The sequence below is a fragment of the Lactovum odontotermitis genome, assembly GCF_054658595.1.
Genome location: NZ_BAAGGQ010000004.1, coordinates 1 through 113473 on the forward strand (window position 1 = coordinate 1; position 113473 = coordinate 113473).

Below are 113473 nucleotides of genomic sequence, written 5' to 3' on the forward strand. Positions count from 1 at the left end.
GTAAAGAATAATACAATGTCATAATTAACGGCTTTTTTAAGGAAAACGAAAATATCTTATATCAGCTATGTAAAGAGTAAATCTCTATCTAGCGGTAACGCTTTTGCTACCATAAAAAAGAACTTGCAAATATGAAAAAGGAGGAAACAAAAATGTCAAGAGTGTCTAAAAATTCTAACAAGCCAGATCCTAATTTTGATAACTCTGCTAAAAATTATTTACCTTTCGGTAGGGTGTTTAGAAGTTTAAGAAGATCAAAAAAATTTTCTTTAAATGAAGCTGCTGAAGGTGTTCTTTCTGTTTCTCAGCTTTCAAAGTTTGAAAATGGGCAATCTTTGGTAAATGTCGAACGATTCTTCGAAGCACTAGATAATATCAACGTCAATGTTCTTGAGTTTCAAAATGCCTATAATCATTCTCGTGATTCAGCTGATGTAGTGCCTCTCAATTTTGAAATTACAAGAGCCTATTTAAACAAAAGTACGATGAAGTTAGAACTAATACTGGATAAGATTCAAAAAGAGCTGTCTCTTCATCCTAATAGTAAAAAATATCGTTTAAACAAGATTCATTTGGAAGCAGTTCTCCACTTCCTTGGTTTGCCTCGCCAACTCTCTCTTACTGATATTGACTATTTGAAGAAATATTTATTGAATTTAAAGGAGTGGGGAAGATGTGACCTGCTTCTATTTGCGCATACTATGGCAGTTTTTGATTCTGTTTCTCTAGTGAAAATTGCTGGAAATATGATTTCTCCCTTACAGATTAATGCAAAGTTTAATAATAACACACGCCCTTTTGTTCTGGCATTACTCAACCTTATCACAAACTTTATTGAACGTGATCTTCTCGATCTTGCTGACCGTTATACCTTTTACTTCAAACAACTGGATGTCAATGAAATGTATATGTATGAAAAAACTATGTTCCGGTATCATCAGGAGGTTCTGGCTTATAAACGAAAGAAAAGTCAATCTATACTGAAAAACATGAAAGATTATTGCGATATATTTGAAAAATGCGGCTGTCAGATGACCGCGAAAGCTTTGACAAAGGAGATTGAGGCTTTCGAAAATGGGAAAAATCCAAGACTGCACTGATTTTTATAACACATAGCTCCAGAATCTAGTATTACACGTTCTGATGGCTCTGTGTTTTTCTTCGCACTTTGAGTTTAATCCTTGAAATTATATATCATTTGTATTATAATGAGCAATACAAAAAGAAAGGAGCGGCTTGTCTATGATGGAAATAGATTTTTCAAGCAGTACGCCGATTTATCAGCAGATTCGAGACCAGGTTATTCTGGCGCTGGCCGACGGTGAGCTGAGTTTGGGCGAAGAGCTGCCGAGTGTCCGCAGTATGAGCGACGAAATAGGTGTCAATATGATGACGGTCTCAAAGAGCTACCAGCTGCTGAAGGACGAGGGGATTGTCGAGAGTGACCGGCGGCGCGGGACAAAAATTGTGGACGAAATTGTCACTGATGTGCAGAAAGAAGCGCAGATTGATGAGGCTTTAACCTTGCTGATTGCAGAAAGTGCCGTTCGTCACTTGTCTAGTCAGAAACTGAAAGATTTAATCGATAATGTGTTTGCAAATGTGAAAGGATAAAAAAGATGAATTTTATTTTAATTATTGTCTACTGGGCCGTCGGTCTGATTATGGCCGGCACGCAGTACAAAATTAACTTTTCGATAAAAAATATTGTGCTGGAAAATACGCTGCCGTCTGAGGCTGTGAGTGACCCTGCGGTCAAGAAGCTCCTCGTGAGTTTTCTCAAACGGCTGCTGCTCTCGACGGTTATTTTCGGGCTGCTGCTGTTCAGTATTTTATTTATTCCTTATGATTCAATTGTGATGCTGCTGTTCTTTGTCTGTATGTTCGGCAACATGAGCTGTCAGTTTGTCATTAATATTAAGGCAATTGAAGAGATGCACGAGCTGAAGCTGGAGAGGGGCTGGGTGACAGAAAACAGTAAGGTTATCGTGGATTTGAAGACGATGAGGCTGAAAAATCGCAGGCTCTTTCCTGTCTGGTGGTTTATTTTCCCGCTTGCGGCCTTTATTGTCATTGTCTTAATCGGCCTGAAAATGGGCAATGGCTCTAATTCTACTGTTTTCAGCCAGATTTTCATGATGAATCTGCTGATATTTATTCCTTTCATGCTGATTGGGCTCTGGATTTACTATCTGGTGCGGAAAATTCCTGTTCATGCGGTGACAAGAGATAGTCTGGTGAATCAAAAGGTCAATGATGTCCAAAAATCTTTTTACGGGCGAATGATTCTGGCGATGCTGGTTTTCGCGGTGATAATGTCTGGAATAACGATGTGGAGCGCTCTCAACAACTCTGTGTTTCTTCTGATTTTTCTGCTTGCACTTGTCATTCTCTTTATCGGCTACACTTTTCATCTGGTGTTTGGCTACCGGCGCGAGACGAATCAGCTTTTGGCAAGCGTTCAGCCTTTGGCTTATGACAATGAGGACCAGTACTGGCGCTACGGAATTTATATGAATCCGGATGACCACCGGCTGTTTGTGCCGAGCCGCAACACGATGCAGCTGAGCTTTAACCTGGGGCGTCCTGCCGGCAAAGCAATTCTGGGCGTGATTGGCGTCTTGATTCTGGGCCTGATGATTGGGCTGAGCGCTTTTCTGGGCTATAATGATTTTACGCCGCATCCGTTTCAGGCAGAGGTGATTCGTTCTACCCGGACGCTTGAGCTTAAGCATGCCTTTGTGATTAAAAAAATCTCGCTGAATGACATCCAATCGGTTGAACTGGTGAACAATGAGGTTAAAAATGCTGATAAAATCAGTGGTACCAACACGGAGAATTACTACACTGGGACATTTTCCTACAAAAATCAGAAAATGTATCTGCTGATTTTCCGCAAAACTCCGGAAGTTGTCTATATTAAGGCGAAATCGGACAATTACTACATCAATGAGCGAACCGTGAAGGACACTCGGAAGATGTTTGAAAATTTAAAGGAGGAAATTCAAAATGGCGGGCATTGATACGAAAATGTGGCTGCTGCTTGCCCCGGTGGCTGTGATTGAGCTAGGGCTGATTATTTTCAGCCTGGTCAAGCTGATACGCAGCCGGCAGACGAAATATCTCAATAAGGGCGTCTGGGCAGTCATCGTCGTGCTTGGCGGCTTTATCGGTAGCATAATCTATCTGGTTTTAGAAAGTGGACAAAATGACAGCGATTGAATTTAAAAACGTTAAAAAGAGCTTCGGAAAACAGACAGTTATTGATGATTTGTCTTTTACGATTGAAGAAAATACCATCTGCGGTTTTCTAGGGCTCAATGGGGCAGGCAAAACGACGACTTTCAGGCTGTTGAACGGTTTGATTGCGGCGGATTCTGGGGAGATTAACATCCTGGATGAAAAGGTGGTCAGCGGGCAGCCGAACGCGCAGATTAAGTTTCTGCAAGATGTGCCGGAATTCTATGCTTATATGACGGCACGTGAGTATCTGAAATTTATCTGTGACTTGAATGCGCTGGAAAATGCGCAGCAGAAAATTTCTGAGACGCTGGAACTTGTCGGCTTGACAGATGCAGGGAAAAAGCGCATCGGCAAGTTCTCCCGCGGGATGAAACAGCGGATTGGTATTGCCGCGAATATCATTGCCGAGCCGAAAGTGCTGCTCTTGGACGAGCCTGTGTCGGCGCTTGACCCAGTCGGGCGAAAGGCCGTTTTTGACCTGATTGAAAGCCTGAAAGGCCGGATGACAATTCTCTTTTCCACGCACATCATTGACGACGTGGAGCGTGTGTCCGACAAGATTATCATGATTCATCACGGAAAAAAGATTTTGGACGGCTCTGTCGAAGAGATGAAAGAGCATTTCAAGAGTGAAAATCTGGAAATTGATTTCATTAATGTGGGAGATTTGGACCATTTTGTTGAGAAGTTCTCTGATTTTCGGCCGGAGCGCCAAAAGAATAAATTGACAGTGAAGCTGTTTTCGTCCGATTTAGTGAAGCTTCAGCAGCAGGTGTTCAACTTTTTAAGTGCGGAGCAGATGATGGTTGACTCAGTAAGGATTGCGCGTCCGAGTCTGGAAGAAATTTTTGTCACGGAGGTAAATGAAGCATGAGAAAGTTCACGATTTTACTCAAAAAAGACCTGATGGAGCTTTGGCGCACGAAGAAAATTCTGATTCTCGCGCTGGTTTTCGTTCTCTTTGCCTTATCCAGTCCTGTTCTGGCTTATTATACACCTGAAATTCTTAAGCTGGCCGGCGCCGGCGGCATGAAGATTGAAATTCCTAAAGCGACGATTTTGGACAGTTACAGTCAGTTTTACAAAAATATTGGACAAATTGGTCTGTTTGTACTGATTATCCTTTTCAGCGGTCTGATTGTCAATGAGCGCCGCCGCGGCCAGTTTACCAGTCTGCTCAATAACGGAGTGAATAAGCTGCAGTTCGTCTTGTCAAAAGTTATCAGCCAGATTTTAGTTTTCAGTCTCGTTTATGTGCTGTCAGTCGGCTGTTTTGCTGTCTACAACATCGTTCTCTTCGATAAAACCTGGATTTCGCACAGTTTTCTCTCCATTGTCCTGACTTATGTCTATTTTATCTTTGCCATTTGTTTGACGGATTTCTTTAGCAGTTGGACAAAGAGTATGATGTTGTCCATAGTCCTCAGTCTTGCGGTGACTATTTTGCTCAGTGTGCTTAATATCTTTGAGTTCGGTAAATATTTGCCGAGTTACCTGTCCACGCTGTCGCTGAGTGTGCTGCAGCGCCAAGACTTGACCAATGCCTACCAGACGATGGGAATCAGCCTGCTGGTTTCACTGCTGCTCGTCGTGCTGGCTGTGCAGCTTTGTAGTAATAAAGAATAAGAAAAGCCCGGATTGGGCTTTTTTGCTCTTAGAACTTAGTTTATAGACACTAAATACAATTATATTGCCAAATCAAACTTCAGCTGCGGCTTAACCGGCTCGTAATCAACGAGCTCAAAATCGTCTGCCTTGATTGAGAAGAAATCCGTGCCGTCAGGAACATTTAAAATAAGATACGGTTCCTTCTCAGACGGCACCCGGCTCAAGAGCTCCTGAGCCTGCTCAAACTGATTGTCATAAATATGCAGATTATTTACAAAATAGAAAAATTTGCCCGGCTGCCAGCTGAAGTGCTTGCAGAGCATGAGCTGCAGCGCCACATACTGCATGGCGTTGATATGATGCGCCACCAGCATATCATTGCTGCGCTGCGTCAATGTGGCGTCCAGATAAATCTGGCCGTCTTCCTCACGGCGCACATCAAACATGGTCTGAAAAGCACATGGCAGCAGGCCCTCCGTCTCGTCAAAATCTTCATACTGCCAGAGATTAATGATATTGCGACGGTTCCAGGGATTCTTTTCGAGCCCGTCAAGCAGGCGGCCGATGATATTATATTTCTTAACAGTCGCCCCATAACGCTGACCAATCGTGCCGGTGCCAGCGACCTCCCATTCGTCCCAGTATTTGACGCCGTATTTGTCGCGAAGCACACTCAGCTCGCTGGTCTGGTCCTGGTAAATCCAGAGCAGTTCTTTGACGGCGGATTTGATGGGAATCGGGCGGAGAGTGGTGATGGGAAACTGCCCATTTTTCAAATCATATGTGGCGAAGGCACCTGTAATATACTTGGAATTTGCGATTCGCCCATCGCCGTAGTGCGGACGCGCATTTTCACTCATCACGCCATTTGACATAATATTATTTATGTTATTCAAGAAAATTTCATCTGCATAAGTCATTTTTCATCTACACTTTCTATAAAGTTAATCACCGCCTCATCAAATAGAGACGCGTCTTCCAGGTGGGGAATATGTCCGCAGCCCGTAAAAGTCAGACACTGCGACATCTTATTGTGCGTCAGCGCAAGCGCTGCCTGGGCATGTTCGGGCGGAAAAACTGGCGACTCGCTCCCAGCCAGAAACAGATGCGGCACAGCCTCCTTTTCCAGCACAGGACGCCAGTCCTGGGTTATTACATTCTGCAGCAAAGGCCTGCCCAGCTGAAAATCAAAGGGCAGGAGATTTTTCCCAATCTCTCGTTTGAGCGCGTCAGACAAGGGCTTTTTCGTCAAATGCGTGCGCGGAAAGTCATCCATAAATTCCGCCAAATCTGCGAAGTTTTTTCCGCTCCCATTCAACCAGTCCGGGCTTTTCAGAAAGAGCGGCGACTGGTCTTCCGTAACCACAGCCGACAAATTCGCATCCGTGAACATCTGCTCATAAGCCAAAATCACCGCTGCGCCCATGGAATGCCCGACCAGCACCACCTTCTCCAGCTGCAGATAGTCAATCAATTCCTTTAAATCCATAGCCAGACGCTGAGCTGACAGGCCGTAATTGACCTTGTCAGAGCGGCCGTGACTGCGGTGGTCATAAGTAATCACATGGAATTTTTCCTTGGAAAATGCTCCAATCTGCAGCATCCATGTCGCCTCGCTGGCCGAATAACCATTGACAAAGATAACTGCTTGTCCTGTTTTAAGACCGTATTCATGGAAATTAATCGCCACTTTATCATTTGTTGTAAAATTGGACATATACTATATTTTACCAAAAAAACAGCCCCGAAGAGCTATTTTTAAACTATTTCTAAAACTCAAATTACAAGTTTTCAATTCCATGCGGCTGACCATTGTGACAGACCGCTTCAATCCTGTAACCGTCCGGGTCAATGATAAAAGCCGCGTAATAATTTTTATGGTAATTCTTGCGATAGCCAGGCGCGCCATTATCCGTGCCGCCATTGGCAATTGCTGCTGCATACCAGCCGTCTACTGCTTCATTTGTCGCAGCTTGAAAGGCAATGTGAAAAGGAAAGGGCTTGCCCTCAAAGACACAGAAGTCGCCGAAAGGGTCATGACTGATGCCGTCTGTGAAATTTGCGCCTTCTGCCCAGGAATGATGGACTTTGTAGCCGAGCGGCGCCAGAGCGGCTGTGTAAAACTTGATAGACTTTGCAGCATCTTCTACCGCAATTGAAAAATGGTTAATCATTTCATACCTCCTGGATAGATTTTAACACTCGGACTTAGGAGATGTCAAAAATAAAAATCTGTCTCTCCGGATTGCCGGAAAAGCAGATTTTTAGCATTGTATTAGTAATCAATCAAACGTGAATCGGCATGCCGTCCGCCAGCTCAGCCGTATCCATAATCGCTTCGCCAAGCGTTGGATGGGGCTGAATCGTCAGTGACAAGTCATGCGCCGTCAGGCCGTTTTCAATCGCCAGTGAAAAGTCTGAAATCAAGTCTGAAGCGCCAGGCCCTGCGATTTGCGCACCGATAACAGCCCCTTCCTTAGTCTCAGTAATCAAGCGGATAAAGCCTTCCGCATCATCCATCGACAAGGCACGCCCGTTGGCAGCAAACGGGAACTTGGAAATCTTGACGTCTTTACGGTCAGCCACGTCAGCCGGTGTCACACCCACGGTCGCAAGCTCAGTCGAAGTATAAGCCACAGCCGGCAGGGCTACGTGCATGTCAACCGCATCTGGTTCTCCAGAAATCGCACCTGCCGCAATTTTCCCCTGGAAGCTGGCTTTATGCGCCAGCATTGGACCAGGCACGATGTCGCCAATCGCATAAATGTGGTCAACTGAGGTTTTATAGCTGTCATCTACCTCAATCAGGCCCTTATCCAGCAGCTTGACGTCTGTATTGTTCAGACCAATCGTGTCCGTGTTCGGACGACGGCCGACTGAAACCAGCAGATAATCACCTGTGACAGTCTGCTCTTTTCCGTCCACTTCAAAGGTCAATGTCACGTCTTTGTCTGTCTGAACAGCAGAAACAGCCTTAGCAGAGGTAAAAATATTCGAGCCGGCATTTTTGACACGTTTAAAGATAATGTCCGACATTTCCTTGTCAAAGCCGTTCAAAATGTGGTCAAGTCCCTCGACAATCGTGATTTGCGCACCCAGCAGACGGTAAGCACCACCCAGCTCAGAGCCGATGACACCGCCGCCGACAATAATCAGATGCTTAGGGATTTCGGGCAGGCTCAAGGCCGCCGTTGAGTCCAGAATACGCCCGCCGAATGGGAAAGGCGGAATTTCAATCGGACGCGAACCCGTCGCAATGATACAATTATTGAACTGCAGCAGCTGGTGCCCATCTTCCTGCTCGACATTAATTGTCTCATTGTCCACAAACTCAGCCGTGCCTTTGATGACATTGATTTTGTGCTTTTTCAGCAGCATGGAAACGCCGCCGACAAGCTGATTGACAACCTTTTCCTGCTTCCACTTCTGGGCAGCCGTCCAGTCAAGCTCAACGCCCTTATTCGTCAGGCCGAAAGGACTCTTTCCGTCCGCTTCACGCCGGGCTTCAGCATAGTGATGCCCCACATTAATCAGCGCTTTCGACGGAATACAGCCGATATTCAGACAAACACCGCCCACACTGTCTTTCTCGATAACCGTTACCTTTTGGCCGAGCTCTGCCGCACGAATTGCGGCAACATATCCGCCGGGACCAGAGCCGATGACGACTGTATCTACTTCTGTTGCTTGTGCACCTACAACCATAATTTCCTCCTATAATTGAGCTCAACACGCCTGAAGCTAGAGAATTAGATAAATCGGAACCTGCCTGCGGCAGAACCACGATTTCCTAAATTCTTACGCTTCAAAGCGGGCGTGTTTCGCATCTTAAATTTCCATTAACATAAAGCTTGGGTCCGAAATCAAACGCTTAAAGTAATTCAGCGCGGTCTGCCCCAGCATGCCGTCAATCAAACGATGGTCATAAGTCATTGACAGCTTCATATTCTGACCGACAACAATTTCACCAGCTTCATTTACGACGGGTTCTTTGACAATAGAACCAAGACCAAGGATGACAACATCCGAGCCGTTGATGATAGGAGTAAACCAAGTCCCCCGAGCAGAGCCCAGATTTGAAATCGTAATCGTCGAGCCCTGCATCTGCGCAGGCTTCAAAGTGCCTTCCCGCGCAGCCGTCGCAAGCTCTGCAATTTCCTTGGCAATGTCGAAAATTGATTTATTCTCAGCTTCGTGAATCACAGGAACGTAGAGACCCGTAGGCGCATTGACCGCAATGCCCAGTCCGACATGCTCATGATAGACAATTTCCTGTTTTTCGTAGTCAACCGATGCGTTGATGTCAGGGAATTTGTGGGCTGTGACTGCCAGCGCTTTTGCGACATAGGCCAGATAGGTCAGCTTGATGTCCTGCTTGGCCGCGATTTCCTTGTACTTCGTACGATGTGCCACAAGTTTTGAAACTTCAACTTGGTCGAAATTCGTAACCGGCGGTATAACCGTGTGCTGGCGGGTCATGACTTTGGAGACGACCTTGCGGGTCGGGTTCATCGGCTCACGATGGTCACCCGCTTGAGGCGCAACAGGAGGCGCTGTTACAGCTACTGCTGCGGCTGGAGCCGCCGCCTCTGCTTTAGGCGCTGAAACTGTCACATTACCTGAAATGAAATTATTCACATCGTCCATGGTTGTATGGCCGTGACGGCCTGTTGCAGGAACTTCTGCCAGGTTAACCCCTTTGACACGTGCATAGTGGCGCACTGACGGCATCGCCAGAATGCGTCCCTCAGCTGTTGTCTTAGTCAGTTCAGGAGCGGCTGCGGGAGTCGCTGGAACTGGAGCTGAGGCAGCGACTGGTGCTGGTGCTGGAGCCGGAGCACTAGTATTCTCTACAGCTGCAGGTGCAGGCGAAGCTTCAGCCGCACCTGCCCCTGTACCGTCCCCATCATATTCAATCAGCGGTTCACCAACAGCCACCGTCGTCCCAGCCTCCACAAACAGCTTCGTGACCTTGCCGGAATAAGGCGACAAAATTTCCTGCATCAGCTTATCATTCTGAACCTCAGCCACCGGATCGTCTTCCTTGACCGTGTCACCGACCTTGACCAGCCAGTTGGCAATATCGCCTTCAGCCATGCCCTCGCCAATGTCAGGCATCTTAAAAATTTCAGTCATAGTTCACTACCTCCTTCACCTTGTTCACAATATCTGTATCTTTGATATTCCAGTCATTTTCAGCCTGCGCAAACGGGAAAATCGAATCCGGCGCTGCCACACGGCCAATCGGCGCCTCCAGACTCAAGACAAAACGCTCCGCGATTTCTGCCATCACATCAGCCGAAATCCCAGCCGTACGCTGTGCTTCCTGGACCACCACCACGCGGCCCGTCTTCTCCACCGTTTTACCGATGGCTTCAATGTCCAGCGGCGCAACCGTGCGCAAATCCAGTACTTCCGCATTGATACCCTCTTTAGCCAGCTCATCTGCGGCCTTGAGCGCCAGCGGCACCGTCCCGCCATAAGCGATGATTGAGACGTCTGTGCCTTCCTTGGCCACAGCTGCTTTGTCCAGCGGCGTCGTGTAATAGCCCTCAGACACCTCACCCTTCATCGAGCGGTAAAGATGCAGGTTTTCCAGGAACATGACCGGGTCATTCGATTCTATCGCCGCAAGCAGTAAGCCCTTCGCATCAGCCGGATTCGAAGGCATGACCACACGCAGTCCGGGAATTTTAGCCAGAAAGCCCTCGATAGAGTCAGCATGCATCTCCGGCGTCTTCGTCCCGATGCCGTAAGGCGTGCGCAGGACAATCCCGTTGTGACGAGTATTATTGAAACGATAACGGGTGCGGCTCATCTGACCTGCGATACTGTCAAATGCCTCGTAAATGAAAGTTCCGAACTGGATTTCCATAATCGGCTTGAAACCTTGCGAGGCCAGACCAATCGCCAGTCCTCCAATCCCTGATTCTGCCAGCGGTGTATTGAAAACTCTGTCTTCGCCGTATTTTGCCTGAAGTCCGTCCGTCGCACGGAAAACTCCCCCGTTCTGGCCGACATCTTCCCCGAAAATCAAGGCCTTGTCATTCTTTTCCAAAGCCAAATCAAGCGCCTCTGTGATTGCTGCAATGTATGTTTTAACTGCCATTTTTATTTGCCCTCACTTTCAAATTTTGCGATTTGCTCGGTCATTGCCTGACCTGGGACTTCGAGCGTGTTCTTGATGAAGCTGGAAATCTTCTGCTTCTCGACCGCGTTGGCCTTCTTGACATCCTCATCAATGCGCGCGTCCAGCTCAGCGATATAGGCCTCTTCCTGCTTCTCGTCCCAGAGCTTCTTGTCCGTCAGGAACTTGCGCATGCGAATCAGCGGCTCTTTCTTCCACCAGCTGTCAATGTCCTCCTGCGTCCGGTAGCGCAGAGGGTCATCCCCCGCTGTTGAATGCGGCTCCAGCCGGTTGGTAATTGTTTCAATCACAACAGGCCCATTGCCGGCCACTGCCCAGGCGCGTGCTTCCTTGGCTGCCAGATACATGGCGATGGCGTCATTGCCGTCAACCACGATGGATGGCGCACCTGCAGCCCAGCCTTTTGCAGCCAGATGCTGCGCCGCCGTCTGCAATTTCCGCGGCGTCGAAATCGCAAAACCATTGTTCTGAATGAACGCAACCAACGGTGCCTTGTAAGCAGAGGCAAAGTTGATGCCCTCATAAGTATCGCCCTGTGACGAACCGCCGTCACCCGTGTAGACAAAGGCTACCGCGTCCTGCTTTTTCTTCTTGAGACCAAGCGCCACACCGGCCGCCTCCACATACTGCGCCCCGATAATAATCTGCGGGAACCATGAATTCACTGGCTTGCCGTCATCCGTCGTATACTCATTGCCGAGCTGATGCCCGCGCGACCAGAGCAGCCCCTTCCAAATCGGCCAGCCCTTGCTGTAAATCTGCGGCAAATCACGATAGCCCGGGAAGAGCCAGTCCTGCTCGCCGAAAGCAAAAGCTGAAGCCATCTGAGACGCTTCCTGACCCGCCGTAGGGCCGAAAAAGCCCATACGACCCTGCTTGGCCAGCTTCATACAGCGAATGTCAATCTGACGCGACAAGAGCATGTTCTTGAACAAGTCCACCAGCTCCGCATCCGAAAGCCCAGCCCGCTTCAAGCCTTCCTCATCGACGATTTTACCGTCTTCATTGAGCACCTGCAGCATCGGAAACGCACTGTCCTGAAGCTCAATCTGCTTTTCAAAATCCAAAATCTGCTTTGAATTAGACATATTTTTTACCTCCGTCTTACATAAATTAATTTTTGTAACTTGCCTGCTTTAGGCATGAAACAAGTCTGCCAGTTCCTGATTTTCAATCGTGCCGAAGTATTGGCCCTCTTTATTCTTATCAAGCACTTTCAGGACCTCTGCGGGTTCAAATGGGAGACCGATGAACTGTGACTTAATGTCACGCCAGTCCCGCACGCCCAAGAAATCCCCGACAAAGTCAATATCCGTGATCAGACCTTTTTCGACATTGACATTGACATCAATCCCGCCGCCTGCAAACTTGCCGTGGTTACTAAAGCCGAATTTCGGCGATTCGCCGTAGTTCCAGTCCCAGGTTGAAAAGCGATTGTCGCGCCAGTCTTTGATTCCAGCCCATTGCTCCGGCGTCAAGACCAGCTCGCCGTCTTTGCCCTTATCCGTCAGATAGTACTGCAGCGCGTCCATGAATTTCTGCAAATCCAAATCCGGCGCGTATTCCTTAATCATGCCGACTCGTGAGCGCACTGATTTTGCGGCCTTTGAGACAAACTTCTCATCCGAGACATTGAGCGAGCGAATCATTGCCTCAACGTCCGAATCCCAGAGCAAAGTCCCGTGGTGCATTAGATAGCCGCCCGCATAGCGTTGCGCATTGCCGGAAATCTTCTTTCCGTCAATTTCCAAATCATTCCGCCCGGTGATTTTGGCGTCCAGGCCGACCGACTGAAGCGCGTCGTGCATCGGCTTGACAAACTGCTCAAAATTAACGCCGGCTGAACTTGCGACCGGGACGAAGAAAGTAAAGCAGATATTTCCCATGTCGTGATAAACCGCGCCGCCGCCTGAGACACGACGCACAACCTGCACATCATGTGCGTCAATGTAGTCCTGATTGACCTCCGCAAAGGTATTCTGGTTGCGGCCGACGATTACAGCACGCTTGTTCTGCCAGAGCGCGAAAACTGGTTTTTCCGGTTTTAAATTGTAGAGCAGCCAGGAATCCATCGCGATGTTCTGATAGGCATCATTGCCCTCATACTTGATAAACTGCAAGATTTGTTTCCCTTCCATATCTTAACCGCTTTTTCAACAAAACGGCTAGATTGCACAAAAACTTGATAAACTTCCTGTCAAAGTTCTTTTACATTTTTATTTTAACAAAGTTCACAAGGTCAATCAAATTTCTGGTTCGGAGAATCAAAAAAAGTGCAGATTTCTGCACTAATTTCAAACTTTTGTCAAATTTTTATTACTTTTTCGCCACTTTTCTGAGCGCCTGCTCGATTTGGCCGCCGCAATATGAATCGCCGTATTTATCCCATGAATCCTGAGCAAATGCAGATAATTCCTGAGTCCAGAGCTTCTGCGACTGTTCAAAAGTTTTCGGCGCAGCTTCTTTTAAAATTCTCTGAATGGCCGAAAACCGTTCCGTCATGGTCATCCAAAGCGTCGCCGTCACAATTTCGGCCACCTTTATTTTCCCAGAAAAAAGGATGCCGCGCTCAATTTCACTTTCCCAGAACTTCATCCAGCGTTTTAGACGCGGAACATATGCATTCCAGCTGTCCTGGGTCCACATTTCCATGCCGCCCTGCAGCGTAATTTCATCAATCACATCGTTGGAGTCACATATGATTTTTAATGCTAGAGCACGGTCTTCCGGACTCACAGGCAGCAGATTCAGTGTTTCACCGAGGTACATGGCAATGGCCGGCATTTCTGAGGTCACAAAGCCATTGGCATTATTACGCAGAACTGGCGGACCCATGAAGGGAATCAGCTGAGCATCCGGCTCTGCGCTCATTTGCTGAATCAAATCGTCAGGCTCATCCCAGGACTTGCCTGCAAAGCTTAGAATGGCACGGATGAAATGCCCGCGAAAGGGAGCCGGCCAGTAATACAGTGTGTAATCTGTTTTCATCGTTTTTTCCTTCTTTCTGTATAAAAAATAATATTTTATTCAACTATCTCGCTTAAATACTCCCAGCGCTCATATTTTTCGCTTAACTCCTGGTTTTTCTCGTCTAAGACTTGTTGCAGCTCAGCGAGTTTTACTGCATCTGAGGCATTTTTGTTCATTTGCTCGGAAATGACTGAAATCTGGCTTTCTAGTTGAGCGATTTCATTTTCTATGGTTGCCCATTCTTGTTTCTCTGCATAACTTAGCCGAGGTTTTTCAGTTTTGACGCGCTGCTCTGGTCTGGCTGAAATTTTGTTTTCGGCAGCTTTTCCCGCCGCTTCTGCACTTGCCTTATCACTCAAATAATCGCTGTAGGCTTCGAAGCAATGCTTAATTTCGCCATTTTCAAAGGCTAGCAGCTCGTTGGACACTTTGTCCTGGAAATATCGGTCGTGCGAAACGGTCAAAACCGCACCAGGGAAAGTTTGCAAGAAATTTTCCAGAACAGTCAGTGTTGTAATGTCTAAATCGTTCGTTGGCTCGTCTAGTAACAGAACGTTCGGGCCGGTCAGCAGAATTTTCAGCAGGTAAAGCCGCTTCTTTTCACCGCCTGAAAGCTTGCGTATCAGCTCACCGTGGCGCGCCCGCGGAAAGAGGAACTCCTCCAGCAGGTCGACCACGGATGTCGTCTGGCCATCTGATGTCCGGCTGGCCGAAGCTGCTTCTTCCAGAAAACTAATGATGCGCTTGTCTTCGTCTTTTTCTGAGAGGCCGCGGATTTCCTGAGAAAAATAGCCGATTCGTACGGTTTCGCCGATTTCCAGCCGGCCAGAAGTCAGTGCCAGCTCGCCATTGATGATATTGAGCAGGGTCGACTTACCCACGCCATTGTCGCCTACGATGCCGATGCGTGAGTTCGCCTGGACAATCAGATTGAAATCGTCAAAAATCTGTTTGTCAGGATAGGAAAATCCTGCCTTCTCAAATTCAATCACTTTCTTACCCAAGCGCTGCGCCGTCAGATTAATCTGCAAATCTTCAGACCTTGCGCCCGTCTTCAGCGAGGCCGACAAGTCATCAAAACGGTCAATCCGCGCCTGCTGCTTGGTCGCACGGGCCTGCGGCGATTTGCGAATCCAGACCAGCTCAGACTTGAAAAGCTGCTCCGCCTTATGACGACTGGCCGCATTCTGCTCCATCCGAACCGCTTTCTGCTCGAGATAATCCTGGTAATTGCCCTTATATTCATGCAGCTGGGCATCTTCAAGTTCAAATACACGTGTTGCCACATTGTCCAGAAAATAACGGTCATGCGTCACAAAAAGCAGAGTTTTTTTACTTGATGTCAAATAATTCTGCAGCCAGTCAATCACCGCGATATCCAGATGATTGGTCGGCTCGTCCAATAGCAGCAAATCAGCTGGATTAATCAAAGCCTGCGCCAGCTGGACACGTCGCTTCTGTCCTCCGGACAATACCGCGATTTTTGTCTTTTCATCCGGCAGTCCCAGCTTCGTCAAAATCGTCTTGACTTCGGCCTCGGCATTCCAGGCTTCCAGCTGTGTCATCTCAGCTTCTGCCTGAGACAAATTCTCCTGAAGCCCACGCTCAGCCGGGGACTCAGCCAATTCTGACAGGCAAGTTTCATATTTTTTAATGGCGCGCGCTTGTGGCAATGAGTCGTCCAGGATGGCATCAAGAATGCTGTCGGAATCTGAAAAATTTGGTTCCTGTGTCAAATAATTTATCTTGAAATTTGCCGGCAGCTCGCCAAAAGGCGAAATATCACCTTCAAAACCGCTTTTTCCTGCAATCACATCCAGCAGTGTCGTTTTCCCCGCGCCGTTCACGCCCAAAAGACCAATCCTGTCCAGCGGATGAATGATAAAGCTCACGCCGTTAAACAGGGTCTTGTCGCCTGCGGTTTTTGTCAAGTTTGTTGCAATGAAATCTGTCATGGGTTAATTATAGCACAGACTTCGGGTTGAAAATTAATATTAAAGAGCATGCCCAAAAATTCTGGCAGCTTTTTTTCTTTAACTTCATTCAGTCCCCAGCAGACGTGCCTCTTTTAGTGCCAGTGTCAACACGACACTATATTCCTTTACCGGGAGAGCTAAAAAGGGTTCAGTCATTTGATTCTCCTAGTTCTTTTTACTCAGTGTTAATCTAGTCCAGTTTTACCGCACGATTAATAAAAACAATGTACTAAGAGGTAGTGGAAAAAAAGCAATCCGCTCACGCAAGATTGCCCCGTTAATAGTGTTTACACAAACGCTCTGACCATTCACTCGCCAGAATTCCGTACTGGTAAGTATCCTGCCAGATGCAGGCGCCGCTTTTGTCTCTCTTGAAGAAAATGTTGTTGCGCAGAAGCCCTTCACGACGCATACCCAAGCGCACCAGCAATTTCCACGAGGCCACATTCATCGGATTGCAGTTTGCAATGACCCGGTGGGCATGATGCTGGCGAAAGACATGGTCAACAATAGCTGCCGCTGCTTCTGTCGCATAACCCTTTCCTCGATAGTTCTTGTTGAAAACGTAACCCAGTTCCCAAGTGTCAAATCCCTGACTAGATAGGGAAACATTTCCGATTAATTTATCAGAATCCTTCAGACAAACCGCCCAAAAGTCCCAGTCCGTCGAGCGTTTAATCGCCTCTGCTTTACTTTCAGACACTGTGAACGGCTCATAAGGCTCATAATGAACGGTTACTTCCTGAGATAAATACTCGTATAAATCCTGCCAGTCCTCAGGGCAAAAGCGTCTGATACGTAATCGACCCGTCAGCATCGGCCGCCAGCAATGCAAATTCTTATCCTTATTATCTTCCTTTACTTTTTTCATTTGTTCATATCTCGTTTTAAATTTTCAATTAAATTATAATCCTATCTTACCATTCATTTTCCAAAATGTAAAGGCTTTATTCTGTTAAAATTTATCCTTTTTGCTCTTTAGAAACACTTTAGAATTACATGATAAATGATTTAAAACTTTCAGTTAAGATAGTTTTAAGAAATTGAACACAGACAAATCAAAAGTTCAGTTTTTAAACTGGAAATCGGGCACGCGCTCGAAACAATTACAAGGAGTTAACATGGAAACAGTACTCAAAGTCAACAACATCAGCAAACGCTATGGTCAGCAGTTTGCCCTGCACAACCTGTCTTTAACCATCCAGAAAGGTGATATTTACGGGCTAATCGGGCGTAACGGCGCGGGCAAAACGACTTTGCTGAAGCTAATCACGCGCCTAATCTTCGCAAGTGACGGCAGCATTGCACTATTCGGCTCAGAGTCAGATTCTGAATGGACGAAGTCGCTGAGCCGCACGGGGGCGGTCATTGAAACACCTGTCGCTTATGACAATCTGACGGCTGTGCAGAATCTGGAATACTACTGCAAACTGCGCGGCATCCCAGACTCAAAGCACATTATCAAAGAAACGCTGGAGCTGGTGGACTTAACAGATACAGGGAAGAAAAAATTCAAGACATTTTCACTCGGTATGAAGCAAAAAATGGGCATCGCCATTGCCATTCTGTCACGTCCCGACTTCCTGATTCTGGATGAGCCAATCAACGGCCTCGACCCGATTGCGATTTCTGAGTTCAGAAAGCTGATTCTACGTTTGAATCATGAACAGAAAATGACGATTATCATTTCAAGTCATATTTTGTCTGAGCTTTATCAGGTGGCCACGCATTTCGGCATTATCAATCAGGGTGAGCTGGTCAAGGAAATTTCCAAAGAAGAGTTCGACGCACTTTCCGAGGAGTACATCGTTTTAAAGACTGGGGAAATAGAACAGGCCAGTCAAATTCTCCGTGAAAAACTGTCATACCCTTTCAAAGTCGTTTCCCAAGACCAAATCAACGTTTTCGGTAAGAATCACCAAATCGCAGAAATTAACATGGCACTAGCAAGAGAAGGCATCGCAATCAATGAAATTTATTATTTCAAGCAGGATTTGGAGACTTACTTCACACATTTAATCGCCGGCGATAAGCCCGCTCAGGAAGGAGAGCAACATGATTAATGCAATTCGTGCAGATATTTACCGCCTTTTTCACTCAAAAGGCTTCTGGATTACACAAGCCGTCATGCTGATTGTCGTGATTAGTATTGTCGCGCAGAAAGTAGGAAGTGTGGGCGTGTCCATGACCTCTTCTTCGGATGCACCGGCAAAGACAGCGGCTGCTCAAGCGCCTCTTTGGACACCACCTTACGCGCTTTTGAACTTCCAAACCATGTCTCCGCTTCTGATTTATTTTCTGCTTTCTCTCTTTGTCATTATCATTGGTTATGATCTCAAAATGAAAACACTGAAGAATCTTTTCAGCTCAGGAATGTCACGTCCGCATTTCTTCTTCTCGAAATTCCTGATTTTCAATGTCATTATTCTGATACAGTTTATCTTCTATTTTGGCTTGACCTTTATCACAGCGGCGATTCTTCACGGGATAGGACATTATCCTTCAGATTTCTTCAGCATCTTTTTCGGAGCATGGCTGCTGCAGCTCTTATTTGTCCAGGCAATCTTCGCTATCGGCATCCTGGTTCTCTACCTGACATTTTCAACGGTCTGGGCAGTTCTGGCAATTATCTTCTTCCCAATCGCGATAAGCCTGGCGAGTGTCATCACCAAATTAAACTGGCTCAACTACTTTGACTTTCAGTCCGCAATGGGAGCAGCAAACAACCTGCCGCATGGTCAGATTTATAAACTTATCCTCTCAGCCCTTGCCGCAATTATCGTCCTGGTCGGCGCTTCCTACTTCTATTTTCAGAAGAAAGACTTGTAATTAGAAAGGTAATTCACACATGACTAATGCTATTCGCGCAGATGTTTACCGGCTTTTTCGCGCCAAAGGTTTCTGGATTACTCAGCTGCTGCTGATTCTCCTTGTGACTGCTTCAGTCTTCATGAAGGCCAAAAATACTTTAGGAGTCGGCCACTATCAGGGGGCTTGGAACGGAGCCGAAACACTTTTAATCTCTCAAACTTGAGCTTCTTACTTGTCTATTTCTTGCTTTCACTTTTTGTCATTACCATCGGTTATGACCTTTCACAAAATGCACTGAGGAATTTGTTAAGTTCCGGCGTTTCACGGGCGCAGTTCTTCTTCACAAAATATTTAATCTTTAATGTCGTTGTTCTTGTACAATTTGTTTTCTATTACGGCTTCGGCTTTATCACCGCCAGTCTTGTCAACGGCATTGGAAATTTTCCGGCCGACTATTGGAGCCGCTTCATTGCTGGCTTTGCACTGCAGATTCTATTCACGCAGGCAGAGTTTTCCATCGGAATCGTAGTGCTTTATCTGACACGGCGCACGGTCTGGGCAGTGCTTGCGCTTATCTTTGTCCCCTATGTGTTGGGTATAATTGTGGTTCAGCAGGCAAATTGGCTTAGATTCGCTGTTTTTCAAGACGCGATTGGTTATGCCCACTGGATGCCTCATGCGGATATTCCGATTTATATAGCCGTCAGTTCGGCGACGATTCTTTTACTTGTTGGTCTGGCATTATTTCGTTTTCAAAGACAAGACCTGTGATTCTGCACTTAAAAAACGGCGATCAACATCAAAACCGCCGTTTTTTGTTTGATAAAAATGTTCTAAACCGTCCAAATGACCGCGGCAGTGAAAACCGGCTGCTCATAATTGAGCTCCAAACGGCCGTTCAGCAAGGCTGCCAGTTCCTGCACAATATAAAGACCGAGCCCGGAGCTAGCCTCGATTTCCGACAGGTTCTCCGAGTAAAAACGGCTGGTCAATTTTGATAAATTCTTGATTGCCTGCTGGCTCTCATTTTCTACAATCAGTCTAATCTGTCCATTTTCTGTGGTCAACTGAACTTTAAGATGCTTTTTCCCGTGCTTGAGCACATTGCCGAACAAATTCTGCAAAACACGCGCCAACAGCTCTTCGTCAGCCTCAATTATGACATTTTCCGCCAGCTGTAAATCAACCTCAAAGCCGGCGGACTCAAAGCGTTCATAGAATTTCAGTAATTGTTCCTTGACGCTTTCTGTCAGATTGAGCAGGGCAAATTTCGGCTCAATCTTGACTTCCAGCAGGTTCTGATAGTCCAGGAGCACTTCAAGTCGTTTTGCGACAGTATCCAGATTTTGTTTAATTTTATGCAGACTATCCTGGTCTGACTGTCCATTTTTAAGCAGAGCTTGCGTGTAGCCGCTGGCAATGGTTAGCGGTGTGCGAATGTCGTGGGTAATATTGTGCAGGGCCAGCCTGAAGCTGTCCTTCTCCTGCTGCTCTGACACTTCCAGCCGGCGCAGGTCAGCAAACAGGTCATTGATTTCCCTTGTGACATCGGCTAAAGTCCGATTCTTTTCCGACAAGGTCAGTAAAAGATTTGAGTCATTTTTCTTTTTTTGTAGAATATCCTGATACAACTTTTTAATCGTTTTGTTCAAATTAAAATACAGAAAAATAAAGACGACCGCCAGCAGCGCCAGCAACACAATCAATAAAATAAGAATAGAAACAGTCATTTCGACATCCTCACGCCCAGTCCCCAAATGGTCTCAATATAATCATTCTCTGCGTCAAGCGAAGCAATTTTTTTACGCAGATTACTCAAATGTGTGTTGAGCGTATTGTCACCGGGCAAATACATCTCGTGCCAGACACTTTCGTAAAGCCGTTCTTTAGTGAAAATCTGCTTCGGATTTTTCATCAAAGTGGACAGAATCTCAAACTCTGTCCTGCTTAACTGAACCTGTTGTTCGCCCGAGCTGATACTGTAAGCCTCCATATCCAGCTGAATATTTTTAAAAGACAAACTTTTAGAAACTGGCGCAGAATTTCCGCGAAGCTGAACTTTCACCCGCGCCGCCAGCTCGTCCAAATCAAAAGGCTTGGTGATATAGTCATTCGCGCCAGCCAGTAAATACTCACTGATTCGTTTCTTCTCGCTCAGAGCCGTCATGATGATGACCGGAATCTGACTCGTTTGGCGGATTTCCTGTAGGACCTGGTCTCCGGTCTTCCCGGGCAGCATGATGTCCAGCAGGACGAGACTGATTTCCTGCTCGGAAAAAACTAGGAGTCCTTCTGTACCGGAAAAGGCTGAGACGACTTGGTAATCAGCATTTAAGAGGCCGGTGAGAATGTTCTGAATTTCGCTGTTGTCTTCGATGATGAGAATTTTTTGCATGCTCTAATTATAATATATTTTCTGCCTGCATGCTGGAACCAAGAAAAAGGAAAAGCTCCGTGAAGTGCTTTTCTTTTAAATATCTTCCGCTCAGGAAGAGTTCGGCCATTTTGTGCCAAATTAACTAACTAGATTTAACTTATTTTTTGCACACTGCGATTATAAAGATTATTTGACACAAGTGCTGCAACAACAATGACCGCGCCGAAAATCTCGAACATTCCGAATTTGTAGCCGAGAAAACCGTTAATAATAAAAGCAGTAATCGGCACAAGATTCATAAAAAGTATCCCGTTAAGCGTTGTAAGCTGCCGATTTCCGAGATTCCATGTAAAGAGCGCAATAATTCCCGCAGGAATAATCATATAGAGCAAGGCGAAAGGGATATGCGAAACTTGTGACATCGTCGGAAAAGACAACCAGCCCGACAATGTTGCCGCCAGCAGGATGACGATAACCGAAATCATTCCGAGAATTGTTGTAATCGTGGAATAACGCAGGATTGACCAGTCAGGAAAACTGCCGATGCCTGTCGAATAAATGACCCAGCAAAGTGCCCCCAGCAAAATCAGAATGGTTGGAGAAGCTGCAGAGAAGAGCACAGAGAAATCTCCTTTTGTCACAACCAGTACGACACCGACAAGCGCTGCAAGCATACAGACGAAAGCAAATTTTGTCGGCTTCTGCCGCTTCCAGGCCCAGGCAACAAGCACTGCAAGCAGAGGCTGCACGGCCATCATCACACTGGCAATGACCGAGCCGGAATTTCCCGCCAGCTTTTGACCAAGGAAAACAAGAAAGGAAAAGCCGGCAAAGGCTGACGTCCCAAGCAGCCAGAGCATCAGTAAATGCCCTTCAAGCTTGAAAGCACTCCTGCCTTCCACAAAGAAAAGGATAACTGCCAGCAGGACTGCAACTGTGCCATAGCGCAGGAGCGTAAAGTAGAATGGGTCAATGATTTTCAGCGCCGGCGCCATGACAGGAAACATCCCTCCCCAAAAGACAACTGCTGTGAGACACATCAATGTTCCCGTAAAATAATTCTTATTCATTTTTTATTCCCTTCCTTGAGCTGCTCCCACGCAGCTGCTCTGCTTTTTCTTCAGTTTGAAATACTTTACTTTTCCAGAAAGGCTGTAATTGATTTGACTTCTCTCTTCAAGCGTGAAGCTTATCGAAGCGTCAAGGGCACCGCTAATATACTCTGAAACAGCATGACGAACGATTTTCTTACTCAATTCACTCGCATTTTTCTCAAAAGTTACAAAGATATTCACTTTCTTATTTTTTGTCAACACAGCGACATCTCTGATTTGCCGGAAAAGACGGATATTATTTTCCAGCTCAAAGGCATCAATCGTCTGATTGCAGTCTTCTAAAATTTCTCTTTGTGTAACAGAGAGATAACCGTCCTCCATCTTCCCGAAATCAGAGGTTATGATAAAATCTTTCCCATCAATCATAGTCCTCTCTAGCTCGCTGTGAAGGTAGCCGGCGGCATTTTGAAAACTGGAAACTGCAATGCGGCCGATTTTGCCGTCTTTTAGTTTTTGATAATCATTATCCACAATCAGAAGTTCAGAGCCCTCCATTGCTTTACCTGAGCTTTCTGTTTTTTTCAGATATTCCGGCGAAGAAATGAGGGCGTTGATGCCTGTCTCCGATGAACCGTAATATTCATGGATAATAGGACCAAATGTCGTAATTGCCTCTTCTTTAAGAGATACCGGAAATGTTTTGCCGCCGACCATGATAAATCTTAAATCTGTCTTGTCCCGATTCTTTTTTGCAATATCAACAATTTTTCTCAATACAGGCGGTGTAAACAAACTAGTTGTCACCTTATAATCGATAAGTTTGGCATAGACATCTTTTGAGTCCTCAATATCCGCAACAACGACCGCACCGCCATTCATCAGCGAGAGCCGTATCCATCCCGTCACTGACACATGTGAAAACGGAAGAGTAGCAAGGAAAATATCCTCTCTATTAAAATGATAGAGCTTTGTCAAAATTGGAATCCTAATCCCATCAAAACCCGAAGTCCGGTAGATGACCTTTGGAATACCTGAAGTTCCGGACGTGAATGAAAAACTGGAAATTTCATGACTTCTATTTTTCTTGAAATTTTTGAGCAATTCTTCTACAGCTTCATTGCCGGACTTTACATTGAGCTGAATAAGTGAGTTTATGTCATGAAAATAGATGTGATTTTTCTGCAAAAGCTCCTCAAAAGCTTTACTGGGTGCATGGGCCGCCGAGTAAAGCACGAGATTACTGCCGCTATTTTTAATATTTGCCAGCTTAATTTCCTCTGATTGCGAATAATCGATGCCGGAAAACGGAATTCCCAAACTGGAAATAACAGAATATAAAATAAAGGTCTGCCAATTATTTTCCGAAATCACAATAATTCGCTCAATATCAGATGAAATAACTTCATTGTTAAGTATTTCGGACAAATTGTTGGCGACTAAATTGCTGTAATCACCCCAGTTAAAACTGAATTCATCGGAAAAGAATGCCGGCCTGAGCTCATTTCCTTTCTTCCGCTCATTAATTTGTGTTAGATTTAGCATGAATTCTCTCCTTTTTTCTTATGTGAAATAGCTGCACGCCGTTACTTTCTAGTTTTTTCATTTCTTCTATTTTTGCGCCGGATACGACATCACCCGGAAAAATCAGCGGAACCCCCGGCGGATAAGGCACAATATATTCATCAGAAATTTTCTGATGATGATTGGCTGTTGTCTGCGAAGCACGATGATTGATTTCGATTAAGGCAGCTTCTAACGCGGTTAATGCTTCATCATTTACACCGATATGGAAATTCAATAAAAACGAACTCTCCGTAAAGCGATTGACAAAGAGATGGTGCTTTTTGAATAGCTCTTTAATTTGAGCGGCTGTCTTTTTAGTTGACTGGAAGTTGACAGAAATCTTCAATGGGTCTGTTATCCAAAAGCTTTGCTTAATATCAGCATTGACAGATAAGTTCTGAAGCTTTCCGATAATATTTTTTGTTTTTTTCGCTCGTCTATATGCCTCGCTCACAAGAAACTCTCCATTCTGACACATTTCTGCACAGGCTAAATCAATAGACGCCAAAATAGAGTAACTCGGGGAAGTGGTATGGATTTTAAACTTTGCTTCTGCCACTTTTCTGATAATTTCTTCACTTCCTATGACATGGATGATGCTTGACTGCCTTAAGCAAGGGAGGGATTTATGCAGAGACTGGGTCACAACAATATTCAAGTCAGGGTATTTTGACCTTAAACTATTTGCATATGATAAAATACTATATTTACTGAATTCCTTATGGAATTTTGCGAAGGCAAACCAGGCTTCATCTATTAAAATGGTGATGTCTGAATCAATTTCTATCAGCTTTTCAATAATGTATGGGATGTTGTTAATCACTCCCTCATAAGAGCTGGCGTTGAGAATAACTTTTTTGAAAGGACTGCCCTGTTCAAATGCAGTCTTAAAATCATTCATCATCTTCTCAAAATTCGAAAACTTTCTGCCGCTTTGTTTATCAGAATACTGCATGCCGATGTAATGGATATCCAGATTTCTTTGATTTAATGCAAAATGAATGGATTTATGCGCGCTTTTCTCCACGAGAACTCTGTCATCATCCTCCAGAATAGCGTCCAGCACAATCTGGTTTGAGACACTTGTTCCCGAAGTAATATAGAAACTCTTATCCGCTTCAAATATATCAGAGGTTTGATTTTCCGCCTCTTTCAGAACGCTCTGAGGAAACAGCGGACTGTCTATCCATGCTTCGTCCAATGTAATTTCAAATTTCAAGAAATCTTTTTCATACATTTTCTGAAATTTTTCTTTGTAAAATAAACTTTGAATAATATGACCGCAATTCAAAGGCAGTGCGTGAAATGAATAAACATTTTCCGTAGACAACTTACTTATTGCATCATAAAATGGTGCGCTAATGTTTTTCACTAAAAATTATAACCTCCATGGAAATATTATAGTATGCTATAATTATTTTTTGAATAGTTTCTTTCACATGAGAGCCATGCAGTAGATGCATGATTAGAACCCGAGGTATTGTATGAATTATCAAAGTTTATCTGTAAATATGTTCAAGACTTTTGTTATTATCAGCGAGAGCGGTAGTATTACGAAAGCAAGTGAGAAATTATACACTGACCAGTCAAGTATCAGCCGTCGTCTCCGCCAGTTGGAAAATGAACTGAATGTCACGCTTTTCGTAAGGAGCAGCAAAGGGGTGAAGCTGACAAGAGCCGGAAAAATCTTCTATAAATTCTCTCAGAAATTTCTGCAGGAGCTCTCTCTTCTCTCAGAACAGCTATGCCCTGTTACAGATAGTCTAGAAACAATACGTATCGGCACTTTCGACAGCATCACTTCCATGATTTATCCGCATTTTTTCGGAAAAGAAATACAGCGTCTGAAAAAAGTGATGATTTCAAATGATACTTCACAGCTCATCAGCAGTTATAATAATCAGGCATTGGACGCAATCATTATTGACAGTGATTTTAAGAATGAAATTTCTGAACCTGCTGAACAGCTCAGCCTATTTTCCGAGCCCTATTATGTGATTTATTCTCTGGATAATACAAATAAATACCTGGCTGAAAACAGCACCATCAGTGCTGACATGCTGAAAACAATGGAGATGTTTCTTTATCCAAGCACCTGCCCGATACACCGCAAAATCGTAAGCGCCTATGAAAACGATACTTTACCAGTTATCCATCAGCTTGAATTTTCCTCGTCTGCCGTTAGTTTCGTGATGCAGAGCGAAATGGTCACTGTTTTGCCGAAATCTATCGCCGCCAATTACGTCACGAAATGCGTCGCAAAGTTAGGCATGCGCCAGTTAGAAGCGAAATTCGACCGTCATATTTCTTTATTTGCAAGGAATGAAAACATTTATAATTTATTGCTGGAAGCTGGTCTTGTAATGAAATAAGGCAATTTTAAATCACAAAAAATCCGAACAATCAGCATGAATATTTGCTTGTTGTTCGGATTTTGTTTTTTCACTGACACAGAAAAGCTCAGCTGAATTCAGGTTCGTTTTCACTTCAGATTAACTGAAACAGCTTCTCTTCATAGTTTTTTACATAGTAGCGAATGTTCGTCCTCCCTCTCACAACGATTTCGTGACCTTCGGCCTCCAGTTTCGACTTCTGCAGCTCAATTCCCTCTGGGTACTTGGGATTCAGCTCACCGTTTGCCTTCAGCGTGCGCCAGTAGGGCGTCTCATCCTCATCCGGCTCGCGCTGATAGCTTGCCCAAGCCGCAATAGACACAAAAATTCCAGCAGTAATCGGGTCAGTGAAATCTGCTTGATTCATTCTAGCAAAATAATCACGTATTTCTCCAATCGTAATGAGCTTTCCGCGAGGAACGGTCTTCATCACTCTATCGTAGTCAACCGGCGGGGCAAAATACATTCTATCGCCGCCATATTTTTTAATACTGGCAGAATCAGTGATAATCTGTGTTTTCGGCATTCCCTTAGATTCATGCAGCATAGCGTTAAAGTCTTTGATGTTTTCATTTGTCATAGATAAAACAACCTCCTGCCGTCAGTATATCGCTTTGTCCAATCTTGTCAATGAGGCTGTTTTATTTTTCAATCAAAACTTGCGTTCCTACGTCAATTTCTGACGTCATCGAGATTTGAAGCTCCAGCTTGTCGAGAATAAGTTTTGTCAGGTAAAGCCCTAGACCAGTGGATTTCTGATTGGCACGGCCGTTGAAGCCTGTAAAGCCATGGTCAAACAGTCGCGGCAGGTCTTCGGCTAGGATGCCGATACCTGTATCGGTCAGTGTCAGCGCATTCTCCTCGAGCTTAAAGCTGATAACACCGCTTTTCGTGTATTTCACGGCATTGTTCACCAGCTGCTCTATTGCCAGACTCAGCCAGCGGCGGTCGGTGGTCAAAATCCAGCTGCCTTCAATGTTGACGGATAAGTCTTTACTGATGAAAAAGCTGGAATATTTTTTGACCAAATCCTTGCAGATATCTGCCACTTCAACCTTTTCAAAGCGAAAATCACTGGACAGATTTTTTAGACGCAGTGTCTCAAGTAGTATGCTCAAATAATTTTCAAGATTGAAGGTCTGCTTCTTGAGCTCGCCCGCTTCAATTTTTCCGTCTGTTTGTGTCATCAGGTCAATGGCCGACAGCGGGACTTTCATTTGGTGGCTCCAAACTCGGATGAGGTCGAAAAATTCTTTCTGCGCCAGCTTCTCCGCTTTCATTTCTTGCAGCAGATGCGCATTTTCAGAGCGCATTTCTGCAATTTCCCGCTGCACGTTGCGCCAGCGGAAATACGAAGAAAACAGATAAACAATAAAGACTATCAGGGCAAATAAAGTTGAATTTGCCAGTGCCATGAGCGGCAGATGCCACATGATAAAGGTTGCCAGATAGAGTCCTAGCATGAAAAGGAAAACAAATATCTGCGGAATTTTCGTCTTGAGGAAATTAAACCAGCGCATAGCCTTCTCCTCTTTTGGTCACAATATGCGCGTCAAACTGAATCGGTGCGAGTTTTTTCTTTAATCGCGACATTTTTACGGCGAGTGTATTGGCATCAATGAACTCATCTGTCTGCCAGAGCAGGTGCAGCAGCGCTTCTTTTGTCACCACCTTGCCCTGCGCTTTGAAAAGGGCCGTTAAAATGCGATTTTCAGAGGCTGACAGCTCGATTTCATTCAGCTTGGAATCTTCCAGCACAAAGCCCGAAAACTCGTGTCTGGAAGCCGCAGTTCGTCTGAGGAGGGCCCGAATTTTGGCTTTCAGGATTTCCAGTGAAAAAGGCTTCACGACAAAGTCATCCGCCCCGTTTTCCATCGCCGAAACCTGATTGAGCTCGTCAGCGGTGCTGGAGATGAAAATCACCGGAATATCAGAGTTCCTGCGTAATTCTCGCGTCCAGTAAAGACCGTTGTAATAAGGGAGCCCCAAATCCATCAAGACTAAATCTGCCTCAAATTCTTCGACTTCCTGCTTCACCGCGCGGAAATTCATAGCACTCGCTACTCGAAATTCTTGCCGCAAGGCGCTTTTCAAGCTCTCTACAATGGACGAATCGTCTTCGACAATAAAAATTTTCTGCATGCTTTATTATAACATCAAAATATCAGCAAACTATCATTCCAGCTTAACGATTACCTGCAATTAACGGACATTATTGCCCATTTTGTCAGGAAAGTCCGGCAAATTTGTGATAAAATGCAGGGATAAAGAGATTCGGGGGCGACAAAAATGCATACTTTTTCAATTCAGTTTTTACCGCAACTGGAATGGCTGCTGCGCTTAGTCGTAGCAGGAATTTGCGGTTATGCCATCGGCTATGAAAGAAACAATCGTTTGAAGGAGGCAGGTGTGCGGACGCATTTGATTGTGGCGCTGGCGGCTGCGTTGATGATGATTGTCTCCAAATACGGATTTAGCGATGTGCTGCAGCTGCCCAATATTGCGCTTGACCCTTCACGTATCGCGGCGCAAATTGTCACTGGCATCGGTTTTTTGGGCGCTGGCATGATTTTTGTCCATAATCAGTCGGTCAATGGACTGACGACGGCTGCTGGTATCTGGGCAACGGCTGGTATCGGTATGGCCATTGGCTCGGGACTTTATTTTATCGGGATTGCTGCTACAATTCTGATTCTGGTTTTCCAGACGATTCTTCATAAGAATCTGAAATGGCTGCAGGTGCCAGTTTCAGACAAAGTGACACTGATTGTCCAGCGAAGTGATGAAATCATTACAGCGATTCAGAAGACTTTTTCTGAGTATCACATCGAAATCTACGGCCTCAAAGTCACGCGGAAAGACCGCGAAAGTCTGATTGTTGAGCTGCATATCAAGGCGCCGGAAGATTATAAATTATCTGATATCTGGAGTCTTTTTTCAGACGATGAGCGGATTTTATCGATTGAATACTAAGGACAACGAATATAAAAAGTACATAATTAAATTTATGTACTTTTGCTTTATTCCTCTTCAATTTTAGCTCGTCCCAGAATCTGAAGAATTCGCCGTTCAGCCCAAACAATCAAGGCCAGCAGGATTCCCCAGCCCAGCAGCAATGTTCCCACAGTAGCTTCACCTTGCGCCGTACTTCTCATAAAAACACGCTGGGGCCGATTTGTCTGAACATAAATTTTGACCTTGTCGCCGAGTTTTCCATAATTATGTAAAATCTTATCCGCCGGGTCACCATAGTATGTCTTACCGTTAAACTCGAACTTCAGAAGCTGGTCATCCGAATCATCTAAATCCTTGACAATAAGCGCAGTCACCGTCGTTTTATCCGCAGCCCGGTCCTGAAAATAATTCTTCAAATTATAAATGCCGGCGACAATCAAAGAAATCGAGACCAGAACAATCACGATGCGCAAGATTATTTGCCAATTCGCCAGAATTTTCTTCACGACTTCATTATAACAGAACTTTCCTTATTCTGCCAAACTTTCTGTTATAATTAAGTCATTATGAGCTTTGACGGACTTTTTTTACACTACATGACAGCCGAGCTGGCCGAAAATTTGACTGGCGGCCGGATTCAGAAACTGGCCCAGCCTTTTGAGCTGGAGCTGGTTTTGAGCATCCGAGCGGGGCGCAAAACGCAGAAACTCCTGCTGTCTGCCCATCCGCAGTTCGGCCGCGTTCAGCTGACTCAGACGGACTTCATCAATCCGCAGCAGGCCTCGACCCTAGTCATGATTCTGCGCAAGTACCTGCTCGGCGCAAAGATTGAAAAAATCGAGCAGGTAGGCAACGACCGCCAGCTCTGGTTTCACATTTCTTCAAAGGACGAAATCGGCGACAGTATGAAAATCGCGCTAGTCGTTGAAATCATGGGCAAACACAGCAACATCATCCTGCTGGACAAAACTTCGGGCAAAATCCTTGAGGCGATTAAACACATCGGTTTTTCGCAAAATCATTTCCGGACAATCCTGCCTGGCTCGGAGTATCTCGCACCGCCCGCTTCAACTCTAACGAATCCATTTACTGCTTCTGATGAGAAAATCTTTGAACTGCTGCAAAACGGCGGCAGATTTGAAGGATTTTCTAAAGAGACTGCTGACGCATTCGCTGGTTTGACAGTCCAGGGTTTTCATGAAAAGCTGGAAACTTGCGTCCCTTCGCTCTATCCCAACGATAAGTTCTCGTCCATTTTGCTGACTGATGATTTTGTCAGGTTTGACAGCCTTTCAGCTCTGCTCGATTTTTATTACCAAAACAAAGCCGAGCGTGACCGGGTCAAACAGGTTGCCTCTGAAGTCATCCGCCGTGTGGAAAACGAACTCAAAAAAGCCCGGCAGAAACTCAAAAAGCAGGAAAAAGAGCTGGCTGCCACTGAGAATGCTGAGGATTTCCGCCAAAAGGGAGAGCTCCTGACGACTTTTCTGCACGAGGTGCCAAACGATAAAAACAGTGTGATTTTGGACAATTATTATACGAATCAGCCTCTGGAAATCGCGCTTGACCCTGCCTATACACCCAGTCAGAACGCCCAGCGTTATTTTCACCGCTATCAGAAACTTAAACAGGCTGTCAAATTTCTGGGCGATGAGATTGAGAAAACCAAGCAAAGCATCTCCTATCTCGAATCTGTTGATGCAGAGCTGGCAAATGCGGATGTTGCTGAAGTTGCGGATATCAAAGAGGAACTTGTTCAGACCGGATTTTTTAAACAAAAGCACCAGGAACGTAATAAAAAGCATAAACAGCTGCCTCCGGAAAAATATCAGGCACCTGACGGCTCGGTCATTCTAGTCGGCAAGAATAATCTGCAGAACGAGCTAGTCAGCTTTAAGCTGAGCAAAAAAGGCGACCTCTGGTTTCATGTCAAAGACCTGCCCAGTGCGCATGTATTGCTGACAGGCAATGCTCATCCGTCAGACGACGACATCACATTTGCCGGCGAACTCGCGGCTTATTTCAGTAAACAGCGCAATTCCAACCTTGTCCAAGTTGATGTTCTTGAAGCTAAAAAGCTACACAAACCTACAGGGACTCCGCCGGGATTTGTCACCTACAACCGTGAGAAAACAATCCGCGTCACGCCTGACGAAGCCCGGATAAAAGCCGCCAGACTTGCCTGATACGGCACTTTAAGCAACAGAAAAGAAAAAAGCTTCACAAAGTGCTATAATTAATCATTGTTTAATTTAACATTTATTAACGAAATGGAGAGATATAAGTGTCAACTAATCAAAGAAAAAAGGTTATTTTAATAGGTGACGGGGCTGTCGGCTCCTCTTATGCTTTTGCTCTAGTCAACCAGGGAATTGCCCAGGAATTAGGAATTGTCGAAATTCCGCAGCTTCGCGCTAAAGCCGAAGGCGATGCGGAAGATTTAAGTGATGCACTGGCTTTCACTTCACCCAAGAAAATCTATGCGGCCGATTATAAAGACTGCACAGATGCTGACTTAGTTGTCATCACAGCCGGTCTGCCTCAAAAGGCGGGTGAAACGCGTCTTGACCTGGTCAGCAAGAACCTCAGAATTAATAAAGATATTGTCACTCAGGTCGTTGCTTCTGGCTTCAAGGGTATCTTCCTTGTGGCTGCAAATCCTGTTGACATCCTGACTTACGCCACTTGGAAGTTTTCCGGATTTCCTAAAGAGCGCGTCATCGGCTCAGGCACATCGCTTGATTCTGCCCGCTTCCGTCAGGCTCTGGCTGAGCGCATCGGCATTGATGCACGTTCTGTTCACGCCTACATCATGGGCGAACACGGCGACAGCGAATTTGCCGTCTGGTCGCATGCCAATGTTGCCGGTGTTAAACTTGACCAATGGCTGCAGGACAATCGCGATGTAGATGCACAAGGTCTGGTTGAGCTCTTCTTGTCCATTCGTAACGCGGCTTACAGCATTATCGAAAAGAAAGGCGCGACATTCTACGGCATCGCCGTGGCTCTAGCGCGTATTACCAAGGCTATCCTGGACGATGAGAACTCTGTTCTTCCATTGTCAGTCTTCCAGGACAATCATTATGAGGGCGTTGAGGGGCTCTTCATCGGCCAGCCGGCCATCGTCGGCGCCAACGGTATTGTCCGCAATATCAACATTCCTTTGAATGACGCTGAACTACAGAACATGCAGGCTTCAGCACATCAGCTCAAGTCCACGATTGATGAGGCTTTCGCAGACCCTGATATTGCTGCGGCTGTAAAAAATTAATTGACAAAAGCGAGGTTCAAATTTGACCTCGTTTTTTTTTATTATTCAGTCCTTTAACCAAGTGAAAGATTTTTTCTTGACTAATTTAGTCAAGAATGATAAACTATATTGACAGCAGGGAGGTAAAAATGGCCGATTATAATAAAATTCCTGAAAATGCCCAAATAGCCGAAGTCAAAGAAAATCTTTCAAGCTATATCGCAAAAGTACAGGAAGGAAAAACCATCACAATTCTCAAAGGAAAAAAGCATGAGCCCGTAGCACAGCTTGTTCCCGTCCAGAAACCGGAAAAACGGAAAATTCTCTGGGGCGCACTAAGAGGCGATAAACCATCCGAAATGCTTGATTTTACTGAAGATGAATTAAACCATATTCTCAATGAACCGGTTTTTCCAGAGTAAAAGAATCCTTATAGGTAGAAAGCAGACAATTGAAAAAATACTTATTTGACACGCAAATACTTCTTTGGATTTTCCAGGAACCAGAAAAACTCTCCCCAACTGTAAAATCAATCATTGAAAATGATAGAGATTATTTCGCTTACTCAATTACCAGTCTAGAAGAAATTTCCATAAAAAGCAGTATTGGGAAACTCGACTTACACGGCTACAGTCCCGAAGATGTCCGGCTTTGCGCCGTCAAGAGTGATTTCGACGAACTGATTACAAGCGGCGATTTGGTCAGCAGCCTCTATCGTTTACCGAAAAAAAGCGACCACCGGGACCCATTTGACAGACTTTTAATCTGGCAAGCGATTAAAGAAGGCCTCGTTCTGATAAGTGGGGATAAGAAATTCAAGCAATACGAATCCGACGGACTCCGACTACTGCAAAATAAATAAGTCTCAAGCTGCTGAAGCTTGTAAGTCAGTCTGTTTATCGGATTTCAGTTGATTTTTGGGCCTGACTCTTTTGGAGCAAGCAAAAAAAACTTCTCCCAATTATAAACTGGGAGAAGTAAAGAATTATGGTGCTATAATAAATCGTGTTGATAGAAATCAACGCGATTTTTAGGACACAAAAAGACATGAATTTCTGTTACTGTTAAGTAGCACACCCACAGAAAGGAAGAAATCATGTCCTACTCAGATTCTATCAAATTGTTACTCCATATTCAAGACCCGAATATCGAAATTCAAGAACTTTCAACCGAGTTCAAAAGAAAACAGGAAGTCTCAATTGTTCATGCCTGCCTTACTTACGCGCCGCCTCCCTGTCCTGACTGCCGTGCAAAAGCGGTTAAAAACGGGTTTACCTCCTCGGATGTTTTGATGCCAAAGGTGGCCAACTTTAAAACCTGTCTCCGCCTGAAAAAGCAGCGTTTTAAATGTTCTAGTCCTGACTGCGGCCGGTCTTTCCTGGCTGAAACTGCTTTGGTCAAACGTTATCATCAGATTTCTCAGCCTGTCCACCTGGCCATGCTTGACCTTTTAATGCGGCGGCGCTCAATGACTGAGATTGCTTTTGACCTTGGCGTCTCCATTCCTACTGTCGCCCGCCGCCTCCAAAAGATCCATTTTGACCGGCCGACCGAACTTCCAGCCGTCCTCTCTTTCGATGAACTGAGATTTGTTGGAACCCAAATGGTTTTTCACCTCCTTGATGCACAAACCCATCAAATCATTGATATTCTCCCGAGTCGACGATTAAATGACTTGAAAAACTATTTCTATCACTTCTCGCGAGAGGTCAGAAACAGGGTCAAAGTGATTGTCATTGACATGTATATGCCTTATATCCGGCTGATTCAAGAACTCTTCCCAAAGGCCCTAATTACCATTGACCGCTTCCATATTGTCCAGCATCTCAATCGTGCCTTTAACCAGACAAGAATCAAGGTCATGAAACAGTTCAGGAAGGATTCTAAGCAGTATCGCAGACTCAAACGACTTTGGAAACTCCTGCAGATGGATGAGACGCGTTTGAACTACCATTATCATTACAACAAAACCTTCCGCTATCTGACCTCCCAAAGAGACATGGTTCATGAGCTATTGAGCTATGACGACAACTTGAAGTTTTACTACCAGCTCTACCAGGAGGGGTTAAGAGCTGTGACTTTACAAAAACCTCTGGCCTTCAGGCAGATGATTCAGCGCGAACTCAAAGTCAGAAAGTCACTCAATGAGAACTTTCAAACGGTCTTTAAGACCTTTAAGAGGTTCGAAAACTTCATAGACAACAGCTTAACCCTTTCCTACAGCAACGGACCCATCGAAGGGATGAATAATCAAATCAAATGTCTCAAGAGAATAGCTTTTGGCTATCGCAGCTTTGACAATTTCAGAAACCGAATCTTTCTGGTACTTCTCACTTCTAAGGCAATCCAGAAAAACAAAAATATCATTCTCAAACACAACAAGGCCGCTTAACACAACTGAAAAGCCTGAGAATTTTCAGTTCTCAAGCTTCTCTGATTCTTGGACTTGGTCCATCAACACGATTTGACAAAGTACCAGAATTATTTACTTTGTCAATTCGTCAATAATTGTCTGAACAGTATCTTCCGTACCGTCAGGAAGCGCGTGATAACCCTCCATCTCGGTCTTTTTGCTGAGAATAAAGTCTAAACGGTTCTGCATGCGGCGCTGCAGTTTCTCCAGATAATCTTTCTGAGTGAAGTCCGGCTCGTAGCCTTCAATGGCCTGATATTTCATGCCTGGAATCGTACCGAAGTCCTGCCACTCTGCTTCTTCATCCACCACGCGCTCAATGGCGTCCAGTGTCACTCTAGGTGTGATTTTCTTATCTGCAAAGTCGCCAGTGTTGAGAATGTAGCAGTCGGTCTTTCCGCCGGCAAAGAGGTTCTTGAAGTCCTCGAAGTCTTCACCCAGAGCATAGGAGCGGAATGGATTGGCAAAAGGCTCAATGACCAGTGCGTCCATGTCGACGTTTCCGACGACATTTTCTGCCGTGGAGCGCTTTGTGGCCAATGTCAGCCCAAAGACAGCAGCCAGGGTAGAATCTTCAATCTTGACAATCGGCGGCAGAGAATCATCCTTCATTATCCAGTAAACCGCGTTTACTGCTTCGTTCAGATGGTCCACGCGGTTCGGTGTCACGTAACGCGACTTCACACAGCGGCCGTTTCCGTTTCTGATGTCTTCATTAACCAGAACTTTACGCTTGTCCATATCTCGCGTCACACCTACATTCATGCAGGTGAGGAAGAATTTCAGCGTTTCGTCGTCCGATGGATAATCCTGCGTCTTATCAAAGTAAGCTGGCTCCAGTGCTGTGGACGAGCCGTGCTCCTTATTTATGACAAAAGCGTCATCATGTAAAACTGTTACTTTATACTTACTTTCGTTCTTTGATAGAGTAATGGTGGATTTTCCAGAGCCTGAAAGGCCGTAGGCCGCCATTGTATAGGTAGAGCCGTCTGAGCGCTCGTACTGCTTCATTCCTCCGTGCGAAGCAATGAAACCGTTGCGGTGAGCTGCCGCCCAGGCCAGGGTTAACGTTCCCTTTTTCAATTCTCCGAAATAACGCAGGCCTAATACCACTGCAGTATCATGCAGCGGGTCGAAAAGCACCAGCCCATAAGGAAAGTCAGGGTGCGTCCAGTCAGGGTCAGCCACGATAAAGATATCACCGAAATTGTAAGGCACCGACTTTTTATAAATCGCCCTGTATTCACTGGTAATCGGCTGGAAATTCATCATGTAGCTGAAAACGTTGGTTTCATAGCCTTTTGGAATCAGCAGGTGGCTCTTCATCATGAATTCCGGGTCAAGTCCCACATAAACGTGCGCTTTCAGCGTATCCTTGCGGCCAATCTGGTAAATGGCTTCGCGGACAATTTTTTCATAGTAAGCCGTATTTACGCCGGGCTGACCAATAATCACGCGCGCTGCCGAAGTACGTCCCACAATTTCGCCGTCATTAAAAACAAGCACCTTGGCGCCATCCGGCAAGCCCAAATCCTCTGTATGCGTAATGCGCAAATCCGTCCGAATCACACCGCGCGCATTTTCCGCTAAACGATAAGCCTCTGCTGCATTTTGCACCGTCTGCACCGTATTGGTGTAAAAAGCACTTTCGACAATCGTCTTAATGGCCGAAAAATTGGGGTTCGACTTGGTGATTTCCTGCAAATCATATCTCTCAATTGATGTCATGAGTGTTCCTCCGATTTTTGTAATATAAATATTATACCATAAATTAACTAAAACGTTTTCATAATTTTAGAAAAATTTTCGAAAATACAAGAAAAACTCACTTCATTTGTCAGTCGCCAAGCCCGTCTGTCTGCCAAGGCAAATCCGTTGATAAGCTCGCAGCAAAGCGCTTGAAAGCATCACGCTCATTCAGCCGCGCCAAGCGCCGTTTTTCATAGCCGGAGCAGACCATTTTTTCTTCGTCTGTTTCAGGCAAAACGGCCGGAACTGTGAAGTCGGTTTCTTCATTCATTTGAGACGGAACAGCTACAAATGTCGTAAAACATGTGGCGGCGAGGTAGCGCTCACCTGTGGCGAGATTTTCTCCGATGACTTTGACGAAGACTTCCATCGAATGATGATGGGCGCCTGAAACGTAGGATTTCACACAGACGGAATGGTTTTCGTGCAGCGGCTTCAGGAAATTCAGATTGTCCAGCGAAGCGGTGACGGCACCGCGGCGGCAGTGTCTTGAAACGGAAATTGACGCGGTGTCGTCAATCAGTGTCATGAGACATCCGCCGAACATGAAGCCGAATGGGTTCAAATCGGGCGGAAAGACGCGGTGTGTCTGAATTACTAAAGATTCACGACAGGGTTTTGATTTTTCTTTCATGTTTTACTCTTTTACATAATTAATTTTATGTCGAATCACAAATTTTCAGCTGAGATTATTTCATCAAGCTCACTGAGCGCCCGTTCTGCTACCTGTGCATAACGCTCTTTCTTGTCGCGGATTCTTTCCGGCAATTCGGCAATCAGTCCGAAAGTGACGTTCATGGGCTGAAAATGCTTTGACTCGGCATGCGTAATGTAGTAGGGCAAGGCGCCAATCGCAGTTGTCTGCGGAAATATCAGTTCTTCTTCGCTCTTAAACAGACGCACGGCATTGAGCCCGGCGACTAAACCTGAAGCTGCGGACTCGACATAGCCCTCAACACCCGTCATCTGGCCGGCAAAGAAAATGTTGTCTTGCTTCTTCGAGCGGAAGGTCTGCGTCAGGAGCTTGGGCGCGTCCATGTAGGAGTTGCGGTGCATGACGCCGTAGCGGACGAACTCGGCATGCTCGAGTCCTGGAATCATGCTGAAGACGCGTTTCTGCTCGCCCCATTTGAGGTGGGTCTGGAAGCCGACGATGTTGTACATAGAAGCTGCGGCATTGTCCTGGCGGAGCTGAACGACGGCGTAGGGTGTTTTGAAATCGCCGTCACGCGGGCCTGTGTAGTCGTCAGGATATGGGAGGCCGACTGGTTTCATCGGGCCGTAGAGCATGGTTTTATAGCCGCGCTTAGCCATTTCTTCTATCGGCATGCAGCCTTCAAAGACTTTCATGTCCTCAAAGCTGTTCAATGGGGCTTCTTCCGCGCTGATTAATGCTTCCTGGAAGGCCTGGAACTCTTCTTTGGTCATGGGACAGTTCAGGTAATCGCCCTCGCTGCCTTCTTCAAGTCCTTTGTCATAGCGGGATTTGCGGTAGACTTTGGATAAGTCAATGGATTCGGCGGCTACAATCGGTGCGGCTGCGTCGTAAAAATAAAAACCGTCGCCGCCGTTCAGTTCGTGAATCTTGGCAGCAAGTGCATCGCTTGTCAATGGACCGGTGGCAATTACTGTGATGGCATCCTCAGGAATTTCAGTTATTTCCTCACGAATGACTGTAATCAGAGGATTCTCCGTTAACGCGCGCGTCACAGTCTCAGAGAAGGACTCTCTGTCCACGGCCATTGCGCCCCCGGCGGGAACAGACGTTGCATCGCCTGACTTGATAATCAAAGAATCCAGACGACGCATCTCTTCTTTCAGCAGGCCGACTGCATTGGTCAGAGCCGCGCCGCGAAAGGAGTTCGAGCAGACTAGCTCGGCAAAATCGTCCGTTTTATGCTGCGGGGTTGACTTACCGGTCTCTTGACTGCGCAGTTCGTAGAGATGCACTGGAATCCCGCGTTTGGCTATCTGGTAAGCCGCTTCAGAGCCGGCTAGGCCTGCACCGACGACATTGATGTAAGATTTATTCATAAAGCCTATTATAGCGTATTTGCGCGTTTTAGTCACGTCATCCTCATCAAATTTTCTTCAAATTTTAAGACGAATTTTAGGAATTCACTCTGGCAATATGCTATAATAGTAAAAAGGATTTTACATATCATGACAGAGAATTTTGAAGCAACATTACAGGCGCTGCGCGAGCGTTTTATTGAAAATTTTCCGCAGGACGAAGCTGAAAACACTCAGCTGGCGGTTTTTTCTGCATTGTCAGCTGATGAAAAGCTGGAAAAAGTTTCCAGTGCGCTTGATAGTTTGGACCGGGAAATCTCTTCTTTGACAGAAAAGATGGCGGCTCTGTCTTCTGATAAAGCGTCCGATGATAAAACAGCCGGAGAAATTGCCGAAATCCAGCAGCAGCTCAAGGCGCTCAACTTCAAGCATGAGGTCCTTGAGCACAGAATTGAACTCATGAAAAACGGCGAACTCCCTGCCAAGCGCGACAAAATGAAGCGTCAGCTCACTCAGCTCGAGATTAAGCGCTGCAAAAACTTACTCGATAAGAAAAGCTGCCGTAAAATCGATGCTAAAATTGCCCATAAAAAAGAAATTTTCAAAAAAGTTTTCGGTTAATACAGGATAAATTCTTCCACATTTTATCTCTCATTTGTCATTCACTTGAGCGACCAACTGACCGATAAGAAAGGACGATATGCTAAACAGCGTTCTATATGTGATTGTTTTCCTCTTAGCCCTCATCATATCAAATGTTATTAATAAAGTTTTCCCGAAAATCCCCCTGCCGCTGATTCAAGTCCTAATGGGGCTGATTTTGGGTTTTTTTGGTGCTTCAAAAATTATTCATGTTGAGCCGGAGGTTTTCCTGGCTTTCATCATTGCGCCTCTGCTTTTTCGCGAAGCTGAGGAAGCCGATGTTCTCGCGACTTTCAAGTTTACCCGGCTGATTGTTGTCCTTATCTTCCCGCTGGTCTTTATTACGGCGCTTGGAATCGGTTATCTGACACACAGCTTATATGCGGAGATTCCGCTGGCAGCTGCTTTTGCTCTGGGCGGCGCGCTGGCACCGACGGACGCGATTGCGGTTTCGAGTTTGTCTGAGCGCTTTGCCTTTCCCAAGTCAATTACAAGCATTTTAAAAGGCGAGGGCATGCTCAATGACGCCTCGGGTATCATTGCCTTCCAGATTGCCCTGACTGCGCTGACAACGGGTTATTTCTCAATCGTGGATGCTTCGCGGGATTTGCTGATTTCTGCTGTGGGCGGTTTTCTGGTCGGTGTTATTCTGGTCTGGATAAAAAATCTGCTGCTGAAAATTCTCGAAGACGTGGATGTACAGGACGTTCCAGGCTATTTGATGATAGAACTTCTGCTTCCGTTAGTGGCTTTTCTGCTGGCCGATATTATTCATGTTTCGGGAATTATTGCGGTGGTGGTGACGGGGATTCTCTCAGCCAACGGCGTCAAGCGTACCAGCTTGTTTGACGCGCAAATCACCCAAGTCAAAAATACCATCTGGTCCACTCTGACCTTTATCCTCAACTCTGTGGTTTTTTTATTCCTGGGAATTGAGCTTTACCAGCTGGTTCTGCCGCTCATTAAGTCGCCGGTCTACTCGACAACCTGGCTGCTTCTTATCTCGCTGGCACTGACCGTCGCCCTTTTTGCCATCCGCTTTCTCGTCATCTCTATCGGCTTCATTTTCAGAGGAATCCGGCGTCATCACGGCTATCTCAAGTCTTTTAACGACCTGCTGATTCTGACTTTTGCGGGCTCCAAAGGAACTGTTTCAATTGCCGCTATTCTGCTGATTCCTGCTTCTGCAACCAAGACCCATTCTTTGCTGGTCTTCTTCTGTACGGCTGTGACAACTCTGAGTTTCCTGGCCGGCATGTTTTTACTGCCGTTGTTTACCAAAAGAAAAGTGACCAGTAAAAATAATCTGACGCGGATTTCAATTTTAACCGATGTTGTCTCAGAACTTGAACAAGATATGAAAAATTGTCCAAAAGATAAAAACTGGGGCTACGTGATGACGATAGATTCCTATCAGGAGCGCATTAAAACGCTGATTATCGACCAGGAAAGCTATTCGAACGACTACAACGACTTGAAACTTCTCGTCGTGCAGGTTGAAAATGAGGGGCTTGAGGTCGCCCTTCAAGAGGGTAGAATTTCAGAATCCGCTTATCGCCTTTATCAGCGCTATCTTCGGTTTCTCGAGCAAAGTGTTGTGCACCATCTGGTCTCATCTGTCCAATTTATGTTCTTCCTTTTCGGAAAAATGGTGAACAGCCTGATTCACCGTCTGCTTAGAATTGACACTATTTTTCATAAGAAAAACCCGGATTTTACCGAAGCGACTAAGAACGAAAGAAATGAAATCAATGCGCTCTACCTTGAAAACACGGAACTTATTCTCCAGGCGCTGGAAAATCTGCAGGATATTTATGATGAGCGCCTGATTAACTTTCTGCAGCTTGACCGCCTCCGCTCCGCCAAAGTTGTCCATCTCACTGGTCTGCGGCGCCTGAGATTGTCCTCCAATTTGACAGAACTCATGCGCGGCTACTATCTGGAGCGAAAAATCATCTTCGAATATGAAAGCGGCGGAAAACTGAATTCTGAAGAAGCCATGCTGCTGCGTAAGAATGTCAATATCATGGAAGATTATTCGATTCGGACCTCTCAGGACACGAACTTTCTGGTCTCTTTTGTCCTCAAAAGTCTCAAAAAATAAGCCCAGGTCAGGCTAACTGAGCTTAACGCGCCTGAAGCTAGTAAAAATAGAGGAACTTGGAACCTGCTTGCGGCAGAACCCAATTTCCTCTATTTTTACACTTCAAAGCGGGCGCGTTTCACATCTTGATTATTTTTGTTTCTCTTCTTGATAATCACAGTCGGCATTCGAGCAGACGACCTGCTTCCCGCCGCCGCGCAGCTTCTTCTCAACCAGGAAGTCGCCGGATTTCGGACAATCGCGCCCGACCGGTTTGTCCCAGCTGGTGAAGTCACAGTCCGGATAACGTGAACAGCCGTAGAAAATACGCTGGCGCTTGGTTTTGCGCTCAATCACTTGTCCTTCATGACATTTCGGACACACCACGCCAATTTCTTTGACAATCGGCTTGGTATTGCGGCATTCCGGGAAATTGGAACAGGCATAGAATTTGCCGTAGCGTCCCAGCTTGATAACCATCGGATGTCCGCAGACATCACAGTCGAAACCGGCCGGCTCATCCTTGATGACGACTTTTTCCATCTCGACCTCGGCCTTGTCAAGCTCTTTCTCAAAAGGCTTGTAGAACTGGTCAACGACCTTCTGCCACTGCATCTGGCCCTCTTCGACCTTATCCAGGTCTGTTTCCATCTCAGCCGTAAATTCAGTATTGACAATATTCGGGAAGAACTCAACCACCAGACCATTGACAATTTCGCCCAGCTCGGTCGGCTCGAATCGCTTCGTCACGAGCCGCACATAGTAGCGCTTCTGGATTGTCTCCAGAGTCGGCGCATAGGTTGACGGACGCCCGACACCATTTTCCTCGAGTGTCTTAATCAGTGTTGCTTCAGAAAAACGGGCAGGCGGCTGCGTGAAATGCTGCTCAGGCTTGACAGAAACTTTCTTGACTGTCTCACCCTCAACCAGCTCCGGCAGCGTCTTATCCTTGTCATTATCATTGTAAACGGCCAGATAGCCCTTGAATTTCACCTGAGAGCCATTTGCAGTGAATGTGACGCCATTCTGCACAATATTGGCCTTGACTGTGTCAAACACAGCTGCGCTCATCTGTGAGGCCACAAAACGATTCCAGATGAAAGTATAGAGCTTCAGCTGGTCTTTATCCAGATATTTGGCGATTGACTCAGGCGTATTGAAAACATTTGACGGACGAATCGCTTCATGGGCATCCTGTGCGCCTGCACGATTGACCGTCTTTGAGCCGTGCTTGCTGTAGCTTGCGCCGAAACGCTCCGTAATCAGCTGAGCCGCAGCATTCTGCGCCACAGGCGAAATACGCGTTGAATCCGTACGCATATAGGTAATCAGACCCTGATGGCCCTGTGCACCAAGCGTAATACCCTCATAGAGCTGCTGGGCGACCATCATCGTCTTGCGCGTCCGGAAATTCAGCTTGTTAGAAGCGTCCTGCTGCAGGCTTGAAGTCGTATAAGGCAATGGAGCATTGCGCCGGCGCTCTTTCTTTTCAACCTTGTCAATTGTGAAATCAGCGCCTTTTAAACGAGCCAGCACTTCCTGAACTTCGTCGTTATTTTTCAGCTCGCGTTTTTTACCGTCAATCCCCCAGAAATTCGCCTGGAACTTCTTCGTGCCCTTCTTGAAATTGCCGTCAATCGTCCAGTATTCCTCAGGAATAAAAGCCTTAATCTCATTTTCACGGTCGATAATCAGCTTCAGCGCGATTGACTGAACACGGCCGGCCGACAAGCCTTTCTTGACCTTCTTCCAGAGAATCGGCGAAATCGAGTAGCCCACCAGACGGTCCAGCACACGGCGCGCCTGCTGCGCATCTACCAAGTCCTGGTCAATTACACGCGGCGTCTTAAATGCCTCTTTGACCGCATCTTTCGTAATTTCGTGGAACTCGACCCTGTCCTTCGCATCCAGCGGCAAATCCAGAATATGCGCCAAATGCCAGGAAATGGCTTCCCCCTCGCGGTCCGGGTCACTCGCGAGATAAACAGCTTTGGCGGCTTTCGCCTCTTTTTTCAAGCCGTTAATCAGTGGAGCCTTGCCACGGATATTAATATACTGCGGCTCATAGTTATGCTCAATGTCAACGGACATGCTGGACTTCTTCAAATCACGCACATGGCCGATGGACGCTACCACGTGGTAGTTTCTGCCGAGATATTTCTCAATTGTCCGAGCTTTGGCCGGCGACTCTACGATGACCAGGTTCTTACCTGCAGAAGCCACGGATTTTCTCTTTTTGGTTTTCTTTGCAGCCGTTTTTTTGACAGCAGTCTTTTTGGCAGTCGTCTTCTTAACTGCCGATTTTTTAGTTGTAGTTGTAGTTTTAGTAGGCAAACTCTTCCTCCATAAATTCAGTTATAACAAAGATGTTTATCATCTTACGCGAACTGACAGTTAAGTTTACAGCTTTTTTTAATTCTTGTCAAGAAAAAAGTTTTCCTATAGGAAAACTTATTAATTTTTATTTCTGCGTATTTGCCGTATTGTAAGCTTCATCGTCAGCTATCATGCTCATCAGAGCGTTCCCATCCGTTTCTGTGAACGTCCGGTAACGATTAAGCATAAATAAACCGTCAGAAGCTGTTGCCGCCGCATTGACAGCCGTCTGTCCATCGTAAGTACGGCCTGGGTCAAGCAGGCCCATTTTATAGCCAAGTTTTGTTGCAATCGTCTCTGTGCTTGCATTATGACTGCCAGCTGGATAACAAACTACCGTCACATCTTGATTAAGCAATTTATCAATGAAAGCCTTTGACTCCTGCAGCTGTGCCGTCTGCTCAACATCCGAAGCCACGTTCAGGTCAATATGGTCAACCGTATGACTCTGAAAATCAACATAGCCGCTGTCAGACATTTCTTTAATCTCGTCAGGCGTCATGTAGCCCGGCTTCCCCGACTCAATATAGCTGGTTATCAGAAAACTGGTCGCATGCATATTGTACTTTTTCAGAAGCGGAAAAACATGGTCATAAAAATCCTGGTAACCATCATCAAAAGTCAGCCAGATGAGCTTATCCGCCGGTTTGGTCTTCGTTGTCAGGATTTGATAAGCCTCGCTGCTTGAAACCGTGTAAATATCATTCTGCTTCAGCTGCTGCATGGCGCTTTCCAGATTTTCAGGACTGACATAATTGCCGTTGGGCGTATCGGGTGAAATGTTGTGGTACATCATGGTCGGCAGCTTGTTGTCATTGACAGAAGTCAGCCAATTCTGATTTTTCTTCGGCGAAGCGGACGGACTTGCACTTCCAGCCGAAAGCGAGCCGACTGAACTTGTACTCACAGCATTTTTTGTACTCTGTGTACTTTTTTTAATATCAGCAAAAGGATTCGCCACCAGAATAAAAACAATTGCCAAAACAACCACAACGAGCGCAGTCGCGATGACATAAGGAACCGGACTCTTCCTTCTTCTACGATTTCTTCTTTCCATACAATTTTCCCGAAAATTTATTAGATGATAATAACAAAGAGATGAGCATTACACCTTCATAAATTATAGCAAAAATAATGAAACAATACATAAAAAAAGTATCCGTCAGCACATTTATGATTGGGTCGGTCGCCGGGTCAAAAAGCCAGGTCGTGTCACGGAACAGGATTTGATGAAAAAGCACGAAGAAACTGTCAAAACCCACTGTTGCTGCAAAAAGCGCCAGCAAAACCGGCAGCACCATAGCAATGATAATGCCGCGATGAAACAAAATCTGCAGATGTTCCCTATAAAACTTAATAACAATAGGAATCAGAACCAGTGTCAGAATGAGCACAAGCAGAAACAAAACCTTCACTTCACCGAAATGCTTCAGCGCGCCAGCCGAATCAGGAAAATCAGGCATCTTGAGCTTTGTGCGAAAAGGATTCAGCAAATACTCCATCAGAACCAGATAATTATGCATCAACCTGCCACTGGACATTCCTGCCACATCTGTCAGCTTTTCCCAGCCGATATCCAGCCCAAACAGAGGAATCGACAGCAAAACAGTCGCCGTCACTGAAAACGCCACTTTCCAGACTAGAGTCAAGCCAAAAATCAGTCGGTCTCTCATAATAAAGCAGCTTGCGCCCGCGCAACGATTTTATCGAATTTTTCAGGATAATACTGCCCATTTTCATACACCGTGCGCAGCAAATCCTCGCGAGAATCAGTAATCGGCACAGTTAGAACACTTCCAGATTCATCATCATAGACAACTTTGAAGCGGCCGGACTTAGAAACCTTGCCTGGCGTTTTTTTCTGGACATCAAGCTCTGTTCCGTCCGCAAGTTCTGCATAACTTGCCTTAATCGCAAAACGCTCCGTATCGCGGTCAAATCCCTCCTGCAGCAGGCCGCCGCCCGAGCCGGTAATCAGATTATCAGCCGACCAGCCCAGAGCCGTCAGCGTCTCATAAAGCTCAATCATCGTCCCGCGCTTCATGCCGTCTCCCTGAATCACACCAACATTGGAGTTCAGGACTTTATAGCCCTTATCATTGATAAAATGACCGAAAATACGGTCCAGATGCTCAATCACAGCCATCGGCGTTTCAATCGGGTCACCAGAATCCGGGCGGAACACCACACGACCTGGACGTTTAAGGATTTTCTGTTTAATTTCGTCAGAAGCAACGACTTTGTCTATAAAATTCAAAGTCTCAAAACTATCAATCACAATTGAAATCGTCGTATTTTCATCAGAGCGCACCAATTGAGACATCAAATAGTCATATTCGCCCGGACCTTCGCCGTAGCTTGTGGCCACTGAATGCTCCGTTGCCCAGACCGATTGCCCCCAGCCTGCTAAACCATAAATCTCTTCGACAGCATGATTCGCCACCATATTATCCGTTCCGCGGAAAAACAGCAAATGCGCGGCGCCCCCGCGCTCGGCCGATTGACGCGAAGTCACACCGCGCAGGCCGAAATCATTGACAGCATAAGGCAGATTTGCCAAGTCGCCGGTTTTCGCATAAAAATCAGCTAGGGCACGTTTAATAAATAGTTCATTTGTGGCAATGGTCGTCGGATACCAGATATGCATCAGCATGGTTTCCATCGCATTGAGCGTGGCTGCAAACCAGGGTTCGGTCGATTCAAGCGTAAACAAGGCCGTGCTGACCGGCACCACCATTCCCTCCGGCAGCGCCTTGATTTTCATGGGAAAATAGCCCAAATCTCTCACTTTTTCCCAGACTGAGCGGTTAAAATACTGACGCGTCCCGAAAGTCGCAGCCGCCGCAATTTCAGCTTCATCAATCATCGCCGTCGTCACAGGCTTCAAGAAATGGTCATGAATAATCATCTGCAAACCGAAAAAGACAACCTCGTCAAAGCGGCCGCCTTTCCTGGCCTCGCAGTAGCTGTAGAGCTTTGATAAACCGGCAGGATATTCCTGCCAGTGTGTCAGTTTGTATGCGTCTGTGTTTAAAATAAAGTTCTCGGTCTCCATAACAATCAGAGCTCCCATTCATCCAGGCTTGAAACCACATAAGTCGGTGCAACCGGCAAATCAGGCACTTCTTCCGGCTTGGTAAAGCCTGTCGTCACCAGCAGCGAGTCAATGCCGTTATCAATACCGGTACGGATATCCGTCAGATAATTATCGCCTACCATACAGAGTTCTTCACGCGCCAAGCCCATTTTTTCGACAATAATCTCAGCAATAATCGGCGTCGGCTTCCCGATGATAATCGGTTTAACCTGAGTTGATGCCTCAACTGCCTTGACAATTGTACCAGAACCTGGAAGCAAGCCCTCTGAAGTCGGCAGATTCAAATCAGGATTGGTCCCGATGAAAGCTGCGCCTTTTTGAATCGCAAAAGTCGCCGTTTTGAGCTTGTCGTAAGTAAAGCTGAAATCAACCGCCACCACGACAACATCAGGATTTTCAGCATCCTCAGTCAAGCCTGAATCATAAAGCTCAGATTTCAGCCCCTCTTCACCGATAATGTAGACAGATTTACCCAGATTGTGCGCATGAATATAGTCGGCCGTTGCCCCCGAAACAGTATAGACCGTCTCCAGAGGCGTGTCAATATTAAACTTTGTGCGCAGACGCTCCTGCACAACTTCCGGACGCCGTGTCGTATTGTTGGTAACAAAAAGGTAGGGAATGCCTGCTTCCTGCAGACGATGCACAAATCGCTCGCCGGCGGGAATCCGTCCCTCACCTAAATAAATTGTGCCATCCAAGTCGATGACGTAGCCTTTATAATTTTTATGCTCTATCTGAGTCAATGCGATTGCTCCATTCTATTTCTATTTGTGCACTATTATCATTGATGACATGATTGGTTTTCTGCCCGTTCAGCTCGTAGGAGCTGAAAATCTCTTCGCCCGGCCGGACTTCGTGATTGTACTTGATGTAAATCTTTGCGGGCTGATGATTCTTCAGAAAGTCGAATCCCAGCGGGTCAACCGCCCAGTCATAGTACTTGCTGTTGTTGACGTGCTGGTTCATGTCAATGTCTGAATAGCGGACATGATAGCGGCGTTTTTCCGGGGAAATTGGCTTCGCGAACTTGTGGCCGCGCTCAAGTTTCGTCGTCTTCACCGACGCGTAAGGCGCCACGATTTCGTCTTCGACCCGAGCCGCCTTGCGCGTGTCAGGGTCCATCAGCACCCAGCTTGAGTGAATCACCAGCAGCAGCTCGTCCTTTTCGTCAAAAAACCGAAAATCGCGATAACAAAAAAACTTGTTGTAGCTGATTGCTTCAGTCTCAACGCGGACAGTTTCCATGAACTTGGGGAGACGTGTCACCGCAATCTCATATTCTGTGACAATCCAGACATAGTGAAAATGCTCATAAAGCCAGACATCACTGCGCTCAAGCACCGTCGACTGCTCTCCCGACATCTGCAGCGCCACATTCAGAATTGCCGGAATGTTCATCTCGCGTTTGGCATCTGATTGATAATAGGGCACCTGAAATTCTCTCTGATAAACCTTTCCCATTCTTACATCATCTCATTCTTTTTCTTACTTATTTAAAAATATTTTTTCATAGCCAGCTTGTGACAAAACACGGTTAAGGTCGAGCGTGGCAGTGTATCCGCTCATTTTCCCCTGGTCGGTGTACTGCTGCATCTGGAAGCTGCGCGCTGTGTCAAGCTTTGTATAGCTGCCGTCGTTGGTCTGGCCGTAATAAGCCAGCCACATGGCGTCAAACTTGCCGGTATCAATTTTATTCTCAGTCAAAAAGTTATCGCGTGAATAAATGCCGATATTTTTTGCGCCGAGCGATTCAAGTTCTGCCCGGAAAGCCTCCACACCAGTATTCAAATCTGCCATTGAAGCGGACTCAACATCTACCCACCAGTAAGTCGGCTGATAGGCTTTTGCCCGCTCATAGAAAGCTTTCGCTTCCGCTTTCATCTCCTTCACGCTGGCCGCATTCGCAAAGGCATAAACAGCCACTGGCACGCCTTGTGCCTGCAGACCTGTCATGTGGTACTTGAAAGCCGGGTCCGAGCCGTCCGCATTGACCGTAGCGCTCTTCGCCGCTTTCGTCCCGTCCTGCACACGCACCACGGCACCGGAAATATTTTTTGCCAGCTTCGTATAATCAATCGACTTATAAGGCTGAAAAGCCGACAAATCAATCACCGGCTTGGCCGTCAAATCAGCCTCGCCCTTTGTCAAATCTGTGCGCAAATCCGGCAGCGTCTGATAAGCTTGCCCCGGCTCATGCTTGACATTTGAGCGGACAAAGAAAATGAGCGCAAAGCCTGCGATGAGTGCAACAAGCAGAATAATTAAAGATTTTGCCGTGAATTTTTTTCTCATGCTTAATTTTATCACATTTCCCCATCAATTAAAAATTTCTCAAATACTTCATTTCCCAGCTCAAAACCGCGCTCGGTCAAGGCAATTCTGTCACGGTCCAGCTTTATTAAATCTGTCTGCAGGAGTTCCTGGAGCACTTTGCCGTAGACTTCATCAAACTTCTGGCCGAACTTCTCTGAGAAGGCCGGCACCGACACGCCCTCCGCCTTTCTCAGGCCCAGAAACATCTCCTCCTCCATCTGCGCAGCTCTCGTCAGCCTTTCCTCAAAAACACGCTTATTGGCGCCCGCCTCCAGATAATGATGGACAGGTCCGTGGTTTTTGTAGCGAATCCCGTCGAGATAGCCGCTCGCACCGGCCCCAACCCCGTAATACTCAGCATTGTCCCAGTAAGTCAGATTGTGCTTGCTCTCAAAGCCCGGCCTGGCAAAATTCGAGACCTCGTAGTGCTGATAGCCGTTCGCCTCAAGTTTCTGGACGATATACTCATACATGTCTGCATTCCGGTCGTCACTCGGCAGGTGTAAAATGCCGCTGCGCTGCATGTTCATGAAGCGCGTATGGTTCTCGAGAATCAGGCTATATAAGGCGATGTGCGGCAGCTCCAGTGCTAAAAACCTGTCCACATCCGACATCACCTCGTCCAGCGTCTGATTTGGCAGGCCGTAAATCAAATCCACCGTGAGATTTTCAAAGCCAGCCGCGTGTAGCTTGTCAAGAGACTCGTAAACATCGCGGGAAGAATGGGTTCGGCCGATTTTCCTCAGCAGCTGGTCATTGAAAGTCTGCACACCGAGCGAAATCCGATTGACCGGAGAAGCCGCCAGCACCTCAATCATCTCATCCGTCAAGTCACCGGGATTTGCTTCCACAGTGAACTCTTCAAGCGCGGACAAATCCAGCGCATCTGTCAAATGCTGCAGCAGCTTCTGCATCTGTGCCACCGTCAGAACCGTCGGTGTCCCGCCGCCAATATAGAGCGTCCGCAGCTTTTTGATTCCGAAACTCTTGAACTCTTCAATGACCGCGTCCACGTAATCATCGACCGGCTGACCCTTTACCAGAACCTTGGCAAAATCACAGTAATAGCAAATCTGCGAGCAGAAAGGAATATGAATGTATGCGGCGCTTGCTTTTGTCATGATTTAATTGTAACAGAAAAAGAAAAAAAGCACCACGGAGGTACTTTTTATGCTGAATAAACTGGGATAGAAGGATTCGAACCTTCGCATATCGGAGTCAGAGACCGATGCCTTACCGCTTGGCTATATCCCATAAATCTGCCGCCGTGAACTGGCAACAGAAATTATTATATCAAAGTTAAATAAATTTTTCAAGTGTTAACCATGCTTGGTCACGTCCAAATTTATTTTCTGAGGAAAAAATGACAAAATCATCGTTACTGTCGAATTTCACGGCCTTTTTTATGAGGGATTCATTGGCCGACCAGCGGTTTTTAGTCACTTTATCCGCCTTTGTCGCAACCAGAATGACCGGAATTTCGTAATACTTCAGAAACTGATACATGGTCACGTCGTCTTCTGTCGGCGCATGGCGGAAATCGACCAGACTGACCACGGCACGCAGATTTTCGCGCTGGGTCAGATAATCCTCAATCATCTTCCCCCAGCGTTCGCGCTCCTTTTTGGACACACGAGCATATCCGTAGCCCGGCACATCCACAAAATGGACGGTATCGTCAATATTGTAAAAATTCAGCAGCTGAGTTTTACCGGGCGTACTTGAGGTCCTGGCAAAATTCTTGCGGTTCAGCAGCGTATTGATAAAACTAGACTTGCCGACGTTCGAGCGGCCGGCCAGCGCAATTTCAGGCATGTCCGAATCCGGCCACTGCTTCTCAGAAGCTGCAGAAATCGTCAGCGAGAGATTATTCAAATTCATGCAGATTTCTTTTCCTTCAGCATCTGGGGCTTCTCAGTCCCGTTCACAGCCGCTTCCGTGATGACCACGCGACGAATCCCTTTCATGCTCGGCACCTCAAACATCACGTCCATCATGGTTTCTTCAATGATGGCGCGAAGTCCGCGGGCACCCGTCTTGCGCTCCAGGGCTTTTTTGGCAATGGCCCGCAGGGCGGGCTCCTCAAATTCTAATTCCACATCGTCATAGCGCATCAGCTGCTTATACTGCTTCACCAGCGAATTCTTCGGCTCCGTCAGAATATGAATCAGGTCATCCTCAGTCAAGGTTTCAAGCGCAGCCACCACCGGCATACGGCCGATAAATTCAGGAATCAGGCCGAACTTCTGAATATCCTCAGCAATGATTTCCTGCATGTAAGAATCGCCGTCACTCAGCGCCTTATTATTTGCGCCGAAGCCGATAATTTTCTCGCCCAGCCGCTGCTTGACAATTTCTTCGATACCGTCAAATGCGCCGCCGGCAATAAACAAAATATTCTTCGTGTCAATCTGAATCATCTCCTGGTTCGGATGCTTACGCCCGCCCTGCGGCGGCACACTGGCAACCGTTCCTTCGATAATTTTCAGCAGGGCCTGCTGGACACCCTCGCCGGAAACGTCACGTGTGATGCTGACATTTTCAGATTTTTTGGCAATCTTGTCGATTTCATCAATGTAGATAATGCCGCGCTCCGCCCTTTTCACATCGAAATCAGCCGCCTGAAGGAGCTTCAGCAGAATATTTTCGACATCCTCGCCGACATAACCTGCCTCTGTCAATGAGGTCGCATCCGCAATGGCAAAAGGCACATTCAAAGACTTGGCCAGCGTCTGCGCCAGATAAGTCTTTCCTGAGCCGGTCGAGCCAATCATCATGATATTTGACTTCTGCAGCTCAATCCCGTTGTCAACGCCCGACAAGCTGAAATTGATACGCTTGTAGTGGTTGTAAACCGCCACAGCTAGCGCGCGTTTCGCCTTCTCCTGGCCAATCACATAGCTGTTAAGCATGGTCAGAATCTCTTTCGGCTTCTTGACCTCAACCAGCTCCGGTTCCGCATCAGCGATTTGGCCATCCCCAGCATACTCCTGCTTCAGAATCATCCGCGACAACTCAATACATTCATTACAGATAAAGGCATTGTGTCCGGCAACCAGCTTTACTTCGTCCGAAGACTTGCCGCAGAAAGAACAATATATTTTTTGGTTACTCATTATTTATTTTCCTACAGTTTTTATTACTTTGCTCAAAATAGCGTTCCAAAAAAAGCGTGAATCGAATTCACAAGATTGGTAAAAGCGTTCAAAATGAAGACGACAGCGAGACCGATGCGCTTCTTTCTCAGACTTTCAATGGCTAAAATGACGCTCACGACGCCTAGAAGCACCGTAAAAAGGCCAAAGAGGTTTCTATACATCTAATTTCCTTTTGTAGATAATTATTGTGAAAACTTGAGGATTTTTTTCATCGGCTTCAACTCGCGTTTCCGAGATTTTCTCGAACTTATCGAAAGGAAAATCGGCCGGAAAATAAGTATCACCTGCAAATTCGCCATCAATCACGGTTCGGTAAAGCACATCAAAATCCTGCGCAAAGAGTGAAAACAACTGTGCGCCGCCTTGGACAAACAAATCTTTATCCTGCGCTGCAAACCAGTTCAGCACTTCTTCGCGTGAATGCAGAACCGTAACGCCATCAAAGTGCAGATTTTTATCGCGAGATAAAATCAGCGTTTCACGACCTGGAAGCAAGCGATGATTAATCCCGTCAAAGGTCTTCCGACCAGACAAAAGTGCTGCTCCCATCGTTGTTTCTTTGAAATGCTGCAGCTCTTTCGGCAGGCGCCAAGGCAATTTTCCGTCAATTCCAATGACGCCGTTTTGGCTCTCAGCCCAAATTCCGCATATTTTCTTCATTTGTAAATTATATCAGAAAACAGCGGGATTTTCCAGATAAGCGGAATTTACATTATTCAATTTATGTAAATTCTGCCTGATTCTATTTACCCTGCCTGCTCTAAAATACAGAAAAACTGTCAAAACTGACAGCCTTCCATTAGATTAGTCGTCCTGATCTACTAATAGACGAATTTTTTTCTTGCCTTCCTCCACAGGGATTGAATAAATAATCGTGCGGACAGCTTGAATGATACGGCCTTGACGGCCAATGACGTGACCGAGGTCTGATTGATCGACTTGAAGATGATACTCCTCAAATTCATCACCATCCTGGATAGACAGCGAAACAGCAGACGGGTTTGACACGAGTGGTTTCACCATGGACAAAATCAATTCTTTGATGTCAGTCATTTTGATTACCTCTTTTTATTTTTTTCCATATTTTGTCTCGTGGAACTTTTGCATAATTCCAGCTTTAGACAAAATATTTTTGACAGTATCAGATGGTTGCGCACCGTTGCCAAGCCACTCCATAATACGATCTTCTTTGAGTGTGACCTGGTTTTCAGCAACCAGCGGGTTATATGTGCCGACTGTTTCAATGAAACGGCCGTCACGCGGCGCACGGCTATCAGCAACATTTATACGATAGAAAGGCTTTTTCTTTGAGCCCATACGTGTCATGCGAATTTTTACAGACATAAATATCCTCGTTATTATTTTTTACTAGGATATTGTAACATAGATTCCGGAAGCTGTCAAGTAAAAAACTTGACAAGCAGAAATTACCACTGTGCCTGATTATATTTCATCTCAAATGCGTCGAGCACATCTTTTGAGGCGCTGCTGAAGGCATATTTATTTGTCAATGCGCCGTGCACGATGATTCGGTTAGTTGCCTGAGCATCTGTACAGGTCACCAGAGTAATCTCTGTCTGCCCCTCATGGTCATCAATGACGGCCACATCCTCCGGCGCGACTGTATAAACCTTATCAATCGTGTATTCATAGATATCAGTTTTATCCGTCAGATAAATCTTCATATTTTCTTTCGCTTTTTCAAGCGGCGAAAAGAGCAGATCTGAGGCGCCCGCAATGGCAAAGACATGGTGGCCGGCTAAGGCATAATTTCCCTGCCCCATAACCTGATTTTCTTTCATGGTACCGGCACCGTAGAGCAGCTGCGGAGAATCAACTCCCAAGAAAACAGGCAAGTTGACTTTAACAGCAGGAATCGCCAGCCCTCCGACAACGGGGAAATTTTGAGCTGTTTGGGTGCCGGCAACTTCAGTAAAATCAACAGCTTTGACTTGAGCAAAATTGTAATTTGCTTTGGTCTCGGTGTTTTTCTTCAGCTTATCAGCTGTATAGTTTGACACCTGATAGCTGTTAGTTTTGTTGGCAATCAGCATGTTGCGGATGGATTTACTGAAAATGAGAGATAGTCCTACTATTAACAGCAGCACAATCAGGATATTCACAATCCAGCGTTTTCTTTTTTTCATACGGTTCCTTTGAATGGCATTCGACTTTTTAGCTTCATTTACATTGCGCATATTTCGGCACAATGAATAAAACTAATTTAGTCCTACAAACTTAATTTAGACTTAACCATTATCTTTGAGTGTGCTGATAGCGGCAATCTTGTATTTTGAGTCAGAATTGACCGTAAACTTGTCTTTCAAGCCCGGCGTTACATAGATTTTATCATTTTTATCGATAAAAATGGCCTGCAGATTATTTTTCAGTACATAATCATAGCCTTTTTTCGTGCCGAGTGCAAAAACTGCGGTCGTCACGCCGTCTCCGTAAGAAAAGTTATCTTTACCTACAATTGAAACTGACTGAATGTCATTTTCAAAGGGATAACCTGTTTTCGGATTCAGAATGTGTGCGTACTTGACGCCGTCCACATCCAGGTAACGCTCGTAAATGCCGGAGGTTGAGACGAATTGGTCCTGAACTGTCAGCAGGCCGATGTTGTCGCCGTTCGGATTGTTCGGGTCTTTGATGCCGACATTCCAGGCTTCTTTTGCGCCGCGCGGTGAATGTCCCATTACATAGAGACTGGACGAGCCTAGGTCGATGATGGCATTTTTGACGCCGCCGTCTGCCAGCTCGTTTTTCATCAGACGCGCCACGTAGCCCTTGGTCATAGAGCCCAAATCCAGCTGTGCGCCTTTTTGTGTTAAATAGACGGTTTTCTTTTTATCGTCAAGCTTGAGAAATCTGTAGTTTATCAGCGGCAGAACCTGGTCGATTTCAGTCTGGGACGGCTTTTTGGCATCGTCGAAACCGATGTGCCAGAGCTGTGTCAATGGGCCGATGGTGACATCAAAGCCGGTTTTCCTGCTGGACAGGTCATAGGCAGCCTTAATCAGCTGATACACGCCGTCATTGACTTTTACAGGTTTGACAGCAGAATTCGCGTTGATTTCATCAATCAATGAACCAGACTGATTGATGGTCACCCATTTATCGTAATTCTCGGCAATTTTAAGGGCAGATTTAACGGCTGTCTCTGTGTCTGGCGTATAGTCTGTAATTTTGACAATCGTGCCCATAGTGTCAACCTGTTTGACGTAGGGATTTTCCAGCAGCTTGTCCTCGCTTTTAGCGCAGGCTGCCAGAATCAGTGCACACAAAGCCGTCAGCAGGAAGAGACTAAATCTTTTCATCTGTTTCTTCATCGTCCTCTAGTTTTTCGGCGGCAGTGAGCAGTTTTTCCAGTGAGTTATCTGAGGCGTTCGCTTCTGTTGACACTTCTGCTGTATTGGTCATATTTTCTGTGTTTTCTGTTTCGCCTGCAATGTCTTCAGCTTCGGGCTCAGGTTCAACTAGGGCAAAGGTGACAATCTGCGCGCCTTCGTCCAGTTTCATGACTTTGACGCCTTGTGTGGCGCGGCCGGTTTGTGAAACGTTTGCGACGTTGGTACGGATAATTACACCTGTGTCAGTGATGACCATCATGTCTTCGTCGCCTTTAATGGCAGTTAAGCCGGCTAATTTGCCGGTTTTCACAGTCACATTCATGACTTTGATACCTTTGCCGCCGCGGCCTTTAGTCGGGTATTCTGAGGCACTGGTACGCTTGCCGAGCCCATTTTCGGAGATGACTAAGACTTCTTGGGAGTCGTTCACGGTCGATGTGCCTACGACAAAGTCGCCGTCACGCAGGTTGACTCCGCGAACTCCTGAGGCCGAACGGCCCATGTCGCGCACAACATTGCTCTTGAATCTGACTGAATAACCATCGTGTGTCCCGATGATAATCTCGTCCTCGTCAGAAACGCGCAGAACATTGATTAGCTCGTCGCCGTCACGCAGGTTCAGCGCTTTTAAGCCGTTCGTCCGGATATTGGCGAACTGGCCGGTTGAGGTTCGTTTGACGACGCCTTTTTTGGTCGTAAAGAAGAGGTACTCGGCGTGTTCGTCGTTCACGTTGATGATGGTGGCGATTTTTTCGTTTTCGTCGAGTTTGAGCAGATTGACAATCGGCAGGCCTTTGGCGGTACGCCCGTATTCAGGGATTTCAAAGCCTTTCATGCGGTAGACGCGGCCCTGGTTGGTGAAGAACAGGAGGTGGTCATGTGTGCTCGTTGATATCAGGTGCCTTACGAAATCGTCGTCGGACATGCCCATTCCCTGGACACCGCGTCCGCCGCGCTTCTGCGCACGGAATTCGTCATTGGACAGGCGCTTGATGTAGCCTTTGTTTGAGAGGGTAATCAGGACGTCTTCTTCTTCGATTAAATCCTCGTCTTCGAGTGACAGGACTTCTCCGACCTGGAGCTCGGTACGGCGCGGGTCTGCGAATTTACGCCTGATTTCTTCCATTTCTTCGCGGATAATTGTTCTGACACGTTCAGGTTTCGCTAGAATATCAGCCAAATCAGCAATCAGCTTCAATAATTCCTGGTATTCTGCTTCAATCTTGTCGCGCTCCAAGCCCGTCAAGCGGCGCAGACGCATGTCGAGAATCGCCTGAGACTGCTTCTCTGACAGGGCGAACTCTTCTATCATGCTTGCTTGAGCCAGCGCATCCGTGCGTGAGCCGCGAATAATCGAGATAATCCGGTCAATATTGTCGAGGGCAATAATCAGTCCCTCTAAAATGTGGGCCCGCGCTTCTGCACGCTCTTTATCAAAAATCGTCCGGCGCGTCACCACTTCGATTTGGTGGGCAATGTAGTCCTGCAGAATCTCTTTGAGCGAGAGAATCTTCGGTGTGCCGTTTTCAATGGCCAGCATATTGAAGCTGAAACCTGTCTGAAGCTGTGTCTGCTTGAAGAGGTTGTTCAGAACCACGCTGGCAGATGCATCCCGACGGATTTCGACAATCAGGCGAACCCCTTCGCGGGAAGATTCATCCCGACAGGCTGTGATGCCGTCAATGCGTTTTTCCTGCGCCAGTTTCACGATATGCTCGTGTACCTTGGCTTTATTGACCATATAAGGAAACTCGGTGACAACGATGCGCTCTTTGCCTGAGGATGTTGTCTCAATCTCAGTCTTAGCACGCAAAGTAATCGAGCCTTTGCCCGTTTCGTATGCCCTGTAAATGCCGGATTTGCCCATGACAATTGCGCCTGTCGGGAAATCGGGGCCAGGCAGCACTGTCATCAAATCACGGGTTGTCGCATCAGGATTTTCCATCAGCATATCAACTGCTTCAATTGTCTCGCCCAGATTATGCGGCGGGATATTGGTTGCCATGCCGACGGCGATACCGGTCGTGCCGTTAACCAGGAGGTTCGGGAAACGTGCCGGCAGCACAACAGGCTCAACTTCAGAGCCGTCGTAGTTCTCGACGAAATCAACCGTATTTTTATTGATGTCGCGCAGCATTTCCATGGCAATCCTTGACATGCGGGCTTCAGTATAACGCTGGGCAGCCGCACCGTCTCCGTCCATTGAGCCGAAGTTGCCGTGGCCGTCCACCAGCATGTGCCGGTAGCTCCACCACTGCGCCATGCGCACCATCGCTTCATAGATGGAACTGTCGCCGTGCGGATGGTATTTACCCATGACATCGCCCGTGATACGCGCTGACTTCTTATGCGGCTTATCCGGCGTATTGCCGAGCTCGTTCATGCCATATAAAATACGCCGGTGAACCGGCTTTAAACCATCCCGCACGTCCGGCAGAGCACGCGCCACGATAACCGACATTGCATAGTCGATGAAGCTCGAGCGCATCTCCTTTGCCAGATTGACTTCTACTACATTTTTATCTTCCATTATCCACTTTCTAACAGCACAAGTTTATAGATAGTTTAATTATAGCAGAAAAGCCAGTATTTTGCTGGCTTTTTATCTATTTTCTAGTGGGAATTTTTCTTAATATCTTCTTCTCCGGTAAGCTGTTCCTAGTGTCACTGCACCTGCCAGCATCATTATGCCGGCTAGCGGAAGTAGATTGCGGCTTTCACCAGTTTTAGGAAAAACCGTAGCTGCTGAGTTTACATTCGAGAGTGAAAATGAACGAGGAGATGAGGCAGTCGATGTAGCCGCAGCCGCGTTGGAGGAAGCTGCTGAAACAGCGGCTGATTTCCGTCCGGGCAGGTAAACAGCAACTGATGCGCTTGAAGCAGGTGCTGAACTCACAGCATGAGAATCTGCTGATGAGGCGACAGAGGAGGCAATTAGAGAAGCTGCAGATGAGCCAGCCGATGAAGAACTTGAACTGGAAGAGGCCTGACTTGATGCTGAAGACGCTGCGGATGATGAAGCATTCAGAGCATCCTGCAATTGAGAAGCGAGCGAGCTAGACAGCTCTTTAGCCGCAAGCAAATCATCATTTGCTTTGATAACTTTCTGAATAAGTACTTTAAAATCAGCGGAAGCTTTATCATTGGCGGATTCGGCATTTGCTAAATTGACTAAGTCCGCATCTAATTGTTCCTGAGCCGCTTGAATTTCAGAACTCACAGCCGTTAAATCAGTCATGATTGTCTCACGGGCAGTTTGTGCATCAGAAAGTAATTTTTTATCAGCCTCTAACTTTGCCTTTGCATTGGCTAACGCTTCAGCTGCTGCTGCAGAGGCTCTCTCCGCTCCAGACAAGGCCATTTGCGCTGCTGATAAGTTTGTTAGAGCGGTGCTCAGATTTTCATTGGCCTTATTCAGAGCTGCCTGTGCATTGGATAATTTATCTGTTAAACTGGACAGGTAGGCAGAGCTTGCAAGGCTATCCGCAGCGGATGAGCTTTGGGTGCTGTCAGATTCGCTCTGTGCAGCTTGTTGCGCAGACGATACAGCTATACTTGCCTCAGAGTAAGCAGCACTTGCAGAGCTAGCAGCATCAGCGGCTTGACTAGCTACTGAAGCATTTGAATTTACACTGCTTTGAGCAGATAGAACCGCCGCAGAAGAAAGCTGTGAATTTGAAACTGCCGAACTCACTGCCGAGTTATCAGAAGCAACGCTGTTATTCAGCTGGTCAATCGTTTTATTAATGACAGCTAGACTGTCTGCCGTTTGGCTTTTCTGCGAAGTTGCAGACTGAACCTGAGATTGGTCAGAGGCGACATTACTTTGAATAACGGCTAGCGAAGAGGCTGCATTTTCCGCCGCACTTGAAGCCTGATAATAATCTGATACGGTAGATACAAGTGTATCTTGTGCAGCACTCACGGCTGCTGAAGCAGCTTTAGAACTTGATTCTAATTCAGCAACCTTATCCGCAGTCGCACTAGCAGAAGAAATGGGAGAGGATGAGACAGAGGCAGACGAGTTACTGTTTTGACTTTGAATTTGTGCTTGACTCTGGGTTTGCGCAGAAGTATCCGTATTTGCTACATCTGCCTGTACATTGTGTGCAGGAAATACCGCTGCACCACCTGCAACCAAAACAAGCGTGCTCGAAGCAAAAAGCCAGCTTTTACCAGTTTTCCAGGTTCTAAAAGCAAGTTTATTAGATTTCATCCTTTGAACACGACTCAACGGCTTTCTTTCCATAACTCTCCTTAATAATCAGAATCTCATTAATTAATATATTTTATCGCAAAAGAGCTGTAATGTCAAATTTGCTGAAGTTTTTCCGATTTACCAGCAAAATAAAAATATTCCATTTCTAAAATAGAATATTTTTATCAGCTGCAAGAGCTTTTATTTAGTCGATTTTTTAATCGCCATACGATAAGGTAAAACTGCGATTTTCTCGTCAATTTCCTCTTTGTTAATAAGTTTCGTCAAGAAACGCATCGACACAGCGCCAACATCGTATAGAGGCTGGTCAATGCTGGTCAGGTTTGGTCGTGTATAGTTCGTGACAATTGTGTTGTTTGAGGTAATGATTTCAAAATCACCAGGTACGTCCACGCCCGCGTCAAGCAGGCCGTTAAGGAGACCCGCTGCAACTTCATCATCTGTTACAAAAGCGGCAGTTGAACCGGTTGCCAGCACGCGGTCAACTAATTTGTAGCCGGACTTGTATGTATAAGGAGTCTCAATGACCTGCAGCTCGCAGAACTCACGCTTATGCGCCTTAAGAGCAGCTTTGTAGCCCTCAAAACGCTCTGCATTTATCGCGTTTACCAGAGGACCAGTAATCAGGGCTACCTTCTCATGCTCCTTCGCCAAAATACCGACAGCTTCTTCTGCTGCTTTACGGTGGTCAATGCTGACGGCTGGGATTTTGTTTTCTTCGTCAATCATGCCGGCCAACACAACAGGGGTGCGCAGGCGTGAAAAACGGGCACGCAGCTTGTCTGTCAGTGTATCTCCCATGAAAATCAGGCCGTCTACCTGTTTGGTTGCAAAATCATCGACCAGTGAAATTTCTTTTTCGCTGTCGCCGTCAGAATTGGCAACCAGGAGATTATAGCTGTACATACGTGCGATGTCATCTACACCCACGATGATTCGTGAATAATAAGAGTGTGTGAAGGACGGCAGAATAACGCCGATTGTGGTTGAGCGTTTGCTGGCCAGACCTCGGGCAATAGCATTCGGACGATAATCCAGTTCCTCAATGACATCCAGCACGCGTTTACGTGTACTTTCTTTGACGTTGGCAACGCCGTTTACGACGCGGCTGACTGTGGCCATTGAGACGCCGGCAACACGCGCGACGTCATAAATTGTAATTGTGTTTTCTTCCATGTTTCTCCTTAGAATGAATAGCTTCGCGCGAACGCTCAGCTTTAGGAACAACTTTCACATTCGCTTTTGAAAATTCATTCAAACAAATGTTCCGTTTTCCTGAAACTTACATTTTGTTTCATTTTACTATTTTCTGAAAAGGTTTTCAAGTATAAAGCTTGCATTTTTTGTGATTTGTGCGTTTTTTGTACAATTTTTAAGATTTCTTAAAGCTTTGACTTGCATTTTTGCCGAATTTGGTAGAAAATAAGGCTATGAATACAAAAATTAAACAAATTGCCGACACTTTGAACGGCAAAGAGGTCGATATGACCTTCATCACAAATCCTACGACGATGAACTATTTGACGGGCGTCGAGATGGACCCGCACGAGCGTATCGCTGGTCTCATGATTTTTCCTGACCGTGAGCCGCTCTTCTTCACACCTGCTTTAGAGGTCGAAATGACCCGCAGCAAGGTTGACTTTGAAGTCTTCGGCTACGTTGACTCTGAAAATCCTTGGCAGATGATTAAGGATAAGGTCGCAGGGCTTAATATCCGCAAAATCGGCGTGGAGTTCGCTGACATCACCATGCTGAAGACGGAAGGTTTGAAATCCGTTTTCTCGGCTGATTTTGTCAATCTAAGCCCGCTGATTAGCCGCATGCGCTTAATCAAATCCGCCGATGAGATTGAAAAGCTGATTGTAGCTGGCGATTATGCCGATAAATGTTTTGAAATCGGCTTCAAGGCTGCACAAAAGCCTGGAATCACTGAAATTGAGATTGCTACTGAAATTGAATTCGGCATCAAGAAGCTCGGCGTGCCCGGCATGTCATTTGAGACAATCGTTCTGTCTGGCGCCCGCGCCGCCAATCCGCATGGTGTTCCTGAGGAATTCGTGGTTGAGCAGAACAAACTTCTTCTTTTTGACTTGGGTGTTATCAAAAACGGCTATAACTCTGATGCAACGCGTACGATTTCCTTGGGCGAGCCTTCTGACTTTGACCGTGAAATCTACCAGATTGTTCTTGAGGCTCAGCTCGCGGCTCAGGATTATGTCAAACCTGGCGTGACAGCTGCAAGTGTTGATAAAGTCGCACGTGACGTGATTACTAAGGCCGGCTACGGTGAATACTTCACGCATCGTCTGGGTCACGGCATCGGCATGGACATTCACGAATATCCGTCAATCGTTGAGGGCGAAGAGCTGATTATTGAGCCTGGCATGTGCTTCTCCGATGAGCCTGGTATCTACATTCCAAACAAGGTCGGCGTTCGCATCGAGGACTGTCTGTATGTGACGGAGACTGGCACTGAGGTTCTGACGCACACTTCAAAGGACTTGATGATTTTCTAAATCCTCTTTCTGACTGTTGAAAAATAAAGCGAGTACATGATTCTCTGTTTATGAGCAATTATTTGTACTCGTTTTTATCTGCCTGTCATTCATTTAATGCCCAGTTTTTCGACAAAAAGCGTGAATTGTCAAGTTTATAGTTGACTTCACTGGGCTGCTTCATGAACTTTTCAATTGCCTGGTCTACTTTTAACCAGCCTCTGTAGCCAATATGAATCGTGTCGCCGACTGCATAGGGCGTGTTGTACAAATCTGTCAGGTCCGTAATATTGTTGAAGCCTTGCGCTGTCAGCTGCTTACGGATTTTTTGGCTGAAGTTTTTCAGCTTCTGCTCAGGTAAGCCGAGGTATTTGGCCCACTTTCCATTCACTGGCTGAATCACAAACAGGACATCGTCATGATTTTCTGCAAATACATTGAGAAGTTGCTGAAAATCAGTATATTCCGGGCTTTCCATGTAGTTTACCTGCTCTAATCTCCCCTTCTTGATCATTTTAGATGGAGAGCGCTGTGTTTTTTTCCAGAATTTATTGTTAATCCGGAAAGAGTTATTATTCGAAGCTTCTTCTGCCTTTAAATATGCTAATTTATCAAGCTTGTCCAAGTCCGGCTGTTTCGGAAGCAGTCGGGACAATTTTTTTATTTTAGGGTAAAGTCCGATGTGATTGGCCGTCAGCTGTGAGATGCCGGAGAACATGAGGTCTTCTTTTCTCCAAAACTGAAGGGAACTGGATACTGAAACTTTCTGCCAGTAGGTCATTTTCTGCTTTTGGGCAAAACGCTTCAGCACGGCATGAATTGTTTCCTCAGATTTCAGAAAATTGAAGCTAAGCAGGCGTCTTGCCAGCTCTGCCGTAGTTTCCGATTTCGGGTCGGCAGTCTTCATCCAGCTGTAAATTTCACCTTTCGATATGAAGTTCGCAAGCTCTCCCTCTTTTACCCCGTGCGCACTGAACCATTGCGGACTGATAATGAACACCATTTTATGGTTTTTCAACTGTTCTGCGGCCGATTTCACATAGAAGAACTGAGTCAATGATGTTGTTCCAGGCTGTCCGGCCAAGTATGGCGTGAATCCTGCCGGATACTTTGAAAAATAGACACTTGGATGAAAAGGGTCCACATGTCCTAATTCTGAAGAGCCTAAAATCGGCAGAAAGCTCGGGTCTGAAAAAACTTGTTTTTTGACTGAATAACCGGTAAAACTCGGCGTATCATAAGGCGACTGAGCAAATTTCTCTAGTTGTTTATGAGAATATTTCGTTCCAAGATTCAAGGGAAGAAAAATCAACAGAACAACCAGGAAAAATGCCCCTGCCAATGGCCCGAACACTTTAAAAAGTTTACTTTTCATCTAGTTTTTCCTGAATTCGAGCCGCAATCTTGCCGGCAGTATTCCAGTTTTCCCGGTCCATTTCAGAGGGCGGAAGACTGACACCAAAAGCATCCTCTAACTCTACAATGAGCATGATTGCTTTCATTGAATCAAGAATTCCTTCTTCAAAGAGGTCCATCTCCAAGTCCTCGCGGAATTCATCGGTCGCGGCGATTCTTTCAATAATGTCAAATACTTGTTCGTTCATTTTTTTCTTCTTTCTTTAATTTTTAGAAATTCGGGAGCTGGTGGTGAGCCATTGGCTCATGCAGACGCATCAGGATGTAATTAGGAATGCCAGAAAAGATTAAAAATCCGATAAATACTAGGTTAAAAGTGATAAAGATGCTGAGTGCTGCCGTCCATTTGTTATTCGGAATTTTCCATTTTCTTTTTTTCTTGAGTCGAAGCCAGGCATCGTAAACAATCATGAGAACGGCATGGTAGAGCCCGTAAAGCACATAGTACCAGGTGAGCCCATGCCAGAGTCCCATGAGAAGCATGTTTGCCAGGTAACCGACATTGGAAATAGTTACCATATTTTTTGACCATTTTTTCACCATGAAAGTCTTGACCAGGCGCATGAAAACGAAGTCCCGGAACCAGAAACTTAAGGTCATGTGCCAGCGGTTCCAGAAATCATGGATATTTTTAGCCAGAAAAGGTTTATTGAAGTTTTGCGGCAAATCATAGCCCATCAGGTTACTTATTCCAAGTGCGAATAGAGAATAGCCTGCAAAATCAAAGAAGAGATAGAGGCCATAGGCATACATTGCTTGCGTGATTGTCCAAAAATTCGGATGAATCACTGCAGCAATCGCAATACCGTGCAGCCAATACTGATCAAGTAAATAGCCGATGATGAACTTATAAAGAAATCCCTGAAAAATACGAAAGACGCCTTTATTAAGCAAATCTCCGTAATTGTCCTTAACCGGCGAATTCAACTCTTTGCTGAATCTTCGGAAACGGTCAATCGGTCCCGATGAAATGGTCGGGTAAAAATATAGGAAATACAGAAAATCTTTGAGCGGCACTTCTTTTATCAGACCATCTCTAATTTCTATAATCATACTCACCGTCTTAAATGTCACATAGGAAATTCCCAGAAACCCGATGATATACAAGGGTCTTCCCGGACCACTGAGATAAGGCGACAATTTAACAATAAAAAGCGGGACAATTGATAGAAGCACAGCCGAATAAAACACCGCCGTCTGATTTTTCTGTTTTTTCACCCGGTACCACTCATAGGCTTTGATGAGCAAAGTCTGAAAAATCCCAAAGCCGATGACTGCCCAAATAGTGTTGGTCGCTGAAAATGTAATCCAAAGAAAGACAAAGGTGAGGAGATACTGGTACCACAAGAGTTTTTTTCCGAAAAGGTGAGAAATAATAACGGGCACAAGTGCTGAAACAAGCAGTACAAAGTAGAATGGGGTTGAATATGGCTGCACGGTTATTCCTCCCGCTTTTTAACCGCGAGTGCTTTACGGTCTACTTTTCCGTTTTGGTTAAGCGGGAAATCTTTAAGATAGGTAAAACGAGTCGGCATCATATAATCCATAATTGTTTGTGAAAGCTCGCGTTTTATCTTCTTCGTAAAAGCCCATTCCTCTGCTTTCTCCGGGAAATCCTGCTGTGTCTTTACATAGGCGGCAAGTGCGGTAACTTTGTGCTGCTCGTTATACTCGGGCAAAACAACTGCGCCTTCAACATCAGCAAGTTTCTGCAAGTTTGATTCAATATCTTGAAGCTCAATCCGGAAGCCGTTAAACTTAACCTGGAAGTCAATTCGCCCTTGGTAGTGAAGAAGGCCGTCTGAGCTGATGGAGCCGGCATCTCCTGTATGATAGGCGGCCTTGCCGTCCATTGTGAAAAAGGCTTGAGTGACAGCTTTATCCGGGTTTTCATAGTAACCTTTGGCGACAGAATCACCGATAATGACAATTTCACTCTCAATAATCTGCACTTCAACTCCGGGCTTGGCATAACCAATCGGCAGACGGTCATTTTCCTCCAGTATTTCTTGAGTGATTCTTACAGATGAAATCGCACCGGTCGCTTCTGTGGGGCCGTAAGTGTTGAAAATACTTGCTGCCGGGAAGGCTGCTGATAGTTTTGCTGCCGTCTTTACTGTCAGCTCTTCACCGCAGAAGATGAACTGCTGCATTTCCGGATGATTTTTCTGCGTGAACGACGGGTCAAGCAAGCAGATGTCAACAAAAGACGGCGTAGATATCCAAGTATTGATAACAGTGGAATTCAGGCGGTCAAACAAGTGTTTGAAGTTTGTGGTCTCGTCCCTGGAAAGCGAGATGAGTGTTCCTCCTGTCGTCAAGCTTGGATAAAGGCTGAAAATCGACAAATCAAAACTGTATAAGGCTTGTGACAAAATCTGATTCTGCTCAATTTGCTCAAAATCATGGTTCATCCAGCGGATAAAGCTGGCAAGATTGTCATGACTTACTTCTACTCCTTTGGGGACGCCTGTTGTCCCTGAGGTGTAAATAATATAATTGCTGTCAGCACCTGATACGGCACGGCTGAGGTCAATCTCCGGAAAAACTTCGCTGGAAATTGTATTTGTTTCTGCGATTGTGTCCACTGAAATTCTATCTGAAAAAAGTGCATCAAATTCAGATGTCAGCAAAACTGTTGTCAATACTGCTGAGGGTTTAGAGGCTGTCCAAATCATTTCGGCGCGTTCAAACGGCGTATGGGCGTCAACTGGGATGTAAGCACGTCCTGTCAGATTTACTGCCAGCATTGCGGCTAATGTGATGAAATCGTTTCGGCCCAATACCAGTATTGGACGCTCGGACGGATTTTTAGCGGTAATTTGGTCTGATATTTGCGCAATCGCAGTAAATAACTCAAGGTAGGTATATTCGCGTTCTGTCTCTGCCAGTGCAATTCGATTGGGGTATTTTTTAGCAATGGTTAGGATTTGTTCTAATAAATTCATTTGTCTCCTTTGAATAGCATTCGCTCAAGAGCTCGGCTTTGAATAGCATCCGCTCAAGAGCTCGGCTTTGAACAGCGTCCGCACAGGTGTTCAAGATTCATATTTCTAAGTATTTGCGGCAGTTTTTTTGCCAAAGCGTTAAAATTCATCGTAAATAAAGTGGGCACCGCCTGTGTGGCTATAAGAATATAAATAAAGCAGGCAGACAATGACTACAAAATAAAAGATGATTTTTCCTATAAATTTAAGAAGCTCGTTTTTTTTCATTTTACGTCCTTTATTGAAAATGTTGACGCATGTGCGTATTTTAAAGAATAGTTTTTGGACAATGTTCTTACTTTTTCGCCATGTCATTAAATAATAATTAGTATTTTACCACCTTTTGATTAAATTAACCTTACCAAAATGTAAGGTTAAGCTCAATTTAAGTTTTCTAACAAAAAAATCAATATGAAATCTTTTAGTTAATGCTGGGTTGACGTCGAAACAGTTCATTCATGAGCCTTCATTAATTTTTAGGACAAGCCTTATTCGTTTATCTATGTAAGATTTTCTAACATGAAAGTTTGACAGAAACTTTTTTTATGATAAAATGACAACATACAAAATAGTATATTAATGCAATTCTAGTGAGTTTGGAATTTTCAGAATTTATGATATAATTGAACAATGTCCAATTCTGGTCATTTATTCGTTATATTCGACGATTACTATTTATCTATTAAACGTATATCTATCACTAAAGGAGATTTAACTGATGAAAAAGATAATTTATACCATTCTATCCTGTTTTTTTATATTGACTGGCCTATTCTTCACGGCCCCTGCTAAAGCCGAGACTGTCGTTAAAGTTTCATCAGACATCGCCTATGCACCTTTCGAATTTAAGAATTCTGACCAGCAATGGGCTGGTATTGATGTTGAAATCATGAAACGTGTGGCTGAGATTAATGACTGGAAGCTCAAAATGAGTTATCCTGGATTCGATGCGGCTGTCAATGATTTGCAGGCAGGAAAAGCTGATGCTGTCATTGCCGGGATGTCGATTACAGATGACCGTAAAAAAGTTTTTGACTTCGGCACGCCTTATTATCCTTCTTCAATTGTCGTTGCGACTACAAAAGCAAACAAAGTCACTGAGCCCAGCCAATTGGCCGGAAAACAAGTCGGCGCTAAAAATGGAACCATTTCCCAAAAATGGCTGCAGGACAATCAAAGCAAGTATGGTTATACTGTCAAAACATACGCTGACGGCGTAGCTATGCTGGCAGCTTTAAAGACCGGCAGTATTGATGCGGCCATGGACGAATATCCTGTGCTCTCTTATGCTTCTAAGCAAGGCGAGGATATCGCGGTCAACATGAGCCCGATTGTCATCGGCTACTACGGCTTCGCCGTCATGAAGGGCACACACGCCGATTTAATTGACGGCTTCAACAAAGCACTGGCTCAGCTTCAAAAGAGTGGGGAGTACGATAAAATTCTGGCTAAGTACGGGGCAACGCCAAGTAAGCCGACGCCAAAGAAAGCCCAGTACGTCATCGCTTCCGACAATTCCTTTGCACCTTTTGAGTTCCAGAATGCAAACAAAAAATATACAGGAATTGATGTCGACCTGCTGAATGCCATTGCCAAGCACGAAGGTTTTACTATAAAATGGAATCATGTCGGCTTCCAGCCGGCCGTTGATGCGGTTCAATCCGGGCAAGCCGATGCCATGATATCCGGAATGACCATCACAGATGCCAGAAAAAAAGTTTTCGATTTCTCAACCAGTTATTATTCCTCAAATCTGACCCTTGCCGTTCTTAACGCGGACCAGGATTCAGTTAAAAAGTGGTCGGATTTGAAAGGAAAAGTACTTGGAGCCAAGACAGGCACTGCTTCTTATGATTATCTCAGCTCTCATGCCTCAACTTATGGATTTACAGTTAAACCTTTCATTGACGCCTCAACTCTCTATTCCTCGCTGCGTAACGGCTCTGTCTTCGCTATCATGGACGACGAGCCTGTACTGAGATACGCCATTAAACAGGGGCAGAAATTCGCGCTTCCGCTTGCTCCAATTGAAGAGGGCGAGTTCGGCTTTGCGGTTAAAAAAGGAACTAACACTGAGCTCATCGACATGTTTAATGACGGTTACGCTTACCTGAAAAGCTCTGGCGAGTATGACAAAATCGTCAATAAATATCTGAAATCTGATACTGATACCACATCAACCGTGGACGAATCTACATTCTGGGGAATCATTCAGAACAACTGGAAACAGCTTCTCCAGGGGCTTGGCGTCACGATTGCACTGGCACTGATTTCCTTTGTTCTGGCGATGATTCTGGGTACAATCTTCGGTCTCTTTATTGTCAGTCCTGTGCGCGCGCTGCGTATCATCGCACGTATCTACATTGACTTCATCCGTGGCATTCCGCTTCTGGTTTTCACTGTCTTCCTCTTCTATGGTGTGCCGAACCTGATTCAAATGGTGACGGGGCATCAGAGTCCGATGAATGAATTCCTGGCTGGTGTGATTGCTTTGACGTTGAATGCGGGGGCTTATATCGCTGAAATCATTCGCGGTGGTGTACAGGCTGTGCCTGTGGGGCAAATGGAGGCGTCGCGCTCGCTGGGTGTGCCTTATGTGCGCACTATGAGCCGAGTCATCTTGCCGCAGGCTTTGAAGATTACTACGCCAAGCTTAATCAACCAGTTCATCATCTCGCTGAAAGATACCACACTGGTTTCAGTTATCGGTTTAACTGAGCTGCTGCTTACCGGCCAAATCATTATGGCGCGTAACTTCCAGCAATTCTATGTCTATGCGATTGTCGGGCTGATGTACCTGATTCTGATTGAAATTCTGACACTGATTGCTAGACGTATCGAAAGGAGCATGAAATAATGAGTACACAAATTGAAGTTCAGGACTTACATAAATTCTACGGTAAAAATGAGGTCCTCAAAGGTATTTCATTGAAATTTAAAAAAGGGGACGTTGTCTGTATCATTGGCCCTTCAGGCTCAGGCAAATCCACCTTTCTCAGAACATTGAACGGCTTGGAGGCAGCTACTTCCGGCGAAATCATCCTTGACGGCTACAATCTGACCGATAAGAACACGAACATCAACAAAGTCCGGCAGAATGTCGGCATGGTTTTCCAGCATTTCAACCTTTTTCCGAATATGACGGTTCTTGAGAACATTGTCTATGCGCCAGTCAGCCTGAAAAAAATGAATCGGGCCGAGGCCGAGAAAAAAGCGAACTATCTGCTTGAGGCTATTGGTATGACGGAGTTTAAGGATGTTATGCCTGCGACTCTGTCTGGCGGTCAGCAGCAGCGTATTGCGATTATCCGTGCGCTGGAGATGGACCCTGATGTCATGCTCTTCGACGAGCCGACTTCTGCGCTGGACCCGGAAATGGTCGGAGATGTGCTGGATTTGATGCGCCGTATTGCGGACGACGGCACAACGATGATTATTGTGACGCATGAGATGGGCTTTGCCCGCCGTGTGGCCAATCGTGTGCTTTTCACTGACGGCGGCGTTATTCTGGAAGACGGGACGCCTGAGGAGGTCTTTGACCATCCGAAGACTGAGCGCTGCAGGGAATTTTTGGACAAGGTTCTGAATGTCTGAGGAATATTTTGAATAAAGCAAAAAACCAGTCAGAATATGAGTAACTTCTGACTGGTTTTTGTATGTTTATTTTTAGTTCTTTTTAAACAGATACTGCATGAGGAAAACAAAAATAACAATCAAAGCAGCGATTAGCAGCCGCACTGGCAGTGATTGCCTCTGCAGGTAACTCTTTTTGAACCTTCCGCTGGAGTTCGGAGCGCTTTCATCTCCTGATTTAGCTTTTGGTGCAGGTGCATTTTCCCCGCCCCGAAGGTTTCTGAAGAATTGGCTGAGAATTTTGTCGTCACTGTAAGACAGTACGTTACGGGCGTAGACTCGCTCGCCCAGTTTAGCAATCGCCACTGTGGCGACAATCTGCAGGACCAGGGCAATATAAGCTTCTGTTGTGGAAGAGAATTGAATCGCATAACGGCTGGTCATCAGGGTCGGGCTGATAAATGGAATGAAGCCCAGAACACGGAGAATCACATTGCCGGGCACTGCAGCACCTGCGATACCGCCAATATAACCAATCATCGAGAAGAAAGTCAGCGGCTGTACAGCTTGTTGTACCTGGGCTTGTTCATTGACGAGACTGGCAATGATTGAGGCCACAAAGAGGTAACCAAGAATGCCGAAGAAGGCCATCAGGAAAGCATAGATACCAAAACTCAAATTAATTCCTGAAATCAGACCGCCAATTGATTTGACCGTGTCCATATCCTTGATGAAAGGGTAGGCAATGCCGAATCCTATGCCATAAAAGAGAAATTGGGTCAAAGCAAGGAGAATAATACCAAGAATTTTTCCGTAATACTGGACATTGCTTGAAGTGGCGGCGAGCAGCGTCTCCATGATACGGTTTGACTTTTCATTGCCGATTTCCTGAGCCACCATGCCTGAATACATCATAAGGAAAACAAAGATGATGACTGCTGTCACGGTTGAAACGGCCATGTTCGCGCCCATTCTGGCATCACCGCCGCTGCCGTTGCCCTTGCTGCTTTGAGTTTCCATGCTCAGACTGGCAGGTGTCATCAGTTTTTGCAGGTCTGTCGCTGAGAGACCTAGCTGACCGGCTGTCAGCTGCATTTGAATTTGAGTTAAGGCACTTTTGAAAGTTGTCTGGTCGAACTTATTGGATGTTTTATTTGTTGATACAATGGTGTATTTTCCATTGTCTGAAGTTAGATAACCGTCAATGTCACCGTTTGTCAGCTTTGTTTTAGCGCTTTCTACATCTGACGCTTCGCTTATTTTACTGTTTAGCGATTTGTCTGCCTTCAGTGCTGCTGCAATCGGCGCATTGTCCACTACCGCGAGTTTCCCTGTTTCAGTGAAGCCGGAGCTTATAAAAAGACCGATAACGATGTAGACTGCCACCATGAGAAATGGGGAGAGCACCATAGACCAGAAGCCGAAGCTCTTGACCTTGTTACGATAAGTATTTTTTGCAACTAACCAGGTTTGTCCGTTCATTTTACTGCTCCTTCCGCTACTGCAACTGACTGATTGTCCTCAACTGCGACTTCCATGCGGAAGATTTCATCAAGACTTGGCGGGGTCTGCATGAAAGCAGGGACATAGCCAGAAGTTGAGACGCGCCGGAAAATCTCGTGTCCGACTGCTTCTTCTCTGATTTGGATGATTCGGCCGGAATTGTTTTTTTCAATGCTGAGAACGCCGTCAATTGTGCGTAATTCTTCGTCGGAAATCGGCGAATCTAAGAATATGCGCGTCCGCCCGTAGCTCTCGCGAATTTCCTGTACGCCGCCCTGCAGCACGACTTTGCCGTTTTTCAGCATGGTCAGATTATCAGACAGGAGCTCAACATCTGACATGTTATGATTACTGAAAATAACCACAGCACCATTGTCACGCGCACGTTTAATCTCGTTGCGCAAAAGTTCTGTGTTGACGGGGTCAAGTCCTGTAAAAGGCTCGTCCAGAATCAGAAAGTCCGGCTCATGAATCAGTGTCGCGATAAACTGAACTTTCTGAGCATTACCCTTCGACAAAGACTGAACCTTGTCCGTCACTTTACCCACAACTTCCAGCCGCTTGAACCATTCTTTCAGTTTGAGTTTGGCGTCGGCACGTTTCATGCCGTGAAGCTCGGCAAAGTAGACAATCTGGTCTTCAACAGTCATTTTCTGGTAAAGGCCGCGCTCTTCGGGCAGAAAACCAATCCGGCTCTTGACGGTCTGTGTAATCGGCTCACCGTTCCAGCTAATGCTGCCATTGTCCAACGCGATGAATTTCAGAATCATCCGAAATGTGGTAGTTTTGCCGGCACCGTTCTGACCAATCAGGCCCATGACCTGACGCGGTTCAACGCTCATTGACAGGTTGTCAACAGCCAGCTTGTCGCCAAATCTTTTGGTGACGTTTTCAATTTCTAAAGACATTTATTCTCCTTTTTGCATTATAGATTATAATACAGGTGATACATAATATCAAATTTTTGAACTGAGAGGATTTACTGAACACTTTCAGAGGTAAGTATTAATACGTTGTGTATTAAGTCTTGCCTTTCCGCTTTTCCAATAGCCAATCGGCCAGGACTAAAGCATAAATTAAGACAGCATACCAATAAAGCAGTAAAAATTACCCGTCGCCTGTGAAATCCACAGCTTTCATCAGATGAAAATCGCTTTTAACAATTAATGCTGCTGTTCGCACCACAGCAATTGCTGTAAGGCCGAACCACATTAGCACCAGAATTTTGAAATTCCGAGCGCTGAAATTGATGGCAAAATATGAGCCGCGCACTATTTTTTATTCCCCCGTTTTCCTAAAAACCAGCCGGCTACAATCAGTCCGTAAATCAGGACAATGTACCAGTAAACCAGTATCGCGAAGCCGTCCGAAGTAAGTGCGCCCGATTGTATTAAGCGGGAGCCGTTACTAATGGTTCTGAATGTCCAGACAACAGCAATTGCAGTATAGAAAAGCCAGAAAAGCCAGAAAAAACGAAGTTTTTTATCTGTAAAATTCACACCGAAATAGGCACCGCGTACCAGCTGTTCAACGACAAAGAAACCTGATGAAATCGCAATAATTAATATATTCTGAGTGAGAAGCGTCAACTGATAGTCAAGAAGCTCAGACAAAATACCGCTTAAAAGCAGCAGACCAGCCGTAAAAATCAAAGTGTGAAGAGCACTTTGTCCCTGCTGTACTTTTTGGCGCTCATCATATTTATTGTTGAAAATATCTTTGGCACGAGTTTTTCTCACCAAAATCCTACAAACAGTAAGACCTATAATCGCAGCGATAAAACCAATCATAAATGAACTTGAAAACCTCACTTTAATCTCCTATCCAACTCTTAATTTTCATCTTCCGGCCAGAACAGCTGGTCAAGCGTGCAGCCTAGTTCGCGGCAAATATCAATGCAAAGATTGATTGTCGGGTTGTATTTGCCGGACTCAACCGCCACAACCGTCTGGCGGGTGACACCGACTTTTTCTGCCAGTTCTGCCTGATTCAAGCCTTTCAAAGTTCTGGCAGCCTTTAATTTTAAATTTTTCTTGTTCATGGCACGCCTCGCTTCTTCATAGACAAATTATATGTTATATTTTTCTATTTGTCAAGTATAGTATACTTTTTGTTTTAAAAAAGAGATTCTGAACTTAATTCAAAATCTCTGTAATTTCGGTCTCTGTCAGACTGGGCAGCCATCTGACCGGTTCAACAGCTTTGTCTGCGTTCAAATCCAGTTCCAGGAAAATCGTCCCGTACCATTGGCCGAACTTGTAGCCGCAGTTCTTGAAAAGGCCGACTTCGCTGAAGCCTAGCGCCTCGTGAAAGCCGATGCTTTCTGGATTGGGCCAGGTGATGTTCGCGTAGAGTTTCTTCATACCCTGAGCTTCCAGAATGGCAAAGAGTTTTTGATAGAGCTGTCTTCCGAGGCCATGACGGCGCTGATTCCCGGCGATGTAAATCGAGAGTTCTACGTCCCAGTCGTAGGCGATGCGTTCCCGGAAACGCGATGCATAAGCATAACCGGCAAGCTTACCCGACGTATCATCTTCTGCGACAATATATGGGTACTTGTCCAAAGTTTTCTCAATCCGTGCGCTAAACTCCTCTGTTGAGGGCGGGTCATACTCAAAAGTAATCGCCGTATTCTCGACATAAGGACGATAAATGTCTAATATCTCCGGCGCATCCGCGGGGCATGCAAGTCTGAACTTCATTTCAGCCCTTCCATCTGGCGTTTAAAGCCTAAAGTATAGAGGACAGCCACGAAGACTGCGCCACCGATGATGTTACCGATATAAACGAGGGCAAAGTTCCCGGCAAACTGACCCCAGGTCACGGCGTTTTCAAAGATTGCAGCCGGAAGCAGGAAAGCGTTTGCCACACTGTGCTGGAAGCCGATGGCGACGAAGGTCATCACAGGAAACCAGATGGCCAGCACTTTCCCAGCCGCATCGCGTGCGCCGTAGCACATCCACATGGCCAGTCCGACAAACCAGTTACAGCCGATGCCTGAGAGAATAGACTGATACCAGTTGGCTGCAAGTTTTCCCTCAGCCAGGTGAATCAGCTCGACTTTGAAATCTCCTGTCGCAGTTAATCCGACGAGGTGTCCAAAAACAAATGCCACGAAAATTGCACCTATGACGTTGAAAATAGTGATAACAATCCAGTTTTTCAGCAAATCGGACAAAGAGACTTTTTTTGCCAGCAGGCTCGTAGTGACGGCCGTCATGTTCGAGGTAATCAGCTCGCCGCCGCCGAGCAGGATGACGATAAGGCCGACAGGGAAAACAGCCGCGCCGATAAAGCTGGCAAAGCTTCCCCAGTCCTCGGCCACACTGGCAATCACGCGGATATAAAGCAGATAGCCCATGGAAATCATGGCGCCGCCGATAAATCCGAGCACGGCTTTTTCGAGTAATGGACGACGGACTTTATCGACGCCGTGGTGGATGGTTGCAGCCAGTATTTCTGCGGGACTGTTCATTTTTTTCTAAGACCTCTTTCGATTGGAATCGCATTCGCTCGAGAGCTTGGCTTTTCTCGGGAGAAAATTATGATTAATTCTACCATAACTTTGCTGAAAAAGCCTGCTTAAAAACAGATTCTGCGGCAAAATCTGTTTTTAAACGTCATCAGTCAATTTGTCCATTGACAACCAGTTCAATCATATCCAGCAGCGCTTCGGTATTGTTCGGGCCAATCACGCGCCAGGCAGCAGCTTTCAGCTCCGGCTGCGCATTTCCCATGGCAACGCCGTATTTGACTTGCTGAATCATTTCAAAGTCATTGCCGCTGTCGCCGAAGGCCATAATTTCGTCCTTGGTAAATCCTAATTTTTCTCCTAAGCGGCTCAGGCCTGTGAATTTATTGACGCCTGGAAGAATCAGGTCAATGTCGCCGTGGCCGCTGGAAACTGGCTGCAGCTTGCCTTGCAATCGCTCTATGAGCTGGCTCAGCTTTTCCGTCGCTTCAGCTTCTTTGAAATTTAAAGCAAATTTGAACAAGTCGTCTTTTTCGTCTAGGGCCTGTCTGATGTTGTGCAGGCGCTTAATCTGAGGATAATAATAGGACGCGAAAGAAAAGACTTCATCCGAGACATTATCAGAAATATAGGCTGATTTCTCGCCGCAGACCAGATAATGCTCCGGCAGAATTCGTGTCTCAAGCAGCTCAAGTGTTTCTTCAACGACTGCCGAACTGATTTTAGCGTGCCAGAAGGGGAGGTCTCCCCGAAGCAGATTCGCACCATTTTCAGACGCGAAAGTGATTTCCTGATAATTCTCAGGGAAAAATGAGCGCAGCTGGGCATACTGATTTCCGCTCGCGACGATGAATCTTATCCCTTTATGCTTCATGGCTTGAAAAAGGCTTCCGAATCGTTCCCGATTGTAGTTATTTTCTGAATCCAGAAAAGTGCCGTCCATGTCAACCGCGATTGCTTTAATCATCTTGCCTCCTGCTTTATTTACTCTCAAGCGGAGTCGTAAGCTCAATCAAATTCCCCTCAGGGTCCTGGACGACCGCCTCGTAGTAGCCGTCTCCGGTTGTGCGCGGGCCGCTCAGAAGCGGAAAACCGTCTGCGACAAGTCTTTCAGCATATTGCTCAACGGCCGCTTTATCACCAACCGCGATGGCGAGATGTGTATAGCCGAGACTTTCTGCAATGCGCGGCGATAAAAACTGCTTTGTCGTCAGCTCTAAGCGGCTTCCTGAGTCAAAAGTCAGAAAATAGGATTTGAAACCTGTTTTCTTGTTGTGATAAAGCTCAGTGCTGCCGGCTGCAAAATACTTTTCGTAGAATTCCTTCATTTTCTCAATGTCTTGAGCATAAACGGCAATGTGTTCGATGTACATGTGTTCTCTCCTTTGACTAAATATAACATATTTCAGAATTTTTCACAAAAAAAGCTCTGCCTTATATGACAGAACTTTTCAGTTTATTGTCCTACCCGCCAATCAAATCACGCCGGCGATAACCGACAAATCCAATGATAATCAGAACAACGGCTAGGCCAGAAATGCCGAAGACCGGCGCCCAGTCCATTGTATCCAGCGGAATTTTCGGAATGTAGTCGAAAATGCTGAGTTTCATAATCCAATCAGGCAAGTCCAGAAGATTGCCCAGATAGCTCATGAAGAGCAGGAAAGCAATATAGGCATAGATAGCACCCGTTGCCCGCGGCACAAAGGCTGCCAGAAGACAGAGAAGACCGACGACAAAGGCGATTGCGACAATGTAAATCATGCCTGGTCCCATGAGTTCTCCAAAGCTCATCGGCGTTTGCGACTGTGTCTGAACGACATAAACACCGAGAATTGCAAGGAACTGTCCAAGTGCACTCAGTACAAGGGCTGAAACTGCGTAGGTAAAGTACATCAGGAGACGGCTGACAGGCAGCGCATAGAGTTGTTCCTGACGGTTTTTTCTTTCCTCGGAAGTCATTCGTCCCATGATAAGAACCGCAAAGACACTGGTCAGAATGGCGAGAATTGAAAATAGAGTGACTATGAAGCTGGCGACCATCGCATTATGACTTGGGGAACTGCCTGCGGAAGCTGTAAAGAGCTGTTTAATCGTGGCGTTCGAGTTGATGAATTCGTCCATTTGACTGAACATTGAGCCGTAAGTAATGCCTAGCACAAAGAGTCCAATGAACCAGCCGATAATCATGCCGCGCTGCTGGCGCAGGACGAGACCTGGGATGCTGAGCAGCGACTTCGGAGCCGTCGCGCGCCCATGGCTTTCGGCGATGTAGCCGGCGTTAACATCACGGTTAACCTGCAGCACATAAGCGATAACAATCATGATGAGCGCCAGCACAAAGGCTAGAATCACGCCTGTCCACTTCTCGTAGCCGGCCGCGTAAGGAAAGCCGAGGTTGCCCCAGCTGAGCGGATTGAACCAGCCAGCATTGACGGCCTGCGTGTCCGTTCCCATACGAATAATGTAGAGAATGCCCAGAAGACCGAAAGTGGCACCTTTTGCGCCGCCCGCGTCAGGGAAAATCTGTGCAAAGAAGAGCGCAATCATGCCCCACATAAAGCCTTGCGAAGCAGAGGAGAAGGCAAAGAGCAGATTCGAGTTCATATCGTTGAGCCCTGCCACATTCTGTGCCTGAATGGAGAAGGCCAGAATGAAAGCAATCACGATATGCAGCACCAGCATTTCGATGATAACTGCAGTCGTATTGGCCAGCTTGCCAATCTGGAAACTTCCGAAGAGCTCGGCGATTCCGTCATTTTCTTCCTTACGTGTGCGGTTAATCACATAGATAATCGCCACAATCGCAAAGGTAATGCCCGTAATCAGCGTCATGGTCTGGCCGTAAACCGGACCAATACTGTATTTCTGCCAAGTCTCAATCGGTGTGGGGCCAAAAAGTCCGACCATGGCAGGATTTTGGACAAACATGGTGTACATGGATTGTTGGGCAGCCTGTCCGCTGACCGCCACTTCCATCTTGCCGGCACCGGAGGCCGCAAAGGCCAGCATGCCGATAATCCAGATAATCAGCTTCAGCCAGTCGCGCCGCAAGAGCGCTTTGAGCATGTCAGCAGTTTTATTTAAAGGTTTCATTTTAACAATTTCCTCCGGCGCTTACTTATTCATAGTGGTGCAAGAACAGTTCTTCAAGCGTAGGCGGCGTAGATTCGAGCTTAGTGATGCCGAGCTGCGTCAACTCCGTCAGGATGGCTTGAGTTTTGTCTGAGTCTGCCTGGAAAACAGCCTTGTTTCCTGTAATCTGCAAATCGTGCACGCCTTCAAAATTCTGCAGAGCCAAAGGAGCTTGCGACGTTTCTACCTTAAAGGTATCACGGGTGAAATGGCGCAGATCCTCGAGCGAACCGCTGTCGACAATCTCGCCCGCTTTGATGACGGCCACCCGGTCAGCCAGACGTTCAACTTCCGACAAGATGTGCGAACTCAGGAGAATCGAATGCCCTTCGGACTTGATGCGCGCCACTTCGTCCTGGAAAACAGACTCCATCAGCGGGTCAAGCCCGCTTGTCGGCTCGTCGAAGATATAAAGCTCGACGTTGCAGGCCAGAGCGGCTATCAGCGCAATCTTCTGACGGTTCCCCTTGGAATAGGAGCGTGACTTCTTCTTCGGGTCAAGCTCAAACTTTTTAATCAGTTCGTTCTTTTTTGTCTGGTCTCCAGAGCCCTGCAGTTTCATGAACAAATCGATGATTTCACCGCCGGTAAGATTCGGCCAGAGATAGACGTCGCCGGGCACATAGGCCAGCTGCTTATGAATCTCGATGGCTTCAGACCAGACATCTTTGCCGAAAATCTTGGCTGAGCCGCCGGAAGCTTTGATAAGGCCCAGCAAAGTCCGGATGGTTGTCGATTTGCCGGCGCCGTTCGGGCCGATATAGCCGAGCACTTCTCCCGGCTCAATGTCAAATGAAATGTTCTTCAAGGCTTGGAATGACCCGAACTTTTTCTGCAAGCCGTTTACTTCTACAAGCTTAGTCATAGGTAGAATCTCCTTATAATCACCTCATCACGATGATTTCTGTTAAAAAGTCAGAAAACTAACTTCTTACAAAGCATATTTTACTCTTTTGAATTTATTTGTCAAGAAAAATGAACTGATTTTATATAGAAAGTTCAGAATGAACCGTTATGTTTGATTTAGTTCATTTTATATGCTATTATAGAAGTATGAATCAAAGCGAAAAAAAGAAACAGGCCATCTTAGCCGTCACTTTTCGTCTACTGAGTGAAAAAGAAGTCAAAAACATCACGGTTGACGAAATTTCCGAGCAGGCCGAAGTGAGCAAAGTCACGCTGTTCAAATATTTTCAGAGTAAAAATCACCTGATGAACCTGGTCATTATGCGTGCTTTTGAACATATGGCTGAAGATGTCCGGGAAATCATTGACAGCGACTTGAATTTCGAAGAAACTTATGAAAGTATCACGCAGATGAAACTTCGCCAGGTACAACGTTATACGCCCATTTTTCAAAAAAATCTCATGACCCAGTATTCTGAAAGCCCGGACTTTTTCGACACAGATACTATCAATGTTCAGATGAGCGTTTACACCGAACTCTTTGACAAAGGCCAGCGCGAGGGAAAAATTTCTCCGGAGCTGACACAAGCCGATTTTCTGTTCATTCTGAATATTTTCATTGAAGGCATGAAAGGACTTGAAGCAGAAACCCTATATGAAAAAACACCTTTAATTACCCGATTTTTTTTAAATGGCTTTTCTTGAACAAATCGTCTAATTTCGTTGTAAAATTATCAATCGGTTTCATTTTGTTTTAATTTGTGATAAAATAAACTATCAAAGATTTGTTAATGAAATCGTGCTGCCTAATTCACGTTAAAAACAGGCAGGGAGTAATTTATGAAAACAAAAACAATTCTTATTTTAGCTGCTGCAGCGCTTAGCCTCGGCTTTTCCGCTAAAGCAAGTGCGGACACACAGATGCAGCGTCTGTATAATCCGAACTCAGGAGAGCATTTCTATACTGCCAGGATTGCAGAAAAAGATAATCTCGTTGCCGCAGGATGGCGCTACGAAGGCATCGGCTGGGTAGCTCCGGATTCTGGTGAGCCAGTCTACCGGCTTTACAATGCAAACGCTGGCGACCATCATTACACAAAAATCGCATACGAAAAGGACCAGCTTATAGCAGCCGGCTGGCACGATGAAGGGATTGCCTGGTATTCCGGCGGAGCTGTTCCGCTCTATCGTGCCTATAATCCAAATGTAACTGCCGGCGCACATAATTATACAACCAGTGATTTTGAGCAGAATTCACTGCTTGCCGCTGGCTGGAATGATGAAGGCATTGCCTGGTACGGAACTGCCGTCGGTAGTCCAGCAGGCGGCCAATATTATCAGTCTGATTTCTGGTATCGTGCGGCTCCTGGAATGGTCTTCATCAGTGATTCCGGGAAAGCCTACACACGTGTTGTTAATATCGAAAATTATTCCTATGTTGCCTGGGCAAATCAGCCGACTGGGGCAGGAAATGGTTCTGCACAATTTATCCAGTCAGATTTAGGCTAAAAATTAAGCTGCCTCTTGAATTTTAAAGAGACAGCTTTTTTATATAGTCTGTATTATTTTGTATTGCCAGTTAATCTTATTACCCGATTGAACCCTCCATCGAATAAGAAATCAGTCGATTCAACTCCACCGCATACTCCATCGGCAGCTCCTTCGTAAAAGGCTCAATAAAGCCCATGACAATCATATCCGTCGCTTCCTTCTCAGTCAAACCGCGGCTCATCAGATAATAAAGCTGCTCCTCAGAGATTTTGGACACCTTCGCCTCATGCTCCAGCGCCACCTGCGAATTATGAATCTCATTAAAAGGCACCGTGTCCGATTTCGAAATATCGTCCATGATAATCGTGTCACACTCAATATGCGACTTCGACTTCGCCGAGTCCTTGTTAAAAGTGACCTGACCGCGATAGTTGACAATCCCGCCGCCCCGGCAGATAGATTTGGACACAATCGAGCTCGACGTATTCGGCGCATTGTGAATCATCTTGGCGCCCGTGTCCTGATTCTGCCCGCCATTAGCAAAAGCAATCGACAGCATCGTGCCGCGCGCACCAGGTCCATTCAGATAAACCGCCGGATATTTCATCGAAATGCGTGAACCGAGATTGCCGTCGACCCATTCGACAGTGGCATTGGCAGCCGCTGAGGCCCGCTTCGTCACCAGATTCAGCACATTGTCTGACCAGTTCTGAATCGTCGAGTAGCGCATGTAGCCGCCTTCCTCAACGAAAATCTCGACCACCGCCGCATGCAGCGAAGCCGCAGAGTAAGTCGGCGCCGTGCAACCCTCGACATACTGGATGCTTCCGCCCTCTTCCACAATAATCAGTGTCCGCTCAAACTGCCCGGACTTCTCATTATTGATACGGAAATAAGCTTGAACCGGAATCTCGCACTTCACACCCTTAGGCACATAAAGAAACGAACCGCCCGACCAGACCGCCGAATTCAGCGCCGCCAGCTTGTTATCCGTCGGCGGCACCAGCTTGCTGAAATACTTCCTGAAAAGCTCAGGATACTCGCGCAGCGCCGTGTCCGTGTCCGTAAAGATAATGCCGAGCTTCGCAAACTCGTCCTTCATATTGTGATAGACGACCTCTGACTCGTACTGCGCCGAAGCCCCCGCCAGATAAGCGCGCTCCGCCTCAGGAATCCCAATCTTCTCAAAAGTATCCTTGATTTCCTCCGGCACCTCGTCCCAAGTCCGCGCAGCCTTAGCCGACGGCTTCTGATAATAAATAATATCGTTAAAATCAATAAAACTCAAATCCGGCCCCCACTTGGGCAAGTCAAGCTTCTTGAAGGCCTCATAAGACTTTAAACGAAACTCCAGCATCCACTCCGGCTCATTTTTAGCAGCCGAAATCTCGCGCACCACCTCTTCCGTCAGCCCGAGCCCCGTCGTATATTCAAGCTCCGCATTATCGTGAAAACCGAACTTATATTCCTCTAAAACCGGCACTTCTTCCGTCATATCCATTTTCCTTTCTTTTCTTTGCAGAATAAAGCCTCAAACACCATGAATCCCGCTGGCTTGCGCTCTGTATGAGCCGCCATCCTGAGCTGCATTTTCACCCCTGTCAGAATCAGCAGCAGCCTGAGCTATCGTCTTCTTCAAAGCATTCCAAGGCAAAGTCGCGCACTTCACGCGCTGCGGAAACTTCGCCACACCTTTCAGAAACTGCGCATCACCCAAATCATCCGGCACCGCCAGCTCCTCGCCCATCACCATCCGGCTGAACAAATCCGCCAGCTTAAGCGCCTCCTCCGTTGATTTCCCCAGCACCAGCTCCGTCATCATCGACGACGAAGCCGTCGAAATCGTGCAGCCGTGCCCGGAGAAGGCAATATCTCTGATTTTATCATCTTCAATATCAACCGTCAGACGAATCACATCACCGCAAGTCGGATTATTCAAATCCACCATACAGCCGACATGCAGCTCGCCCGCATGCCGCGGATGGTCCGCATGGTCCCGAATCGCCATCTGCTCAAACTTCGAGCCGTAAAGTTCATTTAATTTGCTTAATGCCAAATTCTTGCCTTCTTTTTCTTAAATTATACATTGAAATAGGCTTTTGCCTGCAGAATCGCGTCTATCAGCTTGTCACAGTCTTCCTGCGTATTATACAGATAGAAACTTGCCCGCGCCGTTGCCGCAGTTCCCAGATAACGCAGCAGCGGCTGCGCACAATGATGCCCCGCACGCACTGCAACCCCCTGCATATCCAGCGCCGTCGCCAAATCATGCGGATGAAGCCCCTTCAGATTAAACGAAACCACACTTGAGCGCAGCGCATTCTCTTTTGGCCCATAAACCATCAGACCCTTGATTTCACGCAGCTTCGGCAGAACATAGTTAATCAGCTCCGCATCATGCGCCTGTATCGCGTCAATACCGACAGACTGAATATAATCAATCGCCGCGCCAAGTCCGATTGCGCCCGCAATATTCGGCGTTCCCGCCTCAAACTTCCATGGCAGCTCTGTCCAGGACGAATGCTCCTCATAGACAAAATCAATCATTTCGCCGCCGAATTCAACCGGCTCAAACTGCTCAAGCAGCTTCTCCTTGCCATAAAGCACGCCAATGCCTGTCGGTCCCAGCATTTTATGCCCGCTGAAAGCAAGAAAATCCGCATCCAAATCCTGCACATCCACCGCCATATGCGGTATCGACTGCGCCGCATCCACCACTACTAAAGCACCGACTTCATGCGCCAGCCCGGCGATTTCCTTCACCGGGTTGATGACGCCGAGGACATTTGAAACATGCGCGATAGAGACGAATTTCGTCTTTTCCGTCAGCTTAGCCCGAAAATCATCCATATCCAGCTTACCGTCTTTCAGGTAGACAAACTTCAGCACAGCGCCTGTAGCTTTAGCTGCCTGCTGCCAGGGCACAAGATTTGAGTGATGCTCCATGACTGAAATCAGAATTTCATCGCCCAGCTGCAGAATCTGACGGGCAAACTGCGCCGCCCAGTTCAAAGACTGCGTCGTTCCGCGTGTCCAGAGAATCTCCTTGCTTGACTTGGCGTTGATGAAGGCACGCACCTTGTCACGCGCGGCTTCAAAATCTTCGGTTGCCCGTTCTGCCAGTGTATGTACGCCCCTATGCACGTTGGCATTGTCTGTGTCATAATACTTCCGCAAAGCATTCATGACTGGCAAAGGCTTTTGAGCCGTTGCCGCATTGTCCAGATAGACCAGGGGCTCGTCGTTGACCAGCTGGTCCAGAATCGGAAAATCTTTACGCAATTCAGCAAAATCTAACATTAAAGCCCCAGCTTCCTGTCAATTGTTGTAATGAATTCATCTCGGACAGATTTCACCGGAATGTTCACAATCACTGAGCCGAGAAATCCTCTGATGACAAGCTTCTTCGCCGCCTGCTCATCCAGTCCGCGACTCATGAGATAATACATGTCCTCCGGGTCGACCTGGCCGATTGAAGCCGCATGGCCTGCCGTGACATCATTTTCATCGATTAAGAGAATCGGATTCGCATCCGCGCGCGCCGTATCCGACAGCATCAGAACACGTGACTCCTGCTGCGCATCAGCGCCTTTGGCACCGTTGATAATATGCCCGATGCCGTTAAAAGTCAAAGTCCCGCGCTCCAGAATCACCCCGTGCTGCAGAATGTGCCCCACCGAGTTTTTGCCGTAATTCGTCACGCGCGTATCCACGCCCTGAATCTGGCGGCCCATTGAAATGCCGACCGCTTTGAGCTCTGCATGCGAGCCGTTTCCTTTGAGGTCGCTGTCAAAGTCGCAAATCACATTGCCGTCATTCATCACGCCAATCGACCAGTCAATCGTCGCATCGCGCCCGAGCAGACCTCTGCGGCTGATAAATGCGGTCACATTCGCGCCCAGGCGGTCAATCGCCGAGAACTTGACCTGCGCGCCCTCAAGCGCAATCACCTCGACAAACACAGTGCCCGTGACTTTCGCAGTTCCTTCACCCTGACTTTCCAGGCGCTCCAGATAATTCAGCTTAGCGTGCTTGCCGGCCACAATCAGAATATGCTTGTTGAAATTGACCTTTTCTGCCGCATTCTGATAAAACAGCCCTTCCATCGGCAGGTCAATTTCAACATTGTCCGGCACATAAAGCACAGCCCCGGAATTAAAGGCCGCATAATGCGCCGCCGTCAGACGGTCCTCATTTGACGCAGTTGCCGAAGCAAAGTAAGTCTTCATAACATCTGGAATTTCCTCCAGCGCCTGATAAAAATCAGTGAACACAACGCCCTTGGCCGCCAGTTCAGGCGACATCTGCTCCAGAATCGTCCGCGTACCTAGCTGCACCAGCATCGGATAATCAGGAATCTCCGTGAAAGCGGGCACAGCCCCATTTTCATCCGACTCTGAAAGCTCAGTATTATCCAGCTTCCAGCCGCTGAAACGCACCCGCTCAATATCCGGCATCTCCAGTTTCCGGACATTTTCAAAAGACTGCTGACGAAGCTCCGACAGCCAGGCAGGCTCTGCATGAGCCTCAGAAAAGTTTAATATCTCCTCATTCATATTCAATCTTCATCCTTGTATTCAAGTCCAAGCTCATCCGCAATCTTGGCGTAGCCTTCGCGCTCCAGGCGTTTAGCCAACTCCGCATCACCTGTCTTTACAATCTTTCCGTCCATCAGAATGTGGACAAAATCAGGCGTGATGTAGTCAAGCAAACGCTGATAATGCGTAATAATCATAGCTGCAAAATTTTCTCCGCGCATCGCATTGACACCTTTTGAAACAACTTTCAGCGCGTCAATATCAAGCCCGGAATCAATTTCATCCAGCAGGGCAAACTTCGGCTCCAGCATCAGCAGCTGCAGAATTTCATTACGTTTTTTCTCGCCGCCGGAAAATCCCTCGTTCAAATAGCGCTCGGCCATTTCCTCTTTCATATTCAGCAGCGACATGTTTTTATCGAGCTTCTTGATGAAGTCCATGACGGAGATTTTATCCTCCTCTGGGCGTCCCGCATTAATCGCCGCCCGCATAAACTCGGCATTGGTGACGCCTGGAATTTCCGCCGGGTACTGCATGCCCAGAAAAAGCCCGAGCCGTGCGCGCTCATCCACCGGCAGACCGACAATATCCTGACCGTCAATCTTGATTGTCCCGTTTGTGACAATATACTCCGGATTGCCCATAATCGCCGCCGCAAGCGTAGACTTTCCGTTGCCGTTAGGACCCATGATAGCATGAATCTCGCCCGTATTAATGGTTAAATCAATTCCTTTGAGAATCTCCATCTGCGTGCCGTTGACATCCACGCCAACATGCAGGTTATTTATTTCTAAAGCTGACATATTTTTTCCTTCTAACTGAGTTCAACACGCCATAAACTATGAAAGCGGACGTGTTTCACATCTTGTTGTCAAATGTATTTTACAAAACTAACTATATTATACCAGAAAAAGCAACAGAGCGTTGCTTTTAATTATTAATTTAGGATTTTTTACTCATCTTGCGTGTCTTCGTCTTTATTTTTATGATGCCGCACACTTTCGCGGTAAGAGGAATTTCCAAGATATTTCAGCGCATTCATCAGCGGATGGCGGTCTTTACCCCAGATTCCGACTAATTCGATGAAGATTTCCAGGCCGAAAAGACAGGCCACGACCAGCAAGATTCCCCCCAAACGCCCTTGAAGATTGAGAATGATTGAGATGAAGGCAAAAATCGCTGCGATTCCGTAGATGACAAAGACTGCCCCGCGCTGCGTAAAGCCGAGGTCAAGCAGACGGTGGTGCAGGTGCATCTTGTCCGGCAGATAGAACTTCTGCTTGTTCAAGGTTCGGCGAATGGTGGCCACGACCGAGTCAGTCAGCGGTACGCCAAGAATCAAGAGCGGCGTCAATGTCGCAACCGCCGTGGCATTTTTCAGCCCCTGTAGAGAAATGACGGACAGCATGAAACCGAGAAACAGCGCTCCGGTATCTCCCAGATAAATAATCGCAGGGTTGTAGTTATAGGGGAAAAAGCCGGCGATTGCGGCCACTAGAGTGAAAGCAGTAATCGGAATGAAGACATTCGGCACCGGCAAAAAGAAATAGGCCACAATTCCCATGGTTGTCAGAGAAATAATGGAAACCCCCGTCACCAGGCCGTCCAGCCCGTCAATGATATTCAACGCATTTGTAATCGCCACAATCCAGATAATCGTAAAAATAAAGGACAGCCAGCCCGGGAACTCAATCAGCGGCCCGCCGAAGGGCACTTTGAAATTATCAAAGCGCGTATAAGTCAGAAGCCAGACCAAACTCGCCGCAATCACAATCCCCAGCACCTTATAGCGCGGACGCAGCTCGAACACATCGTCAATCAGTCCCGTCAGCATGACAATGCCGCCCGCCAGAATATAGGGCCAAATGTAGTCAAAATAATGAAACCAGCTATGATACTGATTCGGCGGCAAAACCGTCTGCACAATCAGCGGCAGAAGCAAAAGCGTGGCCGCGGCAAAAGAAATAAAAATCGCCAGACCGCCCGCCGAAGGCATAGGTTTTGTATTAATCCGCCGCGCATTCGGCATGTCCACCGCACCGATTTTAAAGGCCAGCCAGCGTACCAGCGGCGTCAAAATAACAGCCAGCAGAAAAGTGATTCCCATGACAATCAGGAACTTCAGCGTAAACGGAATTGTATGATTATTGAGGTCAAACATCTAAGAATATTATAACAAAAAACTCGCAGTTCTGCTAATGGACACAATCGTACAAAATGTACACTGAATACAAATCAAATGAATGAGAGAAAAAGTCGTCCGCACACAGTTCACAGGCTTACAGACCGCGATGACAGCAATTCGAATTATCAGAAAATAGTCAAACAATCAAATATTATCTGAAAATGATGAAAAATACCAGAAAAATATTTACAGCCCAAAAATTTTGTAGTAGAATGAATTTCGCACAAAAAAGTGCAGAGAAAGGAACAGATACATGAAAAAACAAACAGGTCTCCGCAGCTTTGCGGCAAAAGCACTTATTGCCGGCATTCTGCTGGCCAGTACCGGACAAGCCGCAGCTTCAGCAGCAAGCGCTGATTTAACAGCCGCTCCTGCTTCCAGCATACAAGGAACCGAAAATACCGCGCCGAAACTTGAGAAGCTTGCGAGCGCTCCCTTCACACTGGGTGAAGTCCAAATCACAAATGACGGCAACGGAAACCTTGTCGCAGCCAAATACACAGATGCCGGCTTCAGCGCCGTCAGCCCATTCTTCCAGTTCTCTAACCTCCCTCAGAGCGCAAACTTGAGCGCACGTGTAACTATCAAAAATGGCTCCGGCAAATTCGTCTCCCGCGTTCCAATCCAGCAGAACAGATTTGAAAGCAGCTTCTACGAGCTCAAAACTGAGACTCAGCTTTCAAATCCAGGCAAAAAACACACAAGCGTTTCCTACGAAATCTACCTTGGAAAGAGCACCATCGGCACTTTTACTATTAATTTCGCACCCGCAGCTGAAAAGCCTGAAAACTTCACACCTGCTCAGCAAGAAAGCAAACTCAGCACCGTACAAAATGTGCGCATTGAAAACGGTACACTGGCCTGGGATGCAGTAGACGGAGCTGAACGCTACCAAATCACTGCCATTCAGCACAATGCAGAAGGCAAAGCAGTCGCTGTTTACAAAGCTGAAAGCGATAATTTATCCGGCCGCAGAGAATCGCTGGCAGACCTCAAATCAGTGCTTGAGCTTCCCGCAGGCAACTACAGCTTCTACGTTAAAGCCTCTAAACTTCACAATACTTACTGGAATGCAACTTTAGCTTCAGACGCAAGCACGCATACAGCGATTGTCTCTGTTGACTAATCAAGTCCAGAAAAAGCAGCTTCGGCTGTTTTTTTATACAGAGATTCCATTTTTTGACATGTTATTCAGGACACGGCGTATCAGAATTAAATCCGGCAGCTAAAAACCGCTCATTTCTGAGCGGCCGCATTGTTATAGTCAAATCTTCTGCAAGCTCTGCAAAGCACCGTGGTCAATGATGACATGCGCATGCTCACGCAGCAGTTCACGGTTAATCATTCCCTGCTCGCCATATTCCAGCATACGTGCGCGTACATTCATCGTCTGTTTCTTACCGCGCAGTTTCTGATTGTCCAGAATCGTCAGGTAATAATTCCCTTTAAACTCATACAACTCTGACTCATCGATTGCCGCCTTGACAGTTTTGGCTAGATTGATGATGTCTGTAAAATTATCGAATTTGATTGTGTAATAGACAAAGTCAGGCTCTGGTTCTGGTGTCTTGTCTTTTTTCTTGTTATTGGACGATGAAGCAGTTTTTGTCGAGAAGTCCATATCATCAGAGTCAAGCGCATCAAAAAGACCAGGAGGCGGAAAATTCAGTCCTGTGTTTCCAGCCACTTGACGCAGAAATTCTTCCAGGTCGGCCGCCATCTCCCCATTGGGTGCAAAATTATCCGAAAAATCGTCGCTCACGAGAATATCAATTCCTTTCGCATTTGGCCGTATCTGAAAAGTCATCAGGCTTGTATCGTCCCAACGGTCCGAAATATCAAGTTCATCAATCAGTTCATAGAAAAACTCTTCTACCTTTTCCTGCTCGCTCAAAAAGTCCACGAGCTGCACGTCATGCTCCTCAAGGTCTGCAAAAGTCAAGCTGATTTTCAGAGTACGATCATTCACATAACTGTAATCCATATGGTCATTATACCACAAATGCGAAAATTCTGATAAAATACGGATATGGTTTATTATTTGCTTGCTAATCCGAATTCTGGGAACCGCCGGGGCCGTGAAAAGGTGCTGACGCTCATCCAGTACTTCGAGACGTCCGACATTTCCTTTCGGCTTTTTGAGACAACGGCGCCTGGTCAGGAAGAAATGCTCATTTCCCAGATTCTATCAGAGAAAAAGGCCGAGGACCGGCTGATTATCGTCGGCGGAGACGGAACTTTGTCCTTGTGCATGAAGTATTTGCCGGCCTATTTGCCTTTTGCTTATATCCCTGCGGGTTCCGGCAATGATTTTGCCCGCTCGCTTAATATTTCGCTGGACCCGATTGAGGCTTTCAAGTCAATTTCCCGAAATCAGGAAACGCCGATTTACGTTCTGGGCTATGATTCCGAGCACTTCCACGGCTTTGCGGTCAATAATATCGGTATTGGTCTGGACGGGGCCATTATCAACGCGGCGAATTCCAGCGGGACGAAGACTTTGTTTAACAAGATTCATCTTGGCTCTATAACCTATTTGTTCACGACACTGGGCGTCCTTTTCCGGAAAAAAAGTTTTGAAATTGAGCTTGACCATTCCAGGAAATTTGAAAATGCTTTTCTTTTCACCATGACCAAGCACCCTTATTTCGGGGGCGGTGTCAAGATTGCGCCTGATGCTTCAAGTTTGTCGGAAATTATTGAGCTGATAGAAATTGACAAGATTCCTCAGCGGCAGTTTTTCGGGCTTCTGGCGAAAATTCTGAAAGTCACGCACATGAATGACCCCAGAATTCTAAGTATTAGACAAAATGAGTTTTTTGTCAAATTATTTTCTGAACAGCCTATCCAAATTGACGGTGAGCCTTCTCATATTCCGGCTAGTGAGGAGCTTCATGTCTGGTCAGAAAAACGAATTATTGTGATGTAACATTTTTATTTATTTTGATGCAGAAATTTAAAAACCCGAGTCAATCAGCTAAGTATGCAGAATACTTAGCTGATTGATTCGGGTTTTCTGTTATTTGAGACATTAAGGCAATTTTCTACAAAACTTTCATAAAATTTACTGTTTTATTTTTCAATGAAATCTTTCCAACTTCATAACCGTAATCCAGCAGTTCTTTCTTACTATTCAAAAATGAATGGTCAATCGGCACACCGCCCAGCCCCTCAATTTCCTCAAAGCTTAATGTGAATGCCTCGCGTCCGTCTTCCTGAATTTTTTCCCATAAAGTTTGAAATTTGCTCATGACAACTCCTATTCTTATTTTTTTGAGATTTTAATTTTACTACTTCTGTAAACATTTTACAAGCCTTTGTACAAAAAAAGCCCGAGGGCTTTTTAGGAATTCAAATTACGCAGCAGCTCATCGATTCTATTTCCATAGGCTACTGATTCATCTTTTTTGAAAATGAGTTCCGGCACTTTGTACATTGTCATGCGCTGTGCCAGTTCGTGGCGAATCAGGCCTTTGGCCTTATCGAGTCCGCGCTGGGCTTTCTCAGCGTCGCTGGCCAAGTCAGACAGCAGTGAATAATACAGTGTTGCCTGACTCAAATCGCCAGTGACCTGAGTGTCGGTCAGGTTGACCTGCTGCACACGCGGGTCGTGAATTTCGTCACGTAAAATTTGTGAGACGAGCCGCTGTACTTCGACGGCGACGCGTTCTGCACGCTGATTTGACATAATACCTCCATTGAAATAACGTTCGCGCCACGGTAGTGTCGAAAGCGACCTGTAGTCTGCTTACGCAAGCACTCGGCTTTCGCGAACGGAAAATACGTTTCTTTAACGCTTGATTTCAACCATTTTGTAAGCTTCCAGTGTGTCGTCAACGTTGATATCATTGAAGTCTTCGACCATCAGACCGCCTTCTTGCGCATTGCCGACTTCTTTGACATCGTCCTTGAAGTGCTTGAGCGAGCTGATTGGGCCGTCGTGAAGCACGACTGAATCGCGAATCACCCGAACTGAGGCATCGCGGGCTACTTTGCCGCGCGTCACCAGGAAGCCGGCAATTGTACCGAGTTTAGCCACGGTGAAGATTTCACGCACGATGGCTTCGCCGATAACTTCTTCTTTGTATTCTGGGTCAAGCATGCCTTTCATGGCGGCTTCTATTTCATCGATGACTCGATAAATCACGCTGTGCAGGCGGATTTCTACGTCGTCACGTTCAGCGGCGGCACGTGCTTCTGCTGTCGGGCGGACATTGAATCCGACGATGATGGCGTTGGAAGCGGTCGCGAGGGACACGTCGGATTCGTTGATTGCCCCTACAGCTGAGTGAACGATGTCGACTTTAACGCCTTCGACTACAATCTTCTGCAGACTGGCGGCTAATGCTTCTGCTGTGCCTTGTACGTCTGCTTTGATGATGATATTGACGGTCTTGACTTGTCCCTCTTTCAGTGTGTCAAAGAGGTTCTCAACTGACACGCGGCGCGTATTCTGGCGCTGGATGAGCTGTGCCCGCTTGAAGCGCTCTTCGCCGGCGGCACGCGCTGATTTCTCGTCTTCAAAGACGGCAAAGTGGTCACCAGCTTGCGGTACGTCGTTTAATCCTGTGATTTCTACGGCATCTGATGGTCCAGCTGTCTTTTCGCGTCTTCCTATGTCGTTGACCATCGCACGGACACGACCGAAGGTATTTCCCACAACGATGGGATCTTGGACGTGCAGTGTGCCCTGCTGAACCAGCAAGGTTGCAATGGCGCCTTTGCCTTTATCCAGGCGGGCTTCGATGACTGTTCCGATGGCGCGGACGGTTGGGTCGGCTTTCAGTTCTTGCATTTCAGCGACTAAAAGGACAGTTTCGAGCAAAGCGTCTATATTCTGGTCGTACTTGGCTGAGATTTCGACGAATTCAGAATCTCCGCCCCAAGCGGTTGACAGGACGTTGTGCTCTGCCAGCTCGTTGATGACTTTCTGAGGGTTCGCACCTGGCTTATCAATCTTGTTGATGGCCACGATAATCGGTACGCCTGCGGCTTTGGAGTGATTGATGGCTTCGATGGTCTGCGGCATGACACCGTCGTCGGCTGCCACGACCAGAATTGTAATATCTGTGACTGAGGCACCGCGCGCACGCATGCTGGTAAAGGCTTCGTGTCCCGGCGTGTCAAGGAAGGTGATTTTCTTGCCGTTGGCAACAATCTGATAGGCACCGATATGCTGTGTGATACCGCCTGCTTCGCTCTCGGCGATGTTCGTACGAGATTTTCGCAAGTGGTCAAGCAAGGTCGTTTTACCGTGGTCGACGTGTCCCATGATTGTGACAACCGGCGGACGCGGTACCATGTTCTCTTCGTGCAGATAGCCTTCTTCGACAAAGAGGCGCTCAATGTCTGATTTGTCTTCTGTGACTTTCTTTTCAGGCGTGATGCCGTAGTCTAAGAGCAGCAGCTCGATGGTATCTTCGTCCAGCGACTGGTTCTGAGTCGCCATGATGCCCATCATGAAGAGCTTCTTGACGATTTCGGCGGATTCACGATGAATGCGTTTTGCCAGGTCCGCGATGGTCATGCCTTCTGTGTATTCAAGTGTTTCAGGCAATTCAACAAATTTACGTTCTGTCACCGGCGCATTGGTATGATGTCTGCCTTTTCTGCGGCCGCCGGAATTCCAGTTGGAGTTGCGCGCATTACGTACCTGATTGCGGTTGTCATTGACGCGCAGTGGTCCGCCGCCGAAGCGGTTGTTGTCTTTGGCCTCTGAGCGGTTATTGTCGCGGTCTTTGTTGCCGCGGCGGTTGCGGTTGTTGCGGGCATCAATTGATGGGGCAAATTCTGTTTTCTGGACGGTCGGACGCTGCTGTTGCTGCTGGCCATGTTTCTTCTGGAAAGGCTTCTGGCCTTGACCGGCACGAACGGCTTTGCCTGAGCTTTGCGCTGAGCGGACGGCTTTGGCTTCTTTTTTCAGACGGTCTTTGAGCGGACGTTCAGAAAACTTAGGCTGCTCTTCGGCCCGTTTTACCACTTTGATGGCAATTTTCGGACGACCGAATTTTTTATCCGCTGCGGGCTCTTTTTTCTTGTGCTCAGTGTCGCTCTTGTGCTCCGTCTTTTTGCTGTCAGTATGATGAGCGGTTTCAGCAGGCTTTTCAGCAGGTTCCTTTTCTGACTTGGCTTCGGCTTTGGCTAAAACTTTTTCGACCGCACGATTGGTTTCTGCTTTTTTCTCAGCAATTTCTCTAGCTTTTGCCTGGTCTTCTATTGATGAAACCACCTTGATCTGAGGCTTCTGGCCGCCGGATTTCTTCTCAGCTTCTTTGGCATTAGCACGCGCCAAAATCGCCGGGTCAATCACAACGGCTTTGCCATGAAAAGTCATCGGGTTCTCGCCTTCAGCTTCCGGCGTTTTCGCTTTTTTGGCTTCATGTTCATGGGCGGCAGGTTTTTTAGCTGGTGCGGCTTTACTGGCAGCAGCTGGATGAGCAGCCGGCTTATGCTTGCCTAGCGCCTCAATCAATTGTTTGCTTTCAGCATCAGAAATTGAGCTAGAATGTGACTTCACATCAAATCCTAGTTTCTGCGCCTTCGCGACCAATTCATTATTTGAAAAACCTGTCTCCTTGGCAATTTCGTTTATTCGTTTCTTAACAGACATATGTCCTCCCATAGTAGTAGTTATTGCATCAGTAATTTCTCCATTTTCTTTGCAAAACCTTCATCGGCCACGGCAATGACTTTCCGGTCAGAACCAATGGCTTGTGAAAGCTCATTTTGAGTAAAATCTTGTGAAATTTTGATTTGGTAAGTGTTGCTTTTGTCCCGTATTTTCTTAGTGAGATTTGACGAGGCATCATTTGCCAGAAAGACAAGCTGCACAGTTGAAGTTTGTATGGCCTTCACCACCAGCTCCTCTCCTGTAATCAGCCTTCCTGCCCGTTTGGCAAGCCCTAATAAATTCAAAATCGGCTGTTTAATCATAATCCGGCGCCAATTCTGCACTGTAGACCTTATTAGCTAATTCTTTGCGTCCAACTTCATGCTTCACATAGAGAATCAGTTCATCGTAGAATTCGTCACTTACCTCGGTCGAGAAAGCCCGGTTGAAGACTTTCTTTTTCTTGGCAAGCTCGGCCTCTTCAGTGCTCAGGCCGATATATGCGCCGCGTCCATGTGCCTTGCCGGTCGGGTCGATTGAAATCTCGCCCTCCTTGGTATAAGCCACGCGCAGCAGTTCTTTCTTCGGGAATTGTTTCCCCGAGGCTAAAGAGGTGCGCAGCGGAATTTTTTTCTGTTTGACAACCATCAGAATTATTCCTCGTCGCCTTCGTATTCTTCGGCATTTTCAGGCAGTTTCATGTCGCCCAGCAGTTCTTCAAGTCCCATCTGGTCTTCCGGATTTGTCTCTTCGACTTCAACCTCTTCAAGTGTCGGGACATCGTCCAGCTCTTCTTCGTCTGCATTTGTGTCAATGAGGTCATCCAGGCCGACAATTTCAGACTCGTCAAATTCACTTGCCTTTTTGATGTCAATCTTGCAGTGGGCAACCTGCGCGGCCAGCCGGACATTCTGTCCCTTTTTACCAATCGCCAAGGTCAGCTGGTCATCCGGCACAACTGCCAGGGCGGAGCCGTCATCGAAGATGTAGACCGCATTGACCTGGGCAGGTTTCAGGACATTACGCACCAGAGTGCCTTTGTCGCTTGACCATTCAATGATGTCCATGTTTTCGCCGTGTAAATCATTGATAATCGGCTGGATGTTGCTGCCTTTACGGCCGACCATGGTACCAATCGCATCGACTTTCTCGTTATGGCTGCGTACGACGATTTTGGCACGGTCGCCGGCTTCACGCGCAATGGCCATAATTTCTACTGTGCCGTCGAAAACTTCAGGAATTTCCTTTTCAAACATGCGCTTGAGCATGCCTGGAGCTGTACGGCTGACAATCACACGCGGACCTTTCGGCGACATCTTGACCTCAGTAACATAGACGGAAATGCGGTCACCGATGCGATAATGCTCTTTGAAAATCTGGTCTTTACGCATCAGCATTGCATCCAGACGGCCCAGCTTGATATAAATCGCTCGATCGTCTAAACGGTCTACAATGCCGGAAATCATTTCACCCTCGTATTTTTTGTACTCGTCCAAAATGTCCTTCTGCTCTTCTTCTTTCAGTTTGCGCAGTACATTCTGCTTGGCCACGCCGATTGAGGAGCGGGCAAAGTCTTTGATGTCTTCCTGAAAACGGATTTTATCGCCGACTTCGTAAAGCTCGCTGAATCGACGTGCGTCTTCCAGCGAGATTTCCAAACGTGAATCGAAGACTTCGTCGACTACTTCACGTACTGAATAAACCTCAAACTCACCAGTGTCTTCGTTATAATTCACCTCCACATTCTGCGCCTGTCCATACTGCTTTTTATAAGCAGCTACAATGCCCTCTTTCAGCGCCTCGATGATTAGGTCCGGCTTCACGCCTTTCATGCCTTCGATTTGTGAAAAGAGAGCGACAATATTTTCTTTTGCTTTTGCCATTTCTTCCCATTTGGAACAGTCTCATCCTACGAAATGTATTTGACCATTCCCCTTTCTATTTATTTCGCTCAATTAACTTGAACGATTTTAAAATTTCACCATTGTCTGTGCCTTTGCAATCATACTGAGCGGGATTTCAACTTGTTTTGTCCTGTTGTTTTTCCCGGCCGCATCAATTATCAGATTTTCTTCGTCATAACTGACCAGACTGCCGACAAATTCTTTCTCTCCGTCTATTTTCTGATAAGTTGTGACGAAAACATTTTCGCCCAGCGCCTTCTCGAAGTCTTTCGGCTTCTTGAGCGGACGCTCAGCACCTGGAGATGCTACTTCCAGCAGATAGCCCTCTCGCGGAAAAGGGTCAGGCTTGATGGTATCAAGCAGCGGCGAGATAATCTCAGACAGCTCTGCCGTTTCATCAATCGAAACGCCGTCAGGCTCTTTGTCAACCAGGATAGATAAAATCATGTCCGCGCCCATCTTGGTCCATTCGACATCGACCAGCTCGTATGCTTCCGGCAGATGCGGTCTGATGAAGTCTTCAACGATTTGCGTGATTTCTGTCATCATACCTCCTTTGATTTTAATACCAGCTGATAACAGCAACAGAAGCGCTCTCTCGAGCGCTCCTTTCTTAGTATTTGAATTATTCTAACATAGAAAATGCTTGATGTCAAGGCTTTTACTCATTTTCATGCGTTTTTTCCTTGTCGTAGCGCAGTCCCATCGCATTGAATGAGACGATTACTGTTGACAGGCTCATCAGAACGGCTGCCAGCAGCGGGTCAATCATGAAATGAAAGGCTGGGTAAAGAATCCCTGCTGCCAGCGGAATCGCGATAATGTTGTAGCCTGCGCCGAACCAGAGGTTCTGCTTCATTTTCCGCAGCATGCGCTTGGCAATGCCAATCATGTCCAGCACACTTGACGGATTTGAATTCACGAGGACAACGTCGGCTGTGCTGATTGCCACACTTGTGCCTGCACCGATTGCAAAGCCGATATCCGCTGTTGCCAGGGCCGGGGAATCATTGACGCCGTCGCCGACAAAGAGTACGCCGCCTTTTTTCTGATATTCGCGGACAATCTGAGCTTTGTCTTCGGGTTTTAGTTCGGCGCGGAATTCTGAAATTCCCAGCGCTGCAGAAACTTTCTCAGCTGTTGCCTGATTGTCGCCGGTCAGCATCACAGGCGTGATGCCGTAGGCATTGAGACCTTTAATAAAGTCAATTGCGTCGGGTTTTGGTGAGTCGCCCAGGGCTACAAAACCTGCAGGCTTCTTCCCGGATAACAGGATTGACACGCTCAAGCCTAGCTCCAGGTAGTCAGCGACTTTAGTTTCATCGATTTGTATATTATTTTCGCGGAGCCACTTCAGGTTAGCGATTCGGTAATGGACCGTGTTCACGTCACCTGTCATACCGATGCCTGGCTGGTTAATGACATTCTCTGCCTTATATTTCAGCGTGCCTGCCGCATTTACGATGGACAAAGCAATTGGATGTGTCGAATCCGCCTCGATGGCTGCCATGATTTGCAGTACATTAACATTATCAGCCAGCGCGACAACTTTGCGCACAACGAATTTCCCGTCAGTCAGCGTACCCGTTTTATCCATCAGCGCGTATTTGACTTTATTGATGGCTTCAAGCGCCGTGCGGTTTTGAATCAGCAGGCCATTTTTTGAAGAAATCGTCGTCAAACGGCTCACGACCAATGGGACTGCTAAGCCCAGCGCATGCGGACAAGCAATCACAAAGACCGAAACTGCCAAGAGCAAAGCAAACGAGAAATTCGCAGTGATGCTCCAGACAATCAGCGAAGCCAGCCCGACAATCAGCGCCGCCCAGAACAGATATCCTGCCACGCGGTCGGCCATGTTTTCGAGATTCGACTTCCGTGCCTGGGCATTTTTCACAAGCTCGGCAACCTGCGACAGAAAACTGTCTTTTCCTACTGTCGTCACAGTCATCTCAAAAGGTGTGTTCTGATTCAGCGAGCCGCCGTAAACCTTGTCACCAGCGGCTTTACTGACTGCACGGGATTCTCCGGTAATCATAGATTCATCAATAATTGCTGAGCCGGCAATTTCGCCATCGGCCGGTACTTTCTCGTTTTCCTTCACCAGCAGGACATCACCGACTTTTAGCGAAGAGATTTCAATATCCTCGCCTGACTTTACCAGGTGCGCTTTTTTCGGCAATAAAGAAGCCAGGTCTTTGAGTGCATCGCCTGCACTCATGATGGCCCGCATCTCAATCAAATGTCCAATCAGCATGATAACAATCAGGGTTGACAGCTCAAACCAGAAATTCATGGCATTTTTGTCCCAGCCAGTCAGAATCATGATACTGGCATAAACGCTGTAAACGTAAGCCACCGTGATGCCCATCGTAATCAGCATCATCATCGCGGGTTTACGTGCGCTCAGCTCGCCTTTGGCACCGCTGAAAAAGGGCGTGCCGCAGTAGAAAAAGATGACCGAGCCCAAAATTAGCTGCAGGATGACGCTGCCGGGGAATTTAATCAGTGTGTAGCCCGCAATCGGTGAAATAAGCAGGAGCGGAATCATGACTGCAATTGCTACTTTCAGCTTTTGCGACATGTTTCCCATGTGCATCATGTGGCCGCCGTGGTTCATCATCATATCGCCGTGCTTCATGTCCGACATGTCCATATTGTCCATTTTCATATCGGACATGTCCATATTTTTCATGCTTTTTTCATTCATTTCCATACCAGACATATCAGACATCGTTGTTTGATCGTGACTCATCTGGTTCATTCCAGCTTTATCATGATCCTTCATCATCATTTTGTCTTCTTTCATAATCAGACCTTTTCCTCTCTGTATAAATTTAAAATGTTTAACGACCGTTTACAAATGTAAATCTTACAAATTAATGATAACGCTAATTTTAAACATTGTCAAGAAAAATCCCTGAATTTGCACAATTTAAAGGCTTTTGTCATTTTATTGAGAGAAAATAAAATCCGGTTGTTGATTTCATTATTCCTCGAACTTCTTCATGGCCACCGGAATTTCCGAAATAATCTGACTGGGCAGCACTACATATTGTTCATCGGCCAATTTGTGTGCGATTCGTGAATGCAGATAGGTCGCTGCTGCCGCCACTTCTGTCGTATCTGAGCGAAATTGTGCCAGAAAGCCGCCAATCATGCCTGCCAGCGTGTCACCCATGCCGCCTGTGGCTTGCGCAGGACTGCCGATTTTCAGAATGTAAGCTTCCCGATTCGGACTGAAAATTTTAGTTTCAGAGGATTTTGCGACAACGATGGCGCCTAGTTTATCTGTAAAAGCCTGCACAGCTGGCACGGTCTGCTGGTCTATTTTGAGTCCGGAAATCCGCTGCATCTCCATTTGATGTGGTGTGAAAATCACGTGCTCTGGGAATTTTACCGGAATGTTCTGCTCAGCAAAGATGGTCAGAGCTGAGCCGTCTATCACGAGCCACTGATTCTCGGTCTGGTTTTTCAATACTTGAGTCAATAAATCCCTGCGTTGCAGTCCGAGTCCACAGCCGATGACAATGACGGTATATTTTTCCGTCTCAAAGGCTTCTGTCCAGTCAATCACCATGGCTTCGGGCAAGCGCGCATGGAGTGCCGCATGGTTGACGGCGTCTGTCGCGACAGTCACCAGTCCCGCGCCTGAATAAACAGCAGCTGACGCAGCTAGAATGGCTGCGCCGCCGTACTGGCTGTTTCCGCCTACGACTAAAAGGCGCCCGAAAGTCCCCTTGTGCGAGTCTTTCAGACGCTTTTTAATAACTGTGTTTAAAATTTCATCGGTAAGTTCAATCATAATGTTTTCGGCATGTGTATGTCCAGCAAAATAGCTTCCTGTCCGTCTGGGCGCGGCAGGGGAGGATTGTAGAAAACGATGGAGGATTCGATATAGTCGGGATGTGTGTCTTTTGGGGCGCTGAACATGATGTTCTCACGGAATTCCGTCATAAATGTGTCAATGAAGGCGTTGCACTGCTCAATATCGTCGAAGACCATCATTTCGTGTTTGTTAATCGTAACTTCTATGTGATTCATTTTTACCTCTGCTAAAAGTCTTTCAAGCGCTCTCTGTATTGTTCAACCGCTGATTTCAGTTCTGACATCGTGTCAGAATTGAATTTTTCACAGATTTCCTGCGCGAGAACAGTGGCGACGACATTTTCCATGACAACACCTGCGGCCGGCAAAGCGGTTGGGTCAGAGCGCTCCACGCTGGCTCTGTACGGTTCGTGTGTTTCAATGTCTACGGACATCAGCGGCTTGTAAAGCGTGGGAATAGGTTTCATGACGCCGCGGATGATGATTTGCCCGCCGTTGGTCATACCACCTTCAAAACCGCCGAGATTGTTGCTGGCGCGGCTGTAGCCCGTGTCCTGCGACCAGACGATTTCATCCATTACCTGCGAACCTTGACGGCGACCCGCTTCAAAGCCGAGGCCGAATTCAACGCCTTTGAAGGCATTGATTGAAATCACGGCCGCAGCAAGCTTCGCATCCAGCTTTCGGTCGTACTGGACATAGGAGCCAAGTCCTGCGGGCACATTCTCGGCGCGGACTTCGATAATCCCGCCGATGCTGTCGCCATCTCGTTTAATCTGGTCAATGTAATCTCGAATCTGGCCAGCCTGCGCGTCCACGACGATGGACAGATCGTTGCGGCGGGCAGTGTCCTGAATCTGGCCGACTGTTAAGTCAGACGGCAGCTCAATGTCAATGCCGCCGAAATTGACAACATGGTTGGCGACCTCAATGCCGAGTTCAGACAGCAGTTTTTTCGCCACAGCGCCGACTGCGACGCGCATGGTGGTTTCTCGGGCACTTGAGCGCTCCAGGACATTGCGCAAATCGGCGAAGTCATATTTCATGCCGCCGACTAGGTCAGCATGCCCCGGTCGGGGACGCGTTACACGCCGCTTCAGCTCGGTTGCCTCATCTACTTCGTCTACAGCCATCACGTCACGCCAGTTGCTGTAATCGCGGTTTTTCACGACTAAAGTAATCGGCGAACCTATCGTTTTGCCGTAGCGAACGCCAGAGCTGATTTCGACCTGGTCGGACTCAATCTTCATGCGCTCACCGCGACCGTAACCACCTTGACGGCGTTTCAGCTCAATATCAATGTCCCCAGCCGAAAGCGCCAGCCCAGCAGGAACCCCCTCTATAATTGCAGTTAAACTTGGGCCGTGTGACTCACCGGCAGTAAAATATCTCATTTGTCTTTATTCTCCGTCTTTTTTTGGAAAATGGTCACCAGATCTGTGAGCTTCTGAATTCGAATAGAGTCTACAGCGGGCAGAAAATTAATCGAACGAATTCCGGCATTGTGTGCAAAATCAATGTCCAGAGGACGGTCCCCCAGATAATAAGTGGACGCTCTGTCCAAGTGATACTTTTCAATCAGAAAGTCTGCCGACTGAGGATTCGGTTTTCTGGCAAATCCAGTTTCGCCTGTGATAACCTCTTCGAAGTAATGTCCGACTTTCAGCTGCTCCAGCAAGTCGAAAGCATTATTTCCCTTGTGCGTAATCAGAAAATTCCGGATGCCTTGACGCTGTGTCCAGTCGAGAACCTCACGCGCACCGTCCATCAGCTTAATCTCGCTGTTCCATTTCACCGAATAACTTGAAAATTTCGCATGAATCTCGTCAAAGGGTACAGGCTGCTCTTTCAGAAACTGGTGCGTTGAGTATTTCAAAATGTATGCGCGCGCTGCCTGAGAATCAAAGTCCCAGCCGTAATCACTGAAAGTCGCCGCCAGCGCTTTGACAAAGACATCATAACTGTCGATTAACGTCCCGTCCAAATCCCAAATAAAAGTTGTCATAAACTCAGATAATCCTCAATTACTTTTGTCTGATTTATATTGAACAAAGGCAGGTTAAATGTCGATAAATCCACCCAGCGCAGCTCCAGCGTTTCCTCGTCCGTATAAGACAAATCAAGCGCTTCTGTCAATTCACAAATATAGTAAATGTCCATACACTGTGCAACATCGCCATTCGGGTAGTGCTGCGGATGTTCAAACCAGTTGTAGATGCCTAGCTGCTGGACAATTTTGACATTTTGTGCACCTGTCTCCTCAAAGATTTCACGGCGCAAAGTCGTCTCAAAACTTTCTTCCAGCTCCATACAGCCGCCGATAAAGCCCCAGAGGTTCGAGTCACCGCGTCTCTGCATGAGAACCTCCCCCTTATCATTGCGGATAAATGCAACCACGCTGTTCAAAAATATCTTGTCATGTCCAACTTTACTGCGTATCCATCCTACATAATCAGCCATTTTCCTTCTCCCACTCTAGATAATCATTAATCGTCCCGGCAAAATCTTTATTGAACAGTTCTACATCCAGATTTGACAAGTCAATCCAGCGCAGATTTTCGGTCTCCTCGTCACGGTAAGTCAAATCCGCTATGCCATGCAGGTCGCAGACATACACGATATCAATCGGCTGCGCCACATCTCCGCTCGGATAAACGAAATTCACCCGATTGTAGACGCCCAGCTGATGAACGATTTCAAAATCACTGATTCGCGTCTCTTCATAGACTTCGCGGCGCAGCGCTTCTTCAAATGTCTCGCCAAGCTCGATACAGCCGCCGGGAAAGCCCCAGAGGCCTGAATCACCTCGCTGCTGCATTAAAACCTGCCCCTTTTCATTGCGAATCAATGCGACCGCGAAATTCATAAAAACCTTGTCATGACCGACTTTACTGCGCAGCCATGTAATGTAATCCATCTGAGGCCCTCCATTTTCCAAAACTATAAGAACTTAATAAAAATAATGCCGACAACCATGATAATAACGCCAATGATCTGAGCAGGATGAATCCCGGCTTTCTGGGACTTCCACCAGCCGAACTGCTGAATCAGCATAGAGCCGACGATTTGGCCTACCAGCGCCATTAAAATATTCAGACCTGTCCCGATTTTCGGTACAGCAATGATGACAGCAACCACAAACACTGCGCCGCAGAGGCCTCCCAAACCGTTCCACAGCTTAATCTGCTTAAAATCCTGCTTCCGCGGGAACTTCCGCTCAACGATCAGACTGACACAGAAAATCAGCACCAGTCCCCAGAAAAAGGACAGGAAACCGGCTTTCACTGGGCTTCCGACTAGAATGCCCAGCTGTCCATTAATGGCCTGCTGCATTGCCACAAGCCCGCCCGTGAAAATGCCCCAAATACGCCAGAACATCAGTCCCGTCGCAGGATTTCCCGTCTGTCTGCCTGAGCGTAAACTCGGCAGAATCACAGCGACAAGGATACCGGACACAGTGATCAAAATACCCAGAAGACGCAGAGTCGAAATCGGAATTTTTGTCTGATTAAACCAGCCGAATGTGTCAATCAGGACACCTGTGACAATCTGTCCAAGAATGGGCAGAATCACGGCCTGGACAGCACCCAGCTTCTGGAAAAGGTAAATGTTGGAAGTGACATAAATCGGTCCGAGGAAGCAGCCCAGCCAAATCCACCAAGGATGAGAAGTCACGAATTCGACGGACGGAAACAGACCAAAGCCCATCGCCAGCGACAGGAGCGCCAAGAGGGCAGTACCTATGATCTGCGAAATTGTAGACGACCAGAAGGCTGAATTGACAGCCAGTTTCAGTCGAGCATTGATAGGTCCCTGATTGGAGAGGGAAAATCCGGCTATTAGCGCCAGCATGAGATAAATCAGCATACTTGAATCACCTTTACTGCTTTCTTTATCATTTAATGATAACACAAAGTAGAACTGAAACCAGTCACGGCTGATTGTAAGAACAACGTTTTCAGACAGTTAACCAACAAGTGTAAATGAAAATAACTGTTTTAGCGTTTCAGATAGTCTTTCATTTCTGTTATTTCAATCGGGTGAATTTCGGCTTTTCCAATCTCGGTGACTAGAACCGTCCGAATCATTGCTCCTTGCGTCTTTTTATCATGTGTCAGCGCCTGATAGAGCCGTTCCGGCTGCCAGGGCTCGTATTCCGCCGGCAGGCCGAATTTCAGCAGCATTCGCCGAATTTGTTCAGCCAAGCCAATCTCAGCAAGCCCCTTTTCCTCGGCAATTCGTGTGATTTGCAGCATGCCTACGGCAACAGCTTCTCCGTGCATGACTTCACCATAACCTGCAGTCGTCTCAATCGCGTGCCCGATGGTATGGCCAAAATTCAAGAGCAGGCGCGAACCGTTGTCAAACTCATCTTCTGCAATAAGCCGGCGCTTGACATTTACAGCATGTTCAATCAGTTCATCCGCATTTGCAAGAACATCGCTGCCGGACATCGTCTCCAGTTTCTTCCAAAGCTCTTTATCGGCAATCAAAGCGCATTTGATGACTTCACCCATTCCCTCGCGCAGACAGCGCCCATTCAACGTCGCCAGCAGATTAGGGTCAATCAGAACACCGTCCGGCTGCGCGAAAGTGCCAATCATATTTTTCGCGACCCTCGAATTCACGCCTGTCTTTCCGCCGATGGAACTGTCAACTTGCGCGGTCAATGAGGTCGGAATCTGCAAGAAATGAATGCCTCGCAGGTAGGTTGAGGCCGCAAAACCGGTTAAATCCCCTGCCACACCGCCGCCAAGTCCAATGATTCCGTCGGAACGCGTCAGTCCCTGCTCCGCACAGAAACTCCAGGCTGCTTCTGCGGTTGCCAGAGTTTTTAAGGCTTCTCCTGCGGGAAAGGTAAAAAGCGAGACGTCAAATCCCGCTTTCTCCAAATTTGAACTGAGCTTTCCAGCATAAAGCGCTGCCACTTCATCATCTGAAATCAGCACAATTTTCTGCTTGCTCCATAGGGAAGAGACCCATTCGGCCGCGTTTTCAAAGGCTCCACGCTCAATCAGCAGCTCATATGCATGTGAGCGAGCCGGCAAATCAACTTTCAGTTTCATGCTTTTGCCCGCCTATTCTTCATGTAGCCCGACAGACCGCCAATAATCGCCGGCAGAAGCGAAACCACGACGATTGCAATCATGATGATTTCAAAGTGTGACTGTACCCAGGCATTGGTTCCAAAGGCATAGCCTGCGCCAAGCGCGACGATGACCCAGGAGAATCCGCCTAAGAAATTGAACAGGACGAACTTTTTCTGCGGCATTTTTCCGGTACCAGCCACAAAAGGCACAACCGTGCGGATAATCGGCATGAAGCGGCCGAGAAAAATTGCCCAGGCACCCCACTTTTCAAAGAATTTATGAGCCTCAGCGAGATATTGAGGCTTCAGGATTCGACTCATCCAGCTGACTTTCGGAATGACTTCACCGAATCTCCGGCCTATCTCGTAATTCACTAAATTGGCCAGAAAGGCAATCGCCCCCATGATGACCATTAAAAAGACAATATTCAGTTTTCCGTCCGAAAGTGCAGCCAGTCCGCCGACAAAGAAGAGCACGGAATCACCCGGCAGGAAAGGAAAAATAACCAGCCCTGTTTCCACGAAAATCAGCAGGCCAAGAACCACATAAATCCAAATGTGTGTCGACGGTGTCTGCGCAAAATTCTTAAACATGACATTAATCTGGTCAAAAAATCCGAAAATCGAAGCAGTGTAAATCATCTATAAATTCTCCAGTTCATAAGCGGCAATATTAAGTGACAATATAAGTAACTATGATAGCATAATTCCCGCATTTAATCACGCCAGATAATCGAATAACCCAGCCCGATAATAAAAAGCTGAAAGAGCGTAAACATCAGCAGAAACAGGAAATTACCCGGCTGAATCACCGCCAGGAGCTTGCCCAGCGTATAAAAAGGCCGATAGAAAACATCCCAGGAATTAACCCGCTCCGCCGACACACGTCCCGCATAAATCGCAACCGAACTCAGAAAGGACATGACCAGAACAAAGGCAGACTTCGCCGTCCAGCTCACGAAATAACGCTGCAGAATCGGCTTCATTGACTCAAAGCCCAGAAAAACACCGAAGAAAATCCCAGCCATCAGGAAAATAAAATAACAAAGTTTCTGCGCATCCATCTGGGCGAAATTCATCTGTGCAGGATTCGGAAACCAGTCACCGATATGCTTGGCATCCGTCACCATGTAATAACTGTTCGGATAAAACAGGAAGGCAACAAGCGCCGCAATGACTTTCACGACGCGATGACTGCTCCAGAGATGGAGCTGCACGGCATCAAATCCGACAAAAGCCAGAAAAACATTCCAAATCATGAGAATCGGAATTAAGCGGTATTTGGACGGCTCAAAATTCTGACCCTGCGCAAAAAACAAAAAGCAGCCTAGCGCAGACAGGCTGTAAAGGATGAAAAGCCCGTGAATGAGCTGAATTTTACGTTCTCTAAACATTATGACCATAGAGTTTATGCATCAGTTCCTTTTCGATAATTTCAACAGGCATCTGCTTGCCTGTCCAGAGTTTGAAGGATTCGGCCGCCTGATAAATCAGCATGCCGAGCCCATTTTCAGTTCTTGCGCCTTGGGCTTCAGCCCATTGTAGAAAAGGCGTCTTCAGACTTTTATAAATAACATCTGTCACCAGCAAATCCTTCGGCAGCTCCAGATTTGCTGAAACTGGCGAAGATTTCCCGTCCATACCGACAGAACTTGCATTCACCAGCAGCTGTGAGAAATTCACAGCATATTGCAGATTGACAGGCAAATTCAAATCAAAAAGCTGAATCTCGCACTTCGTCAAGTCCGCCACCGTTGTCAGCTTCTTCTCCAGCGGAGCATAGGAACTACTTTTTCTGGCAAAAACCTGAATTTTCTTAGCTTTAAGCTGCGCCGCTTCAACGATAATCGCAAGTGCAGCGCCGCCTCCGCCAATCACAGAAATCACTTTATCCTGCGGCCGAAAATCATATTTTACTTCTAAGCTTCGGAAAAATCCGGTCCCATCGGTATTATAACCCGTCAGTTTGCCGTTGCGGTTGACAATTGTGTTGATTGCGCCAATCAGGCGCGCCGAGTCCGACAATTCCTCAGGGTACCACATGGCCAGCTGCTTATAAGGCATTGACAGATTTACCCCTAACATGTCCAATGCGCGAATATTATGCAGTACCTGGACTAAATTTTTTTCGGTCACTTCCCAGGCCAGATAGACTGCATTGACATTGCTTTCGTCAAAGGCAAGATTGTGAATAAAGGGCGAGAGACTGTGCTTTATCGGATTCCCGATGACTGCGGCTAAACGTGTCTGACCGTCAATCTGCCGCATCTTCACCAGCTTCTACGGCAGTGTCATCAGCCGCTAAAATGTCCAAAATCTGTTTGCAGTCAGATAAAGTGAATTGCCCAAAAAGCGGCGGATGCCCCAGCGCCACAAAAGTCCAGGGAGAATCTACCAGACGGCTGATTCGTCCCATTTTTCCCATGGCAATTGCAATCAGCGGCGTCTCAAAGCTCTCACGGAAAATTTCGGCCGTCTGCAGCAGCTGCCAGAGCTCAGCCTTAGTTTTCGGCAGCACCGCGACTTTAACCGCGGCCGGCTTATTTTCAGCTAAATCTGCTATCATCGTGACAAGATTTTCCGGAATTTCCTGGAAATTATGATAAGACAGCCAGAGCTTCGGCATGAACTCCGTCAATTCTTCAAGAACCGCCGGCTTTGACACAGCCTCTACATCCACAAAGTCCGGAGTAAATTCGCTCAGAATCCGCCGCAGAATATAAGTGTAAATAAGTTCCGGCTGGTCAAAATTTCCGCCTTCCTCAACCGTACGAAGCGTGAACAAAACCGGAATATCCTTAAATTTTTCAAAGAAAATCGGTGCCGCTTTCATGATTTGCTCCGGCGGAAGCGCATCTGCGCGCCATTCAACCATATCAACAGCAGAAAAAACAGATAAGTCAGCTCTTTCAATGTCACTTATTTTTGACGGAAAAAATGAACTGATAAATTTCGGCATAATCAGCTCTCCCTTCTCTTAACTCTTAAAGCGAAAGATTGTAATGACGGATTACTTCTTCTTCCGCGTCCGCATAATTCTTAAAGCTTGCCAAAAGCTTTCCGCCCGAGCGCGCTTCGAATGCCCCGCCAACTTCATGCACAGAGCCGATGATGCGTTTTCCGACGTGTAACTCAACGCCATCTGCGATATCTTTGACAGTGATTTCAGTATCTTTTTTACTCATAGCCTCTATTATAGCAAAAAAATCCGCCAAGAACGGATTTTCCAATATTTTCCATATCTCAGGAAATTTTAGCTAAGACTTCTTTAATTTGTTCTTTTGTGTGAACACCGACCAGGCGCTCAACAAGCTCGCCGTCCCTGAGTAAAATCATAGTCGGGATAGCCATAACATCGTAACTTTGCGGTGTCATCGGATTTTCATCCACGTCCATCTTGACGATTTTCAGCTCTGACTCGTCAAGCTCATCAGCCAGCTGGTCAAGAATCGGCGCCTGCATACGGCAAGGCCCGCACCAAGTTGCCCAAAAGTCCACTAAAACTGTGCCAGTAGATGTTTCTTCTTTAAAATTTGCATCCGTTGCTTCATATTCCATTTTTGCAATTTCCCTTCTAAATCTGTCCCTCTATGATAACATTTTTGTTTTAAACTGCAATTATTCTGCTCAGTAATTACTAGACAGAAAATGCCTATTTGTCCTCTAAAAATTATTTCAATGTCGCAATCGTTGCGCCAGACCCGCCCGCATTCATCGGCGCAAATTCAAAACTCTTGATGTGCTTGTTCTTAGCCAGCTTTTTCTGAACCAGCTCGCGGATAACGCCAGTACCGATACCGTGCACAATCGTAATCTGGCCGAGATTCGCCAGCAGCGCCTGGTCAATGTAATTGTCAAGCTCCATGGCGGCCTCTTCATAGCGTGTCCCGCGCAAGTCAAGCTGAGCCTTGATGTTTGAATTCACCTGACGGCTGATATTTTTCGATTTCGCCTTCGGCTTTTCAGCTGTGACCAGGACTTCAATATCTGCCTCATCAACCTTGGCAATGATTGAGCCGATAGCTACCTGCCAGCGCCCGTCTTTCTCACGTTTCACAAGCCTGCCATGCTGGCCGAAACTTGTCACCAGGACCTCTGCTCCATCACGCAGGCCGCGCTCGGCCTTGGCCTTTCTCAGCACACGGTTTTTCGATAAATCCGGCGCGAGACTGTCCAGTTCTGCCATGGCGGCGATGACTTCATGCGGCTTGAGCAGCATCTTGTCGTTGAGCTTCTTCAGAATGCTCTGGGCTTCAAGCCTAGCCTTGCTTGCGATTTCAGCGGCCTCTGATTCTGCCGCGGCTTTCATCTTGCTCTTCTCCCGCTCAAATGTCTGCTTTTCACGGGTCAGCTCAGCACTCATTCGACTGTTCTCATGTTCCAGACGGCTGATAGTCAGCAGTTTTTCATCCTGCTCCTGAACCTGCGCCTCCAGGCGCTCGATTAAACTGTTTAAATCTTGCTCGCCGCTGTCCAGATTAAGTTCTTCCTTGGCTGCTTTGACTACTTTTTCGGGCAAGCCCAAACGGCTGGAAATTTCAATCGCATTCGAGCGACCAGGTACACCCAGTCGAAGCTTAAAGGTCGGCCGCATTTTTTCAATATCGAATTCCATCGAAGCATTGCTGACATTTTCTGTTTCAAGCCCGTAAGCCTTGAGCTCCGGGTAGTGCGTCGTAGCAAGCGTTTTGATGTGCCTCTGACGAAGCTCTTCGAGAATTGCCTTTGCCAGGGCTGCGCCCTCCTTGGGGTCTGTCCCCGCGCCCAATTCATCAACCAGAACAAGACAGTCAGAATTTGCAGATTTGAGAATTTTCACCAGATTTGTCATATGGCTCGAGAAAGTAGACAAACTCTGCTCAATTGACTGCTCATCGCCGATATCGGCGTAGATTTCTGTGAATACAGCCAGGGATGAGCCCGTCGCCGCAGTAATCGGCAGTCCGGCCTGAGCCATCAGCGTCAGCAGACCGACCGTTTTAATGGTGATGGTTTTGCCGCCGGTATTGGGCCCTGTGATGACAATCGTATTCAGGTTTTCGTCAAATAAAATGTCGTTTTTTACAGCAGTTTTGAAGTCCAGCAGCGGATGTACCGCCGCGAAGAGCTCGATTTTCTTATCGGCTGAAATTTCAGGAATCGTCGCATGATGCCGTTTTAAGAATTCATTTTTTGCATGAATCAGGTCAATTCGTCCAACTACCCAGGCGGACTGCCGAATTTCCGGTGTGTAAACGGTCAACTTTTCAGATAATTCCGCATAAATCCGGGCAATTTCGTTTTTTTCTTCAATCCGTTTTTGATTGAGTGCATTATTACGCTCAACGGCAGCAGAGGGCTCAATATAAAGCGTCTGGCCTGAGCTGGAGATGTCATGGACAACGCCGGCGATTTTTGACTTGCTGTCAGCACGAACCGGCAGAACCGGACGCTCGTTACGCATTGTAATCAGGTTTTCCGTCAGCTCAGATGAGCGCTTGCTCAGCAATTCCTGCATAATCTTGCGGATTTGCTCCTGGTCACGTTTCATACCTCTGCGCACTTCAGATAAAAGCGGTGACGCATTGTCCATTAGAACACCGGATTCATCAAACACAGATAAAATTTTGGACAATGCAGAGAGATTTGTCAATTTTTCCGTAGTCTTTTCAAGCACAGGAAAATCAACATTTTGGACATTTTCAAAATATTGTCGCAGACGAGTGGCGGCAGAGAGAACTTTCTTTATCGCCAGAAATTCTGGTCCTGCCAGACTGGCGTTAAGTTCCAGCCGCTTGAGGACTTCAGTTAGGTCCTGTGTATGCAGCAGCTGCGGATTTTCATTTTCTGAGACCACAGCAGCAAACTCAGACAGTTCATCCAGCCAGCTCTGGATTCTTTCAGGCTCAGAACTAATGGACAGATTCATTAATTCTGTCCTGCCTTGAGCCGTCTGCAAAAAAGGTGCAAACAGCGCCCGGACACGGTCAAATTCTAAAGTTTCTAAGATTTTTTCGTTCATAAAAGTATTAATACGGACTCAAGTGTATCATATTTTCGACAAATAGTTTAAGCAGAGCTCCCGAGCTAATCGGTGTTTTCAGCACCATCCAGCGCGCAAAGTCTGAGCTGACCAGAAAATTCTGCAAATTGGCCAGCGGAAAAAGCGAAAGCAAAGTCAGACAGAGCTGTATACCGAAATAGCAAACAATCAAACTCAAAAGCCCTGCGATAAAACGGCCGGGTTTGCCAAAGGAGAGAAGCCCAGCAAAACGGCGGACAAGCAGGAGAAAAAGGTGCAGGACAACATTTGCCCCAATGAAGATTATGAACCAGGTAAAGGCCGCAAAGAAAGGCGCAGTCGCCTTTTTCACAATGGCATCATTAAGAATCCTCAAGGACTCAGAGGGCACCGTGAGACTAAAATAATCAACCAGTTTCGCCGAATATTCCTGATAGAGCAGACTCGCCGCCACAAAAGAAACTGCCGCAGCCAAAAGGTTCATCAGCTCTAGAAAAAGTCCGCGCCGCCAGCCCTCAATGAATGAAAGGAGCAACAGCACACTAATTATCCCCGTCAGAATCATAAATGCTACTTCTCGCCGAAAATACTGGAACTGTGACCTTTACGCAAGGCATGGTCAAACTTAAGCTGCTTCGTCATATCATTGACAGCCGCAACGGCTTCGCCAAAGCCGACCGCAATAAGCGGCAGCTTTCCTTCATAATCACAGCAGTCACCCGCCGCATAAAGTCCGGAGATATTCGTGCGCATCGCAGGTCCTACTGAAATCTGCATCCGCGGCGTTAATTCCAGTCCCTCTATGATTTCTGTCGCCTCCGTCAAAAAACCGTAAAAGACTAGAATTTTGTCTACTTTCAGCTCCTCTGTCGTGTCTTCCTTGACTTTCTTTATAATCAGCCCGTCTTCAGTCACTGCTGAGGCTGTGTAAGGCGTATGAATCATGACAGATGACTTCTTGACCACGTCAACTGTCGCCTCGTGTGCGCGGAACTCCAGGCGCCGGTGAATCAGATGCACCTCTGCTGCGACTTTCTCAAGCTCCAGAGCCCAGTCCAGAGCTGAATCTCCGCCTCCCAGCACTGCAACAGTTCTGCCGGCGTAGTCCTCCAAGTTCTTGATTAAATAAGCGAGTCTGCCCTGCTCAGCCGCTTCTGCTTCACCGTCTACTCCCAATGTACGGGGCTTCAGCAGCCCGTTGCCGGTCGCCAGCAAGACGGCCTTCGACTGGTAAGTTGCCTGCTGGGTTTGAACAGTAAAGACTTTATCAGTTTTACTGACATTTGACACTTGAGCCCCTAAAATCAGCTCGTAGTCGATATGGCTAAGCTGCTCCAGTAAATTCTCCGTGAGCTGCACACCGTCGGTTACTGGCAGTCCAGCCACGTCGAAGATGTGTTTCTCGGGATAGAGGTTCAGCGGCTGTCCGCCTGCCTCGTCAAAGTTTTCGATGATTTTTACAGTCAGTCCGCGCATGCCGGCGTAATAAGCGGCATAAAGTCCCACGGGACCTGCGCCGACGATAATCAAATCATACATTTCTTGTTTTGTTTCCATTCTCAAAGTATATCAAAAAAAGCAAAAATTTTCTGCTTCTTTCGCACTAAAAGTCAATGTTTTAGTCATTTTTTCTCTTCCTGTTCAAAATCGGTGAAAGTCACCTGGTAAGTTTTATGGTCGTCCCAGAGCATGCTGGTCAGGCGGTTAATGAAGAGCATCAGCCAGGCAAAGCTGGCCGCAAAAGACAAAATTTCAAAAGCTGTCAAGCTGAAGTAGTGGAAACCGCGCCAGAGCACGAAACTTATAAACAGGAAAACGATGATGCCGTAAGAGACATGAATCAGATTTTTCCCGCCCTCAGGAAACAGCCAGCGGATTAAGAACACCGTCAGCCCCATGAAATAAACGATAAACATGGCAATCTGGTCATGCCAGAAATGTCCTAACACGCCGTTATTCGGGACAATGCCGACACCCGCGATACAAAGTGCCGTCAGCGTCAGCAGAATCCGCAGCGCAATGTGCCGCAAGTGGCGTCCGTATTTCTGCGACAAGGCGACAAAAATATAGTCAATGAGCGCCAGGAACAAGGCGCCGGACACAATCAGCGTCAAATTAAACTGAATATTCGCATGGGACGCAGAGGTTCCCAGCAGGCTGAAATTCCGCTTCCACCAGTACTGATTACCGTTTGTCGCCATTGAGGCCACGAGACCTCCGATTACCACGAGAATCAGCATATTCACCAGCATTTCAATTGAGAAATTATCCACAATGAAGATAATGAAGTAATTCAGAATTCCGGAAAAAGCCGCGAAAATAAAAGTTGAAGTGAAAATATCAAACTGCGCGCCGTGAAAAATCTGGTCAAAGAACCAGAAGAAAGCCACCAGCGCCAGGGTAGAGATAATCAGCACTGACGCCACAACTGTCGCAAAAGTCCGCCAGTAAATCTTTCGCGTCATCATCTGGTACAAACGTTTACGGCGTGCAATATAAGCCAAAATGAAAGTAATCAAGGCAACACCATTGGCAATCACGTCTACCGCTGTCCCGATGGAATAAGCACCTG

General features: G+C 46.6%; 116 protein-coding genes, 1 tRNA gene and 1 pseudogene (1 of these 118 cut by a window edge). 26 read left to right on the plus strand and 92 right to left on the minus strand.

Going from position 1 to position 113473, the window contains the following annotated elements; genetic code table 11:
- Positions 1–152 precede the first annotated feature (152 nt).
- The 6 genes from ACYQ2E_RS03250 (at position 153) to ACYQ2E_RS03275 (ending at position 4869) form a co-directional block, all read left to right on the plus strand.
- On the plus strand, positions 153–1100 hold the full coding sequence (locus tag ACYQ2E_RS03250; protein WP_460016629.1) for an Rgg/GadR/MutR family transcriptional regulator: 948 nt from the start codon (positions 153–155) through the stop codon (positions 1098–1100).
- 142 nt (positions 1101–1242) lie between these two features.
- Positions 1243–1614 carry a GntR family transcriptional regulator gene (locus tag ACYQ2E_RS03255; RefSeq protein WP_460016630.1) on the plus strand — a complete coding sequence of 124 codons (372 nt, stop codon included), beginning with the start codon at positions 1243–1245 and terminating at the stop codon, positions 1612–1614.
- A 5-nt stretch (positions 1615–1619) separates the two neighbouring features.
- Positions 1620–3023, plus strand: coding sequence for a PH domain-containing protein (locus tag ACYQ2E_RS03260; RefSeq protein ID WP_460016631.1), 1404 nt, complete (start codon positions 1620–1622; stop codon positions 3021–3023).
- Positions 3010–3222, plus strand: a complete 213-nt coding sequence (locus tag ACYQ2E_RS03265) for a PLDc N-terminal domain-containing protein (RefSeq protein WP_460016632.1) — start codon at positions 3010–3012, stop codon at positions 3220–3222. The genes ACYQ2E_RS03260 and ACYQ2E_RS03265 overlap by 14 nt, the downstream gene beginning before the upstream one ends.
- A complete protein-coding gene (locus ACYQ2E_RS03270) occupies positions 3209–4117 on the plus strand; it encodes an ABC transporter ATP-binding protein (RefSeq protein WP_460016633.1) in 909 nt (302 codons plus the stop codon). The genes ACYQ2E_RS03265 and ACYQ2E_RS03270 overlap by 14 nt, the downstream gene beginning before the upstream one ends.
- Entirely contained in the window at positions 4114–4869 is a 756-nt protein-coding gene (locus ACYQ2E_RS03275; protein ID WP_460016634.1) for an ABC transporter permease, read from the plus strand. The genes ACYQ2E_RS03270 and ACYQ2E_RS03275 overlap by 4 nt, the downstream gene beginning before the upstream one ends.
- A gap of 59 nt (positions 4870–4928) precedes the next feature.
- Here ACYQ2E_RS03275 and ACYQ2E_RS03280 read toward each other — a convergent pair whose 3' ends face one another.
- The 11 genes from ACYQ2E_RS03280 to ACYQ2E_RS03330 form a co-directional block, all read right to left on the minus strand.
- Positions 4929–5771: a thymidylate synthase gene (locus ACYQ2E_RS03280; RefSeq protein ID WP_460016635.1), complete on the minus strand. Its 843-nt coding sequence runs from the start codon at positions 5769–5771 to the stop codon at positions 4929–4931.
- On the minus strand, positions 5768–6568 hold the full coding sequence (locus ACYQ2E_RS03285; RefSeq protein ID WP_460016636.1) for an alpha/beta fold hydrolase: 801 nt from the start codon (positions 6566–6568) through the stop codon (positions 5768–5770). The genes ACYQ2E_RS03280 and ACYQ2E_RS03285 overlap by 4 nt, the downstream gene beginning before the upstream one ends.
- Positions 6569–6632: 64 nt before the next feature.
- Positions 6633–7025 (minus strand): VOC family protein, encoded by a 393-nt coding sequence (locus tag ACYQ2E_RS03290; RefSeq protein ID WP_460016637.1) that lies wholly within the window; start codon positions 7023–7025, stop codon positions 6633–6635.
- Positions 7026–7137: 112 nt separating this feature from the next.
- Positions 7138–8556 (minus strand): dihydrolipoyl dehydrogenase, encoded by a 1419-nt coding sequence (gene lpdA / locus ACYQ2E_RS03295; RefSeq protein WP_460016638.1) that lies wholly within the window; start codon positions 8554–8556, stop codon positions 7138–7140.
- Positions 8557–8679: 123 nt separating this feature from the next.
- A complete protein-coding gene (locus ACYQ2E_RS03300) occupies positions 8680–9987 on the minus strand; it encodes a dihydrolipoamide acetyltransferase family protein (protein WP_460016639.1) in 1308 nt (435 codons plus the stop codon).
- Positions 9980–10960, minus strand: a complete 981-nt coding sequence (locus ACYQ2E_RS03305; RefSeq protein WP_460016640.1) for an alpha-ketoacid dehydrogenase subunit beta — start codon at positions 10958–10960, stop codon at positions 9980–9982. The genes ACYQ2E_RS03300 and ACYQ2E_RS03305 overlap by 8 nt, the downstream gene beginning before the upstream one ends.
- Positions 10961–10962: 2 nt before the next feature.
- On the minus strand, positions 10963–12087 hold the full coding sequence (locus tag ACYQ2E_RS03310; RefSeq protein WP_460016641.1) for a thiamine pyrophosphate-dependent dehydrogenase E1 component subunit alpha: 1125 nt from the start codon (positions 12085–12087) through the stop codon (positions 10963–10965).
- 48 nt (positions 12088–12135) lie between these two features.
- Positions 12136–13119, minus strand: coding sequence for a lipoate--protein ligase (locus ACYQ2E_RS03315; protein WP_460016758.1), 984 nt, complete (start codon positions 13117–13119; stop codon positions 12136–12138).
- A 196-nt stretch (positions 13120–13315) separates the two neighbouring features.
- The gene (locus tag ACYQ2E_RS03320; RefSeq protein WP_460016642.1) at positions 13316–13987 is read right to left on the minus strand and encodes a glutathione S-transferase; all 672 of its coding nucleotides are present in this window, start codon (positions 13985–13987) and stop codon (positions 13316–13318) included.
- Positions 13988–14022: 35 nt separating this feature from the next.
- Positions 14023–15924, minus strand: coding sequence for an ABC-F family ATP-binding cassette domain-containing protein (locus ACYQ2E_RS03325; RefSeq protein WP_460016643.1), 1902 nt, complete (start codon positions 15922–15924; stop codon positions 14023–14025).
- 298 nt (positions 15925–16222) lie between these two features.
- Positions 16223–16816, minus strand: a complete 594-nt coding sequence (locus ACYQ2E_RS03330) for a GNAT family N-acetyltransferase (protein ID WP_460016644.1) — start codon at positions 16814–16816, stop codon at positions 16223–16225.
- A 250-nt stretch (positions 16817–17066) separates the two neighbouring features.
- Between ACYQ2E_RS03330 and ACYQ2E_RS03335 the strand changes: the two genes are divergently transcribed.
- The 4 genes from ACYQ2E_RS03335 to ACYQ2E_RS03350 are packed head-to-tail and all read left to right on the plus strand — an operon-like array spanning position 17067 to position 19527.
- On the plus strand, positions 17067–18008 hold the full coding sequence (locus ACYQ2E_RS03335; protein ID WP_460016645.1) for an ABC transporter ATP-binding protein: 942 nt from the start codon (positions 17067–17069) through the stop codon (positions 18006–18008).
- Positions 18001–18774: an ABC transporter permease subunit gene (locus tag ACYQ2E_RS03340; RefSeq protein ID WP_460016646.1), complete on the plus strand. Its 774-nt coding sequence runs from the start codon at positions 18001–18003 to the stop codon at positions 18772–18774. The genes ACYQ2E_RS03335 and ACYQ2E_RS03340 overlap by 8 nt, the downstream gene beginning before the upstream one ends.
- Before the next feature lie 19 nt (positions 18775–18793).
- The gene (locus ACYQ2E_RS03345; RefSeq protein ID WP_460016647.1) at positions 18794–18979 is read left to right on the plus strand and encodes a hypothetical protein; all 186 of its coding nucleotides are present in this window, start codon (positions 18794–18796) and stop codon (positions 18977–18979) included.
- Positions 18976–19527: a hypothetical protein gene (locus ACYQ2E_RS03350; RefSeq protein WP_460016648.1), complete on the plus strand. Its 552-nt coding sequence runs from the start codon at positions 18976–18978 to the stop codon at positions 19525–19527. Before ACYQ2E_RS03345 ends, ACYQ2E_RS03350 begins: the two co-directional genes overlap by 4 nt.
- 62 nt (positions 19528–19589) lie before the next feature.
- Here ACYQ2E_RS03350 and ACYQ2E_RS03355 read toward each other — a convergent pair whose 3' ends face one another.
- The 5 genes from ACYQ2E_RS03355 to ACYQ2E_RS03375 all read right to left on the minus strand — a co-directional run bounded on the left by ACYQ2E_RS03355 (position 19590) and on the right by ACYQ2E_RS03375 (position 25123).
- A complete protein-coding gene (locus ACYQ2E_RS03355) occupies positions 19590–20486 on the minus strand; it encodes a sensor histidine kinase (protein WP_460016649.1) in 897 nt (298 codons plus the stop codon).
- Positions 20483–21151 carry a response regulator transcription factor gene (locus ACYQ2E_RS03360; RefSeq protein ID WP_460016650.1) on the minus strand — a complete coding sequence of 223 codons (669 nt, stop codon included), beginning with the start codon at positions 21149–21151 and terminating at the stop codon, positions 20483–20485. The genes ACYQ2E_RS03355 and ACYQ2E_RS03360 overlap by 4 nt, the downstream gene beginning before the upstream one ends.
- 134 nt (positions 21152–21285) lie before the next feature.
- Positions 21286–22203 (minus strand): DMT family transporter, encoded by a 918-nt coding sequence (locus ACYQ2E_RS03365; protein WP_460016651.1) that lies wholly within the window; start codon positions 22201–22203, stop codon positions 21286–21288.
- Between the two features lie 3 nt (positions 22204–22206).
- Positions 22207–23730 (minus strand): AMP-binding protein, encoded by a 1524-nt coding sequence (locus ACYQ2E_RS03370; RefSeq protein WP_460016652.1) that lies wholly within the window; start codon positions 23728–23730, stop codon positions 22207–22209.
- Positions 23708–25123 carry an aminotransferase class I/II-fold pyridoxal phosphate-dependent enzyme gene (locus ACYQ2E_RS03375; RefSeq protein ID WP_460016653.1) on the minus strand — a complete coding sequence of 472 codons (1416 nt, stop codon included), beginning with the start codon at positions 25121–25123 and terminating at the stop codon, positions 23708–23710. Before ACYQ2E_RS03375 ends, ACYQ2E_RS03370 begins: the two co-directional genes overlap by 23 nt.
- Positions 25124–25235: 112 nt before the next feature.
- On the opposite strand from ACYQ2E_RS03375, the gene ACYQ2E_RS03380 reads away from it, so the two are divergent.
- A complete protein-coding gene (locus tag ACYQ2E_RS03380; RefSeq protein WP_460016654.1) occupies positions 25236–26123 on the plus strand; it encodes a LysR family transcriptional regulator in 888 nt (295 codons plus the stop codon).
- 115 nt (positions 26124–26238) lie between these two features.
- On the opposite strand, the gene ACYQ2E_RS03385 is transcribed toward ACYQ2E_RS03380, so the two are convergent.
- The 3 genes from ACYQ2E_RS03385 to ACYQ2E_RS03395 all read right to left on the minus strand — a co-directional run bounded on the left by ACYQ2E_RS03385 (position 26239) and on the right by ACYQ2E_RS03395 (position 28286).
- Positions 26239–26724: an MGMT family protein gene (locus ACYQ2E_RS03385; RefSeq protein WP_460016655.1), complete on the minus strand. Its 486-nt coding sequence runs from the start codon at positions 26722–26724 to the stop codon at positions 26239–26241.
- A gap of 61 nt (positions 26725–26785) precedes the next feature.
- Positions 26786–27664, minus strand: coding sequence for a sensor histidine kinase (locus ACYQ2E_RS03390; RefSeq protein WP_460016656.1), 879 nt, complete (start codon positions 27662–27664; stop codon positions 26786–26788).
- Complete coding sequence (locus ACYQ2E_RS03395) at positions 27651–28286, minus strand: response regulator transcription factor (protein WP_460016657.1); 636 nt, start codon at positions 28284–28286, stop codon at positions 27651–27653. Before ACYQ2E_RS03395 ends, ACYQ2E_RS03390 begins: the two co-directional genes overlap by 14 nt.
- 147 nt (positions 28287–28433) lie before the next feature.
- Between ACYQ2E_RS03395 and ACYQ2E_RS03400 the strand changes: the two genes are divergently transcribed.
- Positions 28434–29117 carry an MgtC/SapB family protein gene (locus ACYQ2E_RS03400; RefSeq protein ID WP_460016658.1) on the plus strand — a complete coding sequence of 228 codons (684 nt, stop codon included), beginning with the start codon at positions 28434–28436 and terminating at the stop codon, positions 29115–29117.
- Between the two features lie 47 nt (positions 29118–29164).
- Here the strand turns inward: ACYQ2E_RS03400 and ACYQ2E_RS03405 are convergent, their stop codons facing one another.
- Complete coding sequence (locus tag ACYQ2E_RS03405; RefSeq protein WP_460016659.1) at positions 29165–29605, minus strand: hypothetical protein; 441 nt, start codon at positions 29603–29605, stop codon at positions 29165–29167.
- A gap of 60 nt (positions 29606–29665) precedes the next feature.
- On the opposite strand from ACYQ2E_RS03405, the gene ACYQ2E_RS03410 reads away from it, so the two are divergent.
- The 5 genes from ACYQ2E_RS03410 to ACYQ2E_RS03430 all read left to right on the plus strand — a co-directional run bounded on the left by ACYQ2E_RS03410 (position 29666) and on the right by ACYQ2E_RS03430 (position 34741).
- Entirely contained in the window at positions 29666–31285 is a 1620-nt protein-coding gene (locus ACYQ2E_RS03410; RefSeq protein ID WP_460016660.1) for an Rqc2 family fibronectin-binding protein, read from the plus strand.
- A 98-nt stretch (positions 31286–31383) separates the two neighbouring features.
- Positions 31384–32370, plus strand: a complete 987-nt coding sequence (locus tag ACYQ2E_RS03415; protein ID WP_460016661.1) for an L-lactate dehydrogenase — start codon at positions 31384–31386, stop codon at positions 32368–32370.
- A 128-nt stretch (positions 32371–32498) separates the two neighbouring features.
- Positions 32499–32771 (plus strand): type II toxin-antitoxin system Phd/YefM family antitoxin, encoded by a 273-nt coding sequence (locus ACYQ2E_RS03420; protein WP_460016662.1) that lies wholly within the window; start codon positions 32499–32501, stop codon positions 32769–32771.
- Positions 32772–32800: 29 nt separating this feature from the next.
- Positions 32801–33211 (plus strand): type II toxin-antitoxin system VapC family toxin, encoded by a 411-nt coding sequence (locus ACYQ2E_RS03425; protein ID WP_460016663.1) that lies wholly within the window; start codon positions 32801–32803, stop codon positions 33209–33211.
- 234 nt (positions 33212–33445) lie between these two features.
- Positions 33446–34741 carry an ISL3 family transposase gene (locus ACYQ2E_RS03430; RefSeq protein ID WP_460016664.1) on the plus strand — a complete coding sequence of 432 codons (1296 nt, stop codon included), beginning with the start codon at positions 33446–33448 and terminating at the stop codon, positions 34739–34741.
- A 93-nt stretch (positions 34742–34834) separates the two neighbouring features.
- On the opposite strand, the gene ACYQ2E_RS03435 is transcribed toward ACYQ2E_RS03430, so the two are convergent.
- The 3 genes from ACYQ2E_RS03435 to trmFO all read right to left on the minus strand — a co-directional run bounded on the left by ACYQ2E_RS03435 (position 34835) and on the right by trmFO (position 38545).
- The gene (locus ACYQ2E_RS03435; RefSeq protein ID WP_460016665.1) at positions 34835–36490 is read right to left on the minus strand and encodes a phosphoenolpyruvate carboxykinase (ATP); all 1656 of its coding nucleotides are present in this window, start codon (positions 36488–36490) and stop codon (positions 34835–34837) included.
- A 109-nt stretch (positions 36491–36599) separates the two neighbouring features.
- Complete coding sequence (locus tag ACYQ2E_RS03440) at positions 36600–37145, minus strand: acyl-CoA thioesterase (protein ID WP_460016666.1); 546 nt, start codon at positions 37143–37145, stop codon at positions 36600–36602.
- 35 nt (positions 37146–37180) lie between these two features.
- Entirely contained in the window at positions 37181–38545 is a 1365-nt protein-coding gene (gene trmFO / locus ACYQ2E_RS03445) for a methylenetetrahydrofolate--tRNA-(uracil(54)-C(5))-methyltransferase (FADH(2)-oxidizing) TrmFO (protein ID WP_460016667.1), read from the minus strand.
- A gap of 129 nt (positions 38546–38674) precedes the next feature.
- Here trmFO and ACYQ2E_RS03450 point away from each other — a divergent pair, with 129 nt between their 5' ends.
- Together ACYQ2E_RS03450 and ACYQ2E_RS03455 are read left to right on the plus strand one after the other, a co-directional pair.
- Entirely contained in the window at positions 38675–39145 is a 471-nt protein-coding gene (locus ACYQ2E_RS03450) for a hypothetical protein (protein WP_460016668.1), read from the plus strand.
- Between the two features lie 79 nt (positions 39146–39224).
- Positions 39225–41270: a cation:proton antiporter gene (locus ACYQ2E_RS03455; protein WP_460016669.1), complete on the plus strand. Its 2046-nt coding sequence runs from the start codon at positions 39225–39227 to the stop codon at positions 41268–41270.
- A 129-nt stretch (positions 41271–41399) separates the two neighbouring features.
- Here ACYQ2E_RS03455 and topA read toward each other — a convergent pair whose 3' ends face one another.
- The 20 genes from topA to ccpA form a co-directional block, all read right to left on the minus strand.
- Entirely contained in the window at positions 41400–43583 is a 2184-nt protein-coding gene (topA, locus tag ACYQ2E_RS03460) for a type I DNA topoisomerase (RefSeq protein WP_460016670.1), read from the minus strand.
- Positions 43584–43710: 127 nt separating this feature from the next.
- Positions 43711–44682 (minus strand): polysaccharide deacetylase family protein, encoded by a 972-nt coding sequence (locus tag ACYQ2E_RS03465; RefSeq protein WP_460016671.1) that lies wholly within the window; start codon positions 44680–44682, stop codon positions 43711–43713.
- Positions 44663–45298 carry a TIGR01906 family membrane protein gene (locus ACYQ2E_RS03470; RefSeq protein ID WP_460016672.1) on the minus strand — a complete coding sequence of 212 codons (636 nt, stop codon included), beginning with the start codon at positions 45296–45298 and terminating at the stop codon, positions 44663–44665. Before ACYQ2E_RS03470 ends, ACYQ2E_RS03465 begins: the two co-directional genes overlap by 20 nt.
- Positions 45295–46680 (minus strand): nicotinate phosphoribosyltransferase, encoded by a 1386-nt coding sequence (locus ACYQ2E_RS03475; RefSeq protein ID WP_460016673.1) that lies wholly within the window; start codon positions 46678–46680, stop codon positions 45295–45297. Before ACYQ2E_RS03475 ends, ACYQ2E_RS03470 begins: the two co-directional genes overlap by 4 nt.
- Before the next feature lie 5 nt (positions 46681–46685).
- Positions 46686–47459 carry a TIGR01457 family HAD-type hydrolase gene (locus tag ACYQ2E_RS03480; protein WP_460016759.1) on the minus strand — a complete coding sequence of 258 codons (774 nt, stop codon included), beginning with the start codon at positions 47457–47459 and terminating at the stop codon, positions 46686–46688.
- On the minus strand, positions 47449–48186 hold the full coding sequence (locus ACYQ2E_RS03485) for an acyl-ACP thioesterase domain-containing protein (protein ID WP_460016674.1): 738 nt from the start codon (positions 48184–48186) through the stop codon (positions 47449–47451). The genes ACYQ2E_RS03480 and ACYQ2E_RS03485 overlap by 11 nt, the downstream gene beginning before the upstream one ends.
- Before the next feature lie 24 nt (positions 48187–48210).
- Complete coding sequence (locus ACYQ2E_RS03490; protein ID WP_460016675.1) at positions 48211–49017, minus strand: GH25 family lysozyme; 807 nt, start codon at positions 49015–49017, stop codon at positions 48211–48213.
- An 11-nt stretch (positions 49018–49028) separates the two neighbouring features.
- Complete coding sequence (hemW, locus tag ACYQ2E_RS03495; RefSeq protein WP_460016760.1) at positions 49029–50162, minus strand: radical SAM family heme chaperone HemW; 1134 nt, start codon at positions 50160–50162, stop codon at positions 49029–49031.
- A 58-nt stretch (positions 50163–50220) separates the two neighbouring features.
- Positions 50221–50292 (minus strand) — tRNA-Gln (locus tag ACYQ2E_RS03500).
- A 45-nt stretch (positions 50293–50337) separates the two neighbouring features.
- Positions 50338–50925: a ribosome biogenesis GTP-binding protein YihA/YsxC gene (gene yihA, locus ACYQ2E_RS03505; protein ID WP_460016761.1), complete on the minus strand. Its 588-nt coding sequence runs from the start codon at positions 50923–50925 to the stop codon at positions 50338–50340.
- The gene (clpX, locus tag ACYQ2E_RS03510; RefSeq protein ID WP_460016676.1) at positions 50916–52154 is read right to left on the minus strand and encodes an ATP-dependent Clp protease ATP-binding subunit ClpX; all 1239 of its coding nucleotides are present in this window, start codon (positions 52152–52154) and stop codon (positions 50916–50918) included. Before clpX ends, yihA begins: the two co-directional genes overlap by 10 nt.
- Before the next feature lie 32 nt (positions 52155–52186).
- Positions 52187–52357, minus strand: coding sequence for a hypothetical protein (locus tag ACYQ2E_RS03515; RefSeq protein ID WP_460016677.1), 171 nt, complete (start codon positions 52355–52357; stop codon positions 52187–52189).
- Positions 52350–52856, minus strand: a complete 507-nt coding sequence (locus tag ACYQ2E_RS03520; RefSeq protein WP_460016678.1) for a dihydrofolate reductase — start codon at positions 52854–52856, stop codon at positions 52350–52352. Before ACYQ2E_RS03520 ends, ACYQ2E_RS03515 begins: the two co-directional genes overlap by 8 nt.
- Before the next feature lie 144 nt (positions 52857–53000).
- Positions 53001–53249, minus strand: a complete 249-nt coding sequence (locus tag ACYQ2E_RS03525) for a KH domain-containing protein (RefSeq protein ID WP_460016679.1) — start codon at positions 53247–53249, stop codon at positions 53001–53003.
- 15 nt (positions 53250–53264) lie between these two features.
- Positions 53265–53540: a 30S ribosomal protein S16 gene (gene rpsP / locus ACYQ2E_RS03530; RefSeq protein WP_460016680.1), complete on the minus strand. Its 276-nt coding sequence runs from the start codon at positions 53538–53540 to the stop codon at positions 53265–53267.
- 83 nt (positions 53541–53623) lie between these two features.
- Complete coding sequence (locus tag ACYQ2E_RS03535) at positions 53624–54343, minus strand: class A sortase (protein WP_460016681.1); 720 nt, start codon at positions 54341–54343, stop codon at positions 53624–53626.
- A gap of 102 nt (positions 54344–54445) precedes the next feature.
- Positions 54446–55516 (minus strand): FAD:protein FMN transferase, encoded by a 1071-nt coding sequence (locus ACYQ2E_RS03540; protein ID WP_460016682.1) that lies wholly within the window; start codon positions 55514–55516, stop codon positions 54446–54448.
- A complete protein-coding gene (gene gyrA / locus ACYQ2E_RS03545; RefSeq protein ID WP_460016683.1) occupies positions 55503–58079 on the minus strand; it encodes a DNA gyrase subunit A in 2577 nt (858 codons plus the stop codon). Before gyrA ends, ACYQ2E_RS03540 begins: the two co-directional genes overlap by 14 nt.
- Positions 58080–58178: 99 nt before the next feature.
- Positions 58179–59765 carry an LPXTG cell wall anchor domain-containing protein gene (locus ACYQ2E_RS03550; protein ID WP_460016684.1) on the minus strand — a complete coding sequence of 529 codons (1587 nt, stop codon included), beginning with the start codon at positions 59763–59765 and terminating at the stop codon, positions 58179–58181.
- Between the two features lie 183 nt (positions 59766–59948).
- The gene (gene ccpA, locus ACYQ2E_RS03555; protein WP_460016685.1) at positions 59949–60944 is read right to left on the minus strand and encodes a catabolite control protein A; all 996 of its coding nucleotides are present in this window, start codon (positions 60942–60944) and stop codon (positions 59949–59951) included.
- A 254-nt stretch (positions 60945–61198) separates the two neighbouring features.
- On the opposite strand from ccpA, the gene ACYQ2E_RS03560 reads away from it, so the two are divergent.
- Complete coding sequence (locus ACYQ2E_RS03560) at positions 61199–62284, plus strand: M24 family metallopeptidase (RefSeq protein WP_460016686.1); 1086 nt, start codon at positions 61199–61201, stop codon at positions 62282–62284.
- Between the two features lie 85 nt (positions 62285–62369).
- On the opposite strand, the gene dltD is transcribed toward ACYQ2E_RS03560, so the two are convergent.
- From dltD to ACYQ2E_RS03585, 5 genes are all read right to left on the minus strand, one after another.
- Complete coding sequence (dltD, locus tag ACYQ2E_RS03565; protein WP_460016687.1) at positions 62370–63638, minus strand: D-alanyl-lipoteichoic acid biosynthesis protein DltD; 1269 nt, start codon at positions 63636–63638, stop codon at positions 62370–62372.
- Entirely contained in the window at positions 63628–63867 is a 240-nt protein-coding gene (gene dltC / locus ACYQ2E_RS03570) for a D-alanine--poly(phosphoribitol) ligase subunit DltC (protein WP_460016688.1), read from the minus strand. Before dltC ends, dltD begins: the two co-directional genes overlap by 11 nt.
- 22 nt (positions 63868–63889) lie before the next feature.
- On the minus strand, positions 63890–65116 hold the full coding sequence (gene dltB, locus ACYQ2E_RS03575) for a D-alanyl-lipoteichoic acid biosynthesis protein DltB (RefSeq protein ID WP_460016689.1): 1227 nt from the start codon (positions 65114–65116) through the stop codon (positions 63890–63892).
- 2 nt (positions 65117–65118) lie between these two features.
- On the minus strand, positions 65119–66627 hold the full coding sequence (gene dltA / locus ACYQ2E_RS03580; protein WP_460016690.1) for a D-alanine--poly(phosphoribitol) ligase subunit DltA: 1509 nt from the start codon (positions 66625–66627) through the stop codon (positions 65119–65121).
- Between the two features lie 138 nt (positions 66628–66765).
- Entirely contained in the window at positions 66766–66981 is a 216-nt protein-coding gene (locus ACYQ2E_RS03585) for a teichoic acid D-Ala incorporation-associated protein DltX (protein ID WP_460016691.1), read from the minus strand.
- A gap of 403 nt (positions 66982–67384) precedes the next feature.
- On the opposite strand from ACYQ2E_RS03585, the gene ACYQ2E_RS03590 reads away from it, so the two are divergent.
- Both ACYQ2E_RS03590 and ACYQ2E_RS03595 read left to right on the plus strand, forming a co-directional pair.
- Complete coding sequence (locus ACYQ2E_RS03590; RefSeq protein WP_460016692.1) at positions 67385–69523, plus strand: ABC transporter substrate-binding protein/permease; 2139 nt, start codon at positions 67385–67387, stop codon at positions 69521–69523.
- The gene (locus tag ACYQ2E_RS03595; RefSeq protein ID WP_460016762.1) at positions 69520–70260 is read left to right on the plus strand and encodes an amino acid ABC transporter ATP-binding protein; all 741 of its coding nucleotides are present in this window, start codon (positions 69520–69522) and stop codon (positions 70258–70260) included. The genes ACYQ2E_RS03590 and ACYQ2E_RS03595 overlap by 4 nt, the downstream gene beginning before the upstream one ends.
- Before the next feature lie 72 nt (positions 70261–70332).
- Here ACYQ2E_RS03595 and ACYQ2E_RS03600 read toward each other — a convergent pair whose 3' ends face one another.
- The 11 genes from ACYQ2E_RS03600 to ACYQ2E_RS03650 all read right to left on the minus strand — a co-directional run bounded on the left by ACYQ2E_RS03600 (position 70333) and on the right by ACYQ2E_RS03650 (position 79214).
- A complete protein-coding gene (locus ACYQ2E_RS03600) occupies positions 70333–71721 on the minus strand; it encodes an ABC transporter permease (protein WP_460016693.1) in 1389 nt (462 codons plus the stop codon).
- On the minus strand, positions 71718–72650 hold the full coding sequence (locus ACYQ2E_RS03605; RefSeq protein WP_460016694.1) for an ABC transporter ATP-binding protein: 933 nt from the start codon (positions 72648–72650) through the stop codon (positions 71718–71720). Before ACYQ2E_RS03605 ends, ACYQ2E_RS03600 begins: the two co-directional genes overlap by 4 nt.
- A gap of 199 nt (positions 72651–72849) precedes the next feature.
- The gene (locus ACYQ2E_RS03610) at positions 72850–73014 is read right to left on the minus strand and encodes a hypothetical protein (RefSeq protein ID WP_460016695.1); all 165 of its coding nucleotides are present in this window, start codon (positions 73012–73014) and stop codon (positions 72850–72852) included.
- Complete coding sequence (locus ACYQ2E_RS03615; RefSeq protein ID WP_460016696.1) at positions 73014–73553, minus strand: hypothetical protein; 540 nt, start codon at positions 73551–73553, stop codon at positions 73014–73016. The genes ACYQ2E_RS03610 and ACYQ2E_RS03615 overlap by 1 nt, the downstream gene beginning before the upstream one ends.
- A gap of 20 nt (positions 73554–73573) precedes the next feature.
- Positions 73574–73783, minus strand: a complete 210-nt coding sequence (locus ACYQ2E_RS03620; protein WP_460016697.1) for a helix-turn-helix transcriptional regulator — start codon at positions 73781–73783, stop codon at positions 73574–73576.
- A 94-nt stretch (positions 73784–73877) separates the two neighbouring features.
- Positions 73878–74444 (minus strand): N-acetyltransferase family protein, encoded by a 567-nt coding sequence (locus tag ACYQ2E_RS03625; RefSeq protein WP_460016698.1) that lies wholly within the window; start codon positions 74442–74444, stop codon positions 73878–73880.
- Positions 74441–75217, minus strand: a complete 777-nt coding sequence (locus tag ACYQ2E_RS03630) for a formate/nitrite transporter family protein (protein WP_460016699.1) — start codon at positions 75215–75217, stop codon at positions 74441–74443. The genes ACYQ2E_RS03625 and ACYQ2E_RS03630 overlap by 4 nt, the downstream gene beginning before the upstream one ends.
- Before the next feature lie 148 nt (positions 75218–75365).
- Positions 75366–76181 (minus strand): Cof-type HAD-IIB family hydrolase, encoded by an 816-nt coding sequence (locus ACYQ2E_RS03635; protein ID WP_460016700.1) that lies wholly within the window; start codon positions 76179–76181, stop codon positions 75366–75368.
- Positions 76182–76194: 13 nt separating this feature from the next.
- Positions 76195–76587 carry a VOC family protein gene (locus ACYQ2E_RS03640; RefSeq protein ID WP_460016701.1) on the minus strand — a complete coding sequence of 131 codons (393 nt, stop codon included), beginning with the start codon at positions 76585–76587 and terminating at the stop codon, positions 76195–76197.
- Positions 76588–76678: 91 nt separating this feature from the next.
- Positions 76679–78310: an ABC transporter permease gene (locus ACYQ2E_RS03645; RefSeq protein ID WP_460016702.1), complete on the minus strand. Its 1632-nt coding sequence runs from the start codon at positions 78308–78310 to the stop codon at positions 76679–76681.
- Positions 78311–78335: 25 nt separating this feature from the next.
- Positions 78336–79214 (minus strand): ABC transporter ATP-binding protein, encoded by an 879-nt coding sequence (locus ACYQ2E_RS03650; protein WP_460016703.1) that lies wholly within the window; start codon positions 79212–79214, stop codon positions 78336–78338.
- A 188-nt stretch (positions 79215–79402) separates the two neighbouring features.
- Between ACYQ2E_RS03650 and ACYQ2E_RS03655 the strand changes: the two genes are divergently transcribed.
- Both ACYQ2E_RS03655 and ACYQ2E_RS03660 read left to right on the plus strand, forming a co-directional pair.
- Positions 79403–79960, plus strand: a complete 558-nt coding sequence (locus tag ACYQ2E_RS03655) for a TetR/AcrR family transcriptional regulator (protein WP_460016704.1) — start codon at positions 79403–79405, stop codon at positions 79958–79960.
- A 135-nt stretch (positions 79961–80095) separates the two neighbouring features.
- On the plus strand, positions 80096–80764 hold the full coding sequence (locus ACYQ2E_RS03660; protein WP_460016705.1) for a hypothetical protein: 669 nt from the start codon (positions 80096–80098) through the stop codon (positions 80762–80764).
- 79 nt (positions 80765–80843) lie between these two features.
- On the opposite strand, the gene sufB is transcribed toward ACYQ2E_RS03660, so the two are convergent.
- The 6 genes from sufB to ACYQ2E_RS03690 all read right to left on the minus strand — a co-directional run bounded on the left by sufB (position 80844) and on the right by ACYQ2E_RS03690 (position 87445).
- Complete coding sequence (gene sufB, locus ACYQ2E_RS03665) at positions 80844–82241, minus strand: Fe-S cluster assembly protein SufB (protein WP_460016706.1); 1398 nt, start codon at positions 82239–82241, stop codon at positions 80844–80846.
- Positions 82242–82277: 36 nt separating this feature from the next.
- On the minus strand, positions 82278–82802 hold the full coding sequence (sufU, locus tag ACYQ2E_RS03670) for a Fe-S cluster assembly sulfur transfer protein SufU (RefSeq protein ID WP_460016707.1): 525 nt from the start codon (positions 82800–82802) through the stop codon (positions 82278–82280).
- A 23-nt stretch (positions 82803–82825) separates the two neighbouring features.
- Positions 82826–84046, minus strand: a complete 1221-nt coding sequence (locus ACYQ2E_RS03675; RefSeq protein WP_460016708.1) for a cysteine desulfurase — start codon at positions 84044–84046, stop codon at positions 82826–82828.
- Positions 84046–85302 carry a Fe-S cluster assembly protein SufD gene (gene sufD / locus ACYQ2E_RS03680; RefSeq protein ID WP_460016709.1) on the minus strand — a complete coding sequence of 419 codons (1257 nt, stop codon included), beginning with the start codon at positions 85300–85302 and terminating at the stop codon, positions 84046–84048. The genes ACYQ2E_RS03675 and sufD overlap by 1 nt, the downstream gene beginning before the upstream one ends.
- A 2-nt stretch (positions 85303–85304) precedes the next feature.
- On the minus strand, positions 85305–86087 hold the full coding sequence (sufC, locus tag ACYQ2E_RS03685; RefSeq protein WP_460016710.1) for a Fe-S cluster assembly ATPase SufC: 783 nt from the start codon (positions 86085–86087) through the stop codon (positions 85305–85307).
- 149 nt (positions 86088–86236) lie between these two features.
- Positions 86237–87445, minus strand: a complete 1209-nt coding sequence (locus ACYQ2E_RS03690; RefSeq protein WP_460016711.1) for a glycosyltransferase family 4 protein — start codon at positions 87443–87445, stop codon at positions 86237–86239.
- A gap of 277 nt (positions 87446–87722) precedes the next feature.
- Here ACYQ2E_RS03690 and ACYQ2E_RS03695 point away from each other — a divergent pair, with 277 nt between their 5' ends.
- Positions 87723–88595, plus strand: coding sequence for a hypothetical protein (locus ACYQ2E_RS03695; protein WP_460016712.1), 873 nt, complete (start codon positions 87723–87725; stop codon positions 88593–88595).
- 138 nt (positions 88596–88733) lie between these two features.
- On the opposite strand, the gene ACYQ2E_RS03700 is transcribed toward ACYQ2E_RS03695, so the two are convergent.
- Positions 88734–89453 (minus strand): adaptor protein MecA, encoded by a 720-nt coding sequence (locus ACYQ2E_RS03700; protein WP_460016713.1) that lies wholly within the window; start codon positions 89451–89453, stop codon positions 88734–88736.
- A gap of 45 nt (positions 89454–89498) precedes the next feature.
- On the opposite strand from ACYQ2E_RS03700, the gene ACYQ2E_RS03705 reads away from it, so the two are divergent.
- Complete coding sequence (locus ACYQ2E_RS03705; RefSeq protein ID WP_460016714.1) at positions 89499–90398, plus strand: diacylglycerol/lipid kinase family protein; 900 nt, start codon at positions 89499–89501, stop codon at positions 90396–90398.
- 115 nt (positions 90399–90513) lie between these two features.
- Here the strand turns inward: ACYQ2E_RS03705 and ACYQ2E_RS03710 are convergent, their stop codons facing one another.
- The 26 genes and pseudogenes from ACYQ2E_RS03710 to ACYQ2E_RS03835 form a co-directional block, all read right to left on the minus strand.
- Positions 90514–90720: a hypothetical protein gene (locus tag ACYQ2E_RS03710; protein ID WP_460016715.1), complete on the minus strand. Its 207-nt coding sequence runs from the start codon at positions 90718–90720 to the stop codon at positions 90514–90516.
- 92 nt (positions 90721–90812) lie between these two features.
- Positions 90813–91157 carry a 30S ribosome-binding factor RbfA gene (gene rbfA / locus ACYQ2E_RS03715; protein ID WP_460016716.1) on the minus strand — a complete coding sequence of 115 codons (345 nt, stop codon included), beginning with the start codon at positions 91155–91157 and terminating at the stop codon, positions 90813–90815.
- A gap of 102 nt (positions 91158–91259) precedes the next feature.
- Complete coding sequence (infB, locus tag ACYQ2E_RS03720) at positions 91260–94079, minus strand: translation initiation factor IF-2 (RefSeq protein ID WP_460016717.1); 2820 nt, start codon at positions 94077–94079, stop codon at positions 91260–91262.
- A 20-nt stretch (positions 94080–94099) separates the two neighbouring features.
- On the minus strand, positions 94100–94402 hold the full coding sequence (locus ACYQ2E_RS03725; protein WP_460016763.1) for a YlxQ-related RNA-binding protein: 303 nt from the start codon (positions 94400–94402) through the stop codon (positions 94100–94102).
- Positions 94395–94727 (minus strand): RNase P modulator RnpM, encoded by a 333-nt coding sequence (gene rnpM, locus ACYQ2E_RS03730; protein WP_460016718.1) that lies wholly within the window; start codon positions 94725–94727, stop codon positions 94395–94397. Before rnpM ends, ACYQ2E_RS03725 begins: the two co-directional genes overlap by 8 nt.
- Before the next feature lie 5 nt (positions 94728–94732).
- Positions 94733–95962 (minus strand): transcription termination factor NusA, encoded by a 1230-nt coding sequence (nusA, locus tag ACYQ2E_RS03735; RefSeq protein ID WP_460016719.1) that lies wholly within the window; start codon positions 95960–95962, stop codon positions 94733–94735.
- An 87-nt stretch (positions 95963–96049) separates the two neighbouring features.
- Complete coding sequence (gene rimP, locus ACYQ2E_RS03740) at positions 96050–96529, minus strand: ribosome maturation factor RimP (protein ID WP_460016764.1); 480 nt, start codon at positions 96527–96529, stop codon at positions 96050–96052.
- A 115-nt stretch (positions 96530–96644) separates the two neighbouring features.
- Positions 96645–98792: a copper-translocating P-type ATPase gene (locus ACYQ2E_RS03745; protein WP_460016720.1), complete on the minus strand. Its 2148-nt coding sequence runs from the start codon at positions 98790–98792 to the stop codon at positions 96645–96647.
- A gap of 180 nt (positions 98793–98972) precedes the next feature.
- The gene (locus ACYQ2E_RS03750; RefSeq protein WP_460016721.1) at positions 98973–99788 is read right to left on the minus strand and encodes an NAD(P)H-hydrate dehydratase; all 816 of its coding nucleotides are present in this window, start codon (positions 99786–99788) and stop codon (positions 98973–98975) included.
- Positions 99785–100027 carry a hypothetical protein gene (locus ACYQ2E_RS03755; protein WP_460016722.1) on the minus strand — a complete coding sequence of 81 codons (243 nt, stop codon included), beginning with the start codon at positions 100025–100027 and terminating at the stop codon, positions 99785–99787. Before ACYQ2E_RS03755 ends, ACYQ2E_RS03750 begins: the two co-directional genes overlap by 4 nt.
- An 11-nt stretch (positions 100028–100038) precedes the next feature.
- Positions 100039–101205, minus strand: coding sequence for a chorismate synthase (gene aroC / locus ACYQ2E_RS03760; RefSeq protein WP_460016723.1), 1167 nt, complete (start codon positions 101203–101205; stop codon positions 100039–100041).
- The gene (locus ACYQ2E_RS03765) at positions 101202–101816 is read right to left on the minus strand and encodes an HAD-IA family hydrolase (protein ID WP_460016724.1); all 615 of its coding nucleotides are present in this window, start codon (positions 101814–101816) and stop codon (positions 101202–101204) included. Before ACYQ2E_RS03765 ends, aroC begins: the two co-directional genes overlap by 4 nt.
- A complete protein-coding gene (locus ACYQ2E_RS03770) occupies positions 101813–102271 on the minus strand; it encodes an NUDIX domain-containing protein (protein ID WP_460016725.1) in 459 nt (152 codons plus the stop codon). Before ACYQ2E_RS03770 ends, ACYQ2E_RS03765 begins: the two co-directional genes overlap by 4 nt.
- Positions 102264–102728 carry an NUDIX domain-containing protein gene (locus ACYQ2E_RS03775; protein ID WP_460016726.1) on the minus strand — a complete coding sequence of 155 codons (465 nt, stop codon included), beginning with the start codon at positions 102726–102728 and terminating at the stop codon, positions 102264–102266. Before ACYQ2E_RS03775 ends, ACYQ2E_RS03770 begins: the two co-directional genes overlap by 8 nt.
- Positions 102729–102751: 23 nt before the next feature.
- The gene (locus ACYQ2E_RS03780; protein ID WP_460016727.1) at positions 102752–103678 is read right to left on the minus strand and encodes a DMT family transporter; all 927 of its coding nucleotides are present in this window, start codon (positions 103676–103678) and stop codon (positions 102752–102754) included.
- A 131-nt stretch (positions 103679–103809) separates the two neighbouring features.
- Positions 103810–104877, minus strand: coding sequence for a 3-dehydroquinate synthase (aroB, locus tag ACYQ2E_RS03785; RefSeq protein ID WP_460016728.1), 1068 nt, complete (start codon positions 104875–104877; stop codon positions 103810–103812).
- On the minus strand, positions 104874–105542 hold the full coding sequence (locus ACYQ2E_RS03790; RefSeq protein WP_460016729.1) for a VTT domain-containing protein: 669 nt from the start codon (positions 105540–105542) through the stop codon (positions 104874–104876). Before ACYQ2E_RS03790 ends, aroB begins: the two co-directional genes overlap by 4 nt.
- A 74-nt stretch (positions 105543–105616) precedes the next feature.
- Positions 105617–106294: a DUF1361 domain-containing protein gene (locus tag ACYQ2E_RS03795; protein WP_460016730.1), complete on the minus strand. Its 678-nt coding sequence runs from the start codon at positions 106292–106294 to the stop codon at positions 105617–105619.
- Positions 106287–107168 (minus strand): shikimate dehydrogenase, encoded by an 882-nt coding sequence (aroE, locus tag ACYQ2E_RS03800; protein WP_460016731.1) that lies wholly within the window; start codon positions 107166–107168, stop codon positions 106287–106289. The genes ACYQ2E_RS03795 and aroE overlap by 8 nt, the downstream gene beginning before the upstream one ends.
- The gene (locus ACYQ2E_RS03805; RefSeq protein ID WP_460016732.1) at positions 107155–107859 is read right to left on the minus strand and encodes a type I 3-dehydroquinate dehydratase; all 705 of its coding nucleotides are present in this window, start codon (positions 107857–107859) and stop codon (positions 107155–107157) included. The genes aroE and ACYQ2E_RS03805 overlap by 14 nt, the downstream gene beginning before the upstream one ends.
- A 25-nt stretch (positions 107860–107884) precedes the next feature.
- Entirely contained in the window at positions 107885–108085 is a 201-nt protein-coding gene (locus ACYQ2E_RS03810) for a DUF2969 family protein (RefSeq protein ID WP_460016733.1), read from the minus strand.
- A 58-nt stretch (positions 108086–108143) separates the two neighbouring features.
- Positions 108144–108473, minus strand: a pseudogene (gene trxA / locus ACYQ2E_RS03815) (thioredoxin); the annotation flags it as partial.
- A gap of 97 nt (positions 108474–108570) precedes the next feature.
- Entirely contained in the window at positions 108571–110901 is a 2331-nt protein-coding gene (locus tag ACYQ2E_RS03820) for an endonuclease MutS2 (protein ID WP_460016734.1), read from the minus strand.
- Positions 110902–110908: 7 nt separating this feature from the next.
- Complete coding sequence (locus ACYQ2E_RS03825; protein ID WP_460016735.1) at positions 110909–111466, minus strand: CvpA family protein; 558 nt, start codon at positions 111464–111466, stop codon at positions 110909–110911.
- Positions 111467–111471: 5 nt separating this feature from the next.
- Complete coding sequence (locus tag ACYQ2E_RS03830; RefSeq protein WP_460016736.1) at positions 111472–112458, minus strand: NAD(P)/FAD-dependent oxidoreductase; 987 nt, start codon at positions 112456–112458, stop codon at positions 111472–111474.
- 65 nt (positions 112459–112523) lie between these two features.
- Positions 112524–113473 carry the 3' portion of a DUF998 domain-containing protein gene (locus ACYQ2E_RS03835; RefSeq protein ID WP_460016737.1) on the minus strand. It continues 235 nt past the right edge of the window, so the window shows 950 of its 1185 coding nt (coding positions 236–1185); the start codon falls outside the window, past its right edge; the stop codon is at positions 112524–112526.

What these genes read in the sequence shown, in the direction of transcription:
- ACYQ2E_RS03250 (WP_460016629.1), top strand. Translation starts at nt 153, where the DNA reads ATGTCAAGAGTGTCTAAAAATTCTAACAAGCCAGATCCTAATTTTGAT.
- ACYQ2E_RS03255 (WP_460016630.1), top strand. Translation starts at nt 1,243, where the DNA reads ATGATGGAAATAGATTTTTCAAGCAGTACGCCGATTTATCAGCAGATT.
- ACYQ2E_RS03260 (WP_460016631.1), top strand. Translation starts at nt 1,620, where the DNA reads ATGAATTTTATTTTAATTATTGTCTACTGGGCCGTCGGTCTGATTATG.
- ACYQ2E_RS03265 (WP_460016632.1), top strand. Translation starts at nt 3,010, where the DNA reads ATGGCGGGCATTGATACGAAAATGTGGCTGCTGCTTGCCCCGGTGGCT.
- ACYQ2E_RS03270 (WP_460016633.1), top strand. Translation starts at nt 3,209, where the DNA reads ATGACAGCGATTGAATTTAAAAACGTTAAAAAGAGCTTCGGAAAACAG.
- ACYQ2E_RS03275 (WP_460016634.1), top strand. Translation starts at nt 4,114, where the DNA reads ATGAGAAAGTTCACGATTTTACTCAAAAAAGACCTGATGGAGCTTTGG.
- ACYQ2E_RS03280 (WP_460016635.1), bottom strand. Translation starts at nt 5,771, where the DNA reads ATGACTTATGCAGATGAAATTTTCTTGAATAACATAAATAATATTATG.
- ACYQ2E_RS03285 (WP_460016636.1), bottom strand. Translation starts at nt 6,568, where the DNA reads ATGTCCAATTTTACAACAAATGATAAAGTGGCGATTAATTTCCATGAA.
- ACYQ2E_RS03290 (WP_460016637.1), bottom strand. Translation starts at nt 7,025, where the DNA reads ATGATTAACCATTTTTCAATTGCGGTAGAAGATGCTGCAAAGTCTATC.
- lpdA (WP_460016638.1), bottom strand. Translation starts at nt 8,556, where the DNA reads ATGGTTGTAGGTGCACAAGCAACAGAAGTAGATACAGTCGTCATCGGC.
- ACYQ2E_RS03300 (WP_460016639.1), bottom strand. Translation starts at nt 9,987, where the DNA reads ATGACTGAAATTTTTAAGATGCCTGACATTGGCGAGGGCATGGCTGAA.
- ACYQ2E_RS03305 (WP_460016640.1), bottom strand. Translation starts at nt 10,960, where the DNA reads ATGGCAGTTAAAACATACATTGCAGCAATCACAGAGGCGCTTGATTTG.
- ACYQ2E_RS03310 (WP_460016641.1), bottom strand. Translation starts at nt 12,087, where the DNA reads ATGTCTAATTCAAAGCAGATTTTGGATTTTGAAAAGCAGATTGAGCTT.
- ACYQ2E_RS03320 (WP_460016642.1), bottom strand. Translation starts at nt 13,987, where the DNA reads ATGAAAACAGATTACACACTGTATTACTGGCCGGCTCCCTTTCGCGGG.
- ACYQ2E_RS03325 (WP_460016643.1), bottom strand. Translation starts at nt 15,924, where the DNA reads ATGACAGATTTCATTGCAACAAACTTGACAAAAACCGCAGGCGACAAG.
- ACYQ2E_RS03330 (WP_460016644.1), bottom strand. Translation starts at nt 16,816, where the DNA reads ATGAAAAAAGTAAAGGAAGATAATAAGGATAAGAATTTGCATTGCTGG.
- ACYQ2E_RS03335 (WP_460016645.1), top strand. Translation starts at nt 17,067, where the DNA reads ATGGAAACAGTACTCAAAGTCAACAACATCAGCAAACGCTATGGTCAG.
- ACYQ2E_RS03340 (WP_460016646.1), top strand. Translation starts at nt 18,001, where the DNA reads ATGATTAATGCAATTCGTGCAGATATTTACCGCCTTTTTCACTCAAAA.
- ACYQ2E_RS03345 (WP_460016647.1), top strand. Translation starts at nt 18,794, where the DNA reads ATGACTAATGCTATTCGCGCAGATGTTTACCGGCTTTTTCGCGCCAAA.
- ACYQ2E_RS03355 (WP_460016649.1), bottom strand. Translation starts at nt 20,486, where the DNA reads ATGACTGTTTCTATTCTTATTTTATTGATTGTGTTGCTGGCGCTGCTG.
- ACYQ2E_RS03360 (WP_460016650.1), bottom strand. Translation starts at nt 21,151, where the DNA reads ATGCAAAAAATTCTCATCATCGAAGACAACAGCGAAATTCAGAACATT.
- ACYQ2E_RS03365 (WP_460016651.1), bottom strand. Translation starts at nt 22,203, where the DNA reads ATGAATAAGAATTATTTTACGGGAACATTGATGTGTCTCACAGCAGTT.
- ACYQ2E_RS03370 (WP_460016652.1), bottom strand. Translation starts at nt 23,730, where the DNA reads ATGCTAAATCTAACACAAATTAATGAGCGGAAGAAAGGAAATGAGCTC.
- ACYQ2E_RS03380 (WP_460016654.1), top strand. Translation starts at nt 25,236, where the DNA reads ATGAATTATCAAAGTTTATCTGTAAATATGTTCAAGACTTTTGTTATT.
- ACYQ2E_RS03385 (WP_460016655.1), bottom strand. Translation starts at nt 26,724, where the DNA reads ATGACAAATGAAAACATCAAAGACTTTAACGCTATGCTGCATGAATCT.
- ACYQ2E_RS03390 (WP_460016656.1), bottom strand. Translation starts at nt 27,664, where the DNA reads ATGCGCTGGTTTAATTTCCTCAAGACGAAAATTCCGCAGATATTTGTT.
- ACYQ2E_RS03395 (WP_460016657.1), bottom strand. Translation starts at nt 28,286, where the DNA reads ATGCAGAAAATTTTTATTGTCGAAGACGATTCGTCCATTGTAGAGAGC.
- ACYQ2E_RS03400 (WP_460016658.1), top strand. Translation starts at nt 28,434, where the DNA reads ATGCATACTTTTTCAATTCAGTTTTTACCGCAACTGGAATGGCTGCTG.
- ACYQ2E_RS03410 (WP_460016660.1), top strand. Translation starts at nt 29,666, where the DNA reads ATGAGCTTTGACGGACTTTTTTTACACTACATGACAGCCGAGCTGGCC.
- ACYQ2E_RS03420 (WP_460016662.1), top strand. Translation starts at nt 32,499, where the DNA reads ATGGCCGATTATAATAAAATTCCTGAAAATGCCCAAATAGCCGAAGTC.
- ACYQ2E_RS03430 (WP_460016664.1), top strand. Translation starts at nt 33,446, where the DNA reads ATGTCCTACTCAGATTCTATCAAATTGTTACTCCATATTCAAGACCCG.
- ACYQ2E_RS03435 (WP_460016665.1), bottom strand. Translation starts at nt 36,490, where the DNA reads ATGACATCAATTGAGAGATATGATTTGCAGGAAATCACCAAGTCGAAC.
- ACYQ2E_RS03440 (WP_460016666.1), bottom strand. Translation starts at nt 37,145, where the DNA reads ATGAAAGAAAAATCAAAACCCTGTCGTGAATCTTTAGTAATTCAGACA.
- trmFO (WP_460016667.1), bottom strand. Translation starts at nt 38,545, where the DNA reads ATGAATAAATCTTACATCAATGTCGTCGGTGCAGGCCTAGCCGGCTCT.
- ACYQ2E_RS03450 (WP_460016668.1), top strand. Translation starts at nt 38,675, where the DNA reads ATGACAGAGAATTTTGAAGCAACATTACAGGCGCTGCGCGAGCGTTTT.
- ACYQ2E_RS03455 (WP_460016669.1), top strand. Translation starts at nt 39,225, where the DNA reads ATGCTAAACAGCGTTCTATATGTGATTGTTTTCCTCTTAGCCCTCATC.
- ACYQ2E_RS03465 (WP_460016671.1), bottom strand. Translation starts at nt 44,682, where the DNA reads ATGGAAAGAAGAAATCGTAGAAGAAGGAAGAGTCCGGTTCCTTATGTC.
- ACYQ2E_RS03470 (WP_460016672.1), bottom strand. Translation starts at nt 45,298, where the DNA reads ATGAGAGACCGACTGATTTTTGGCTTGACTCTAGTCTGGAAAGTGGCG.
- ACYQ2E_RS03475 (WP_460016673.1), bottom strand. Translation starts at nt 46,680, where the DNA reads ATGGAGACCGAGAACTTTATTTTAAACACAGACGCATACAAACTGACA.
- ACYQ2E_RS03485 (WP_460016674.1), bottom strand. Translation starts at nt 48,186, where the DNA reads ATGGGAAAGGTTTATCAGAGAGAATTTCAGGTGCCCTATTATCAATCA.
- ACYQ2E_RS03490 (WP_460016675.1), bottom strand. Translation starts at nt 49,017, where the DNA reads ATGAGAAAAAAATTCACGGCAAAATCTTTAATTATTCTGCTTGTTGCA.
- clpX (WP_460016676.1), bottom strand. Translation starts at nt 52,154, where the DNA reads ATGAGTAACCAAAAAATATATTGTTCTTTCTGCGGCAAGTCTTCGGAC.
- ACYQ2E_RS03515 (WP_460016677.1), bottom strand. Translation starts at nt 52,357, where the DNA reads ATGTATAGAAACCTCTTTGGCCTTTTTACGGTGCTTCTAGGCGTCGTG.
- ACYQ2E_RS03520 (WP_460016678.1), bottom strand. Translation starts at nt 52,856, where the DNA reads ATGAAGAAAATATGCGGAATTTGGGCTGAGAGCCAAAACGGCGTCATT.
- ACYQ2E_RS03525 (WP_460016679.1), bottom strand. Translation starts at nt 53,249, where the DNA reads ATGACTGACATCAAAGAATTGATTTTGTCCATGGTGAAACCACTCGTG.
- rpsP (WP_460016680.1), bottom strand. Translation starts at nt 53,540, where the DNA reads ATGTCTGTAAAAATTCGCATGACACGTATGGGCTCAAAGAAAAAGCCT.
- ACYQ2E_RS03535 (WP_460016681.1), bottom strand. Translation starts at nt 54,343, where the DNA reads ATGAAAAAAAGAAAACGCTGGATTGTGAATATCCTGATTGTGCTGCTG.
- ACYQ2E_RS03540 (WP_460016682.1), bottom strand. Translation starts at nt 55,516, where the DNA reads ATGAAAAGATTTAGTCTCTTCCTGCTGACGGCTTTGTGTGCACTGATT.
- gyrA (WP_460016683.1), bottom strand. Translation starts at nt 58,079, where the DNA reads ATGGAAGATAAAAATGTAGTAGAAGTCAATCTGGCAAAGGAGATGCGC.
- ACYQ2E_RS03550 (WP_460016684.1), bottom strand. Translation starts at nt 59,765, where the DNA reads ATGAAATCTAATAAACTTGCTTTTAGAACCTGGAAAACTGGTAAAAGC.
- ccpA (WP_460016685.1), bottom strand. Translation starts at nt 60,944, where the DNA reads ATGGAAGAAAACACAATTACAATTTATGACGTCGCGCGTGTTGCCGGC.
- ACYQ2E_RS03560 (WP_460016686.1), top strand. Translation starts at nt 61,199, where the DNA reads ATGAATACAAAAATTAAACAAATTGCCGACACTTTGAACGGCAAAGAG.
- dltD (WP_460016687.1), bottom strand. Translation starts at nt 63,638, where the DNA reads ATGAAAAGTAAACTTTTTAAAGTGTTCGGGCCATTGGCAGGGGCATTT.
- dltC (WP_460016688.1), bottom strand. Translation starts at nt 63,867, where the DNA reads ATGAACGAACAAGTATTTGACATTATTGAAAGAATCGCCGCGACCGAT.
- dltA (WP_460016690.1), bottom strand. Translation starts at nt 66,627, where the DNA reads ATGAATTTATTAGAACAAATCCTAACCATTGCTAAAAAATACCCCAAT.
- ACYQ2E_RS03585 (WP_460016691.1), bottom strand. Translation starts at nt 66,981, where the DNA reads ATGACATGGCGAAAAAGTAAGAACATTGTCCAAAAACTATTCTTTAAA.
- ACYQ2E_RS03590 (WP_460016692.1), top strand. Translation starts at nt 67,385, where the DNA reads ATGAAAAAGATAATTTATACCATTCTATCCTGTTTTTTTATATTGACT.
- ACYQ2E_RS03600 (WP_460016693.1), bottom strand. Translation starts at nt 71,721, where the DNA reads ATGAACGGACAAACCTGGTTAGTTGCAAAAAATACTTATCGTAACAAG.
- ACYQ2E_RS03605 (WP_460016694.1), bottom strand. Translation starts at nt 72,650, where the DNA reads ATGTCTTTAGAAATTGAAAACGTCACCAAAAGATTTGGCGACAAGCTG.
- ACYQ2E_RS03620 (WP_460016697.1), bottom strand. Translation starts at nt 73,783, where the DNA reads ATGAACAAGAAAAATTTAAAATTAAAGGCTGCCAGAACTTTGAAAGGC.
- ACYQ2E_RS03625 (WP_460016698.1), bottom strand. Translation starts at nt 74,444, where the DNA reads ATGAAGTTCAGACTTGCATGCCCCGCGGATGCGCCGGAGATATTAGAC.
- ACYQ2E_RS03630 (WP_460016699.1), bottom strand. Translation starts at nt 75,217, where the DNA reads ATGAACAGTCCCGCAGAAATACTGGCTGCAACCATCCACCACGGCGTC.
- ACYQ2E_RS03635 (WP_460016700.1), bottom strand. Translation starts at nt 76,181, where the DNA reads ATGATTAAAGCAATCGCGGTTGACATGGACGGCACTTTTCTGGATTCA.
- ACYQ2E_RS03640 (WP_460016701.1), bottom strand. Translation starts at nt 76,587, where the DNA reads ATGTACATCGAACACATTGCCGTTTATGCTCAAGACATTGAGAAAATG.
- ACYQ2E_RS03645 (WP_460016702.1), bottom strand. Translation starts at nt 78,310, where the DNA reads ATGAAACCTTTAAATAAAACTGCTGACATGCTCAAAGCGCTCTTGCGG.
- ACYQ2E_RS03650 (WP_460016703.1), bottom strand. Translation starts at nt 79,214, where the DNA reads ATGACTAAGCTTGTAGAAGTAAACGGCTTGCAGAAAAAGTTCGGGTCA.
- ACYQ2E_RS03655 (WP_460016704.1), top strand. Translation starts at nt 79,403, where the DNA reads ATGAATCAAAGCGAAAAAAAGAAACAGGCCATCTTAGCCGTCACTTTT.
- ACYQ2E_RS03660 (WP_460016705.1), top strand. Translation starts at nt 80,096, where the DNA reads ATGAAAACAAAAACAATTCTTATTTTAGCTGCTGCAGCGCTTAGCCTC.
- sufB (WP_460016706.1), bottom strand. Translation starts at nt 82,241, where the DNA reads ATGACGGAAGAAGTGCCGGTTTTAGAGGAATATAAGTTCGGTTTTCAC.
- ACYQ2E_RS03675 (WP_460016708.1), bottom strand. Translation starts at nt 84,046, where the DNA reads ATGTTAGATTTTGCTGAATTGCGTAAAGATTTTCCGATTCTGGACCAG.
- sufD (WP_460016709.1), bottom strand. Translation starts at nt 85,302, where the DNA reads ATGAATGAGGAGATATTAAACTTTTCTGAGGCTCATGCAGAGCCTGCC.
- sufC (WP_460016710.1), bottom strand. Translation starts at nt 86,087, where the DNA reads ATGTCAGCTTTAGAAATAAATAACCTGCATGTTGGCGTGGATGTCAAC.
- ACYQ2E_RS03690 (WP_460016711.1), bottom strand. Translation starts at nt 87,445, where the DNA reads ATGTTTGACCTCAATAATCATACAATTCCGTTTACGCTGAAGTTCCTG.
- ACYQ2E_RS03695 (WP_460016712.1), top strand. Translation starts at nt 87,723, where the DNA reads ATGAAAAAACAAACAGGTCTCCGCAGCTTTGCGGCAAAAGCACTTATT.
- ACYQ2E_RS03700 (WP_460016713.1), bottom strand. Translation starts at nt 89,453, where the DNA reads ATGGATTACAGTTATGTGAATGATCGTACTCTGAAAATCAGCTTGACT.
- ACYQ2E_RS03705 (WP_460016714.1), top strand. Translation starts at nt 89,499, where the DNA reads ATGGTTTATTATTTGCTTGCTAATCCGAATTCTGGGAACCGCCGGGGC.
- ACYQ2E_RS03710 (WP_460016715.1), bottom strand. Translation starts at nt 90,720, where the DNA reads ATGAGCAAATTTCAAACTTTATGGGAAAAAATTCAGGAAGACGGACGC.
- rbfA (WP_460016716.1), bottom strand. Translation starts at nt 91,157, where the DNA reads ATGTCAAATCAGCGTGCAGAACGCGTCGCCGTCGAAGTACAGCGGCTC.
- infB (WP_460016717.1), bottom strand. Translation starts at nt 94,079, where the DNA reads ATGTCTGTTAAGAAACGAATAAACGAAATTGCCAAGGAGACAGGTTTT.
- ACYQ2E_RS03725 (WP_460016763.1), bottom strand. Translation starts at nt 94,402, where the DNA reads ATGATTAAACAGCCGATTTTGAATTTATTAGGGCTTGCCAAACGGGCA.
- rnpM (WP_460016718.1), bottom strand. Translation starts at nt 94,727, where the DNA reads ATGGTTGTCAAACAGAAAAAAATTCCGCTGCGCACCTCTTTAGCCTCG.
- nusA (WP_460016719.1), bottom strand. Translation starts at nt 95,962, where the DNA reads ATGGCAAAAGCAAAAGAAAATATTGTCGCTCTCTTTTCACAAATCGAA.
- rimP (WP_460016764.1), bottom strand. Translation starts at nt 96,529, where the DNA reads ATGACAGAAATCACGCAAATCGTTGAAGACTTCATCAGACCGCATCTG.
- ACYQ2E_RS03745 (WP_460016720.1), bottom strand. Translation starts at nt 98,792, where the DNA reads ATGAAAGAAGACAAAATGATGATGAAGGATCATGATAAAGCTGGAATG.
- ACYQ2E_RS03750 (WP_460016721.1), bottom strand. Translation starts at nt 99,788, where the DNA reads ATGATTGAACTTACCGATGAAATTTTAAACACAGTTATTAAAAAGCGT.
- ACYQ2E_RS03755 (WP_460016722.1), bottom strand. Translation starts at nt 100,027, where the DNA reads ATGAATCACATAGAAGTTACGATTAACAAACACGAAATGATGGTCTTC.
- aroC (WP_460016723.1), bottom strand. Translation starts at nt 101,205, where the DNA reads ATGAGATATTTTACTGCCGGTGAGTCACACGGCCCAAGTTTAACTGCA.
- ACYQ2E_RS03765 (WP_460016724.1), bottom strand. Translation starts at nt 101,816, where the DNA reads ATGACAACTTTTATTTGGGATTTGGACGGGACGTTAATCGACAGTTAT.
- ACYQ2E_RS03770 (WP_460016725.1), bottom strand. Translation starts at nt 102,271, where the DNA reads ATGGCTGATTATGTAGGATGGATACGCAGTAAAGTTGGACATGACAAG.
- ACYQ2E_RS03775 (WP_460016726.1), bottom strand. Translation starts at nt 102,728, where the DNA reads ATGGATTACATTACATGGCTGCGCAGTAAAGTCGGTCATGACAAGGTT.
- ACYQ2E_RS03780 (WP_460016727.1), bottom strand. Translation starts at nt 103,678, where the DNA reads ATGCTGATTTATCTCATGCTGGCGCTAATAGCCGGATTTTCCCTCTCC.
- aroB (WP_460016728.1), bottom strand. Translation starts at nt 104,877, where the DNA reads ATGAAACTGAAAGTTGATTTGCCGGCTCGCTCACATGCATATGAGCTG.
- ACYQ2E_RS03790 (WP_460016729.1), bottom strand. Translation starts at nt 105,542, where the DNA reads ATGATTTACACTGCTTCGATTTTCGGATTTTTTGACCAGATTAATGTC.
- ACYQ2E_RS03795 (WP_460016730.1), bottom strand. Translation starts at nt 106,294, where the DNA reads ATGTTTAGAGAACGTAAAATTCAGCTCATTCACGGGCTTTTCATCCTT.
- aroE (WP_460016731.1), bottom strand. Translation starts at nt 107,168, where the DNA reads ATGCGGCAGATTGACGGTCAGACACGTTTAGCCGCAGTCATCGGGAAT.
- ACYQ2E_RS03805 (WP_460016732.1), bottom strand. Translation starts at nt 107,859, where the DNA reads ATGCCGAAATTTATCAGTTCATTTTTTCCGTCAAAAATAAGTGACATT.
- ACYQ2E_RS03810 (WP_460016733.1), bottom strand. Translation starts at nt 108,085, where the DNA reads ATGAGTAAAAAAGATACTGAAATCACTGTCAAAGATATCGCAGATGGC.
- ACYQ2E_RS03820 (WP_460016734.1), bottom strand. Translation starts at nt 110,901, where the DNA reads ATGAACGAAAAAATCTTAGAAACTTTAGAATTTGACCGTGTCCGGGCG.
- ACYQ2E_RS03825 (WP_460016735.1), bottom strand. Translation starts at nt 111,466, where the DNA reads ATGATTCTGACGGGGATAATTAGTGTGCTGTTGCTCCTTTCATTCATT.
- ACYQ2E_RS03830 (WP_460016736.1), bottom strand. Translation starts at nt 112,458, where the DNA reads ATGGAAACAAAACAAGAAATGTATGATTTGATTATCGTCGGCGCAGGT.